The organism is Cellulomonas sp. P24, from assembly GCF_024704385.1.
Classification (GTDB): Bacteria; Actinomycetota; Actinomycetes; order Actinomycetales; family Cellulomonadaceae; genus JAJDFX01.
Window position 1 is genome coordinate 803,857 of sequence record NZ_JAJDFX010000002.1, and the last position, 114,578, is coordinate 918,434.

104 protein-coding genes, 1 other RNA gene and 4 pseudogenes (2 of these 109 only partly in view) are annotated in these 114,578 nt (G+C 71.2%); 43 read left to right on the plus strand and 66 right to left on the minus strand.

Annotated features, from left to right (window positions below; translation table 11 throughout):
- Positions 1–598 carry the 3' portion of a glycoside hydrolase family 15 gene (locus tag LJB74_RS03820; RefSeq protein WP_259307275.1) on the plus strand. Its footprint begins 677 nt before the window's first position, so the window shows 598 of its 1,275 coding nt (coding positions 678–1,275); the start codon falls outside the window, past its left edge; the stop codon is at positions 596–598.
- Positions 599–609: 11 nt separating this feature from the next.
- Here the strand turns inward: LJB74_RS03820 and LJB74_RS03825 are convergent, their stop codons facing one another.
- Together LJB74_RS03825 and LJB74_RS03830 are read right to left on the minus strand one after the other, a co-directional pair.
- On the minus strand, positions 610–2,280 hold the full coding sequence (locus tag LJB74_RS03825) for a GAF domain-containing sensor histidine kinase (protein WP_259307276.1): 1,671 nt from the start codon (positions 2,278–2,280) through the stop codon (positions 610–612).
- Between the two features lie 147 nt (positions 2,281–2,427).
- Positions 2,428–2,883, minus strand: a complete 456-nt coding sequence (locus tag LJB74_RS03830) for a hypothetical protein (protein ID WP_259307277.1) — start codon at positions 2,881–2,883, stop codon at positions 2,428–2,430.
- A 144-nt stretch (positions 2,884–3,027) separates the two neighbouring features.
- On the opposite strand from LJB74_RS03830, the gene LJB74_RS03835 reads away from it, so the two are divergent.
- Positions 3,028–3,360, plus strand: coding sequence for a DUF5808 domain-containing protein (locus LJB74_RS03835; protein WP_259307278.1), 333 nt, complete (start codon positions 3,028–3,030; stop codon positions 3,358–3,360).
- Positions 3,361–3,369: 9 nt separating this feature from the next.
- Here LJB74_RS03835 and LJB74_RS03840 read toward each other — a convergent pair whose 3' ends face one another.
- A complete protein-coding gene (locus LJB74_RS03840) occupies positions 3,370–4,071 on the minus strand; it encodes a GntR family transcriptional regulator (RefSeq protein ID WP_259307279.1) in 702 nt (233 codons plus the stop codon).
- A 158-nt stretch (positions 4,072–4,229) separates the two neighbouring features.
- Here LJB74_RS03840 and LJB74_RS03845 point away from each other — a divergent pair, with 158 nt between their 5' ends.
- The 7 genes from LJB74_RS03845 to LJB74_RS03875 all read left to right on the plus strand — a co-directional run bounded on the left by LJB74_RS03845 (position 4,230) and on the right by LJB74_RS03875 (position 13,210).
- Entirely contained in the window at positions 4,230–7,085 is a 2,856-nt protein-coding gene (locus LJB74_RS03845) for an FAD-binding and (Fe-S)-binding domain-containing protein (protein WP_396125115.1), read from the plus strand.
- Positions 7,086–7,113: 28 nt separating this feature from the next.
- Positions 7,114–7,749, plus strand: coding sequence for a cysteine hydrolase family protein (locus tag LJB74_RS03850; protein WP_259307280.1), 636 nt, complete (start codon positions 7,114–7,116; stop codon positions 7,747–7,749).
- Positions 7,750–8,085: 336 nt separating this feature from the next.
- On the plus strand, positions 8,086–9,216 hold the full coding sequence (locus LJB74_RS03855; RefSeq protein ID WP_259307281.1) for a lactonase family protein: 1,131 nt from the start codon (positions 8,086–8,088) through the stop codon (positions 9,214–9,216).
- Between the two features lie 274 nt (positions 9,217–9,490).
- The gene (locus tag LJB74_RS03860; protein WP_259307282.1) at positions 9,491–10,171 is read left to right on the plus strand and encodes a response regulator transcription factor; all 681 of its coding nucleotides are present in this window, start codon (positions 9,491–9,493) and stop codon (positions 10,169–10,171) included.
- Positions 10,168–10,989: a HAMP domain-containing sensor histidine kinase gene (locus LJB74_RS03865; protein WP_259307283.1), complete on the plus strand. Its 822-nt coding sequence runs from the start codon at positions 10,168–10,170 to the stop codon at positions 10,987–10,989. The genes LJB74_RS03860 and LJB74_RS03865 overlap by 4 nt, the downstream gene beginning before the upstream one ends.
- Positions 10,986–11,279 (plus strand): sensor histidine kinase KdpD, encoded by a 294-nt coding sequence (locus LJB74_RS03870; protein ID WP_259307284.1) that lies wholly within the window; start codon positions 10,986–10,988, stop codon positions 11,277–11,279. Before LJB74_RS03865 ends, LJB74_RS03870 begins: the two co-directional genes overlap by 4 nt.
- Positions 11,280–11,395: 116 nt before the next feature.
- Positions 11,396–13,210 (plus strand): NAD-binding protein, encoded by a 1,815-nt coding sequence (locus LJB74_RS03875; RefSeq protein WP_259307285.1) that lies wholly within the window; start codon positions 11,396–11,398, stop codon positions 13,208–13,210.
- Between the two features lie 132 nt (positions 13,211–13,342).
- Here LJB74_RS03875 and LJB74_RS03880 read toward each other — a convergent pair whose 3' ends face one another.
- Positions 13,343–14,017, minus strand: coding sequence for an SDR family NAD(P)-dependent oxidoreductase (locus LJB74_RS03880; RefSeq protein ID WP_259307286.1), 675 nt, complete (start codon positions 14,015–14,017; stop codon positions 13,343–13,345).
- Between the two features lie 151 nt (positions 14,018–14,168).
- Positions 14,169–15,887 carry an IlvD/Edd family dehydratase gene (locus tag LJB74_RS03885; RefSeq protein WP_259307287.1) on the minus strand — a complete coding sequence of 573 codons (1,719 nt, stop codon included), beginning with the start codon at positions 15,885–15,887 and terminating at the stop codon, positions 14,169–14,171.
- A gap of 49 nt (positions 15,888–15,936) precedes the next feature.
- Between LJB74_RS03885 and LJB74_RS03890 the strand changes: the two genes are divergently transcribed.
- The 4 genes from LJB74_RS03890 to LJB74_RS03905 all read left to right on the plus strand — a co-directional run bounded on the left by LJB74_RS03890 (position 15,937) and on the right by LJB74_RS03905 (position 19,679).
- Complete coding sequence (locus LJB74_RS03890; RefSeq protein WP_259307288.1) at positions 15,937–16,896, plus strand: SMP-30/gluconolactonase/LRE family protein; 960 nt, start codon at positions 15,937–15,939, stop codon at positions 16,894–16,896.
- A gap of 73 nt (positions 16,897–16,969) precedes the next feature.
- Positions 16,970–17,842, plus strand: coding sequence for a fumarylacetoacetate hydrolase family protein (locus LJB74_RS03895; RefSeq protein ID WP_259307289.1), 873 nt, complete (start codon positions 16,970–16,972; stop codon positions 17,840–17,842).
- Positions 17,843–17,856: 14 nt separating this feature from the next.
- Entirely contained in the window at positions 17,857–18,864 is a 1,008-nt protein-coding gene (locus LJB74_RS03900; protein ID WP_259307290.1) for a zinc-binding dehydrogenase, read from the plus strand.
- A gap of 17 nt (positions 18,865–18,881) precedes the next feature.
- A complete protein-coding gene (locus tag LJB74_RS03905) occupies positions 18,882–19,679 on the plus strand; it encodes an IclR family transcriptional regulator (protein ID WP_259307291.1) in 798 nt (265 codons plus the stop codon).
- 88 nt (positions 19,680–19,767) lie between these two features.
- Here LJB74_RS03905 and LJB74_RS03910 read toward each other — a convergent pair whose 3' ends face one another.
- The 7 genes from LJB74_RS03910 to LJB74_RS03940 all read right to left on the minus strand — a co-directional run bounded on the left by LJB74_RS03910 (position 19,768) and on the right by LJB74_RS03940 (position 28,309).
- Entirely contained in the window at positions 19,768–21,891 is a 2,124-nt protein-coding gene (locus LJB74_RS03910; RefSeq protein ID WP_259307292.1) for a beta-galactosidase, read from the minus strand.
- Positions 21,892–21,907: 16 nt separating this feature from the next.
- Positions 21,908–22,852 (minus strand): carbohydrate ABC transporter permease, encoded by a 945-nt coding sequence (locus LJB74_RS03915; protein WP_259307293.1) that lies wholly within the window; start codon positions 22,850–22,852, stop codon positions 21,908–21,910.
- On the minus strand, positions 22,849–23,793 hold the full coding sequence (locus LJB74_RS03920; RefSeq protein ID WP_259307294.1) for a carbohydrate ABC transporter permease: 945 nt from the start codon (positions 23,791–23,793) through the stop codon (positions 22,849–22,851). The genes LJB74_RS03915 and LJB74_RS03920 overlap by 4 nt, the downstream gene beginning before the upstream one ends.
- A gap of 135 nt (positions 23,794–23,928) precedes the next feature.
- A complete protein-coding gene (locus LJB74_RS03925; RefSeq protein WP_259307295.1) occupies positions 23,929–25,284 on the minus strand; it encodes an ABC transporter substrate-binding protein in 1,356 nt (451 codons plus the stop codon).
- Positions 25,285–25,358: 74 nt separating this feature from the next.
- Positions 25,359–26,363 (minus strand): LacI family DNA-binding transcriptional regulator, encoded by a 1,005-nt coding sequence (locus tag LJB74_RS03930; RefSeq protein WP_259307296.1) that lies wholly within the window; start codon positions 26,361–26,363, stop codon positions 25,359–25,361.
- 285 nt (positions 26,364–26,648) lie between these two features.
- Complete coding sequence (locus tag LJB74_RS03935; RefSeq protein WP_259307297.1) at positions 26,649–27,704, minus strand: AEC family transporter; 1,056 nt, start codon at positions 27,702–27,704, stop codon at positions 26,649–26,651.
- A 131-nt stretch (positions 27,705–27,835) separates the two neighbouring features.
- Positions 27,836–28,309: a hypothetical protein gene (locus LJB74_RS03940; RefSeq protein WP_259307298.1), complete on the minus strand. Its 474-nt coding sequence runs from the start codon at positions 28,307–28,309 to the stop codon at positions 27,836–27,838.
- A 137-nt stretch (positions 28,310–28,446) separates the two neighbouring features.
- On the opposite strand from LJB74_RS03940, the gene LJB74_RS03945 reads away from it, so the two are divergent.
- Positions 28,447–29,361: a hypothetical protein gene (locus LJB74_RS03945; RefSeq protein ID WP_259307299.1), complete on the plus strand. Its 915-nt coding sequence runs from the start codon at positions 28,447–28,449 to the stop codon at positions 29,359–29,361.
- On the opposite strand, the gene LJB74_RS03950 is transcribed toward LJB74_RS03945, so the two are convergent.
- The gene (locus LJB74_RS03950; protein ID WP_259307300.1) at positions 29,302–29,973 is read right to left on the minus strand and encodes a CG0192-related protein; all 672 of its coding nucleotides are present in this window, start codon (positions 29,971–29,973) and stop codon (positions 29,302–29,304) included. The two genes, LJB74_RS03945 and LJB74_RS03950, sit on opposite strands and share 60 nt — an antisense overlap.
- A 137-nt stretch (positions 29,974–30,110) precedes the next feature.
- On the opposite strand from LJB74_RS03950, the gene LJB74_RS03955 reads away from it, so the two are divergent.
- Positions 30,111–30,431 carry an antibiotic biosynthesis monooxygenase gene (locus LJB74_RS03955; RefSeq protein ID WP_259310279.1) on the plus strand — a complete coding sequence of 107 codons (321 nt, stop codon included), beginning with the start codon at positions 30,111–30,113 and terminating at the stop codon, positions 30,429–30,431.
- Between the two features lie 83 nt (positions 30,432–30,514).
- Here LJB74_RS03955 and katG read toward each other — a convergent pair whose 3' ends face one another.
- Positions 30,515–32,734 carry a catalase/peroxidase HPI gene (gene katG / locus LJB74_RS03960; protein ID WP_259307301.1) on the minus strand — a complete coding sequence of 740 codons (2,220 nt, stop codon included), beginning with the start codon at positions 32,732–32,734 and terminating at the stop codon, positions 30,515–30,517.
- Positions 32,735–32,811: 77 nt separating this feature from the next.
- Positions 32,812–33,294: a Fur family transcriptional regulator gene (locus tag LJB74_RS03965; protein ID WP_259307302.1), complete on the minus strand. Its 483-nt coding sequence runs from the start codon at positions 33,292–33,294 to the stop codon at positions 32,812–32,814.
- A 199-nt stretch (positions 33,295–33,493) separates the two neighbouring features.
- On the opposite strand from LJB74_RS03965, the gene LJB74_RS03970 reads away from it, so the two are divergent.
- Complete coding sequence (locus tag LJB74_RS03970; protein ID WP_259307303.1) at positions 33,494–34,480, plus strand: LLM class F420-dependent oxidoreductase; 987 nt, start codon at positions 33,494–33,496, stop codon at positions 34,478–34,480.
- Here LJB74_RS03970 and LJB74_RS03975 read toward each other — a convergent pair.
- Entirely contained in the window at positions 34,470–35,342 is an 873-nt protein-coding gene (locus LJB74_RS03975; RefSeq protein WP_259307304.1) for an alpha/beta fold hydrolase, read from the minus strand. The genes LJB74_RS03970 and LJB74_RS03975 overlap by 11 nt on opposite strands.
- A 125-nt stretch (positions 35,343–35,467) precedes the next feature.
- Positions 35,468–37,027: a long-chain fatty acid--CoA ligase gene (locus LJB74_RS03980; protein WP_259307305.1), complete on the minus strand. Its 1,560-nt coding sequence runs from the start codon at positions 37,025–37,027 to the stop codon at positions 35,468–35,470.
- 158 nt (positions 37,028–37,185) lie between these two features.
- Here LJB74_RS03980 and LJB74_RS20780 point away from each other — a divergent pair.
- From LJB74_RS20780 to LJB74_RS04010, 6 genes and pseudogenes are all read left to right on the plus strand, one after another.
- Positions 37,186–37,521, plus strand: a pseudogene (locus LJB74_RS20780) (acyltransferase family protein); the annotation flags it as partial.
- A gap of 37 nt (positions 37,522–37,558) precedes the next feature.
- Positions 37,559–38,491: an acyltransferase family protein gene (locus tag LJB74_RS03985; RefSeq protein WP_259307306.1), complete on the plus strand. Its 933-nt coding sequence runs from the start codon at positions 37,559–37,561 to the stop codon at positions 38,489–38,491.
- A 389-nt stretch (positions 38,492–38,880) separates the two neighbouring features.
- Positions 38,881–39,531, plus strand: a complete 651-nt coding sequence (locus tag LJB74_RS03990) for a hypothetical protein (RefSeq protein WP_259307307.1) — start codon at positions 38,881–38,883, stop codon at positions 39,529–39,531.
- A 454-nt stretch (positions 39,532–39,985) separates the two neighbouring features.
- Positions 39,986–42,148: a DEAD/DEAH box helicase gene (locus LJB74_RS03995; RefSeq protein WP_259307308.1), complete on the plus strand. Its 2,163-nt coding sequence runs from the start codon at positions 39,986–39,988 to the stop codon at positions 42,146–42,148.
- Positions 42,149–42,218: 70 nt separating this feature from the next.
- The gene (locus tag LJB74_RS20565; RefSeq protein WP_310650805.1) at positions 42,219–44,630 is read left to right on the plus strand and encodes an AAA family ATPase; all 2,412 of its coding nucleotides are present in this window, start codon (positions 42,219–42,221) and stop codon (positions 44,628–44,630) included.
- A 448-nt stretch (positions 44,631–45,078) separates the two neighbouring features.
- Positions 45,079–45,459 (plus strand): iron chaperone, encoded by a 381-nt coding sequence (locus LJB74_RS04010; protein ID WP_259307309.1) that lies wholly within the window; start codon positions 45,079–45,081, stop codon positions 45,457–45,459.
- A 325-nt stretch (positions 45,460–45,784) separates the two neighbouring features.
- On the opposite strand, the gene LJB74_RS04015 is transcribed toward LJB74_RS04010, so the two are convergent.
- Together LJB74_RS04015 and LJB74_RS04020 are read right to left on the minus strand one after the other, a co-directional pair.
- The gene (locus tag LJB74_RS04015; protein ID WP_259307310.1) at positions 45,785–48,358 is read right to left on the minus strand and encodes a polynucleotide kinase-phosphatase; all 2,574 of its coding nucleotides are present in this window, start codon (positions 48,356–48,358) and stop codon (positions 45,785–45,787) included.
- Positions 48,355–49,902 carry a 3' terminal RNA ribose 2'-O-methyltransferase Hen1 gene (locus tag LJB74_RS04020; RefSeq protein WP_259307311.1) on the minus strand — a complete coding sequence of 516 codons (1,548 nt, stop codon included), beginning with the start codon at positions 49,900–49,902 and terminating at the stop codon, positions 48,355–48,357. Before LJB74_RS04020 ends, LJB74_RS04015 begins: the two co-directional genes overlap by 4 nt.
- A 150-nt stretch (positions 49,903–50,052) precedes the next feature.
- Here LJB74_RS04020 and LJB74_RS04025 point away from each other — a divergent pair, with 150 nt between their 5' ends.
- The 4 genes from LJB74_RS04025 to LJB74_RS04040 all read left to right on the plus strand — a co-directional run bounded on the left by LJB74_RS04025 (position 50,053) and on the right by LJB74_RS04040 (position 54,499).
- Entirely contained in the window at positions 50,053–52,650 is a 2,598-nt protein-coding gene (locus LJB74_RS04025; protein ID WP_259307312.1) for an NB-ARC domain-containing protein, read from the plus strand.
- 246 nt (positions 52,651–52,896) lie between these two features.
- Positions 52,897–53,175 (plus strand): hypothetical protein, encoded by a 279-nt coding sequence (locus tag LJB74_RS04030; RefSeq protein ID WP_259307313.1) that lies wholly within the window; start codon positions 52,897–52,899, stop codon positions 53,173–53,175.
- Between the two features lie 156 nt (positions 53,176–53,331).
- Positions 53,332–53,742: a hypothetical protein gene (locus LJB74_RS04035; RefSeq protein WP_259307314.1), complete on the plus strand. Its 411-nt coding sequence runs from the start codon at positions 53,332–53,334 to the stop codon at positions 53,740–53,742.
- 376 nt (positions 53,743–54,118) lie between these two features.
- Positions 54,119–54,499: a helix-turn-helix domain-containing protein gene (locus tag LJB74_RS04040; RefSeq protein ID WP_259307315.1), complete on the plus strand. Its 381-nt coding sequence runs from the start codon at positions 54,119–54,121 to the stop codon at positions 54,497–54,499.
- A gap of 26 nt (positions 54,500–54,525) precedes the next feature.
- On the opposite strand, the gene LJB74_RS04045 is transcribed toward LJB74_RS04040, so the two are convergent.
- From LJB74_RS04045 to ssrA, 4 genes are all read right to left on the minus strand, one after another.
- The gene (locus tag LJB74_RS04045; RefSeq protein WP_259307316.1) at positions 54,526–55,287 is read right to left on the minus strand and encodes a nucleotidyl transferase AbiEii/AbiGii toxin family protein; all 762 of its coding nucleotides are present in this window, start codon (positions 55,285–55,287) and stop codon (positions 54,526–54,528) included.
- A complete protein-coding gene (locus LJB74_RS04050; RefSeq protein WP_259307317.1) occupies positions 55,284–55,910 on the minus strand; it encodes a type IV toxin-antitoxin system AbiEi family antitoxin in 627 nt (208 codons plus the stop codon). Before LJB74_RS04050 ends, LJB74_RS04045 begins: the two co-directional genes overlap by 4 nt.
- Before the next feature lie 116 nt (positions 55,911–56,026).
- Entirely contained in the window at positions 56,027–57,241 is a 1,215-nt protein-coding gene (locus LJB74_RS04055; protein WP_259307318.1) for a site-specific integrase, read from the minus strand.
- A gap of 76 nt (positions 57,242–57,317) precedes the next feature.
- Positions 57,318–57,685, minus strand: a transfer-messenger RNA (tmRNA) gene (gene ssrA / locus LJB74_RS04060).
- A gap of 184 nt (positions 57,686–57,869) precedes the next feature.
- On the opposite strand from ssrA, the gene LJB74_RS04065 reads away from it, so the two are divergent.
- Complete coding sequence (locus LJB74_RS04065; protein ID WP_259307319.1) at positions 57,870–58,427, plus strand: TIGR03086 family metal-binding protein; 558 nt, start codon at positions 57,870–57,872, stop codon at positions 58,425–58,427.
- Between the two features lie 10 nt (positions 58,428–58,437).
- Here LJB74_RS04065 and LJB74_RS04070 read toward each other — a convergent pair whose 3' ends face one another.
- The 21 genes from LJB74_RS04070 to LJB74_RS04170 form a co-directional block, all read right to left on the minus strand.
- Positions 58,438–60,348 (minus strand): DUF2207 domain-containing protein, encoded by a 1,911-nt coding sequence (locus LJB74_RS04070; protein WP_259307320.1) that lies wholly within the window; start codon positions 60,346–60,348, stop codon positions 58,438–58,440.
- Positions 60,349–60,353: 5 nt separating this feature from the next.
- A complete protein-coding gene (smpB, locus tag LJB74_RS04075) occupies positions 60,354–60,824 on the minus strand; it encodes an SsrA-binding protein SmpB (protein WP_259307321.1) in 471 nt (156 codons plus the stop codon).
- A gap of 160 nt (positions 60,825–60,984) precedes the next feature.
- Positions 60,985–62,310 (minus strand): M23 family metallopeptidase, encoded by a 1,326-nt coding sequence (locus tag LJB74_RS04080; protein WP_259307322.1) that lies wholly within the window; start codon positions 62,308–62,310, stop codon positions 60,985–60,987.
- A 3-nt stretch (positions 62,311–62,313) separates the two neighbouring features.
- A complete protein-coding gene (gene ftsX / locus LJB74_RS04085) occupies positions 62,314–63,228 on the minus strand; it encodes a permease-like cell division protein FtsX (protein WP_259307323.1) in 915 nt (304 codons plus the stop codon).
- A gap of 18 nt (positions 63,229–63,246) precedes the next feature.
- Positions 63,247–63,936, minus strand: a complete 690-nt coding sequence (ftsE, locus tag LJB74_RS04090; RefSeq protein WP_259307324.1) for a cell division ATP-binding protein FtsE — start codon at positions 63,934–63,936, stop codon at positions 63,247–63,249.
- 163 nt (positions 63,937–64,099) lie between these two features.
- Positions 64,100–65,215, minus strand: coding sequence for a peptide chain release factor 2 (gene prfB / locus LJB74_RS04095; RefSeq protein ID WP_259307325.1), 1,116 nt, complete (start codon positions 65,213–65,215; stop codon positions 64,100–64,102).
- Positions 65,216–65,251: 36 nt separating this feature from the next.
- Positions 65,252–65,710, minus strand: coding sequence for a pilus assembly protein TadG-related protein (locus LJB74_RS04100; RefSeq protein ID WP_259307326.1), 459 nt, complete (start codon positions 65,708–65,710; stop codon positions 65,252–65,254).
- The gene (locus LJB74_RS04105) at positions 65,707–66,174 is read right to left on the minus strand and encodes a pilus assembly protein (RefSeq protein ID WP_259307327.1); all 468 of its coding nucleotides are present in this window, start codon (positions 66,172–66,174) and stop codon (positions 65,707–65,709) included. Before LJB74_RS04105 ends, LJB74_RS04100 begins: the two co-directional genes overlap by 4 nt.
- A complete protein-coding gene (locus LJB74_RS04110) occupies positions 66,171–66,518 on the minus strand; it encodes a TadE family protein (RefSeq protein WP_259307328.1) in 348 nt (115 codons plus the stop codon). The genes LJB74_RS04105 and LJB74_RS04110 overlap by 4 nt, the downstream gene beginning before the upstream one ends.
- Positions 66,519–66,568: 50 nt before the next feature.
- Complete coding sequence (locus LJB74_RS04115; RefSeq protein WP_259307329.1) at positions 66,569–66,751, minus strand: hypothetical protein; 183 nt, start codon at positions 66,749–66,751, stop codon at positions 66,569–66,571.
- A 52-nt stretch (positions 66,752–66,803) separates the two neighbouring features.
- Positions 66,804–67,736 (minus strand): type II secretion system F family protein, encoded by a 933-nt coding sequence (locus LJB74_RS04120; RefSeq protein WP_259307330.1) that lies wholly within the window; start codon positions 67,734–67,736, stop codon positions 66,804–66,806.
- On the minus strand, positions 67,733–68,593 hold the full coding sequence (locus tag LJB74_RS04125; RefSeq protein WP_259307331.1) for a type II secretion system F family protein: 861 nt from the start codon (positions 68,591–68,593) through the stop codon (positions 67,733–67,735). The genes LJB74_RS04120 and LJB74_RS04125 overlap by 4 nt, the downstream gene beginning before the upstream one ends.
- A 10-nt stretch (positions 68,594–68,603) precedes the next feature.
- A complete protein-coding gene (locus tag LJB74_RS04130) occupies positions 68,604–69,830 on the minus strand; it encodes a CpaF family protein (RefSeq protein WP_259307332.1) in 1,227 nt (408 codons plus the stop codon).
- A 196-nt stretch (positions 69,831–70,026) separates the two neighbouring features.
- A complete protein-coding gene (locus LJB74_RS04135) occupies positions 70,027–71,622 on the minus strand; it encodes an ABC transporter substrate-binding protein (RefSeq protein ID WP_259307333.1) in 1,596 nt (531 codons plus the stop codon).
- A gap of 19 nt (positions 71,623–71,641) precedes the next feature.
- A complete protein-coding gene (locus LJB74_RS04140) occupies positions 71,642–72,442 on the minus strand; it encodes an alpha/beta fold hydrolase (protein WP_259307334.1) in 801 nt (266 codons plus the stop codon).
- Positions 72,443–72,455: 13 nt separating this feature from the next.
- Positions 72,456–73,451, minus strand: a complete 996-nt coding sequence (locus LJB74_RS04145; protein ID WP_259307335.1) for an ABC transporter ATP-binding protein — start codon at positions 73,449–73,451, stop codon at positions 72,456–72,458.
- Entirely contained in the window at positions 73,448–74,425 is a 978-nt protein-coding gene (locus LJB74_RS04150; RefSeq protein WP_259307336.1) for an ABC transporter ATP-binding protein, read from the minus strand. Before LJB74_RS04150 ends, LJB74_RS04145 begins: the two co-directional genes overlap by 4 nt.
- Complete coding sequence (locus LJB74_RS04155; RefSeq protein ID WP_259307337.1) at positions 74,422–75,279, minus strand: ABC transporter permease; 858 nt, start codon at positions 75,277–75,279, stop codon at positions 74,422–74,424. The genes LJB74_RS04150 and LJB74_RS04155 overlap by 4 nt, the downstream gene beginning before the upstream one ends.
- The gene (locus tag LJB74_RS04160; protein WP_259307338.1) at positions 75,276–76,235 is read right to left on the minus strand and encodes an ABC transporter permease; all 960 of its coding nucleotides are present in this window, start codon (positions 76,233–76,235) and stop codon (positions 75,276–75,278) included. The genes LJB74_RS04155 and LJB74_RS04160 overlap by 4 nt, the downstream gene beginning before the upstream one ends.
- The gene (locus LJB74_RS04165; RefSeq protein WP_259307339.1) at positions 76,232–77,023 is read right to left on the minus strand and encodes a FadR/GntR family transcriptional regulator; all 792 of its coding nucleotides are present in this window, start codon (positions 77,021–77,023) and stop codon (positions 76,232–76,234) included. Before LJB74_RS04165 ends, LJB74_RS04160 begins: the two co-directional genes overlap by 4 nt.
- Complete coding sequence (locus LJB74_RS04170; protein WP_259307340.1) at positions 77,020–78,288, minus strand: M20/M25/M40 family metallo-hydrolase; 1,269 nt, start codon at positions 78,286–78,288, stop codon at positions 77,020–77,022. The genes LJB74_RS04165 and LJB74_RS04170 overlap by 4 nt, the downstream gene beginning before the upstream one ends.
- Positions 78,289–78,519: 231 nt before the next feature.
- Here LJB74_RS04170 and LJB74_RS20570 point away from each other — a divergent pair, with 231 nt between their 5' ends.
- Together LJB74_RS20570 and LJB74_RS04175 are read left to right on the plus strand one after the other, a co-directional pair.
- The gene (locus tag LJB74_RS20570) at positions 78,520–78,690 is read left to right on the plus strand and encodes a hypothetical protein (RefSeq protein ID WP_310650806.1); all 171 of its coding nucleotides are present in this window, start codon (positions 78,520–78,522) and stop codon (positions 78,688–78,690) included.
- A complete protein-coding gene (locus tag LJB74_RS04175) occupies positions 78,690–79,433 on the plus strand; it encodes an aldose 1-epimerase family protein (protein ID WP_310650885.1) in 744 nt (247 codons plus the stop codon). Before LJB74_RS20570 ends, LJB74_RS04175 begins: the two co-directional genes overlap by 1 nt.
- A gap of 131 nt (positions 79,434–79,564) precedes the next feature.
- Here the strand turns inward: LJB74_RS04175 and LJB74_RS04180 are convergent, their stop codons facing one another.
- The 3 genes from LJB74_RS04180 to LJB74_RS04190 all read right to left on the minus strand — a co-directional run bounded on the left by LJB74_RS04180 (position 79,565) and on the right by LJB74_RS04190 (position 82,973).
- On the minus strand, positions 79,565–80,290 hold the full coding sequence (locus LJB74_RS04180; protein WP_259307341.1) for a M15 family metallopeptidase: 726 nt from the start codon (positions 80,288–80,290) through the stop codon (positions 79,565–79,567).
- Between the two features lie 332 nt (positions 80,291–80,622).
- On the minus strand, positions 80,623–81,666 hold the full coding sequence (locus LJB74_RS04185; protein WP_259307342.1) for a hemolysin family protein: 1,044 nt from the start codon (positions 81,664–81,666) through the stop codon (positions 80,623–80,625).
- Positions 81,663–82,973 carry a hemolysin family protein gene (locus LJB74_RS04190; protein ID WP_259307343.1) on the minus strand — a complete coding sequence of 437 codons (1,311 nt, stop codon included), beginning with the start codon at positions 82,971–82,973 and terminating at the stop codon, positions 81,663–81,665. Before LJB74_RS04190 ends, LJB74_RS04185 begins: the two co-directional genes overlap by 4 nt.
- Before the next feature lie 238 nt (positions 82,974–83,211).
- On the opposite strand from LJB74_RS04190, the gene LJB74_RS04195 reads away from it, so the two are divergent.
- From LJB74_RS04195 to LJB74_RS04205, 3 genes are all read left to right on the plus strand, one after another.
- On the plus strand, positions 83,212–83,958 hold the full coding sequence (locus LJB74_RS04195) for a response regulator transcription factor (protein ID WP_259307344.1): 747 nt from the start codon (positions 83,212–83,214) through the stop codon (positions 83,956–83,958).
- Complete coding sequence (locus tag LJB74_RS04200) at positions 83,955–85,043, plus strand: ATP-binding protein (protein WP_259307345.1); 1,089 nt, start codon at positions 83,955–83,957, stop codon at positions 85,041–85,043. The genes LJB74_RS04195 and LJB74_RS04200 overlap by 4 nt, the downstream gene beginning before the upstream one ends.
- 265 nt (positions 85,044–85,308) lie before the next feature.
- A complete protein-coding gene (locus LJB74_RS04205) occupies positions 85,309–89,079 on the plus strand; it encodes a multifunctional oxoglutarate decarboxylase/oxoglutarate dehydrogenase thiamine pyrophosphate-binding subunit/dihydrolipoyllysine-residue succinyltransferase subunit (RefSeq protein WP_259307346.1) in 3,771 nt (1,256 codons plus the stop codon).
- A 25-nt stretch (positions 89,080–89,104) separates the two neighbouring features.
- Here the strand turns inward: LJB74_RS04205 and LJB74_RS04210 are convergent, their stop codons facing one another.
- Positions 89,105–90,082, minus strand: a complete 978-nt coding sequence (locus tag LJB74_RS04210; RefSeq protein WP_259307347.1) for a GlxA family transcriptional regulator — start codon at positions 90,080–90,082, stop codon at positions 89,105–89,107.
- A 94-nt stretch (positions 90,083–90,176) separates the two neighbouring features.
- Here LJB74_RS04210 and LJB74_RS04215 point away from each other — a divergent pair, with 94 nt between their 5' ends.
- Both LJB74_RS04215 and LJB74_RS04220 read left to right on the plus strand, forming a co-directional pair.
- Complete coding sequence (locus LJB74_RS04215) at positions 90,177–90,338, plus strand: hypothetical protein (protein ID WP_259307348.1); 162 nt, start codon at positions 90,177–90,179, stop codon at positions 90,336–90,338.
- A 118-nt stretch (positions 90,339–90,456) separates the two neighbouring features.
- Positions 90,457–91,061: pseudogene (locus LJB74_RS04220) on the plus strand (GDSL-type esterase/lipase family protein).
- Between the two features lie 38 nt (positions 91,062–91,099).
- On the opposite strand, the gene LJB74_RS04225 reads toward LJB74_RS04220, so the two are convergent.
- From LJB74_RS04225 to LJB74_RS04245, 6 genes are all read right to left on the minus strand, one after another.
- Positions 91,100–91,702 (minus strand): PadR family transcriptional regulator, encoded by a 603-nt coding sequence (locus tag LJB74_RS04225; RefSeq protein ID WP_259307349.1) that lies wholly within the window; start codon positions 91,700–91,702, stop codon positions 91,100–91,102.
- A complete protein-coding gene (locus LJB74_RS04230; protein WP_259307350.1) occupies positions 91,702–92,520 on the minus strand; it encodes a DUF4097 domain-containing protein in 819 nt (272 codons plus the stop codon). Before LJB74_RS04230 ends, LJB74_RS04225 begins: the two co-directional genes overlap by 1 nt.
- A 120-nt stretch (positions 92,521–92,640) precedes the next feature.
- Complete coding sequence (locus tag LJB74_RS04235) at positions 92,641–93,729, minus strand: type IV pilus twitching motility protein PilT (RefSeq protein WP_259307351.1); 1,089 nt, start codon at positions 93,727–93,729, stop codon at positions 92,641–92,643.
- Positions 93,730–93,862: 133 nt separating this feature from the next.
- Positions 93,863–93,934 (minus strand): 50S ribosomal protein bL37, encoded by a 72-nt coding sequence (locus LJB74_RS20785; RefSeq protein ID WP_396125214.1) that lies wholly within the window; start codon positions 93,932–93,934, stop codon positions 93,863–93,865.
- A 153-nt stretch (positions 93,935–94,087) separates the two neighbouring features.
- Positions 94,088–94,399, minus strand: a complete 312-nt coding sequence (rsrA, locus tag LJB74_RS04240; RefSeq protein WP_259307352.1) for a mycothiol system anti-sigma-R factor — start codon at positions 94,397–94,399, stop codon at positions 94,088–94,090.
- Positions 94,396–95,100, minus strand: a complete 705-nt coding sequence (locus LJB74_RS04245) for a sigma-70 family RNA polymerase sigma factor (RefSeq protein ID WP_396125116.1) — start codon at positions 95,098–95,100, stop codon at positions 94,396–94,398. The genes rsrA and LJB74_RS04245 overlap by 4 nt, the downstream gene beginning before the upstream one ends.
- A gap of 78 nt (positions 95,101–95,178) precedes the next feature.
- Here LJB74_RS04245 and LJB74_RS04250 point away from each other — a divergent pair, with 78 nt between their 5' ends.
- From LJB74_RS04250 to hisN, 5 genes are all read left to right on the plus strand, one after another.
- Complete coding sequence (locus tag LJB74_RS04250) at positions 95,179–95,712, plus strand: ferritin (protein WP_259307354.1); 534 nt, start codon at positions 95,179–95,181, stop codon at positions 95,710–95,712.
- A 79-nt stretch (positions 95,713–95,791) separates the two neighbouring features.
- Positions 95,792–96,289: a DoxX family membrane protein gene (locus tag LJB74_RS04255; protein WP_259307355.1), complete on the plus strand. Its 498-nt coding sequence runs from the start codon at positions 95,792–95,794 to the stop codon at positions 96,287–96,289.
- 87 nt (positions 96,290–96,376) lie between these two features.
- Complete coding sequence (gene aroA / locus LJB74_RS04260; RefSeq protein WP_259307356.1) at positions 96,377–97,714, plus strand: 3-phosphoshikimate 1-carboxyvinyltransferase; 1,338 nt, start codon at positions 96,377–96,379, stop codon at positions 97,712–97,714.
- A gap of 22 nt (positions 97,715–97,736) precedes the next feature.
- The gene (gene rsgA / locus LJB74_RS04265) at positions 97,737–98,816 is read left to right on the plus strand and encodes a ribosome small subunit-dependent GTPase A (RefSeq protein ID WP_259307357.1); all 1,080 of its coding nucleotides are present in this window, start codon (positions 97,737–97,739) and stop codon (positions 98,814–98,816) included.
- Positions 98,817–98,865: 49 nt separating this feature from the next.
- Positions 98,866–99,666 carry a histidinol-phosphatase gene (gene hisN, locus LJB74_RS04270; protein ID WP_259307358.1) on the plus strand — a complete coding sequence of 267 codons (801 nt, stop codon included), beginning with the start codon at positions 98,866–98,868 and terminating at the stop codon, positions 99,664–99,666.
- 9 nt (positions 99,667–99,675) lie between these two features.
- Here the strand turns inward: hisN and LJB74_RS04275 are convergent, their stop codons facing one another.
- From LJB74_RS04275 to LJB74_RS04285, 3 genes are read right to left on the minus strand one after another with little or no spacing between them, the layout of a single operon-like run.
- Positions 99,676–100,137 carry a DUF6912 family protein gene (locus LJB74_RS04275; protein WP_259307359.1) on the minus strand — a complete coding sequence of 154 codons (462 nt, stop codon included), beginning with the start codon at positions 100,135–100,137 and terminating at the stop codon, positions 99,676–99,678.
- A gap of 56 nt (positions 100,138–100,193) precedes the next feature.
- On the minus strand, positions 100,194–101,564 hold the full coding sequence (locus LJB74_RS04280; protein ID WP_259307360.1) for a hypothetical protein: 1,371 nt from the start codon (positions 101,562–101,564) through the stop codon (positions 100,194–100,196).
- A gap of 3 nt (positions 101,565–101,567) precedes the next feature.
- A complete protein-coding gene (locus LJB74_RS04285; protein WP_259307361.1) occupies positions 101,568–102,239 on the minus strand; it encodes a hypothetical protein in 672 nt (223 codons plus the stop codon).
- A gap of 154 nt (positions 102,240–102,393) precedes the next feature.
- Between LJB74_RS04285 and LJB74_RS04290 the strand changes: the two genes are divergently transcribed.
- The gene (locus tag LJB74_RS04290) at positions 102,394–102,630 is read left to right on the plus strand and encodes a helix-turn-helix domain-containing protein (protein WP_259307362.1); all 237 of its coding nucleotides are present in this window, start codon (positions 102,394–102,396) and stop codon (positions 102,628–102,630) included.
- Between the two features lie 97 nt (positions 102,631–102,727).
- On the opposite strand, the gene LJB74_RS04295 is transcribed toward LJB74_RS04290, so the two are convergent.
- Positions 102,728–103,300 (minus strand): hypothetical protein, encoded by a 573-nt coding sequence (locus LJB74_RS04295; protein ID WP_259307363.1) that lies wholly within the window; start codon positions 103,298–103,300, stop codon positions 102,728–102,730.
- Positions 103,301–103,378: 78 nt separating this feature from the next.
- A complete protein-coding gene (locus LJB74_RS04300; protein ID WP_259307364.1) occupies positions 103,379–104,248 on the minus strand; it encodes an aldo/keto reductase family oxidoreductase in 870 nt (289 codons plus the stop codon).
- Positions 104,249–104,380: 132 nt separating this feature from the next.
- Here LJB74_RS04300 and LJB74_RS04305 point away from each other — a divergent pair, with 132 nt between their 5' ends.
- The 3 genes from LJB74_RS04305 to LJB74_RS20790 all read left to right on the plus strand — a co-directional run bounded on the left by LJB74_RS04305 (position 104,381) and on the right by LJB74_RS20790 (position 106,419).
- Positions 104,381–104,815 (plus strand): helix-turn-helix domain-containing protein, encoded by a 435-nt coding sequence (locus tag LJB74_RS04305; protein ID WP_259307365.1) that lies wholly within the window; start codon positions 104,381–104,383, stop codon positions 104,813–104,815.
- Between the two features lie 303 nt (positions 104,816–105,118).
- On the plus strand, positions 105,119–105,895 hold the full coding sequence (locus tag LJB74_RS04310) for a LysM peptidoglycan-binding domain-containing protein (RefSeq protein ID WP_259307366.1): 777 nt from the start codon (positions 105,119–105,121) through the stop codon (positions 105,893–105,895).
- Positions 105,896–106,104: 209 nt separating this feature from the next.
- Positions 106,105–106,419 (plus strand): Rv3235 family protein, encoded by a 315-nt coding sequence (locus LJB74_RS20790; protein ID WP_396125215.1) that lies wholly within the window; start codon positions 106,105–106,107, stop codon positions 106,417–106,419.
- Between the two features lie 68 nt (positions 106,420–106,487).
- Here the strand turns inward: LJB74_RS20790 and secA are convergent.
- The 7 genes and pseudogenes from secA to mtrB form a co-directional block, all read right to left on the minus strand.
- Positions 106,488–109,266, minus strand: a pseudogene (secA, locus tag LJB74_RS04320) (preprotein translocase subunit SecA).
- 141 nt (positions 109,267–109,407) lie between these two features.
- A complete protein-coding gene (locus LJB74_RS20575) occupies positions 109,408–109,944 on the minus strand; it encodes a DNA glycosylase AlkZ-like family protein (protein WP_310650807.1) in 537 nt (178 codons plus the stop codon).
- Positions 109,945–109,976: 32 nt separating this feature from the next.
- A pseudogene (locus tag LJB74_RS20580) lies at positions 109,977–110,732 on the minus strand (DNA glycosylase AlkZ-like family protein); the annotation flags it as partial.
- A gap of 121 nt (positions 110,733–110,853) precedes the next feature.
- Positions 110,854–111,474: a ribosome hibernation-promoting factor, HPF/YfiA family gene (hpf, locus tag LJB74_RS04330; protein ID WP_259307368.1), complete on the minus strand. Its 621-nt coding sequence runs from the start codon at positions 111,472–111,474 to the stop codon at positions 110,854–110,856.
- Between the two features lie 75 nt (positions 111,475–111,549).
- Complete coding sequence (locus tag LJB74_RS04335; RefSeq protein WP_259307369.1) at positions 111,550–112,311, minus strand: ComF family protein; 762 nt, start codon at positions 112,309–112,311, stop codon at positions 111,550–111,552.
- 418 nt (positions 112,312–112,729) lie between these two features.
- Positions 112,730–114,442 (minus strand): LpqB family beta-propeller domain-containing protein, encoded by a 1,713-nt coding sequence (locus LJB74_RS04340; RefSeq protein WP_259307370.1) that lies wholly within the window; start codon positions 114,440–114,442, stop codon positions 112,730–112,732.
- On the minus strand, positions 114,439–114,578 hold the 3' end of the coding sequence (gene mtrB / locus LJB74_RS04345) for an MtrAB system histidine kinase MtrB (protein ID WP_259307371.1). Its footprint extends 874 nt past the window's final position; 140 of the gene's 1,014 nt are visible here — the last part of the coding sequence; its start codon lies beyond the right edge, outside the window; its stop codon occupies positions 114,439–114,441. Before mtrB ends, LJB74_RS04340 begins: the two co-directional genes overlap by 4 nt.

Genomic DNA, 114,578 nt, shown 5'->3' on the forward strand with positions numbered 1-114,578 from the left:
CTGGGAGCGGGACGAGGCGACGCTCACGCTCGGCATCGCCGCCCCGTTGCTCGCGGGGCTGAGGTCGAGCGCCCGACTGTTCGCCGAGCTGGACGACGTCGGTGCGGTGGTCCGGTCGACCGTCGCGGCGAACCGTCTCGAGGCACGTCTCGTCGAGGCGTTCGGGGCCGACGGCTACCAGCGGTACCCGACATGGGGCGGCGTCGACGCGGCTGTCTGCTTCCTCATGCCTCCGTTCGCCGCTCACCCGTCGGCGGCCGTGGTTGCCGCGTGGCAGCGCTACCAGCTCGACGCGATCCGACCGGCCGGTGGCCTCGCCCCGGGCGCGGGCTGGAAGAACGACGGGATCTCCTGGACGCCCGAGACTGCGCTCGTGGCCCTGACGGCCGCGTCGGACGGGAGACCCGACGTCGCCGCTCGCTGGTTGGACTGGCTGGACGCCCACCGCACCGCCTGGGGCAGCCTCCCGGAGAAGGTGAACGCCGACGGCACGCCCGGAGGCCCGGCACCGCTGGCGTGGACCGCCGCCAGCGTCGTCCTCGCCGTCGCGACGCTCGACGCACCGGGCACCACGCCCTCGGCGCCGTCCGAGCCGTAGCGCGACCCGCGTCAGTCCAGCGGGGCGGTCCAGCGGAGCAGCGCACCGCGCCCGGAGGGCGGCCGGAGGATCACGAACGTCCCGCCGCTCTGGAGTGCACGGGCCTGGAGGTTCCGCGTCCCGGAGGCACGTGACGGTGCCGGGGGGACGCCGACGCCGTCGTCCTCCACCTCGACCGTGATCGCACCGTGCGGCGGGGGTGACGTCACGGCGACGCGGACGGACACCGAGCCCGACCGGGCGTGCCGGGCGACGTTCGACAGTCCCTCGCGGACGACGGCGACGACGTTGTTGGCCCGGCCCGGCGCGACCAGCTCGTCGATCGCGCGTTCCGGGTCACGGTCCGCGCCGTCGACGTCGATCGGGTCGCCGTCGAGCGTGATGCTCAGCGAGGGCGGGAAGCCGAGAGCGCTCTGCGCGAGCTCGAGCTCGGCCCGGACGCGCTGGACGAGCGACACCGCTGCGCCCGGGTCGTCCAGGGTCCGCACGATCACCCGGATCTGCCGGATGCCCGAGTCGACGTGCCCGATCACGGAGTCGATCACGCCGTCGAGCTTCGGGGGCAGCGGGATCGTGGCGTCGGCGCGAGCGGCCTCGAGCTGCAGCCCGGCGGCGAAGAGCTGCTGGATCGCGAGGTCGTGCAGGTCGCGGGCGATCCGGGTGCGCTCGTCGTGGAGGACCGTCTGGCCCTGGACGCGCCGCCCCTCGGCCAGGACGAACGCGAGCGCGGCCTGCGAGGCGAACGTGCGCGACAGCGTCAGGTCGATCGGGTTGAACGGGGGCGCACCGAGCCGACGCAGCAGGACCAGCACGCCGACGCCCTGGCCCGAGGCCCGCATCGGGGCGAACAGCGCCGGGCCGTACTGCGCGAGCAGCGGGTGGACGTCGTCCGCCGCGGCGAGGCTCGAGGTGATCTGGCCCGTGCCGTCCTCGAGGGCCGACGTCACCCGGGGGTCGTCGGTGAGGTCGAGGCCGAGCAGCTGCGCCTGGTCCGGACCGGTGACGATCTCCATGACCAGCTCGCCCCCTCGCCCCGGCAGCACGAGGGCACAGGTGTCGGCCCCGTCGATCTGGCGGGCGGTGGTCGCGATGTGCTCGAGGACCTCTTCCTCGTCGGTGCCCTCCAGCAGCATGGTGGTGATCTGCTGCCCGGCGTTCAGCCACTGCTCGCGGCGCCGCTCGATCGCGTACAGCTCAGCGTTCTCGACCGCGACCGCTGCGGCGGCGGCCAGGGCGAGGACGATGGACTCGTCCTCGGCGACGAACCCGCCGGGCTTCTGGGAGAGGTACAGCGTCCCGTACCGCTCGCCTCGCACGCGCACCGCGGCCCCGAGGAACGAACCCATCGGTGGGTGCCCCGGGGGCAGACCGCCGAAGGCCGGGTGCTGGGTGAGGTCGTCGAGCCGCAGCACACCCGTGTCGGGGATCTGCCCGAGCACACCGGTCGCGTGCGGCGGGTGCCCGAGCGCGGCGACCGTGCGCTCGTCGACGCCGCTCTGGACGAACGTGGTCGACGCGCCGTGCTCGTCCACGATGTTGATCGCTCCGAACCGGGCGCCGGTCAACGACGTGCTCACGGCGACGAACCGTTCGAGAAGACTGCGGATGTCGAGATCCCCGGCGAGATCCAGGATGGCCGTCAGGAGTTCTCCGGTGACGTCCTCGGTCGATCCACTGCGCATGTGCGCCTGCACCCCTACCTGCGAAATCTGCCCTTACCGCACATCACCGTACGCGATGCGGGACCAAGGTCCCACATCCCACGCACAGGCGCCACGAGCGCGGACGGGCGTGTCGCGACGCCGTCTGGGTCGACGACGGCCGACGTCTCACCAACCAACGGTCGGCGGGCACGGCCACCGGTGCTGCGGGCCCGCGTCGAGGACGACACCGTCGCGTTCGACCCGCACCTCGCACGGACACTCGCCCTCAGGCATCACCGCGGCCGCGAACCTCGAGCCGTACTCCGCGATGAGCGGCGACAGGGTGAGCTCGACCTCGGTCCCCCGGTCCGTGGTCGCGACCGCCCGCGTCACCGAGGCGCCGGTGCGCGCCAGGACGTGCCACGGAAGACCGTCGGCATGCCCGCGCGAGCTCTGCAGCACCGTCCCCCCGAACGACCTGCCGCTGGCGAAGCCGGTCCCTGACACGTATCGGTCTCGTCGGAAGAGGTTCAGCATGACCAGGAGCGACCCGTCGCTCGCGTCGACGCTCACAACCCAGCGCAGGTTCCCGCTCGCGTCACCCTGCAGCACGGCGATCCCGTCGTACGGTTCATCGGCCATCACAGTCCCCCTGCAGTGGTGAGCGGTCGAGATCAGTCTGGCCCCACCGCCTCGGTCGCGGGAGTCACCCGTCTGGCCGGTCCGCACGCGCGCGGGCCTGAACAGGTGAATCATGGAGGCGTCATCACCGGCAGGGAGGCCACCATGGGATCGCGCCACGACCACGACGTGAAGCACGGGAAGCACGACAAGAAGCAGAGCTTCCAGCAGCTCGTCCGGCTGGTCGCTTTCGGGCTGGCTGTCGCCGCCGTCGTGAAGGAGAAGCGCCTCCCACCCGAGGAGCGCACCTGGCACGGCGTCGTCGCCGGCTTCGTCCCCTACGACTTCCGGATGCCCACCGTTGCGCGGTTCCGTGAGCGGATGTGGAACCCGGACGGCAAGCACCTGATCAACCCGCGCGTCTTCGGCGTCGGGTGGACCATGAACGTCGGCAAGGCCGTCAAGCTCGTCCGCGAGAAGGTCGCCGAGGTGAGCTGACCCTGCTGACTACGGCGTGGGTCCACGCAGCGCCGACGACGGCACGAACGCCTCCGGCCCCGCCTCCCCGCCGAGACTCGCGGCCAACAGCTCCCGGGCCCGCGCCAGGTGCTCGTCGAGCATCGCCGCGGCCCCGGTCGCGTCGCCCGCCGCGATCAGCTCGAGCAACCGGGCGTGCTCGGCGACGATGATCTCGGGGCTGAGCTGCTGTCGCCCCTGCAGCTGCGCCATGCAGAGCTTCACCTCGAAGGCCAGCGAGTGGTACATCGCACTGGTCCGCTCGCTGCCGAGCTCGTCGATCAGGCTCGTGTGGAAGCGCATGTCCGGCTCGACGACGGCGTACGAGCCCTGCGCCCACAGCGCGGCGATCTCGGCGTTGGCCTCGCGTGCGGCCGCGGGGACGCGGCGGAGGGCGGCCAGGCGGCGCAGCACCTCCGACTCCAGGTAGGTGCGCGTGCGGTAGATGTCCCGCACGTCCTCCGGTCCGAGGTGCACCACGCGGGCCGTCTTGTGGGTGTTGCGCACAAGGACCTTCTCGGCGGTGAGCCGTTCGATCGCGGCCCGCGCGCTGGCTCGGGCGACCTCGTACCGGGTCGCGACGTCCAGCTCGGTCAGCGGGGTCCCCGGGGCCAGCACGCCGGACACGACCTGGTTGCGGAGGTCCTCGACGAGAGCGTCGACCAGGCTCGTCACCACGATCCCGCGCGCCATCACGCCCTCCTTCGCCACCGTGCGGACGAGCCCCACGATCTGGGACTCTTGTCACTTGCGTCTACTTGTCCGACAATCTAGCGAATCTCGATGAGGAGAACGATGACCTCGACGTCGTTGACCACGCCTGGTGCGCCCGCCCGACCGGCGGCCCGCCCGTGACCGCCGCCGCACCCACGTCGGTCGCGCCCACGCCGGCAACCCTCGGCCTGCTGCTCGCCGACTGCGTCGCGGACCCGGCCCAGATCAGCACCGACGAGCTGACACGCCGCGCCCTCTCCCACGACGCGTCCCACGTCCTGCTGCTCCCCTCGGCCGTCGTCGCACCGCGCGACGCGCACGAGGTGGCGCGGCTGCTCCAGGCCACCGCCGACGCCGGGATCCCGCTGACGTTCCGGTCCGGCGGCACCAGCCTCTCCGGGCAGGCCGGGAGCGACGGTGTGCTGGTCGACGTCCGGCGGCACTTCACCGGGATCGAGGTGCTCGACGACGGCGCCCGCGTCCGCGTCGGGCCCGGCGTCACGGTGCGCGCCGTCAACGCCCGTCTGGCCCGGTACGGCCGCAAGCTCGGCCCGGACCCCGCCAGCGAGGCGGCGTGCACGATCGGCGGCGTCGTCGCCAACAACTCCTCGGGGATGGCCTGCGGCACGGTCGAGAACAGCTACCGCACCCTCGAGTCCCTGGTGGCGGTGCTGCCGTCGGGCACGGTCGTCGACACCGGCGCAGCGGACGCGGACGACGTGCTCCGCACCCGTGAGCCGGCCCTGCACGCAGGGCTGCTCTCCCTTCGGCGACGCGTCCTCGACGACCCGGCCTCTCTCGCGACCGTCACCCGGCAGTTCGCGATGAAGAACACCATGGGCTACGGGATCAACGCCCTCGTGGACTTCGACTCGGTCCCGGAGATCCTGGCCCACCTGCTCGTCGGCAGCGAGGGCACGCTCGCGTTCCTCGCCTCGGCCACCTTCCGTACCGTCCCGGTACGCCCCCACGCCGCCTCGGCGCTGCTCGTGTTCGAGGACCTGTACGCGGCGAACCGCGCGCTGCCGGCCCTCGTGGCGACGGGTGCGGCGACGCTCGAGCTGATGGACGCGACCTCCCTGCGGGTCGGCCAGGCCATCCCCGGTGCACCCGCCGTGATCACGACGCTCACGGTGGACCGGCAGGCCGCCCTGCTGGTCGAGTACCAGGCGACCGACCCCGAGGAGCTCGAGCACCTCACGCGCGCGGCCCGCGCCACGCTCGACGCCCTGCCGCTCGCGGATCCGGTGGTTCTCAGCACGGACGCGACGATCCGCGGCGAGCTCTGGAAGCTCCGCAAGGGGCTCTACACGTCGGTGGCCGGAGCCCGCCGGAGCGGGACCACCGCCCTGCTCGAGGATGTCGTCGTCCCGGTGGAACGGCTCGCGGACACGTGCGCCGCCCTGGGCGTGCTGTTCGAGCGCTACGGCTACGAGGACGCGGTGATCTTCGGCCACGCCAAGGACGGCAACATCCACTTCATGCTCACCGACCGCTTCGAGTCCGCCGACCAGCTCCGGCGGTACACCGAGTTCACCGAGGACCTGGTCGACCTCGTCCTCGCGAACGGCGGCTCGCTCAAGGCCGAGCACGGCACGGGTCGCGTCATGGCGCCGTTCGTGCGGCGGCAGTACGGCGACGAGCTGTACGACGTCATGCGCGAGGTCAAGCGGCTGATCGACCCGCGGGGCCTGCTCAACCCTGGCGTGGTCCTCACCGACGACCCCGAGGCGCACCTGCAGCACATCAAGCTCGCGCCGACGGTCGAGGCCGAGGTCGACCGGTGCGTGGAGTGCGGCTACTGCGAGCCGGTGTGCCCCTCGCGCGACCTGACCCTCACACCCCGGCAGCGCATCGCGATCCGCCGCGAGATCCGGTCCGCCGAGCAGTCCGGCGACACGCGCACCGCCGCGCGGCTCGAGGACGCCTACGCGTACGCAGGCGTCGAGACGTGCGCGGTGGACGGCATGTGCAGCACGGCGTGCCCGGTCCTGATCGACACCGGCCAGCTCGTCAAGAAGCTCCGGCGCCAGACGGTCCCGGGGCCTGCGGCTGCCGCGTGGACGACGGCCGCTCGGCACTGGTCGGCCACCACCACCGTCGCCCGGGCGGCCCTCACGGTCACGCACGCACTGCCGGGCCCCCTCGAACAGGTGCTGCGCGGCGCGAACAAGGCGGCTCGGGCACTCCTGAGCACCGACACCGTCCCGTTGTGGTCCTCCGAGCTTCCGGGTGGGGGCCGTCCGCGACACCGCCCGGCGCCTGCCGACGCACCTGTGGCCGTGTACCTGCCCGCCTGCGTCAACGTCATGTTCGGCCCGACGGAGGGACCGGGGGTGCAGGTGAGCGTCGAGGCCCTCTGCGCCGCGGCCGGCCTCACCCTGCTCGTTCCCGAGGGGATCGATGCGCTCTGCTGCGGGACGCCGTGGTCCTCCAAGGGCGTCGCCGCAGGTCACGACGCGATGCGAACGGCGGCGCTCGACGCGATCCGCGCTGCGACCGACGGTGGCCGGCTGCCGGTGGTGTGCGACGCGTCGTCGTGCACCGAGGGGTTCCGGCACCTCGTCGAGAGCGATCCGGAGCTCGACGTCGAGGTGATCGACGTCGTCGCGTTCGTCGCCGAGCACGTGCTTCCGGTGCTCGGGGTGCACCCGAAGCTCGGTTCGCTCACGCTCCACCCGACGTGCTCCTCGACGCAGATGGGCCTCAACCCCGACCTCGTGACGGTCGCCGAGGCCATCGCCGACGAGGTCACCGTGCCGCTCGACTGGGGCTGCTGCGCATTCGCCGGCGACCGCGGGATGCTGCACCCCGAGCTGACCGCGTCGGCGACCAGGCGCGAGGCGGCCGAGGTGGCCCGCGTCGGTTCCGACGCGCATGCGAGCTGCAACCGCACCTGCGAACTGGGCATGACCCGTGCCACCGGCACGCCCTACCGGCACGTGCTCGAGCTCCTCGCCGAGCACGCCCTCCCGACCTTTCCGCCGAACTGACCGATCACATCCAGCAAAGGAGCATGCGATGAACCCGGACACCACCGCACTTGTCATGATCGAGTTCCAGAACGACTTCACCACCGAGGGCGGCACGCTGCACGACGCCGTGCGGACGTCGATGGAGGCGACCGGCATGCTGGCCAACGCCCGCCGGGCGCTCGAGGCCTCGCGGGCGGCGGGCGTCACCGTCATCCACAGCCCGATCGCCTTCCAGCAGGGCTACTACGAGATCACCTCGCACCCGTACGGCATCCTCAAGGGCGTCGTCGACACGTCGTCGTTCATCAAGGGGTCGTGGGGTTGCGAGATCGTCGAGGACGTCGCCCCGACCGACGGCGACATCGTGATCGAGGGCAAGCGTGGCCTCGACGCGTTCGGCTCGACCAACCTCGACTTCATCCTCCGCTCCAAGGGCATCACCACCGTGGTGCTCGCGGGCTTCCTCACCAACTGCTGCGTCGAGTCGACCATGCGCTCGGCCTACGAGAAGGGCTTCGAGGTGATCACGCTCACCGATGCCGTCGGTGCGACCTCGATCGCCGAGCACGAGAACGCGATCACGTACGACTACCCGATGTTCTCCAAGCCGACCACCGTCGACGAGTACATCGCGGCGCTCCAGGGGTCGGCAGTCTCTGCCGACTCCTCGCGCGGCTACTGACCGCGACTGCTGGCTTCGACCACTGACCTGCCCTCCGGCGGTGGCGGCACGTGCCGCCACCGCCGGAGTGCGTCGGGCAGCCGTCGGGCAGGCATCGGGCACGGCACGACGTCACAGAACCGTAAGACGAGTGGCCTTGCTCCATGCATTTCCTGGCAGGCAAGGTAGAGGGGCCGAGCCAATTCACCACAAGGCTCCGAAGAATGACGGACGCCGTCGCGCGGCTGCCACCCGTCAATCAACCGCCCATGGCCGCAAGGCCTATTCCGCCATGCCCATCTGGAGTTCGACGTGAACCTTTCACCCATTCCTTCCCGCTTCCGGCGGCGTTCGGTCGTGACACTCGCCAGCGCATTCACAGCGCTCGCGCTCCTCCCGGTCGGCGCCACGACGGCGTCCGCCCACGAGCGCCACGACGACTCACGAGGTGCCGTGTTCGTCCAGCTCAACGCGGTGAGCGGCAACGAGATCGCCGCCTACTCGCGGAGCGACGACGGCAGCCTGACCTACTCCGCGACCTACCCGACCGGCGGTGACGGCGGGACGCAGGTAGGTGCCCCGCTGGACGCGCTCGCCTCTCAGGGTTCGCTGGTCCTCGACGCGCCGAACCACCTGCTGCTCGCGGTCAACGCCGGGAGCGACACGATCACGTCCTTCGGCGTGCGCGGCGCACAGCTGGGCCACGCGACCACGGTGGCGTCGGGCGGCCAGTTCCCGACCAGCGTCGCGGTGCACCACGACCTCGTCTACGTCCTGAACGCCGGTGGTGACGGCAGCATCTCGGGCTTCACGGTCCGGCACGGCGCGCTCGTCCCCCTCGCGGGGTCCACCCGGTCGCTCGGCCTGGGGAACACGAACCCGCCCGCGTTCCTCCAGTCCCCCGCCCAGATCGGCTTCAGCCGCGACGGGCGCACGCTGATCGTCACCACGAAGGCGCACAACGAGCTGCTCACGTTCCCGGTCGGCCGGGACGGGCGACCCGCTGCGGCTCCCCTGGTGACGCCGTCGGCAGGCGCGGTCCCGTTCTCGTTCGTCGTCGACCACACCGGGCGCGTCCTGGTCACCGAGGCCGGCACCGGTGCGATCAGCACCTACACCGTCGCCCGGGACGGCTCGTTGCACCTGGTCGGCTCGTCGGCCGGTGACGGCGGAGCGGCGCTGTGCTGGAACGTCCAGGTCGGACGGACGGTCTACGGAGCGAACGCCGGCTCTGCGACTCTCTCGGCCTGGAACGTCCCGAACCGTGGCGCCGCCGCGCTGACCTCTCCGGTCGCGACGACCACCGGCGCCGGTCCGATCGACCTCGCCGCCTCGCGCGACGGACGGTTCCTGTACGTGCAGGAGTCGGTCGCCGGGACCCTCGGCGTCTACGCGGTCGCGCACGACGGATCCCTGGTACGCACCCAGACCGTGTCCGGGCTGCCGGCCTTCACCACAACCGGCATGGAAGGCCTCGCCGCCAGCTGAACCGGGACGAGTGCTTCGGGCCGCGCCGTCGTGATCCCACGGCGGCGCGGTCCGCGGTCCGATCCGTGGCGCAGGACGGCGCCGCCTCCCGAACCATGCCGACCGCCGTCGACCACCCGCACACCCGCGCGAGGTGCTCCTGTCGCCGGCACGGCCGCCCGGAGGATGATCGGTGGCCTGCGCCGGTCCCGTGCCCCGACGCCCGGGTGGACGACGGACCCGGCACGACCGCTCAGCATCGGGGCGGCCCGGGACAACGAAGGACGGAGGGCACGTGGCAGACATCCTCGTCGTGGACGACGACCACACGGTCCGCGAGGTCGTCGCCTCCTACCTGCGCGCCGGCGGCCACGAGGTCGCCGAGGTCGCGGACGGCGAGGCGGCCCTGGCGGCGATGCGTGCACGACGCGCCGACCTCGTGGTCCTGGACCTCATGCTGCCCGGCATCGACGGTCTCGAGGTGTGCCGCCGGCTCCGCGAGTCGGGCGACGTGCCGGTGATCATGCTGACCGCGCTCGGGGCGGAGACCGACCGGATCATGGGTCTGGGCCTCGGGGCGGACGACTACGTGACCAAGCCCTTCAGCCCGCGTGAGCTCGTGCTCCGCGTCGACTCGGTGCTGCGCCGGGCCGGTCAGCGTGCCGAGCCGACGGACGTCGTCCTCACCGACGGCGACCTCGTGGTCGACACCGCACGTCATGAGGCGACCCGTGCCGGGCAGCCGCTCCCGCTGACTGTCCGGGAGTTCGACCTGCTGCGGTTCCTCGTCGCGAACGCCGGGACGGCGTGGTCGCGCGACGACCTGCTCCGGGAGGTCTGGGGATGGTCGATCGGCGACCAGTCCACCGTGACCGTGCACGTCCGCCGCCTGCGCGAGAAGGTCGAGACCGACCCGACCCGTCCCGCTCGGCTCGTGACCGTCTGGGGCGTCGGCTACCGGTGGGAGGCCTCATGAGCAGCGCCACCCTCGCCGTGATCGCGATCTCCGCCGGCTGGTCGATCGCCGTGGGGCTCGTCGGTGCCCTCGTGGCCTGGCTGCTGCGCCGTCGGTCCGTCCGCTGGCTCGCGGCCGTGCTCGGCGTGGTGGCGGTCACCGGCGTCGCAGCCGGCGTGGTCGGCACGGCCCGGGCCATGTTCCTGTCGGACCACGATCTCACGGTCGTGATCACGGTCTGCGGGGTGTCCGGACTGGTGTCGGTCGGCTTCGCCCTGTGGCTCGCCGGACGGCTGGGCGGCACGACCCGCCGTCTGCGCGACGCGGCCATCCGGTTCGGGGACGGCGGCGAGTTCGTCGGGCCCGACGACGCGCCACGTGAGCTCGCGGACATCTCCCGCGAGCTGACGCGGAGCAGCGTCCGGCTGCGCGAGGCCGCCGAGCGCGAGCGTCGCCTCGAGGAGTCCCGACGCCAGCTGGTCGCCTGGGTGTCCCACGACCTGCGCACCCCGTTGGCCGGCATCCGTGCGATGGCCGAGGCGCTCGAGGACGGCCTCGCCGTCGACCCGCAGCGGTACCGGGCCCAGATGCGCACCGAGATCGACCGGATGGTCACGATGGTCGACGACCTCTTCGAGCTCTCACGCATCCACGCCGGCACCCTCCAGCTGTCCATGGAGACGGTGCTCCTCGGGGACGTCGTGAGCGACGTGATCGCCGGGGCCGACCCGATCGCGCGGGCGAGGCAGGTGCACCTCGGCGGGCACGTGGACGCGCGCTCGCTGGTGCGAGGCGACGCGGAGAGCTCTCGTCGCGCGTCGTCTCCAACCTCGTCATGAACGCGATCCGGCACACCCCGGCCGACGGCGCGGTCGTGGTCGAGGCGACCGCCGCCGACCGGGAGATCACGCTCAGCGTGACCGACGCGTGCGGGGGGATCGCCGAGGACGAGCTCACGCGCGTCTTCGACGTCGCCTGGCGCGGCGGGTCGGCCCGGACCCCGGGTGCCGACGTCGGAGCAGGTCTCGGGCTCGCGATCGTCAAGGGCCTCGTCGAGGCGCACCACGGGACGGTGTCCGTCCACAACCGGGACGCGGGCTGCCGGTTCGTGGTGACGCTCCCCGTCTGACGGCGTCGACGTCGCGGGCGGCCCGCCGACCCGGTCGAGGACGCGGGCCGGCGCGTCAGGGCCGCCCTGGCCGCGTCGCAGGCCCGGGCGCCGGCACGATGCGGGATCATGCGGTCATGAACCACCTCGTGGCGGGACCTCCGGGGCACGTGATCGTGCACGGGCTCGAAGGCCTCGGCCTGCGGGTCGTCGAGCACCTCGTCGCGCTGGGGCTGGAGGTCGTCGCCGTCGACGACGGCGCCCGACCGGGTGCCGTGCAGGCTGCGAGCGCCCTGGGGGCGACCGTCGTCCCGCACCACGACGGCGCCGCCGCCGCGCTCGGCGCCGCGGGTCTTCGCGACGCGCGCGCGGTCGTCTGCCTGTCCTCGACCGACCTCGGGGCGCTGGAGACCGCGTTGCTCGCGCGTCGCCTCCGTCCGGAGCTGACGGTCGTCGCGCAGATCCGCAACCAGGCCGTCGCCCGTGCGGTGCGCGCCGACGCCGGCATCCTGGTGCTCGACGTCGCGACCATCGCGTCGCCCGCGATCGTCGAGGCGTACCTCGGCGAGCGGGGGCACGGGCTACGGATCGCCGACGAGGTCGTCCAGGTGCGCACGGTCGCGGCACCGCGGGACGGCCTGCTGCGGGACCTGTTCGGCGAGGTCCTCGTCCCGTTGTCCGTGCAGCGGACCGACGGGACGAGCGATCCGGTCGTCTGCCCCGGACGCGATCTCGAGGTGCATGCAGGCGACGCGGTGAGCCTGCTCGGTCCGGCCGCCACCTGGGACGAGGTCGTCCCGTCGACCCGGACGCCGGTCCCGCCGGCGTCCGCGAGGCGGTCGGCGGGTCAGCCGCGTGGCGAGCACGGCCCGTCCGGCGCGGTGCGGCGATGGGGCCGGGCCGTCGCGCGGGCCACCGACACCCGGTTGCGGCGTGCGCTGGCGACGCTGCTCGGTCTCGGGCTGACCTCGATCATCGTGCTGATGGCGGGCTACCGCGAGGCGGACGGCACGAGGATGACCCCGCTCGACGCCCTGTACTTCACCGCGGAGACCATCGGCACGATCGGCTACGGCGACTTCAGCTTCCGTGCCCAGCCGAGCTGGCTGCGGGCCTACGCCGTGCTCCTCATGCTCGCGGGCGCGGTCCTCGCGGCCCTCGTGTACGCCCTCCTGACCAACCTGCTCGTCTCGCAGCGCCTGCAGGAGTCGCTCGGCCACGGACAGGTCACCGATCTGCGCGGGCACGTGATCGTCGTCGGTCTCGGGTCGGTCGGGGTGCGCGTGGTCGAGTCGGTGACGGCGACCGGGGTGCCCGTCGTGGTCGTGGAGACGGACGAGACCAACCGGTACCTGGCACAGGTGCGTGGGCTGGGCGCGAAGGTCGTCCTCGGTGACGCCACCCTCGCCCGCACCCTCGAGCTCGTGAACCTCGACCGGGCGCGGGCCGTGGCCGTGCTGACGTCCGACGACCTGACGAACCTCGAGGTCGCGCTCGCGGTGCGCGACTGGCTCGGCGAACGCACCGACGTCCCGGTCGCGCTGCGGCTCGCCGACCGGCGGCTCGCGTCCACCGTGCGGCAGGCGTTCGGCTTCACGCACGTGCGCTCCACCGACGAGCTCGCGGCGCCGTGGTTCGTCGGCGCGACCCTCGGGCTGGAGGTCCTCGGCACGTTCTTCGCCGGCGACGTCCCCCTGCTCTACGCGCGCGTCCAGGTCACCCCCGGCGGGGGCCTGGACGGCGCCCGTCTCGACGCCCTCACCGGGCGCAACCGCGTGCTGTCGGTACGCCACAGCGGTGAGCACGAGGTGCACCGCGTCGTCCGACGGTGGACGACGCTCCAGGCGGACGACGAGGCGTTCGTCGTCGGACCGCATGACGAGCTGCTCGGCCTGCTCCGCCAGGACGCGCTGCCACCCGCCCGGCGCCCCGGCGCACCGACGGGCCCCTGAGGTCCCGCTACGCCTGCTGCGGTTGCGGGGACGCGTTGAGGTGCGGCGGCGAGTCGCGTGCCTTCGGTCGGACCGAGACGATGTCGGCAGACACGGTCGGACCCATGCTGCCGACCGCGTCGGGCTGACCTCTCAGTACGTGGCGCGTCCACCGCTGATGTCGTAGACGCTGCCGGTCGAGAAGCTGCACTCGTCGGACGCGAGCCAGGAGATCAGGGCGGCGACCTCCTCGGCCGTCCCGAGGCGGCGCATCGGGATCAGGCTGATCAGGTGCTCCAGGACGTCGGGGGCGGTCGTCGCGTTCATGGGCGTCGCGATGACCGCCGGTGCGATGGCGTTGACGAGGACGCCGCTGGTGGCCAGCTCCTTGCCGAGGGACTTCGTCAGTCCGATCACCGCGGCCTTCGACGCCGAGTACGCGCTGAGGTTCGGGTTGCCGTCCTTGCCCGCCATGCTCGCGATGTTGACGATCCGACCCCAGCCCTGCTCGCGCATCCCCGGCACCACGGACCGACACATGGAGAAGATGCCGTTCACGTTGACGTCGAAGGTCGTGCGCCACTCGGCGTCGGACACCTCCCACAGGGGCTTGTTCGGGCCGACGATCCCGGCGCTGTTCACCAGGATGTCGACCGGTCCCACCGATGCGACCGCGCGCGCGACGTCCTCCGGGACGGTGACGTCGACGACCACGTCGGCACCGGGTGAGCGGTCGAACGTGACGACGCGGACGCCGTCGGCGCGCAGTCGCGTGGCGCACGCCTCACCGAGCCCGCTGAGCCCACCTGTGACGATCGCTGTTCTCATGAGTTCCTCCTGGTCGTCGAGGCGACCGCGACGCGGTCGTGCACCTCGGGGATCGTGCGGGTAGGGCTGTGTGGTCACCGCGCCGTGCCGGGTGGCATCAGGCCGCGGCAGGTCAGCGCAGCGTCGGCGCTCGGAGCGCTCAGTGGGACGCTCAGTGGGACTCGCGGTGGATGGTGTCCCCGCTCGAGCCGACGAGGAAGTCCAGGTCGACCCCGGTGTCGGCCTGCTGCACGTGGTCGACGTAGAGCCGCTCCCACCCGCGGACCGGCGCCGCGTAGGCCGCCGTGCTCGCCGCCGTCGCACTCCTGGCCGCGAGCTCGGCGTCCGGGACGTCCAGGTGCAGGCGCCGCGCCGCGACGTCGAGCTCGATCTCGTCGCCGGTCCTGACCAGGGCGAGCGCACCGCCGGCAGCGGCCTCAGGGGCAACGTGCAGCACGACTGTGCCGTAGGCGGTGCCGCTCATCCGCGCGTCGCTGATCCGGACCATGTCGCGCACGCCCTGCTCGAGCAGCTTGCGCGGCAGCGGCATGTTCCCGACCTCGGGCATGCCGGGGTACCCACGTGGACCGCATCCGCGCAGGACGAGGACGGAGTCGGCGGTGACCTCGAGGTCGGGGTCGTCGATCCGGGCCCGCAGGTCCTCGATGCTGTCGAACACCACGGCCGGGCCCCGATGGTGCAGCAGCTCGGCGCTGGCCGCGGCGGGCTTGATGATGGCACCACGCGGCGCGAGGTTGCCGCGCAGCACCGCGATGCCCGCATCGACCATGAGCGGTTCGTCGCGAGGCCGGATGACCGTCGGGTCGAACACCGGGTTGTCCGCGAGGTGGTCGACCAGCGGCGCGCCGGTGACCGTGATCGCCTCGGGCCGGAACAGCTCCCGCACCTGGGCGAGCGCGGCGAGCACCCCGCCGGCCCGGTGCAGGTCGTCCATGAGGAACTCACCGGACGGCTGCAGGTTCACCAGCAGCGGCACACCTCGGCCGACCTCGTCGAAGTCCTCGAGGGTCAGGTCCACCCCGAGCCGCCCGGCGATCGCCAGCAGGTGGAGCACGGCGTTGGTCGACCCGCCGACGACGGCGACGGCGACGATCGCGTTGAGGAACGCCTCCCGGGTCATGACGTCGCTCGGGCGCCGGTCCTGGGCGACCATGTCGACGATCAGCCGCCCGGTCTCGTGCGACATCGACAGGAGCCGCGCATCGGGGGCCGGGATGCCGGCGAACCCGGGGATCGTCATCCCCAGCGCCTCCGCGACCACTGCCATGGTCGAGGCGGTGCCCATCGTGTTGCAGTGCCCCTTGCTGCGGATCATGGAGCTCTCGGAGCGCGTGAAGTCCTGCTGCGAGAGCGCGCCGCCGCGGACCTCCTCGCTCAGCCGCCAGACGTCGGTCCCGCACCCGAGCGCAGTGCCGCGGAACGTGCCGGTCAGCATCGGCCCTCCGGGCACGACGACGGCCGGCAGGTTCACCGACGCGGCCGCCATGAGCAGCGCGGGGATCGTCTTGTCGCAGCCGCCGAGGAGCACCACGCCGTCGATCGGGTTGGCGCGCAGCATCTCCTCGATCGCCATCGCGGCCATGTTCCGCCACAGCATCGCGGTCGGCTTGACCTGGGTCTCTCCGAGCGAGACGACCGGGAGGTTGTACGGGACCCCACCGGCCTCCCAGATGCCCTGCTTGACCGCGTCCGCCACCTCGTTGAGGTGCATGTTGCACGGCGTCAGGTCTGACGCCGTGTTGGCGATGGCGATCTGCGGCCTGGTCGAGTCGAGCGCGGAGTCCGGCAGGCCTCTTCGCATCCAAGCCCGGTGGATGTAGGCGTTCCGGTCCTGCCCGTCGTACCAGTCGGCACTCCGAAGGTGATCCACGGCGATCCTCGGTTTCCAAGAGTTAGAAGATCCGTCTAGTATTCGGAACATGCTACAGGAACTCGGCGCGACCCCGCCGAACCCGTCGGGCCTGTCAGGACCGCCGGTCCTGCCGACGCCGTATCCCTCGCGCCAGGCGACCGGACCGGAGTTCGAGCTCGCCGAGGGGATCCTCTGGGACGACCGCCGCCACGAGGTGGTGTGGGTCGAGATCCTCAGCGGCGAGGTCCACGTCGCCGGCTTCGACGGGAACACCCTTGCCCCTCACCGGGTGCTGACCGTCGGACCGACCGTGGGCGCCGTCGCGCTCGCCGAGGACGGCGGGTACCTCCTCGCCGGATCGCGCGGCCTCGCCACCCTCAGCCCTGACGCCGTCCTCCAGCGCGGGCCCGACCTGCTCGGCGATCGGCAGGATGTCCGACTGAACGACGGCACCGTCGACCCGCAGGGCCGGTTCCTCGTCGGCACGTTGTCGTTGACCGGTCCGACCGGGCTGGAAAGGCTCCTGCGCATCTCGCCCGACGGCACCGTCGAGACGGTGCGCACCGGGCTGAGCCTCAGCAACGGGGTGGCGTTCTCTCCCGACGGCGCGACGGTCTACCACGTCGACACCCTGCGCCACAGCGTGGAGTCGCACTCCTACGGGCCGGGTGACATCGACCTGGACGAGCCCTGGGTCCCCATCCGCGCCGCGTTCGCCGGTCTCCCCGACGGGATGGTCGTCGACACCGAGGGTCTGCTCTGGATCGCCCAGTGGGGCGCCGGCCGCGTCCAGCGCTTCACCCCGGACGGCACGCTCGTCGCGGAGGTTGCCGTCGACGCACCGCACGTCTCCTGCATGGGCTTCATCGGGCCGGGGAGAGACACGCTCGCCATCACGACGGCCCGCGAGGGGCTCGCCGCGCCCACCCCCGCCTCGGGCGCGCTCTTCCTCGCGGAGGTCGGCGCGACCGGGCTCCCGGAGCACCGGTGGGCCGGCAGCACCGTCGCGCCCTCCTGGGTCACCTGACCACTCTGACCCGATCTGCTTCACCGACGACAGTCCGCCATCACCGCACCACCACCACAGAGAGCAGGACCGCATGCGACTCGTCCGACTGGGAACCGCCGGCCACGAAGCACCCGGGGTGCTGGTCGGCGACGACACGTTCGTCGATCTCTCCGACGTCGTCGGCGACTTCGACGAGGCGTTCTTCGCCTCCGGAGCACTGTCCGGTCTCGCCGACATCGTCGCGACCCGGGTCGCCGCCGGCGCAGGAGAACCGGTCGCCGGCCGCCGGTTCGGTGCACCGTTCGCCCGACCTCACCAGATCCTGTGCATCGGGCTGAACTACAGCGATCACGCGGCAGAGACCGGCCAGGCCGTCCCGGACGAGCCCATCGTGTTCAACAAGGCGCCGAACACCCTCGTCGGTCCCGATGACGACGTCGTCGTCCCGCTCGGCAGCAAGAAGACCGACTGGGAGGTCGAGCTCGGCATCGTCATCGGCACCCGCGCCTCCTACCTGCCCGACGAGGCGGCAGCGGCCGCGTCGATCGCCGGGTACGTGCTGGTCAACGACGTGAGCGAGCGCGCCTGGCAGATGGAACGCGGCGGCCAGTGGGTCAAGGGAAAGTCGGCCCCGACGTTCAACCCGGCCGGCCCGTACCTGGTGACCCCCGACGAGGTCGGTGACGTGCTCGACCTGGACATGTGGCTCGAGGTCGACGGCGTGCGCCGTCAGACCGGGTCCACGCGAACCATGCTCTTCAGCCCGACGTACATCGTCCACTACCTCAGCCAGTTCATGGCGCTCGAGCCCGGCGACCTGATCAACACCGGGACACCGCCCGGCGTCGGCCTCGGGTTCACCCCGCCGGTGTTCCTGCGTGCGGGCCAGACCATGACGCTCGGCGTCTCCCGGCTCGGCTCCCAGACCCAGCACGTCGTCGCCCACCCGTCGGCGGTCGGCTAGTGCGCGCCCTCGTCGTGACCGGCCCGCGCGAGGCGTCGGTCCAGGAGGTCCCGGCGCCGGTACCGGCACCCGGAGAGCTGCTCGTCGAGGTGGAACGGGTCGGCATCTGCGGTACCGACGTCGAGCTCTACACCGGCGAGATGGCGTACTTCGGTCAGGGCGTCACGCACTTCCCGATCCGGCTCGGTCACGAGTGGGCCGGGCGGGTGATCGCCACGGGATCGGAGTCCGACGCGGACTGGCTCGGGAAGCGGGTCACCGGCGACACCATGCTCGGCTGCGGTCGCTGCGAGTACTGCCTCCGGGGGGTTCACCACGTCTGCCCCGACCGGTTCGAGGTGGGGATCCGGGACGGGTGGCCCGGTGCTCTCGCCGAGCAGACGCTCGTCCCGACGCGGTTCGCGCATGTCGTCCCGGAGAACGTCAGTGTCACGTCGGCCGCGCTCGTCGAGCCGGCAGGCAACTCCCTGCGGTCCGTCTGGGCCGCCGACCTGAGCGCCGGGGACCGGCTGCTCGTCCTCGGCTCCGGGACGATCGGCCTCCTGGCCGCCCAGCTCGCCCTGGCGCACGGGATCGAGGTGCACGTCGCGGGGAAGCGTCCACGATCACTGGAGCTGGCGCAGCAGCTCGGCGTGCCGCACGTGCGGACCCTCGACTCCCTCGGCGACGCCGATGCGAATACCTTCGATGCCGTGATCGATGCGACGAGCCTCACCGACGGGCCCGCGCTCGCCGCACGGCTGGTCAAGCCGCACGGACGGATCGTCCTGGTGGGCCTGTCCGGCACGCCGAGCCTCGTCGACACCCGTGACGTGGCGCTCAAGGACGTGACCGCCGTCGGCATCCTCTCGGCATCGCCGGGGCTGGCGGGCGCGATCGCGGAGCTCGCCTCGGGTGGCGTCGTCCCCGACGCGATCGTCAGCGAGGTCATCACGCTCGAGGACGTGCCGGACCGACTCGACGGGCACCGCGGCGCCGAGGCAGGCCCGGGCCCCAAGGTCCACGTCGACCCACGCGCATGACGAGCCGACAGGAGTCGGTGGCTTCCGACCAGCCGCACCCCGACGACGAGCGCCTCGTCGGGGCCGACCGTGTGCTCGCGGTGCTGGTCGAGCTCGCCGGCCACCCCGACGGGGTCACGCTCGACGAGCTCGCCCAGACCCTCAACGGCACCAAGCCCACGATCCACCGTGCCCTCGTGTCCCTGCGCAAGGCCGGGCTGGCGGACCAGATCGGGCGCGGTCACTACCTCCTCGGCGACGAGTTCCTCCGGCTCGCGTTCCGCAACCACGAGGCGCGGCCCGACGCGACCCGCATCGAGCCTCTGCTCCGAGCCCTCGCGGACGAGTTCGGGGAGACCGCGCACTACGCCGTGCTGAACGGCACCGACGTGGTCTACCGCGCCAAGGTCGACCCGCCCGCTGGAGCGATCCGTCTGACCTCGACGATCGGCGGCCGCAACCCGGCGTACCGGACGGCGGTCGGCAAGGCACTCCTCAGCCGGTCGATCACGAGCGAGGCCGCCCTGCGCGACTGGCTCGGCACCACCACGCTCGAGCGCCGAACCCCGCGCACCCTCACCACCGTCCCGGCGCTGTTCGAGGACCTCGCGCGTAGCCGCGACCGCGGATACGCCGTCGACGACCAGGAGAACGAGGCGTCCGTCAACTGCGTGGCGATCCCCGTGCACCTCAGCGGCAGCGCGATGCCGACCGGTGCCGTGAGCGTCAGCGGCCTCACCTTCCGAACCCCGCTCGCGACCCTGGTCGAGGCGGTGCCGCGCATCCGCGCGATGATCGAGGAGCACCTCGGTACCGGCGCCTGCGGACCGCTCTGAACCGTGGTGCCCGAGCATCGCCCCGGCTCAACCGCATCCGCGAGCGCGAGGATCCCGCGGGCTGCCGCAACGGGCCTCACGCCTGCCGTCACCCCTCGATCAGGATGCGGACGTCCCACGGCCCGAGCGGGACCTGGTGGTCACGCTCGACGACCTCGCCGGACAGCGCGTCCCGCACGGCGACCGGGACGGTGACGTCGACGGGCTCCCAGGACCAGTTGTGCAGGAACCGCAGCCGTCGACCCGCACCCGAGGTTGCCGAGTACACGGTCACCGAGCCGGTCGCGAGCGCGCGCCAGGCGTCGTCGGCCACCGGCACGAGCCACTCGACGAGTGCCTGCGCGAGCTCGGCGTCGGGCACGGTACCGATGGTCGTGATGCGCCCGTCACCGTGCGCGGACGTGGTGACGGCGGCCCACCTCCCGAGGAACGGGTGCTCGTAGGCGGCGACCACCTCGGCCCCGGCGGGGACGAGGCCGTCCGCCCACCCCGTCGCACGGGCGCTCGACGGCAGGTCGAGCGCGCCGCCGACGGCGTGGACCGGGACGGGTTCCGCCAGCGTGGCGAACTCCTGGTAGGACACACCGGCCGCATCCGACAGCAGCGCCGGTTTGACCGTGAGGCGTGCGCGCGCCTCCTCGTCGGCGTACGCGGAACGAGGGCCGAGCACGAGGTGACCGCCGGCGGCGGCGTAGCGCCGCAACCACTCGAGGAGGCGGTCGGACGCGATGTAGAGGGCAGGAACGAGAAGGACCGGCAGGTCCCGAGCGACCTCGGCGGGGTCCATCAGGTCCGTCTCGTCCTGCACCAGCTGGGCGTCGTGCACCATCCGGACGGTGACCCGCGCGTCGAAGGTGCCGCGGTAGAACGCGTCGAAGATCCGCTGGTAGGAGGTGGCGTCGGGCTCCGCGCCGCGCGTCAGGACGGGCTGCGCGGCCAGTCCCCACGCCGAGGCGTGGGAGTAGAGCATCCCGACCTGGGCATCGGGGGTGAGACCCGCCACCAGGTCGCCGGCCTGTTTCAGCTCCGCCCCGAGAGCGGACAGCTGCTCGTAGACGCGGCCGGGTACCTGGTCGTGCGGGAGGATGCCGATCCAGTAGGTCTCCGTGCCGTAGTGCAGCGTGTGCCAGTTCCAGTACTCGATCATCTGGGCGCCGCGGGCGATCATCGCCCAGGCCACCTGACGCCACTGCCCGTCGTAGGCCGGGAAGTTCATCGACGACCCGCCGATCGCCCCGGCGTCCGTCTCGGTCACCAGGAACCGCTCCTGGCGCGAGGCGTACATGCGGTCGGCGCTCTCCAGGACGCTCCACGTCCCGGCCATCGCCCAGCCCTGCCCCTCGATGCCCTGGTCGGGAACGGCCAGCGCGTCCTGCATCGCGTAGTACGGGTTGCCCGCAGCGACGTCGAGCACCGCGGTCAGCGCTCGGTCGTCCACCGCGGGCCGGCTGTAGGCGAGGCAGGTGGTGACGAACTGGTCGGGTCGGGCGATCTCCCGCACGATGCCGACCTGCCAGGCGATGAAGTCGGTCGTCAGCTGGGCCTGGAACCGTCGCCAGGCGAGATCGTACTGCGGTTGGGCGTTGCCATCGGGGGTCCAGAGGTCGGCCCAGGTGGACAACCGGTGCGACCAGTACGTCAGTCCCCACTCGCGGTTGAGGGTCTCGACGTCGCCGTAGGTGTGTCGCAGGTGGTCGACGAACGTCGCGAAGATGCCCCTGTTCTGCAGCAGCTCGAGACCCGGTTCGTTGTCGACCTGCACGCCGATCACCGCAGGGTGGTCCGCGTACCGGCCGACGACCGCGCGGATGATGCGTTCCGCGTGGAAGCGGAACGCCGGGTGCGTGAAGTCGGCCTCCTGGCGGGCGCCCCACGGGATCCGCTGCCCGGTCACCCGCTCTCCGGCGATCTCGGGGTACTTGCGCGAGAGCCACGGCGGCACCGCGTACGTGGGTGTGCCGAGGATGACGTGGATGCCTCGCTCGGCCGCGCCGTCCACGACGGGCGCCAGCCACTCCAGGTCGAGGACACCGTCCTCGGGCTCCCACGTCGACCAGGTCGACTCCCCGACGCGGATGACCGAGAAGCCGGCCGCGGCCATGAGGTCGAGGTCCTTCTCGAGCCGCGGAGCCGGTTGGTACTCGTGGTAGTACGCGGCGCCGAAGAGGACGGGCCGGGGAAGTTCGCGCATCGGGAGCTGCTGCCCTTTCATGTGGTGAACCGTGAGGTCACTGCTTGACGCCGCCGGTGGCGAGCCCGGACTGCCAGTACCGCTGCAGGAACAGGAACGCGACGACGAGCGGGATGATCGAGACGAGTGATCCGGTGATCACCATGGAGAAGAGCGCCTGCGACCCGGACCCTGCCGAGGAGGTCGCCTGCCACTGCGCGAGCCCGACGGTGAGCGGGAAGTACTGCGGGCTGCTGAGCATGATCAGCGGCAGGAAGTAGTTGTTCCACGTCGCGACGAGCGCGAACAGCAGCACGGTGACGAATCCCGGCGCGAGCAGTCGGAGCGCGACGCTGAAGAAGATGCGGGCCTCGCCTGCTCCGTCCACGCGGGCCGCCTCGAGGAGCGAGTCGGGGATCGATCCCGCGGCGTAGACGCGCATCAGGTACACGCCGAACGGGCTGACCAGGGACGGCAGGATGATCGCCCAGGGTGTGTCGGTGAGCCCGACCTTGGCGAACAGCAGGTAGGTCGGGATCGCCAACGCGGTCAACGGGACCATGATCGCGCCCATGACGATCGCGAACAGGCCGTTGCCTCCCGGGAAGTACAGCTTGGCGAAGGCGTAGCCGGCCGCCGTCGCGAGAGCGGCCGCACCGACCCCGCTCGCCACGGCGTACACGATCGTGTTCCGCAGCCACGAGAGGTAGATCCCGTCCTGGAACGTGAACACGTCCAGCAGGTTCTCGGCGAGGTTGACGTGCGAGAACCACAGCCCGAACGTCGAGAACAGGTCCGCGTTCGACTTGGTGGAGGCGATGACGAGCCAGGCGAGCGGAAGGAAGAAGTAGGCGGCGCAGGCGAGCAGGGCGATCGTGAGCACGTTGCTGCGTCGGCTTCCCACCTGTCGGCGGCGTCTCGTCCGGGTAGGCCGTGCGCCTGCCGCAGTCGAGTTCCGTACGGCGACGGTGCGCAGCTGGCCGGCGAGGGGTCCTGAGGTCATGAGCGACGCTCCCGTCGAAGCGCGCCGAGCTGGACCGCGTAGGAGGCGATCATGATGACGATCCCCAGGAGGAACGCGACTGCGGCGGCATAGTTGATGTCCTGGTTGACGAACGCGAGGTTGTAGACGTAGAGGTTCGGCGAGTAGCCCACCCCGATGACGTTCGGTGCGAGGGACCGCAGCAGGTTCGGCTCGTTGAAGAGCTGGAACCCGCCGATCACCGAGAAGATCGTGGTGAGCAGCAAGGCAGGCTTGAGCGCGGGGATCTTGATCGACCACGCCACCCGGAGCTCGCCCGCGCCGTCGACCCGGGCCGCCTCGTAGAGCTCGGTGGGGATGGACCGCAGGGCGGCGTACAGGATGATCATGTTGTAGCCGACGAAGCTCCAGGTGACGATGTTCATGATCGAGCCGAGCATCCACTGGCTGCCGAGGAAGGGTGGTGCCGGCAGGCCGATCGCTCGGGCGGCCTGGGCGAACGGCCCGAAGTCCGGGCCGTAGAGGTATCCCCACATGAGCGCGGCGATCACCCCGGGCACCGCGTACGGCATGAAGATCGTCAGCCGGATCACCCTCTGCAGCCGCAGACGACCGCTGTCGAGGGCGAGGGCGAACAGCAGCGCCAGGCTGAGCATGATGGGCACCTGGATGAGCAGGAACTTCAGCATCCGCAGCAGACCCTCGAGGAACAGCGGGTCCTGCACGGCGCGCATGTAGTTGCCGAGCCCGGCGAAGACGGTGCCCCCCACGAGCTGGTCACGGAAGAGCGAGAGGTAGCCGGCGTAGACCAGGGGCAGCACCAGCATCGTCAGGAACACCAGGAAGAACGGCGCGACCAAGAGGTACGAGGCGATGGCCTGGCGCCGCTTGAGCCCTCCACGCCGGTGCGGGCGCACCGCGACCAGCTCCGGTCCGCGCCGCGTCAGGGCGATCTGGGACATGTCCTGTCCACCTCCTCGGTGGGGTGTGCGTGCTCGGGGGCTGGCGATCGGCTGAGGCCGCGGGCGTGGTGAGCCGGCGAGATGGGCCGGGGCTGCGGGCGGGCCGGATCCTCACCGGCCCGCCCGAACGTGGGGCTACTTGACCGTGAAGCCCTGCTGGGTGGCGTAGGTCGTGAGCGCTGTCTGCCACGCCTTCAGCCCGGCGGCGAGGTCCGTCCGGTCGGCGACCGCCTTGCCCATGGTCTCGTTGTACGACGAGTACGCGTAGTCCATGAACGGCAGCCACGAGAAGTCCGGCACGACGGTCGCGGAGATCGCAGCGAACTCCTTGTTGACCTGCTGGCCGCCGTAGAACTCCGACTTCTCGTCGATGAAGGCCGGGTCCTTGAGGATCGACGTCGAGGCCGGGAAGAGGAACTGCTTGGTGGCCAGCATCAGGGACGGCTCGTGCTGGGTGTTGAGCCACAGGGCGAGCTGCGCGGCGGCGATCGGGTTCTTCGTCGACTTCATCACGGCCGTGGTGGAGCCTCCCCAGTTGCCTGAGGTCGGCTTGCTGGCGTCCCACTGCGGCAGGGGCGCCGCGCGCCAGAGCCCGGACGTCTTGGCCGCGGTGCCCTGGAGGAACACCGGGCCCCACGCGGCGGTCTGCCAGGAGGCGTACCGACCGTTGGCGATGCTCTGATACCACTGGTCGGTGAAGTCGGGGTCGACCGCAACGACGCCGTCCTTGACCAGCGGGTTCCAGAAGTTGACGACCTTCTCCGCCTCCGGGGACTCCAGGTTGATCGTCACGGTCTTCTTGCCGTCGTACCCGAAGGGACGCGCACCGGCCTGCCACAGCAGGCCCACGAACGCACCGGCGTCGTTGCCCGGGTAGTCCGTGAAGTACTTGTCGGGGTTGGCCGCACGGTAGGCGCGAGCATCCGCGGCGAACTCGTCCCAGGTGGTGGGCGGGGTGATCCCGGCCGCCGACAGGAGGTCCTCGCGGTAGAGGTTGCCCATCGGGCCCACGTCCTGCGGGATCGCGTAGACGGCGCTCCCGTTGGAGACCTGGGACCAGATCCAGCTCGCGTAGTCGCCGGAGGCCTTCGCGGCACCGTACGGCGCCAGGTCGAGCAGCGAGTTCCCCTGGGTGAACGAGGGCAGGTACTGGTACTCGATCGCGGCGACGTCGGGCGCACCGGTGCCCGCCTTGATCGCGGTGCGCAGCTTCGTGTAGTGCGCGCTCCCCTCGTTGACGACGGTGACGTGGATGGCCGGGTACTTCTTCTCGAACAGGTCGATCTCGTCCTGGATGTTCGGGACCCAGGTCCAGAACGTCAGGTCGGTCTTGGTCGTCATCGCGGCGTCGATCGCCGCCTGGGAGACCGCACTGGGGGCGGCGGTCGTGGGGGTCGTGCTCGCCCCGCCCGAGCACGCCGACAGGGCAAGAGCTGCCACGATCGTCGTCGCAGCGAGGCCTGCTGCCGGACGCTTCGTGAACGGACGCATAGCGCTACCTACTTCCTTGTGGGTGTGATGCTGTCGTGCACGGATCAGTCGTGGCGCCGTGAGGCGCCGGGTACTCAGCTCTGGGCGACCCGCGTCGGTGCGGGGCCCGAGCTCGCGCGGATCACGAGGTCGACGGGCATCTGTGTCACGCCCGGAGTGATCTGCTCTCCGTTGATCGCACGGATGAGCTCCGTCACCGCGCGGCTGGTGATCGCGGTGAAGTCCTGGCGCACGGTCGTCAACGGCACCATGAGGAACTCGGAGTCGGGCGCGTCGTCGAAGCCGACCACCGAGACGTCGCCGGGGATGCTCCGGCCCTTCTCACTGAAAGCCCTCATGAGGCCGATGGCCATCTGGTCGTTGGCCGCGAGCACGGCTGTCACGTCGGGTCGCTCGGCAAGCTCGAGGCCGGCACGGTAGCCGGATCGGGCGGTCCAGTCCCCGGCGATCGGCTCGTGGATCGGTGCGCCGGCCTCACGCAGGGCGTCGCGCCACCCCTCGATCCGATCGGTTGCCGCATGCCACGCCACCGGTCCGGCGACGTGCCACACCGTGCGGTGCCCGAGCGAGAGCAGGTGCTCGGTGGCCCGCATGACTCCGCCTCGCTGGTCGGCGACGACCGCGGGGCACACGACGCCGTCGGCCACCGGGTCACCGACGCTGATCGCCGGGATGCCGCGGAAGACCTGGGCGGCGATCCCCTCGACGGCGACGGGTCCGGTGAGCACGATCCCGTCGACGCCCTGGGAGACGAGACGGTCGATCGCGCGAGCCATCTCCTCACCCGAACCCTCGGCCGCCGAGACGATCACGACGGCGTACCCGGCCGCGGAGGCCGCGTGCTCGACTCCGAAGAGCTGTGCGGACGGGCCGAAGAGCGCCGTCCCTGCCGTCACGATCCCGATCACGCTGGTGCGCTGGGTCACGAGGGCGCGAGCTGCGGAGTTCGGTCGGTAGCCGAGGGACTCGATCGCCGCATTGACCTTCTCACGGACGCTCTCCCGGACGTTGGGGGCGTCGTTGATGACCCGCGAGACGGTCTTCTGGGACACCCCGGCAAGGCGTGCGACGTCGGTCATCACCGGCCTCGACGCCGAGCGGTCCGTGTCCTGAGTCACCCTGATCCCTCCAATTGACTACGCTGTCAACCCGATGACTACGTAGTCAATGCCCCGCCCGCTCTCCCGTCAAGAGCCCGGAACAAGACTTCTTCCGTTTGACCCACCGCGGTGCGGCACACGGGAGGGACTCTGCTCCGCTCCTCGACACCTGACCTGGGCAGACGCCAACGCCGTGCCGACCGGCCGCCAAGAACCGATCACGCCGTCATTCGTCGGGCGGCACGGTAGGCGTGGTGGGGGTGATCAGGCCACGCCGAGCACCGCGAGCACAGCGATCAGCACGATCGACACCGCCGTCGACAGCGTCAGCACGCTGCCGATGAACGCCGCGTTCCGCTTGTAGTACACGGGGATCACGAACGGCGCCGGCAGGACGAACAGCATGACCGCGGCCTTCGCGTACCACACCGAGAAGCCCAGCGCCGGGACGACCAGCAACCCGAACCCCAGGCCCAGAGCCAGGCCGACGACCGTCCGCAGCACCACGATCTTCACGATCGCCGGGTCCCTCGGGATCCCGCCGGCCAAGGAGGCTCCGATCACCAGGCACACGAGCGGCGTCGTCAGACCACCGATGGTGTCGAAGATCGGTGCCGCGAACCCGTCGGCGCCGGCAAGGCTCGAAGCGAAGCCCGGCGCGACCAACGAGATCGCCAGTCCCCCGAAGATCGCCCACAGCACCTTCGACGCCAAAATGTCCCGCCACGGGAAGATGATCGATCTCCCGGTGGCACCCCACGCACCAGCGCCCGTCGCGACGGCCACCGCACCACCCGTCCCGCCCGGTGACGCGCCGACAGACCCGACGGGCAGCGGTCGACCGACCACGACCTCCTCGCGCACCCGGTGCTGCTCGAGGACGCTCATCTGCACCATCAGCACGGTGAAGACGTAGACGACCTGCCCCATGTCGAGGGCCGCGAACGAGGAGAGCTCCTCGTTCCCGTGCAACGCCACGAAGAACGCGTAGCCCAGCATCCCCGCCTCGAACCCCTGGAACAGCAGCCGGGTCTCCGGTCTCGGCAGTCGCACAGCCCGGGTCAGCACGGCACCGATGCCGGCCATCACCGCGCACGCGGCGAAGACGGCGAGGGCAAGGACGGCGTTCCGCCCCTCCGGCCGGAGCTGGAGGAACGCCCGGAACAGCAGCAGCGGCAGCGTGAGCGTGGTGATGAGCAGCTTGAGCCCGTCCACCGCGCGCTCCCCCAGCAGCCCTCGCCGGGACATCAGCACACCGGCGAGGAGGAGGACCCCGATCGACACCAACGACCCGGCGGCCTGCAGCACGGTCAGCCCCACATCCTCATCGGTCCGACGCCGTCCGCAGAGGTTCGGTGGCGTCCGGGTCGCAGGCTACTCGCCGACGGGGTGCGACCGACGCACCGCCCACGCCGCCCGCCGGTCCCGACGGCCGACGATCCGCGCCGGGGTCAGAAGCTGCAGTTCTGGGCCACCCAGACCGCGACCGTGCCGATGTCCGAGGAGTTCCCGGTGAGGGCGTCGGCGATCGCGGTCGACAGCGCGGCCTGGTCGATCGTCCCGCCCTGGGCGGCCTTGCCGATGGCGTCCATGACGTCCGCATAGGTGGTGGCGGCCTGGAGGATCTCGGCCGGTGCGAACGTCCGCATGTCTGTCGCAGCCGCGCGGAACTGCGCGCCGACGGTCGCGAGGTCACCCGTCGGGGTCTCGCTCACCGCCTGGAGCTCCTGGAACGCGCCGCAGAAGTCGGTCGCCGTGCCTCCGGCCACCGGCGCCGGCGTCGTGGGCGGCGCGACCGTCTCCGCGGGCGACGACACGGCGCCCGCGGTCGTGGCGGGAGCGCTCGACGATGAGGGGCTCGACGACGACGAGCAGCCGGCGAGCGCGACGACCAGGAGCGAGAACAGGACGATGAGGCGCTTCATGGTGTCTCCCCCACATGCCGGACACCTCTGTCCGTTCCAGCGTAACGCCGGCCTCACCGGACCCGCCTGCCGAACGACGGCGTCCGGCCGAGGCAAAGGCCACGACAGGGACGCTCGCCGAGGTCCACGATGGCCCGATGTGGACGACGCAGGTTCAGGTTCTCGACGACGTCGCACCCGCGGACTGGCTCGCCCCGCGGCTCGACGGATCGTTCGGGACCGTCGCGCGGACGGTGCCCCGCGGTTTCGCCGCGTACGCGCGCATCCTGCACCCTGCGTTCGACGAGGACGCAGAACCCGTCCGCTGGTCGGAGGTCGCGATGCGCACCCGCCGTCAGGTGCACGCCACCGCGCAGTGGCACGCCCTCGTCGGCTCCCCGGACCACTGGGACACCCACGACGGGCTGTGGCCGTACGGACCACCGGAGCAGGGCAACCTGCACCTCGACCCGCTCCTCGCGCTCTGCGACGCGCTCGCGAGGCACACCACCGCACCGGACACGTGCTACTTCTGCCTGTGGGAAGGCTGGGGCTGGATCCACGGAAGCCCTGCGGTCGCCCGCGCCACCTTCGGGTCGGGGAAGGCCGAGCCCGTTCCACCGGCGCTGACACCCGACGAGCTGCAGTCACCCCGGGTGGTGCACCCCGGCCGGAGCTACCTGCTCCTGCGCGGCCCGCTGTCGGCGACCGAGGCCCTGGCCCGCTACGAGCCGGGACGTTGGGGAACCCAGTCCCCCAACCTGTTCTGGCCTGCCGACCGGTCGTGGTGCGTGGCCAGCGAGATCGACTTCGACTCGACGCTGGTCGGCGGCAGCACGGCACTCGTCGACGAGCTGCTGCGGTCACCGGACCTCGAGGCCTGGCCCATCGGCCCCGACGACTCGATAGCGTTCGACGCCGACACGGTCAACGTGCTCCCGGGGCCGGCGGAGGCTGACGCCGACCCTGGCGCTGGGCGCGTCAGGCGCGCGTGGTTCCGGGCACGTCGCGGCTCACCGCACCGTCGCGAGGACGAGCACGACCGGAGCCGTCCGCCCCACCCAGGTGCCTGAGAGCACGGCCCGTCGTGTCGCCTCGGCTGGTACCAGGGCATCGAGACCCGACGCATCAGGACCCAGCGCGCGGGCGATGACGAGCGAGAGGTCACCTGCCTCGACGACGGTCACGTCCTGCTCCTGCCGCACGGTGAGCTCCTCGACCGGGACCTGGGACGGCACGGGGGCGTCAGCCGGACCGCTCCCGGTGACGCGTGCCGTCGGTTCGCGCGTGACGCGCTCGCCGTCGACGTCCAGGTACAGCTCGGCCTGCCGTCCGCCTGTCAGCGCCGCCGTGGCCACGGCCTGCACGTACACGGGATCACCGACACCGTCGTACACCCACCGCGGACCCAGCACCGAGTGCTGCATCGTGCCGATGAGCCACTGCTCACCGCCGACGAGCGGCGCACCTCGATACGTCAGCGGGACCTGCAGAACCGGGCCGTCACCTGCGCGCACGAGCAGCGTCTCGACGCCCACCTCACCCGCCGGGTCGTCGAACCGGAACGCCCCGACGCTCGTGAGCGTCGCACCGGACTCCCCGACGTACCACGGCTGGGACGGTGCCCACCCGTCGAGGAGCTCGATCTTGGACGGGGTCAGCTCGGCCTGGTGAAGGAGTGCCATGCCGCCGATGCTACGGCGCGCTCACCCGGTGCAAGGACCGGGCAGGTCGGTCGGTCTCGCGCCGGTCGGAGGCGGACCGTAGGTTGAGGAGGTCCCCAGCGCGATTCATCCTGCAGTCCATGAGGAGACGTCACCCGATGACCGTCATCAAGATCAATGCCATCACCGTGCCGGCCGACGGCGGCGACGAGCTCGCACGCCGGTTCGCCGGGCGTGCCGGTGCGGTCGACAACCAGCCGGGCTTCGAGGGGTTCGAGCTGCTCCGACCGACAGATGAGCGCACCACCTGGTTGGTCGTCACCCGCTGGGCCGACGAGGAGTCGTTCCAGGCGTGGGCGAGCTCACCGGCGTTCGCGCACGGGCACCGCGGCGCGGCACCCGATCAGGCCCCGGCGCCGCAGGTCGCTGTCAGCAGCGAGCTGTGGTCCTACGAGCCCGCCGGCGGCTCGACCCACTGACTCCCACGCCGGGAAGTCCCACCCCCTCCGCGGGCGCCGAGGTCGAACCTCGCCTCGGCGCCCGCGCTCGGACCTCCGGGAGCTCAGCGGTGCAGGTCGAAGCGGTCGAGCTCCATGACCTTGACCCACGCGGCGACGAAGTCGTCGACGAACTTCTCGGCGGCGTCGTCCGACGCGTACACCTCGGCGACCGCCCGCAGCTCGGCGTTGGAGCCGAAGACCAGGTCGGCGCGCGTGCCGGTCCACGTCCTGCCGGTCGCCCCGACGGTGCCGACGAACCGGGTGGACGCCTCGTCGGCGGCGCGCCACCCGGTGCCCAGGTCGAGAAGGTTGACGAAGTAGTCGTTGGTCAGCACACCCGGCCGGTCGGTGAGCACACCGGTGTCGGACCCGTCCCAGGTGGCCCCCAGCACGCGCAGCCCGCCGACCAGGACGGTCGTCTCCGGGACGCTGAGGGTGAGCAGGTTGGCCTTGTCGACGAGGAGGTACTCGGCCGGCACCGACGTACCTGCGGCGACGTAGTTGCGGAAGCCGTCGGCCTTCGGCTCCAGGTAGGAGAAGGAGTCGACGTCGGTCTGCTCCTGCGTCGCGTCCACGCGGCCCGGGGTGAACGGCACGGTCACGTCGCGACCGGCTGCCTTCGCCGCGGCCTCCACGCCCGCCGATCCGGCGAGCACGATCAGGTCGGCCAAGGAGATCGCCTTGCCCGGGGTGCGGGCGTTGAACGTCTCGGCGATCGCCTCGAGCCGGGGCAGCACCTGGGCGAGCTGCTCAGGGTTGTTGACCTCCCAGCCGGCCTGCGGTGCGAGCCTCAGCCGTGCACCGTTCGCGCCGCCTCGGCGGTCGCTGCCGCGGAACGACGACGCCGCCGCCCAGGCGGTGGAGACCAGCTGAGGGACGGTCAGGCCGGAGGCGAGCACCTCGGCCTTGAGCGCGGCGACGTCGTCGGCGTCCACGAGCGCGTGGTCACGTGCGGGGAGGGGGTCCTGCCACAGCAGCACCTCGGCCGGGACCTCGGCGCCGACGTAGCGGGAGACCGGTCCGAGATCGCGATGCGTGAGCTTGAACCAGGCCCGGGAGAACGCGTCGGCGAACTCCTCGGGGTGGTCGAGGAACCGGCGGGAGATCTTCTCGTAGACCGGGTCGACGCGCAGGGCGAGGTCCGAGGTCAGCATGCGCGGCTCACGCGTGCCGTCGCCGAACGACTCCGGCACCAGACCGGCGCCGCCACCGTTGACCGGACGCCACTGCTTGGCACCGGCCGGGGAGTCGAACAGCTCCCACTCGTAGGCGAAGAGGATGTGGAAGAACTCGTTGTCCCACCGGGTCGGGTGGTAGGTCCAGGTGACCTCCAGGCCACTGGTGATCGCGTCGAGGCCCTTGCCGGTGCCGTAGGTGGACGTCCACCCGAGGCCCATCTGCTCCATCGGGGCGACCTCGGGCTCGGCGCCCAGCGCGTCGGCGGGTCCGGCGCCGTGGGTCTTGCCGAACGTGTGCCCACCCGCGATGAGCGCCACGGTCTCCTCGTCGTTCATGGCCATCCGGGCGAAGGTCTCGCGGATGTCGCGCGCAGAGGCCAGCGGGTCCGGGTGTCCGCCCGGCCCCTCGGGGTTCACGTAGATCAGGCCCATCTGGACGGCGGCGAGCGGGTTCTCCAGCTCACGGTCGCCGCTGTAGCGCCCGTCACCGAGCCACTCGGACTCCGGGCCCCAGTACACCTCGTCGTCGGACTCCCAGGCGTCCACGCGACCGCCGGAGAAGCCGAACGTCGTGAAGCCCATCGACTCCAGGGCGACGTTGCCGGCGAGCACGATGAGGTCGGCCCAGCTGAGCGCCTTGCCGTACTTCTTCTTGACCGGCCACAGCAGGCGCCGCGCCTTGTCCAGGCTGACGTTGTCCGGCCAGGAGTTCAGCGGCGCGAACCGCTGCTGCCCGGACCCGGCGCCGCCGCGGCCGTCCTGGACGCGGTAGGTCCCGGCGCTGTGCCAGGCCATGCGGATCATGAACGGGCCGTAGTGGCTGAAGTCGGCGGGCCACCACTCCTGCGAGGTCGTCTGCACCGTCGCGATGTCCCGCTTGACCTCGGCGAGGTCGAGCGCGGCGAAGGCGGACGCATAGTCGAAGTCGGCACCCAGCGGGTTGGCGACGGCCGGGTTCTTGGCGAGGACCTTGAGGTTCAGACGCTCGGGCCACCAGCGCCCGTTCGCGGGCCCACCGCTCGGGGCGGTGCTGTGGACGACCGGGCAGCCGTCGGCTGATCCGGTGACGGTCGGGGCGGTGGTGGCGTCGTGCAGCTCGGTCATGGTGCTCCCTTGGGTGTGGTGCGTGGACGTCAGGCGTGGAAGGTGGGCTCAGTGCCGGAGAACGAGGTTCCGGAGGACTACGTGCCGGAGGGCTCGGTGCCCGGGGACTCGGCGCCCGAGGGTTCAGCCCCGGCGGCGAGGCGCGCGCAGGAGGGGCACGTGCCCCAGTAGACGACCTCGGCCTCGTCGATCTCGAAGCCGTGGTCCTGGGCCGGGGTCAGGCATGGCGCGTGCCCGACGGCGCAGTCGACGTCGCTGATCGACCCGCAGGTGCGGCAGACGACGTGGTGGTGGTTGTCCCCGACCCGCAGCTCGTAGCGCGCGAACGTGCCCTGCGGCTGGATGCGGCGGACAACGCCACGCTCGGCGAAGGTGTTGAGCGAGTCGTACACAGCCTGGTGCGAGACCTGTACGGCGCTCGCACGGACGGCCGCGATGATCTGGTCGGTCTCGGCGTGGGGATGCGCGCCGACCGCCTCGAGCACCGCGAGTCGTGGAGCGGTCACCCGCAGTCCGGCGCTGCGCAACAGGTGCTCGAGGTCGAGCTGCGTGGTGGCCACCTCGTGACCGTAGGCCACAATCTTGAATGATTCAAGAGAACTCGCGGACCCGCGTGTCTCCGAGCATCCTCCGCCGCGGTTCGGACCCGTCCCACCGGAGCGTGCGCTTGAGGAGCTTCCCGGTCGCCGTCGTCGGCACCGACGGGCTCGCGAACCGCTGAGTGGTGCACCACCGGCCGGCCGATCTAGGTTCGACGGCATGACCATCCGCTTGGGTTACCAGATCCCCAACTTCACCTACCCCGGTCGGGTCCCCGCCGAGATCGTGCCGACCGTCATCCGGCAGGCACGCGAAGCCGAGGCGGCCGGTGCGGACGCCGTGTTCGTGATGGACCACTTCTACCAGCTGCCCGGCATCGGCGACCCGGACGATCCGATGCTCGAGGCGTACACGCTGCTCGGGGCGCTCGCGACGGCCACCGAGCGCGTGCAGCTGTCGACGCTCGTGACCGGGAACACCTACCGCAACCCGACGCTGCTGGCCAAGGCCGTCACCACGCTCGACCTGGTCAGTGCCGGTCGCGCGGTCCTCGGCCTCGGGGCCGGCTGGTTCGAGCTCGAGCACCAGCAGCTCGGGTTCGAGTTCGGCACGTTCACCGATCGGTTCCATCGCCTCGAGGAGGCGCTCGCGATCATCCTCCCGATGCTGCGCGGTGAACGTCCCACCGTCTCCGGCGAGTGGTACCGCACCGAGCAGGCGATCAACGAACCGCGCCTGCGCGACGACCTGCCCCTGCTGATCGGCGGCGGCGGGGAGAAGAAGACGTTCCGCTACGCGGCGCGGCACGCCAACCACCTCAACCTGATCTGCAACGCCTCGGACGTGCCGCGCAAGCTCGACGCGCTCGACGCGCGGTGCGACGAGGAGGGTCGGGACCGCTCGACGCTCGAGACCAGCTTCCTCGGCTTCGTGATCGTCGACGAGGACGGCGATGCCGCACGCCGGATGCACACCGAGATGCTCGCCTCGCGCGGCATCGTGCTGGACACGATGGACGCCGCCACCCGCCGGCTCGCCACCGACCGGCACTTCGTCGGCTCGCCCGAGGACGTCGCGGAACAGGTGAAGACCCGGGTGCTCGACGCAGGCGTCGACGGCTTCGTCTTCAACCTGGTGGCCAACGGGCACGTGCCCGGTGTCGTCGCGATGGCCTGCGAGGCGTTGAGCCCGCTGGTCAGGCCCTGAGGAGCTCGTCGAGGATCTGGGCCGTGACCGCCGGGTCCTCCTCGTTGGGGCAGTGACCGGTGGCGGGCACCACGCGCACCGGCGCACCGAGCCGAGCCGCCATCGTCCGCTGCCAGTCCTGGGGCCACGCGTCGTCGTTCTCGCCGTGCACGACGGCGGTCCGCAGGCCGGTGGCGGCGAGCTCGGCGGTCCGGTCGGTGGGGTCCGCGAGATGGTCGATCGCGGCCACGAGCTGGTCCGGGTGGGTGAGCTCGGCGCGAAGCCGAAGGAACGCGTCGTCCGGGGAGAGGTCGAGGTCGTCCAGGTGAGCGCGCTCGGGGTTCCGCAGCCGCCACAGGTCGATGTGCGGGTTGGCGAGGAGCGCGGCGCGGTCGTCGGCGTTGCGACCCGCCCAGCCGTGCGGGCCCGAGCAGAGCAGCGTCAGCGAGGCGAACCGTTCCGGGTAGGCGATCGCTGCCGCCCGCGCGACCAGCCCGCCGAAGCTGTGACCGATCAGATGGAGACGCCCGCCGGCCGCTCCGAGTACGGCGCGCGCGACCTCCTCGACGTCTCCGGCCAGCAGATCCATCCCGTAGGACGTTGGCAGGTCCGGACCGGAGGAGTCCCCCTGCCCGCGCTGCGAGAACGACCACGCGTCCCAGCCGCGTCGGGCCAGCTCGGGCAGCAGCAGCCGGTGGTCCTCCTTGCTGCCGGTGAACCCCGGGACGATCAGCACGGTGCCGGTCGGCGGTCCGTCAGGGGCGTGGTGCAGGGCCGTCAGCGGGCCGACCTGCGCCCGGATCACGCGCACCTGCGTCCCGAGCTCGAGCGGCAGGTCGCCCAGCGGGATCCCCGGCAGCACAGCCGGCGCGTCGTGAAGCACCTGATCCTCCGTCCCGCGTCGGCCCGTCCGGCGCTGCGGCGACGCTAGGCCACGAGGTCGACCGCGGCAAACGCCCGGGCCCCAGCGTGGCTCCGCCCTCGACGAGCCCGCGGTGCGGACCCGCCTCAGCGGAGCTTGCGCTTGAGGATCTTCCCGGTCGCCGTCGTCGGCAACGACTCGACGACCTCGACCAGGCGCGGGTACTTGTACGCAGCCATCTGCTCCTTGCCCCAGGCGACCAGCTCGTCGGGGGTGGCCGAGGCGCCGGGCTTGAGGATGACGAACGCCTTGACCTCCTCGCCGTACCGCTCGTCCGGGACCCCGATCACCGCGGCCAGGGAGACCGCCGGGTGCGTGAGGAGGACCTCCTCGATCTCGCGCGGGTACACGTTGTAGCCACCGCGGTTGATCATGTCCTTGGACCTGTCGACGATGTAGTACCAGCCGTCCTCGTCGCGACGTCCGAGGTCGCCCGTGCGGAACCACCCGTCGTGGATGGCCTCCGCCGTCGCGTCGGGCCGCTTGTAGTAGCCCTTCATGACGTTGTGGCCCTTGATCGCGATCTCACCGATCGCGTCGGGCGAGTCCTGGAGCTCCGCCCAGCCGACCGGGTCGATGAGCTTCATCTCGACGCCGGGGATCGGCAGCCCGATGGACCCGACCCGCGCCGGTTCCCCGTACACGCTGAAGCTCGCGACGGGTGAGGTCTCGGACAGCCCGTACCCCTCGAGGATCGTCACACCGAACCTCTGCTCGAAGTTCTTGTGGACCTCCACCGGCAGAGCGGCCCCACCCGAGACGGCGACCCGGAGGTTCTTCGCGATCGAGGAGATGTCGACGCCCTGCTCCAGTGCACCGAGCAGCGCCCAGTACATCGTCGGGACGCCGGCGAAGAACGTCACCCCCGCCTTCAGCATGAGGTCCAGCGCCGTGCCGGCCTCGAAACGCGGCAGCATCACGACCGTGCCGCCGAACGCGCACGCGGTGTTCTGGATCACGGTCTGCCCGAACGAGTGGAAGAGCGGGAGCACGCACAGGTACGTGTCCGGGGCGTCGACGTCGACGTCGAACAGCGGCCCGCAGGACAACGCGTTGTCGCGCATGTTGCGGTGCCGCAGCTCGGCGCCCTTGGGCTGCCCGGTCGTCCCGGACGTGTAGAGGATCACCGCGGTGTCGTCCTCGTCGGTGGCCACGGACTCGAACGTCGTCGGCTGGGAGGCCATGGCCTCCCCCAACATCTCGGTGCCGGGGATCGGCGACGCCGCGGTGGGGTCGGCGGTGATCACGAGGAAGTGCTCGCAGGACTCGACCTCTCCGAACCCTGCGTATCCCTCCGCCCCGATCGGCAGCTCGGGCGTGCCCTGGAAGCAGACGTAGGCCTTCGCCTCCGAGTCGCTCAGGTGATAGGCCACCTCGCGGCCCTTCAGCAGCACGTTGAGCGGCACCACGGTCGCCCCGGCCTTGAGGATCCCGAAGTAGACGATCGTGAAGTACGGGAGGTTCGGGCAGCTCAGCGCCACCTTGTCGCCTGGCGCGATCCCCCGCGAGACCAGCAGGTTCGCGACCTGGTTGGCAGCGCCGTCGAGCTGGGCATAGGTGAGATGCGTGCTCCCGAAGACGATCGCGTCACGGTCGGGGAACCGGTCCGCACTGTTCTCGAGCAGGGACGCCAGGTTGTACTGCACGGGACCGCACCTCCGCCATTGGGGTTGGTGTGGCTAACCTACCCGCGCGGCTCCGGGAGGACGAGAGCCACGCGACGAGCCGACCTCCGGTGCTGGTCGGGTGCACCCGTGGGACGATGCGAAGGACTCCAGCATCCGCCGGCGCGCAGGAGGGCACGATGGGAAGCCCCTCGCCGCTCGCCCCCGCCCCGGACGCCGGCCTCGGCACGCGTGACCGTGTGCTCGACGCGGTCAGGGCCGCCGCACTGGTCGTCGTCGTCATGGGCCACAGCCTCCAGTGGGACACCAGCACCGGGAGCCCGACCGCTGTCCTCGAGCAGCGACCCGGCCTGGTCTGGGTCACGTGGGTCGCTCAGGTCCTGCCGCTGTTCTTCGCGGCCGGGGCCGTCACCAACGCGATCTCGTGGAGACGCGACCCCGACGTCGGCGCCTACCTGCGGCGGCGACTGGTACGCCTGTCGACCCCGGGCCTGGTCTACGCGACCCTCTGGACCGTCCTCCTGCTCCCCCCTCACGCCGCTGTCCACGTCGGTGGGGTTCGCCGGACGGTTCCTGGCCGAGCTCGTGTGGTTCCTCGCCGTCTACGCGACAGCGACGCTCGCTGTCCCCTGGACGATCCGCTGGACCCGGCGACCGTGGTTCACGATCGGCCTGTGGTTCGCCGCCGTCGGCGCGGTGGATCTGCTGCGGTGGAACGTCTGGGCACCGCTGGGGTGGCTCAACCTCGTGCTCGTCTGGGGGCTCGTGCACCAGGTCGGGTACCACCTCCCGGCGCTGCGGGAGGCCCGACGTGCCTGGCTCGTCGCAGGCGGTGTCGTCGCCGTCGCCGCCGCGATCGGGCTCGGGGTGCTCGGTCCCTACTCGTCGTCGATGGTGTCGTTCGGCGGCGATCCGGAGCCGTCGAACCTGGCGCCCCCGACGCTCGTCGTCGCGTTGTTCGGGCTCGGCCAGGTGCTGCTTCTCGCGGCGCTCTGGCCGTGGCTGGCGCGGCGGCTCACGGTGGACCGGACGTACCGGGCGGTCGGCGCGCTCGGGGTCCGGTCGATCGGCATCTACCTGTGGCACATCCCCGTCGTCGCCCTGGTCGCCGGGGCGGCGTGGGTTCTCGACTTCCGGGCCGAGCCCCTCGGCGCCGTGTGGTGGCTCGCGCACGTGTCGGGGCTCGCCGTCATCCTCTCGGTCGCGTGGGCCGTCGCCGGTCCTGCTGCCGTCGTCGACCACCGGGCGCGCGCGTGGGCGGCACGGCGGCGTTCCTGGACGCGCGCGGTGGTGCCGTTCGCCGTGGTGGTCCCCGTCGTGCTCTGCAACATCTCCGTGACAGGGTTCGGGACCTGGTGGGGCGCGGGGATGCTCGGTCTGCCGTCCTCGAGCGTGCTCAACCTGGCCGTCCTCGCTCTCGCGTGGTTCGCCCTCGCGGCACGCGGAGAGCCGAGGCCCTCGGGGGCCGTACCGGGCCCGGCGTGATGCCCGGCCCGACGTGATGCCGGGCCCGACGCCCGACCCGAGTCCGGGCCCGACGTGCCGGGTGACGTGGCGCGGGCCGCCGGGTGGGAGTGACCGCGGTCGGCGCGGTGCGACCCGTGGGCGGACTCGCGCGCGAACGCCCCGGGACCCGGTCCTTCACCGGCCTCCGCCCCTCCCCTGGCGATCAGCGTGGCCACGAGCTGTGCCGCCCCCACGCCCAGCATCAGGAGACCGGCGAGCTCGGCACGGTGCACGCCGAAGGGACGCCAGGTGCGTCGTGACGCCCTTGTGCCGACCGCTTGGGCATCCTGTGTGCCCCGCGTGCCGACCTCGTGCCGATGGACGGTCGATCCCCGACGGGCCGTCGCGGGACCTGCACCGTGGCCATGATGGATCTCATGGGGGACGAGGCCGCTGGGGTGGAGCAGGGCCGACCGGAGCCCATATCGCGCCGTGCGACGACGCTGTGGCGGGTCGTCGAGATCGGGTTCGTGGTGGTGACAGCGGCGGCCTGGGTGACCGCCGCATGGCTCCCGAGGTTGCCCGTCACGGACGACTCGGGTCGCAGCGTCATGTTCGTCGTCGGGAACCAGCCGAGCGACTTCTGGCTGGGCGCCTCGATCGTCCTGGCCGCCGCCATGTCTCCCGTGACTGCGGCCGGTCTTCTTGTGTGGATCGTTCGTCGCGTGCCCAGGAGGTGGCGGGTACTGGCGAAGGTGGTCGCCTGGACCGTATGGCTTCTCGGCACGGTGCCTCTCGCTGTGATGGCCGTGGTGGGGGTCCTGCTGATCGGGATCGCGGAAGAGCAGATGATCGTCCGCGGCGATGACGGTTCACGGGTCATGATCGTGTGGGGCTTCGACGGTGACGTCGCCGGTGTCTGGCGTCAGGCAACCTCGTTCACCTACCTGCGAGACCCGGGAGAGACGACGATCGATCCCTCGAGCGGGCCCTGCCACCTTGACCGTGCGATGGCGTCACAGCTGACACTGACCTGCGGCTCCACGTCACAGCTGGTGAGCGATCTCCCTGGGGTCTGAATCGCCCGCCACGCGAGCCCGACGCTCCCCGGCGCCCGAGGGGGGCGGCGAACCCCGTCGCGACACGAGCCCGACGCGCCCCGTCGCCGCACAGCCCTGCCCCGCGAGACGCGGCTATGATCGTGCAACGTCACGCCGCCATCCCGTCTGCGGCATGACGAGGGACGTCACGCACGATCGTGGCCCGACCAGGCGTGATCGAGGTGTCCGGCGGGACGCTCCAGGTTCTCCGGTGACCGGCCGGGGCGCGACCGGGCCCCGCGGTGGTTCACCGTCGGCGCGAGCACGGGCCGACGGGCTGCGCGCGGGAACTCGACGCGGTGACCTGGCGTCCGCTCGCCGTGCCTGCGCCCAGGTGGTGCATGGCACGGGTACGACGCCCGACCGGTCCCGGGCGACCGCAGCACGACGCGCTGCACCGTGATCGCGGTGCAGCTGGTGCGAAGGAGGAGATGTGGCTCGACCAGGCCGACGCCGGTCCGGCGGTGCACGCACGGACGCCGTCACCCAGCGCCGCAGCGCCCCCCGTGCCGCCGCCCGACGACCCGACGAGCAAGGGCTCATCCCGGTGCTCGCCGAGGTCGCCCACGACGTCGACAACGCGGTGCGCCGCCCGCCGACGCGCCCGACGGTTCGCGCGAAGTTCCAGGCCGTGGCGCTGCTCGTCCGCGAGGAGCGCGCTCGGGTGCGGGCCGACACGACCATCACCGAGTCCCGACGGACCCAACAGCTGCGTCGTCTCGACGGGGTGGCGACGCTGCTGGCCAAGACCGCCGCCCGGGACACCTCGCTGCTCGGTCTGCTCGCCGACGACGCCCGGGTCTCCGACGCGGCCCGCGCCTTCAAGGCGACCGTGATGCGTGCCGGCGGCCTGGAACCGCCCGAGGAGCCCGCCCCCGCCGAACCGCCCGCGCCGACGCCCGGCTCCACGGGCCAGGTGGTGCCCCGGTCGGTGATCTCACGCCAGCTCGCGAACCCGTTCCTGGCCCCCGACTTCGAGGCCGCTGCTGAGCGGATCGCCGCCCGACCCCGGCTGCTGGCCGGCTGGGAGCTCCTCGAACCGCTCTTCCGGTCCTTCGAGTACGGCACCACCGGCACACCCGCCTGCATGCCGCTGCCCCGGGCCACCTCGGTGTCCGCTCCCCACGGCCGGGTGCTGATGCCGCACCAGGCCCAGGTCGTCGCGGCGACGGCCGCCGGTCACCGCACGTTCCTGCTCGCCGACGAGCCCGGGCTCGGCAAGACCGCCCAGGCCCTGCTCGCCGCACAAGCCGCCGACGCCTACCCGCTCCTGGTCGTGGCGCCCAACGTCGTGAAGACGAACTGGGCGCACGAGGTCGGGCTGTGGACCCCGAACCGCCGGCCCACCGTGGTCCACGGTGACGGCGACGAGGTCGACGGGTTCGCGGACATCGTGATCGTGAACTACGAGCTCCTCGACCGGCACGTCGGCTGGCTCGGCAGTCTCGGGTTCCGGGGCATGGTCGTCGACGAGGCGCACTTCATCAAGAACAAGGGCTCCCAGCGCTCCCAGCACGTCCTCGCGCTCTCGGAGCGAATCCGTGCCCGCACTGCCCGCCCACTGCTGATGGCACTCACCGGGACCCCGCTGATCAACGACATCGAGGACTTCCGCGCGATCTGGCAGTTCCTCGGCTGGATCGACGACAAGATGCCGCTCGGCCGGTTGATGGCCGCGCTCGAGGAGAACGGGCTCACCCCCGCCGACCCCGGGTTCTACACCGCCGCCCGGACCAGCGTGATCGACATGGGCATCGTGCGTCGCCGCAAGGTCGACGTGGTCGCCGACATCCCCGCCCGCCGCGTGGCCGACCTGCCGGTCGAGCTCGACGGGGCCGTCGGCCGCTCGATCCGCGAGGCCGAGGCCGAGCTCGCCCGCACGCTGGTCCACCGCTACCGGTCCGCCCTGGAGGTCCGGACGACGAGCGAGGTCGTCGACGGCATCGACCACGAGCTCGTGCGCCGGGTGGCGGCCGGGGCGCTCAAGGAGTCGAAGGCGCAGACCGGCGGCGAGAACGTGTTCACGATGGTCCGGCGGATCGGCCAGGCCAAGGCCGGGCTGGCCGCCGACTACGCCGCGCAGCTCGCCCGCAACGTCGGCAAGGTGGTGTTCTTCGCCAAGCACATCGACGTCATGGACCAGGCCGAACGTACGTTCGCCCAGCGCGGCATCCGCTACGCCTCGATCCGCGGCGACCAGACGCCCAAGGTCCGCGCCAAGAACATCGCCGCGTTCGTGGACGACCCCGACGTGGCGATCGTCGTGTGCTCCCTGACGGCTGCCGGCGTGGGGCTGAACCTGCAGGTCGCGTCGAACCTGGTGCTGGCCGAGCTGTCCTGGACCGATGCCGAGCAGACCCAGGCCATCGACCGGATCCACCGGATCGGCCAGTCCGAGCCCGTCACCGCATGGCGGGTCATCGCCGCGCAGACCATCGACAGCCGGATCGCCGAGCTGATCGACAGCAAGTCGGGGCTGGCCGCCCGGTCGCTCGACGGCGCGCTCGACGAGGACGCGTCGGGGTCCACGGACGTGCAGCTCGAAGCGCTGGTCGGGCTGCTCACCGACGCGCTCGTCGCCGAGGGCGTGGGCTGACGCCGTTCCGCCTCGGTACGGTGCTCACGTACAGCGCCGCGCACGCTGACTCAGGATCTCGGGGGTGATCATGACGGCCACGCCGATCACCCTCACGGACGAGTTCACGCGCGCGTTGGCGCTGCTCGACTCGGGGTGCAACTTGTTCCTCACCGGCAAGGCCGGTACGGGCAAGTCGACGCTCATCCGGCACTTCATGGCGACCACGGGGAGGCGCGTCGTCGTCGCCGCGCCGACCGGGATCGCGGCGCTCAACGTGGACGGCTACACGATCCACCGGCTGTTCAGCTTCGGGACCACGACGAGCCTCGCCGACGTGCTGGAGGGCCGCTACCGCCCCGGTCGGTTCGCCGCGACCCTCGCCGCCCTGGACACCCTCATCCTCGACGAGGCGTCGATGGTCCGCGCCGACCTGTTCGACATGCTCGTCGCCGCCCTGGAGCGGTTCGGTCCCCGGCCCGGGACGCGGTTCGGCGGGGTGCAGGTGGTCCTGGTCGGCGACCTCTTCCAGCTCCCGCCGGTCACCACCGAGCGGGAGAAGACGTTCTTCGAGACCCGGTATGCCACGCCGTACTTCTTCTCCGCCGACCGGTTCTCCCGCGAGGACTTCCCGACGGTCGCGCTCACCACGGTGTTCCGGCAGCTCGGAGACCAGCGCCTGACCCGCCTGCTCAACGCCGTGCGGGAGGGCGTCCTGGTCGAGCGGGCCCGGGCAGAGCTCAACTCCCGGACCGACCCGGACTTCGAGCCGCCCGACGACGAGTTCTGGCTCACGCTCGCGCCGACCAACCGGGTCGTCACCGCACGCAACCGTCGCCAGCTGGACCGTCTCCCCGGCGAGGCGGTGGTCCACCACGCCGTCGAGCGCGGCGACCTGAGCCTCTTCGATCCCCCGGTCGAGCGGACGCTCGAGCTCAAGGTCGGCGCGCAGATCATGATGCTCACCAACGACTCCGCCGATCGCTGGGTCAACGGCACGCTCGGTCGGGTGGTGGACCTCTGGCACGATCGCGACGGCCTGGGGATCGAGGTCGAGTTCCGCGACTCGACGACGGCGGAGGTGCGGCCCTACACCTGGGACGCGACCCGCCCGGTGCCCGAGGGCGGGACCCTGCGGCGAGAGGTCGTCGGCAGCTACACCCAGCTCCCCCTCAAGCTCGCGTGGGCGATCACCATCCACAAGAGCCAGGGGCAGACGCTGGACCGCCTGGTCGTGGACCTGCGTGGCGGGGCGTTCGACTACGGGCAGGTGTACGTCGCGCTGAGCCGGTGCACCTCCATGGACGGACTGGTGCTGACCCGCCCCGTCCTCCCCAAGGACCTCAAGACCGACCGGCGGATCCTGCGCTTCCTGCAGGCGGTGACCGCACCCGAGCAGGCCGCTCGGCGGTGTGCCCTCGGTATCCTCACGGTCGGCATGGACGGTCGGATGTCCCGGCCACGCCCGGTGGAGATCGCGGTGGCATTCGACGACGGGTCCGCGATCAGCACGCTCGTGAACCCTCAACGTGACCTCGACGACGCCCGCAGCGCCTTCGGGATCTCCGTGGACGACGTGCTCCTGGCCCCGACGCTCGCGGAGGCGTGGTCGGCGATCGCGCCGCTGCTGGACGGCTGCACGCCGGTGGGGTCGGGGATCGACGAGGCCCTGGGGCTCGTCGACTTCGAGCTCAAGCGGCTCGGGTCGGTCGCACCGCTGCCGATCGGCGTCGAGCTCCCCGCCGGGGCGCTGACACGCGAGGACCTCTGGGGGCTGTCGGGCCCGACGGCGTTGACCCGGGCCCGCGCGGCGATGGAGGTGCTGAGGCGCGACGACCTCGACACGTCGGGCGGCACGACCTTCGACGTCAGCGGCATGGACGACGAGGGCGGCTCCGCCGTGGACGTCGCGTACCTGCTCACCAGGGATGTCGAGGTCCGCCCGCCTGCGAGCGCGACGATGCCCACCCTCTCGGCGCTCATGGACACCAGCCGCCTGCTGAGCGGGGTGCTCCTCGCCGGCGACGTGCCCGCACCGCCGGCCGAGGTGACATCCGATGCGACGGTGGCGGACGTCGTACGCGGGGTCGTGGCCGAGCGTCTCGTGGCGGCTGCGGCGCGGACGACGGGACTGCCCGCCGCGCTGCTCGAGCGACTGCGTCGGCTGGAGGACGTGCTCGGGATCGGAGTGGTCGACGCGATCCTTGCCGGGATGGCGGCCGAGCAGGGCTCCCTGGCGGAGGCACTCCCCTCGGGTGCCCGGGTCTGCTTCACCGGCACCGCCGTCGACCCAGCCGGCCGGATCTGGGCCCGAGAGGAGATGAACGCCGCTGCCGCAGCCCGCGGACTCGTTCCCGTGGGCACGGTCACGAAGACGAGGTGCGACGTCCTCGTCGTCGCCGAGGTCGGCACGCAGTCCGGCAAGGCGCGGAAGGCGAAGGAGCTCGGCAAGCCGGTGTTCTCGGCGGACGAGTTCTTCGCGTGGCTCGCTGACGGGGCGTGAGGCCGGGGTCTGTCGCGGACGTCGTCGTGGGTGTGAGACCGCTGGCGCTGGGTACAGGAAGGGCCGCCATCCCCGGCGAGAGGGATGACGGCCTTCGAGGGCGTGCCGGTCTTGCGGCCGGACCACGACGTGGGTCAGCGTACCTCGGTGCCGTGATCGCACGATTCTGCCGTCGGCGCGATCGAGTTCGCCGAAACCGCCCCCTTCCCCGTGCGCCGGGCAGAGATCAGTCGTGCGGAGTAGGAATCACACGGCACGTAAGGCTCCTCCTCCACCTCGTGGTTCACCTCTCGGGACCACCAAGTCCAGGGGCCCTTGCTGGGCTAGCAGAACGGATCAGCCAGCGCCCTTGGTCAGGTGTCTCTCGATGGTCACCCCCTCCAGGGCCGAGGATGCTCACCGAGAGCACCTCTGGCTGGGTGTGACCACGCGGGCGTAGCCTCGGTGCGTGGGCGAGGTCGACGCGTATCTCAGCACGATCGATGGGGCGGATCGGGAAGCGCTCGAGCGCGTCATCGCGATCGCCCGCGACGTCGTACCCGAAGCCCAGGACGGCATCAGCTACGCCATGCCTGCGCTCCTCTATCGCGACAAGGGTCTCCTTGCGACGGTACGCACGAAGAAGTTCCTGTCGCTCTACCCCTACAGCGGTGCCGTTGTCGCGTCAGTCCTCGACGCGCTCAGCGACTTCCAGACCACGACCGGAAGCATCCACTACTCCGCGCACCACCAGCTGCCCGACGCCGTCGTGCGGCGCATCGTCGAAGCGCGACGAGCCGAGATCGACGCGACGTCAGGACAGGCATCCGACCGCGGCGAACCCCGCTGAGTCACTCACCACGCGGTCCGACCCTAGCGGGTGCTCCACCTTCAGCGGCTCACACCGGCCCCAGACACAGCGATAGCCACCCGCAAAAACGGGTGGCTATCGCTGTGTCAACGTGACCAGCGTTCCCGCAGCTCACAGCTGTGGAGGTGGCGGGAATCGAACCAGTTGGGACACCTTGGGACGTCGTGGCTTGACGCGCTGAACTGCGGCAACGCTTGCGACGCCTTCGGTCTTTGCGGGTCCGATTCGCCGCATGTGTTGACGGCGTCAACGCCAAGCGGTGATCGCCGAATAGTGACTCGCTCCCGCCTCCGGCGTCGGCGGCTCAGAGTCGGGGGTCGATCGGCTCCGACTCCAGGGCGAGGATCGCGAAGACGGCCTCGTGTACCCGCCAGATCGGCTCTCCCGCGATGAATCGCTCGAGCGCTTCCTGGCCGAGGGCGTACTCGCGCAGGGCGAGGGATCGCTTGTGGCCGAGGTTGCGGGATCGCAGCCGCTCGAGGTTGGCCGGCTCCGTGTAGTCGGGGCCGTAGATGATCCGCAGGTACTCGCGTCCGCGGACCTTCACGCCCGGCTGCACCAGCCGGCGACGGCCCGCGACGAGGTTGTCCACGGGCTTGACCACCATCCCCTCTCCCCCTGCCCCGGTGAGGCTCTCCCACCACTCGACACCGGCCGCGACCGAGTCGTCGTCGGCGACGTCGACGACCAGGCGACGCGTGGTCTGCAGCAGCCCGGTGGGGTCGGCGGCCACCAGGCGGTCGGCGACGTCCAGGTGCCACAGGTGGCTTCGGTCAGCGAACGTGGCACCCTCGGCGGCGAGCAGCTGGAACGGGGCCAGGCGGACACCGTCGAGCCCGTCCACCGACCAGACGTAGCGGCGGTAGGCCTCGACGAACTTGTCGGCGTTCTCCGAGCGGGAGCGCGTCCGGCGAAGCAGGTCATCCACCGGCAGGCCCGCGGCCGCCGCAGCCTCCAGGGCCGAGACGGCGGCGGGCAGTGCCGTGCGGGCCGCGGCACCCACGCTCGCGTACTGCGTGCGCAGCAGATCCTCGGCCTTGACCGACCAGGGCATCAGCTCGCAGTCGAGCAGCAACCAGCCGGCCTCGCTGCCGTTGCCCGACACGCTCCACAGGCCTGCTGCGGTCACGGCGTCGCGGACGACGGCGAGGAGCTTCTCGGTGAGCTCCGGGCCGAAGAACGGCCGCCCCGTTCGGGTGTGCACCACGCCGGTGACACCGTCGGGCATGGCGAAGGTTCCCGCAGCCGTGGCGCGGTCCCGGCACACGAGCACCGTGGCACGCGAGCCCATGTGCTTCTCCTCGCACACCACCCGCTCGATACCGTCGGCCCGGTAGTGCGCGAATGCCTCCCGGGGGTGCTCGAGCAGATCTCCGTCGGGCGCGGTGGCGCACGGGCTCATGGTGGGCGGCAGGTACAGGAGCCAACGCGGGTCGACCGCGAACCGGCTCATCACCTCGAGCGCACCGACCGCGTTCGCCTCGGCGACGGTGACCCGACCGTGGTGGCGGGTCTCGACGATCCGCTTGCCCAAGACGTCGGTGACATCAAGCACGTCCGGGTCACGGCGCCCACCTGCGCCGGCCTCGTCGCCTGCCGGGGGGAACGGCCGGGCAGGCTCGTACCAGACCCGCTCGGCGGGAACCTGGACGATCTCCTTCTCCGGGTATCGCAGCGCGGTCAGGTGCCCACCGAAGACGCACCCGGTGTCCAGGCACATCGTGTTGTTGACCCAGGTCGTGACCGGGGTCGGCGTATGGCCGTAGAGCACCACGGCTCGCCCCCGGTACTCCTCCGCCCACGGGAGCCGGACGGGCAGCCCATACTCGTCGGTCTCACCGGTGGTGTCCCCATACAGCGCGAAGCTCCTGACCCGGCTCGAGGCCCGCCCATGGAAGGCTTCCTTGAGGCCGGCGTGCGCAACGACGAGCCGGCCGTCGTCGAGCACCAGGTGAGCCACCAGCCCGTCGCAGAACTCCCGCACGACCCGCCGGAACTCGTCGGGCTCACCTGCCAGCTGGGCAAGGGTCTCGCCCAGACCATGGGAGACCTGCACCTGCCGACCGTCGAGCGCGCGCACGAGCTTGTTCTCATGGTTGCCGGGCACCGCGAGCGCGTGACCCGCCCCGACCATTCCCATGACGAGGCGCAGCACGCCGGGCGAGTCCGGGCCGCGGTCGACGAGGTCGCCGAGGAAGAGTGCGCGGCGCCCCTCCGGGTGGCGGGCGTCGACCGGGCGGCCGGCGTCATCACGTACGACGGCGTAGCCCAGTGCGACCAGGAGCGTCTCCAGCTCGCTTCGGCAGCCGTGCACGTCGCCGATCACGTCGAACGGCCCGTGGTCGTCGCGGTGGTTGCTGCGCAAGGGGGTGCGCACGATCGTCGCGGCAGCGACCTCCTCACCGGCGCTGAGCACGTGGACCGTGCGGAACCCTTCCCGGCCCAGGGACCGGAGCGAACGGCGCAGCTGCTGATGCTGTCGGCGGATCACGTGCGTGCCCAGGTCGCGGTCTGTACGGCCCGCGTTCCGCTCGAGACACACGTCCTCGGGCAGGTCCAGGACGACGGCGACCGGCAGCGCGTCGTGCTCACGTGCAAGGGTGACCAGGCTCTTGCGTGCTTCCGGCTGCACGTTCGTGGCGTCCACGACGGTGAGCAGCCCGGCGTCGAGCCGCTTGCCGACGATGACGTGCAGCACCTCGAAGGCGGCCTTGGTCGCGGCCTGCGAGTTCTCGTCGTTGGACACGAGACCGCGGCAGAAGTCGCTCGAGATCACCTCGAACCGGCCGAAGTGGCGGGCCGCGAACGTCGACTTCCCGGATCCGGACACCCCGACCAGGACGACGAGGGACAGCTCCGGGATCGTCAGCGCGCTCATGAGCTCACCGGTGAGGCCGGTACGGCATCGGGTGCAGCGGCAACGCCGGAGGACGCACCGGCATCGACTGCCACGTCGTCGCGGGTGAACACCGCCATCTGCGTGGGAGGGCCGACCTCGCCGTCCTCGGCGCCCACCGGCCGGAATACGACCGTGTAGCCGTACATGCGAGCCCCGGCCTCGGCCCACTCTCGGAACTGCGCGCGGTCCCACTCGAACCGGTGGTCATGGTGCCGCACCGTCCCCGCACGGAGGGCGGGGAACCGCACGTTGTACTCCGCGTTCGGGGTGGTGACGATCAGCGTGCGGGGGCGAGCGTGGCCGAGCACCGCTCGTTCGAGCGCCGGGAGCCGTGGCGGGTCGACGTGCTCGATGACCTCCATGAGCACCGCCGCGTCGAAGCCGGCGACCCGGGCGTCCCGGTAGGTGACGGACGACTGCACCAGCTCGATCCGACGCCGCTTGACCTCCGGCAGGCTCTCCAGGTGCAGCCGTCGGGTGGCGAGCTGCAGAGCCCGGAACGACACGTCGACCCCGAGGAGGCGCTCGTACGTCCGGTCGCCCAGAAGTGCAGACAGGAGGGTTCCCTCACCGCAGCCCAGGTCGACGACGGAGCGTGCGCCCGACTCGGCGATAGCTGCCAGCACGGCGTCGAGGCGTCGGTGCGCGAGCGGCACGGGTGGAGCGTCGGGTTGCCCGGCGGCGGAGTCGCTGAGGGCGGCGTCCACGCCGACCGGTGACGCGGCGTCAGCCGTCGACCCGTCCGGGACGACGACGGCATCATCGAGGGCTTCAGAGAGAACGTCGTCCACGTCGGCAAGGCGTTCGAGCGCCGAGGTCGCGAGACCGCGCTGGTTGGCGAGGTACCGATGCACGATGCGCTCACGGTCCGGGTGCGTGGCCAACCAGCCCTCGCCTGCACGCATCAGCTTGTCGATCTCCTCGTGCCCGACCCAGTAGTGCTTGTCGGCGTCCAGGGCAGGGAGCAGGACATAGAGATGACTGAGCGCGTCGGACAACCGCAGAGTGCCGGAGAGTCGCAGGTCGACGTACCGGGAGTCGCCCCAGCGGGGGATCTCCGGGTCGAGCGGAACCGGTGTCGCATCGACCTGCCAGCCGAGCGGGGCGAACATCTGTTCCGCGACGGCCGCGCCGCCACGGCACGAGACCGCCGGCGCGTGGATCTCCAACGGGATCGCACATCCAGGAAGCTCGGGACGCGCGTCGCACCGTCCGGCGATCGCCGTCCGATACACCCGGCCGAGAGCGACAGCCAACATCGACGACGCGGCGTACGGCCGGTCGTTGACGTACTGCGCCAGACTGAAACCCGCCCGCTGGTCCCCGGACCTGCCGCGGACCAGGGCGATCGGGTCCACCTCGAGAAGCAGGGCCGCGGTGCAGCGCTCCTCGGTCGCCTCGGGGTAGAAGACGTAGGCCGTACCCACCGAGAGCTCGAACGACTGGACCTTGCCAGGATGCTTGTGAAGTAGGAAGCCGAGATCCGTCGCCGACGGCGCGGTCGACGTCACGGTGAGCAGCATGTCCATGATCCTGCCACCGTGAGCCGCCAACGAGCTCGGCTTCTGAACATCGCGTTCAGAGGCGTCTTCGCGCGGTAACCCCGTCGAACCAGCAAGATCGCCCGCTTCCTGTGGTATCCATGACTTACGCTACCCAGTTGGAGAATCGCCATGGATCAGACTCCGAATTTCCTCCCAACCCAGCGCATGCTGGAACGGGTCGAGATCGCACGCAGCGACTCCGATACTGCGTACTTCTTCGAACTGCTCTACCTCGGGGAGTTCACGATCAAGCTCATCACGGTGGAACTTCTCGCGGGCCTCCGGGATGACCGAGATCGGCAGCGGTACGCGCTGGAACACAGACTCGTGCGTGCCGACGGAATCGGCGCGTGGGCTGAGATCGTAGATGAAGCCCTGACTGGCCCCGCCAGTCAACATTTTGTACCCGACGCACGGGATTCGCAGACCGCCATCGCGATGACGTTCGGTCCCGGTGACGGCAGTTGGCAACGTCGAGCCGTAGATCACCTCAATGCTGCGTGTCGGTACCTTGAGCCCACCTATGGCGACACATCTGCACTAAAGGTCTCTTTGAGGAACTGGATCAGAGATTTCGTGTGGCTGCGCAACCGTACTCGCGGCCACGGTTCCCCGAAACCAGAAATGCTCTCCACGCTAAGTCCGCGACTCCAGGAATCCCTCGATGCGGTACTGAACGGCTCGCCGACCTTCTCCCGATCGTGGGTGCACCTGAAGCGCGGACTATCCGGCAAGTACCGAGTGACGCGCTTCGGCGGCGACCGATCACCATTCGCGCATCTCGCCGCAGAGGCCGATCACCAACTCGCGGACGGCATCTATGTGGCCCAAGGCGAGCCGAGACGGGTGCAACTACTTTTCACAGATGCCGATCTGACCGACTTCTTTGTGCCAAACGGAGCCTTCCGTGGTGACGTCTTCGAGGCGGTCTCATATGTTACGGACGATCGTCGGTCGATACCAGGTGCCAGTTGGCTACTGCCCGCGGACGCTGAGCCGCCGAGCGAGACCGCTGCATATCCGGGACTTGAGGTCGTAGGCGAATCGTTCACAAATATGCCACCACGGCGAAGTGGATACATTTCCCGCCCCACACTCGAATCCGAGTTGGACTCAGTGCTCTGCGATGATCGGCATCCCGTGATCACGCTCCACGGGCGTGGCGGGGTGGGCAAGACATCGATGGCACTGGAGGTTCTCCACAGAATCGCCGAAGTGAGCGAGTTCTCTGCGATCGTCTGGTTCAGCGCCCGTGACATTGACCTCCTCCCGGACGGACCTAAGGTCGTTCGCGCGGACGTCCTCTCGATCGACGATATTGCACGGGACTTCGCTCGACTCCTTACTGGGGCAAAGCCCAAGATCTCCGATGCTCGTCGACTTATAACAGCTGCGCTATCTGGCACGTCCGCGGATGGCCCGTATCTCTTCGTCTTCGATAACTTTGAAACCATTCGCGCTCAGGGCGAACTCTACGCATATCTGTCAAACGCCGTGCGATTGCCAAACAAAGTGCTCATCACAACCCGCAGCCGAGACTTCAAGGCAGACTACCCTGTCGAGGTCGGCGGGATGGCCCGGGAGGAGTACCAACTCCTCGTGCAGGACGTGGCTGGACGGCTGGGGATATCAAGTCTTCTCGACGAAGAGTACAAAGAGCGCCTATACGAAGAGTCCGATGGACACCCCTATATCACGAAGGTCCTTCTCGGCGAAGTGGCCCACGCAGGACGAAAGGTCGCATTCAAGCCGGTTGTGGCGACGAAGGCTGCGGTTCTTGACGCGCTATTCGATCGCTCTTTTGCCTCCCTCTCGCTTGCCGGAAAGCGCGTGTTCCTGACCTTGTGCAGCTGGCGGTCGCTTGTGCCCCGTATTGGCCTGGAGGCGGTACTATTGCGCCCGGGCAACGAGCGATTTGATATAGATGCAGCCGTCGCCGAACTGGCGCAAGCATCCCTAATTGAGGAGGTGTGGTCCGAGGAGGACTCTTCGTCATTCCTTTCGGTACCGCTCGCGGCCGCCGTCTTCGGAAAGAGGAAGCTGGTTGCTTCGCCTCTTAAGATCGCCGTTGAGGCCGATATTGATCTCCTTCACAGCTTCGGAGCGGCGACAGCTGGAGAAGTTGCGGCCGGATTGGGCCCGCGAGTTGACCGTCTCGCCAAGGTGGTCGCCCAGCGAATCGCCGAGGGCGCGAATCGAGATCAGGAGCTCGCGGTGGTTCAGTATATTGCCACTGCGTACCCAAAGGCATGGCTGAATGTTGCTCAGATCGAGGAGGACGGCGGCAATCTTGCAGAGGCGGCCGCGTCAGTACGGCGCTATCTGGAAGCAAGGCCGGATGACGAAAGCGGGTGGCGCAAGCTTGCGCAGTTGTGTCGCGCGGCAGGGGATTCGCTCGGCGAGGTGAGCGCGCGCATTGAGTTGGCCGAAAGAGCGAGTACGGACTTCTATGACTTAAGCATGGCTGCTCAGCGACTCAACTACCTTCTGTCGACCAAAGAAGTGAGTCTTGAGGCCGACGAGCGGCTCATGGCGGTGGGCCGGCTTCGGCTCGTCATCGAGGCGCGGTGGCGCGAGGCCGATGCTACCGACCTTTCGCGACTGGCGTGGCTGTGCATGCACGACCACGATCTCGAAGGTGCGAGGCACTGGGCCTCAGTTGGACTCGAGTCGGAGCCGGACAACGAGCACTGCCGTCGACTCGTTGAGCGACTCACGAGTTCGTAGAGCCCCGCGGGGTCCGATCGCAGGTCGGCGCGGCCCGGAGGTGTCGGTCCCCAACGACGCGGTCGCTTCGCGCGTGTGTTGGTCCTGAGGTCGGCGTGGCCAACGCCTCGGGCAGACACTCCTCGCCGTGGTGCCAGAAGTGTCTACGCCCATTCTGACAACTCGGGTTGTCGTAGACCGGGAGGTCTTCGGGAGTCGGCACCGAGGCGTCGATCGTTTGGGGCGGGTTCGTGGGATCGTGAGGTCGTGAGCGCGCTGACCTGTCCGATGTGCGGAAGTGAGATCGATGCGTCCGGACCGGGCGTGGCGTCGCATCATCCGGACTACGACCCGTTGCGTGGTTGGGCTTCTTCCTGGGTCCCGTTTGTCGAGGATCTCCGGGGATCGCCGCCGCGGCTCGTGCATGCCGCATGCTTCGCGAACGAGCAAGGGATCGATGCCCTGATCGAGCTCTTCCACACGCGCGACTTGGCCGTGCGGCAGACGGAGCACGAACGGTGGCGGAAGGACCGCGGGATCGCCTGAGCCGAGCCGCGCGGACTGTCGCGGCGTGCCGCCAACTTTCTTGGATGCCGAGCGGACGGCGGCCGGCATCGTGATGCAAGAAGAGTCTTCGTCTCAGCAACCGTGGTTGTCAGTGGTCAGCACCAGCATGATGGCGAGGGAGCGGCTGGAGGCGCGATGGGCAAGGGACGGCGGGAGCGGGAGGAGCGGGCTGCGGCGCGCAGGGCGCCCGCGGCGGGGCCGGCGGAGCAGGTCGCGTGGGACGAGATCGCAGCGCTGCTTCCGCCCCGCCACGGGCAGGTTCCGCCGACGACAGTGCCGCCTCGGCTGGCAGCTCGTCCGTCGGCTGGCCGCTCGGCAATGTCGGCACGGGCGCCTGCTCGGCGGCCGCGCGGGCAGCGGGAGTTCGTCGAGCTCGCCCGTCTCGCTGCAGAGCGCGACCAGGTTCGCGAGGTGCTGGCTGCAGCGGAGGCGGCGATCGCCAAGCAGATGCATCGGGAGCGTCGGGCAGGCGCGAGCTGGGGCGACATCGGCCAGGCACTGGGCGTGAGCCGCCAGGGTGCTCGTCAGCGGTTCGGCGAGGGGTAGTCCACGGGCCCAGGTGATCGGCACGGCGCGCAGATTCGTCGTCGGGCACCTGGGCATCGTGGTCGCCGTCCGCAACCGCTACTCGGTGAGGGCAACGCGTCGCGCGCCGATCCCGACCGGCCGCGAGGTTCCGTGCGGCGGTCGCGATTCTCGCCCTCGGTACACGCGCCCCGCGGGCGCAGACGACGACGCAGGGTGCGCGTGATGTGCCTGGTCACGAGGGTGGCGCTCATGTTGGTCGCACTTCCGCATACCTCCTAGTAGGGAGACTGCGCGCGGTCTGCCCGATCGGTCGCCACCGGTCGTGCCGGTTGACGCGTCTTCTCCCTCCGATCCGCGCACCTCACGGGTGCGCGGCCGACGATGGAAGCCTGCGATGAACCAGGACGCGACGAGTCGTGACGTGATGACGATGACACCGGAGGAGGTCGCCCAGCGGCTGGGGATCTCGGCGTGGTGGGTGCGCGAGCAGATCCGGCGCGGGCGGGTGCCGCATCTGCGCTTCGGCCGGCGGCGGATCGCGCTGCTGCCCGCACATGTGGACGCGATCATCGAGCTGGTGACCGTGGAGCCGGTGGGGTGGCAGGGGAACGGCGAGAGCGACGGACCTGCGTCAGGCTCGGGCGGAGACGCATCGGTCAAGCCGCCGATGGCGTCAGGAACTGCGTCAGTCGACCTGACGGCACTCCATCCGACGGACCGCTCCGTTCGCGCGCACCGGCGACGGCCCCACGTCCAAGGCGACCAGCTCTTCTGACCTGCGGTCGGTCATCGGCCCCGCCATCACGCCGACGCGGCCAGGCGCCAGGCCTCACGGACGGAGTCAAGCGCGTCAGCGGCGGTCACTCGCAACCTCGTCTGGTGCCCGAGGGCACCGCGCCATACGGTCTCGTCAGGAGCGGTCTCGAAGACCCAGCTCGCAGGCGGCCGCGCCTGCGGACCCCGGCGGACGAACACCTCGAGCGCGCCGGCGTCAATGAGACCTCGCTCGCCCATCGCCCAGAGGTCGTAGAGATCACGGGGCGCGTGCCGGTCCATCCACGCGCTGAGCTTGGCACCGGCGAAGCCAGCTGCCGTCAGGGTGCGGAGCCGCGCCGGTGGAGCGTCGCTGTAGCGCTGCTCGATGTCGCGGACCTCGGTGGGCCAGAGGTAGCCGTCGCCGCTGACGAGCTGAACCTGGACACTTGCGGTCCCCGCGAACACGAGCGTCGTCGGCTGGCTGCCTGTTGTCGCGCTCAACGCGGGGCGCCAGGTGGGCCGTCCGTGGCTCCGCGCCAGATCCCGCCGAACGGCCGCCTCGATCTGCCCGGCGACGTCGGTGCGCGGAGCGAAAGCGATGAGGTCGACGTCCTCACTGAGCCGGGCATCCGTCAGGAAGGTGCGCGAGAGCGCCGTGCCCCCGAAGAAGACGACATCGTCGGTAGCGACACCCGTCGAGATCGCCGCGAGGACATGGGAGATGAGGTGGTCGCGGCGCACCTGCTCGAGGTCCGCACCGAATGCGTCTGCGACAGCCGCCCACTCGTCACGCTGGAGGGAAGTCATCGGCCGACCGCAACGCGCCGAAGCGTCGCACGCATTCTCTGCCGGGCAGCGATCTCCTCAAGGACTTCGGTGTCGCACTCCGGCCAGAGTGCCGCAATCGCCTCCAGGGCGTCGACGTCCTCGGCCTGCGGGTCGTTCCGGGCGAGGTCCAGCACCGTCTGCTCGGGTGTGGTGGCGAGCGCCGGGCCGAGGTCGGTCTGGACGAGCACGGCGTCGAGCGTCGTGACGTCGCGCGTGACGAATCTGACGTCGCCGTCCCGGTCGGCCAGACGCAGCGGACGCCGCCGGGTAGGAACCGCGACATAGCCCGTGCCGATGGCGCGTGGAAGCGCGCGGTGGACTCGCGCAGCGGTGAGGCCGGTGAGCACCGGAACACGGTCGCCATACAGGGCGGTGGCGACCGCAGCAGTCGCCGCCTCGAGCGTCGGCCGCCACGTCGCGGGGTCACTTTCCGGCGGAATGGCGCAGTAGATTCCGTGGGCCAGACGGTGCAAGAGGCCACGGCGTTCGAACTCGCGAATCTCCTGCCTCGGATGCGCATAATCGAGCGCAAGCTCGGCGGTGCGGATCGTGCGCAGCGGCGCGCGAGCGGCGCGCCTGACGACCTCCGTGCGTGCACTCATATCGCACATAGTAGGCTCCTGAACCTACTTTTCGCACACTGTTCTTCGTGTCGGACCAGTCCCAGAACTGGCCGCCAGGTCACCGCCGGCCGTCGCGGCGACTTCTGTCCCGCTCATCACTTCCTGGCGCCGGCGCGCCCGTCCAGGTCCGCTGCGGCCCCACCGGGCGCCGCCAACCCGGCCATCGCCCTCCCCGCCGCATCGGCCGCCGCCCGCTGCTGGTCCGGCATCAGGTGTGCGTAGGTCTCCGTCGTCGTCGTGATCGACTCGTGCCCGAGCCGCCGCTGCAGCACGAACAGGTCCGTTCCGGCAGCGATCATCCAGGACGCGTGCGTGTGCCGAAGGTCGTGCACGCGTGGTCGCTTCGTCAGCCGGGGCGCGTCGAGGTCGGGCGATCCGTCTGCCAGCCGAGGGTTGCACGCCGCGTCGAGCGCCGGTGTCCACGTCGTCGTCCAGAACCGCGAAGACGAGAGCTGCGACCCGACCGTGTTGGTGAACAGCAGCTCGTCGGGCGCCTTCCCAGCGACGAGCGGCAGCAGCACGTCCACGAGGTCATCGGGCAGCGACACCGTCCGCCGCGCCCGCTTCGTCTTGGGCGGCCCGACGTACCAGTGCCGATCGGCGTCACGCTTCCACGCCTTCGTCACCCGCAGAGTCGCCGGTCGCGCGGTCAGGTCGACGTCCCCGGCCGTCAGCGCCGTCGCCTCGCCCCACCGCAGCCCCGTCGCCACGAGCGTGAGCACCAGCGGCTGGTAGTGCGCGGACACCTTCGACAGCAGCAGCCCGAACTCGTCGCGCGTGAGGACTGTCATCTCGTCGCGGGTCGCCACCGACTTCGGCAGCTCGACTCCGACGCACGGGTTGTCGGTCCGGTAGCCCAGCCGCGTCGCGGTCGTCATCGCCGCCGACAGCAGCCCGTGCACGTTGGCGATCGTCTTGGGTGCGAGGCCCTTGTCCGCCATCGCGCGCACCCATCCGGCCACGTGCCGGTACGTGAGGGCGCTGACGGGATAGGACCCGAGGACCGGCGCGATGTGCGCCGTCAGCTGCTGGCGATAGTGCGCCCGCGTGTCCGCGCCGACACCCGTGAGCAGGTCGATGTGCTCGGACATGGCCTCGAGCACCGTCGGGCCCGGTTTCCGCACCGCCTCGGCAATGCGCGCCGCCTCGGCCGCGTGGCCGCCGGCCGCCTCGATGAGCTCTTTCGCGACGCGCGCCTCGCGTTCGTCGTCGTACGTGAGCGACGTCTGGCGTCCCGTCTCGGGATCGCGCCACAGCACCGCGAACGAGCGTGTCCCGTCGGCTCGTCGACGCTCCCGCACGCTGGCCATAGACACAAAAATAGCCACCCGTGTCAACGGATGGCTATCCCTGTGTCAACAAGACTTGCGTTCCCGCAGGTCAGAGTGGTGGAGGTGGCGGGAATCGAACCCGCGTCCGATGACGCAGAACCAGGACTTCTCCGGGCGCAGACTGCTGCGCTTTTCTCAGCCCCCACGATCTAGCAGACATGCCGTGGACAGGCTCAGTCGCCTAAGAGTCCCCGCAGCACCGACGACGAATGCTGCGAGCAGTGGCTCTCTAGATGACGCCAGTTACCGAATCGAGAGCGCATTCGGGCTGACGGACTTCGAAGACTCGCTCAGGCGGCGAGTGCGAAGTCGGTGCGCGATGTATTGGCACCTATTGGTTTGCGCGGATCGTTAACGAGATAACCGTGCGTCCTCGGCCCGCTTCTCCTGGCTCGACGACCACCGTCGAAACCGATCACCCCCTGTGCAGTTGTCAACTGCTCGCTCGGCCCCGAGGGGCCACGCGTGCGCTGTCACTCTACGGGATCAACGCCGCGGGGCGCCTCATGATTCCTGCGGCCCGGGGGCGTCTGCCACCCACAGGAGACGTCCGGCACGGCCGGTCCCCCCGGTGGCGACGCCGTCGCGCCGAGAGCACGCTGATGCCATGGACGAGCTCCTGGAACTGCACCGTGTCAACGCCGACCGCTTCACGGGACTGGTCTCGCACATCGGCGACAGGTGGGACCTGCCCACCCCGTGCGACGAGTGGTCGGTGCGCGACCTCGTGAACCATCTGACCTCGGAACAGCTGTGGGCACCCCGGCTGCTCGCCGGGCGCACCGTCGCGGAGGTCGGCGACGCGTTCGACGGCGACGTCCTGGGTGACGACCCGGTCGCGACCTGGCGCTCCGCCATGAGCGCCGCGCTTGCCGCCTTCGCAGCCGACGGTGCCATCTCGCGCACCGTGAGCCTGTCGCGCGGACCGACACCCGCCCACCAGTACCTCGAGGAGATGGTCATGGACCTGGCGATCCACGGCTGGGACCTCGCCCGCGCCCTCGGGGTCGACGAGACCATCGACCCGGCGACGGTCGACCGCCTCCTCGTCGCGCTGAGCGCCAACCCTCTCGGGCCCAGCCGCTACTTCAAGGAGCCGCTTCCGACCACCGAGGACGACGACGAGCAGACGCGGCTCCTGGCCCTCGTGGGCCGCCGCGCCTGACGGCGGACGGCTACCAGCCGCCCACTCCCCCGCCGCCGCCACCGCCGCCGGAGAACCCGCCGCCGCCGAAGCCCGACCCGCCGGACGAGCCGGGCGTCGGCGCCGCGATCGACTCGGTCGCGAGGTTCGTGAACGTGTCGAGGTTGCTGCCGAACGCGGCGTACGACGCCCAGAACATCCCCGTGTGGAACCCGACACCGCCGTACCAGGTCGGTTCGGCGACCGCGTAGCCCTGCGCGGCGAGCTCGCCGAACACCCGGGCCCAACGCTCGGCGACACCGAACACGATCGCGTAGGGCAGGTACCGGCTGAAGATGTCCTCGCCTTCCTCGAACCGGATCTGGTTCGCCTCCGCGGTGGTGAGGTACCGCTGGAACCCGAAGGCCTGCGCGAGGACCGCCGTCCCGGCAGGGGTCCGCGCCGGTGCCGACTTGGCGACGACGACCATGACAAGGCCCACGATGACCAGGGCCCCCGGCACGAGGGCGATGCCCTTGACGTCGACGACGTTCGCGGCCGCGAACGCCCCGAACAGCCCGAAGAACGCGAGGATCGCCCCGCCGACCTGCCACCGGCTCCGCACGCTCGCCGGGTTGGCGGAGAACCACCGGTTGTCGGTGACGTCCTCGTACAGCAGCGTCTGAACCCTGCTCATCGACGATGCGAACGTCGTCTTCAGCGTGCTCAGGTCGACCTGCCGACGTTCGGCGAAGATGTACCCGAGCAGCGTCGCCTCGAACATCTTGAGCTCGGGACCGGCCTCGCGGAGCTGGCTCAACGTCCAGTCGTTCGGCTTGCGGCCGGCCTTCTTCGGTGGGACCTCGTCGATGCGCAGGTAACCGCGCACGGCCAGGTCGATGATCGTGGCCGTGACGTCCTTGGGGTCGGCGACCTCGTCGAGCAACGTGCCTACCTCACCGGGGCTGACCCCGGGCGGAGGCGTGAACTGCACGGCCACGGGCGTGCGCTTGTCGCGGTACCCGACCTGCAGCTCCTGTCCCGGTGCCGGCGCCAGTCCGGGCGTGAGCCCCAGGTACTGGCGGTCGCGCCCGTTCCGCATCACCCGCCGTATCACGAGCACCGAGCCGGCGCCGGCGATCAGCAGCGCGAGCACACCGGTGACGGCCGTCGGGGTGACCGGGTCGAGCGGGCTGGGCGTCGCGATGATCAGCGCCTTCGCGCCGGTGAACGCCGACGCCGGGTAGTGCACGGCGACCGTCAGCCCGTTCCCCGGGTTCAGCGTCTGCTGCGTGAAGGCCGCGGTCCCGTCGGGGTTGACCGCCCCGGCGTCGCACGGCGTCGTGCTGTTCGTCGGCCCGCTGAAGCATGTCGCGCCGTCGGCCGCGACCGGCCCGGCGACCGTCACCGAGACGTCGGAGATCGGGATCGACCCCGCGTCGGCGCCCACGACGTTCCAGTAGAACTCGGCGTGGTCGCTGAACGGGTTCACCACCGAGCCGATCGTGTACTCGATGTGGTAGCTCTGGACGCCCGAGATCCCGCCTTCGTTCGCGTCACCGATCTTCACGATGAGCCACCCGTTGCTGGTCTCCGTGTTGACGCCGGCCGGAGCACCCGTCGAGCTGGAGGCGGTGAGGCCGGAGACCGGGTAGGAGCGCACGTGCGCGCTGTCACCGGTGATCGCCTGCTGCACCGGGATCGAGATCGTCGGCCCGTGCCCCGGGTCGCCGCCGAAGTCGAAGTCCAGGTCGATCGCCACGTGCGCGTTGCCACCGGACGTCAGCGTGTACGTCAGGGCGTAGCGCGTGACGTGCCGTCCCCCGGTGTCCGACGCGTGCACCGCGGCCACGGCCGGAGCGGACGCGAACCCTCCCCAGGCCACGAACAGTCCGGCGAGCAGTCCGACGAGCACGGTCACCACGGCCGCGCGGCGTCGTGGAAGGAGGTGACGCAGGGGCATGGTTCTCACCGATCCCGCTTGGAGCGCATGGCCCGTTGGGCCTCGAGGTTGTCCTGCCGTTCGCGGAGCGTCTGGCGCTTGTCGTACTCGCGCTTGCCGCGTGCCAGCGCGATCTCGACCTTGGCGTACCCGTCCTGGAAGTACAGGGACAACGGGATGATCGTCAGGCCCTTCTCGTGCGAGCGCTGGTCCAGGCGCTCGATCTCGATGCGGTGCAGCAGGAGCTTGCGCTTGCGCCGTGGCGCGTGGTTGGTCCATGTCCCGTGCGCGTACTCGGGGATGTGCACCCCCTGCAGCCAGGCCTCGCCGCCCTCGATCTCGCAGAACCCGTCGACCAGCGACGCCCGCCCGGCCCTCAGGGCCTTGACCTCGGTGCCGCTCAGCACGATCCCCGCCTGGAAGACGTCCTCGATCGTGTAGTCGTGGCGCGCCTTGCGGTTGCTGGCCACGATCGTCCGGCCCTGCTCCTTGGCCACCACGCACCTTCTCTCGTCCGACGGGCATCGCCGCGCACCGCATGATCGGGGTGGGAGGCTGCCGCCCCAGGGTAGAGGACCGCACGCCGCGCGCGTGCATGGTTTGCCGCACCCGCGGAACACCCCGGCGCCCGGCGGACGCCACCCGGTCGGTGCCGGCTCAGGCCAGGCCGAGCAGCGGTTCCGGGTTCACGACGGCGCCGTTGACGTACGCCTCGAAGTGCAGGTGGCACCCGGTCGAGACCCCACCGGTCATCCCGGCGTAGCCCACCAGCTGGCCCTGCGACACCGACTCCCCGGCGTGCACCACCACGGTGTTCATGTGGTTGTAGCTGCTCATGAGCGAGCTGTTGTTGACGTAGCCGTGGTTGACCATCACCTGGTTGCCGTACCCGTTGACCCACTTCGCCCACTGCACGGTGCCGGCCCGCGCCGCGTAGATCGGGGTGTTGCAGTACGCGCGGAGGTCGACCCCCGCATGCATCCGGTAGTACTTGAGGATCGGCTGGAACCGCCAGCCGTAGTGCGACGTGATGAACATGGGGTTCGTCGACGTCGGGTTGGCGAACACGGCACCGTTGATCGGTCCGTGCACCCCCGCCGCCGCCCGCGCCGCGTTCTGCTTCGCGATGATCTCGGCCAGGCTCGCCGCCAGCGCTGCCGCCTGGGCGTCCAGCTCGGCCTGCTGCGCCTTCTCGGCCGCGAGACGGTCGGCGATGGTCTGCTTGCTCGCGGTCTGCTCAGCGATGAGGCTCGTGATCTCGGCCGTGCGCTCCTCCGCGTGCACCCGCGCCTGATCGGCCTCGACCACCTTCGCGTCGGCGTCGGCCTTCAGCTCGGTGATGCGGTCACGCACCGCCACCAGGCGGGCCTGGCTGTTGCGGTTGTCGGCCTGCACCTGCTGCAGCCCTGCGAGCGACTGTGCCTGGGCGCGCAACGCGCTCGACACCGCACCGTACGTCGCGATGAACTCGTCGGTGCTCTGCGCCCCGAGGGCCACGCCGAGGCTGGAGATCTCCGCCCCACCCCGGTACGCCTGACGCGCCATCTCCCCGAGCGCGTTCCGCACGGCCGTGCTGCGCGCCGTGTCGGCCTGGATCGTCTGGGTGATCGACGCCTCCTGGTCGCGGGCGTCCTGCAGGCGGCCGGCGATGATCGCCGCCTCGCGCTGGGCTGTCGCCAGGTCGTCCTTGGCGGCGGCCAGCTCGGCTTGCGCCTGCGGCAGCCGCTGCTCGGTCGCCTGCAGGTCCATGGCGGCCTGCGCGAGTGCCTTGTCGGTGTCCTCGAGCGATGCGGCGAGTGCGTCCTGCGCGGCCTTGTTCGCCGCGGCCTGCGCCTTGTTCTGCGCCACCTGGTTGTCGTAGCTGTCGGCGAATGCCGACGGCGCCGCACCACTGAGCACCGTGAGGAACGTGAGGACGACGACGAGCAGCCCCGTCGCGCGGCTGCGGCCTCGCATCGTCACTGTCGACCTGACGGTTCCCATGATCTAGACCTTCGTGTAGCGCCGGAGGGTGACCAACGAGGAGACCGCAGCGAGCAGGATCGCCGCGCCGACGAGGAACGGCGCGACCACCAGGACCTGACGCTCGGTGATGAAGTTGATGGACGTGACGGACGCGCTCAGCCAGTCGATCACCAGGTACTTCACCCCCAGCCAGAGTCCGCCCACCGCCAGCGCCGCACCCAGGGTCGCCGCGATCGCGCCCTCCAGCATGAACGGGAGCTGGATGAACAGGTTCGAGGCGCCGACGAGCCGCATGATGCCGGTCTCGCGCCGTCGACTCATCGCCGACAACCGGATCGTCGTCGTGATGAGCAGCACCGCCGCCAGCAGCATCACCGCCGCCAACCCGGCCGAGAGCATCGTCGCGCCGTTGAGCACCCGGAACAGCGAGTCGAAGATCTTGCGCTGGTCCTGGACCTCGTCGACGCCTTGCCTGCCGGTGAGGACGTCGGCGACGACCTGGTACTTCGAGGGGTCGGTGAGCTTGATCCGGTAGGAGGAGTTCATGTCGTCGACCGTGATCGACGAGGCCCACCACTGGTCGGAGAACATCTTCTGGAACGAGACGAACGCCTGCTGCTTGGACTCGTAGTAGACCTTCTGGATGTACGGCTTCACGTCCGGGGAGTCGAGCTCCGCCTGGATCGCGGCCTTCTGCGCATCGGTGACCTCACCCGCCGCGCACGTCGGCTTCTGCGACCCCGCGGCGCACAGGAACACCGACACCTCGACCTTGCCGTACCACTCGTCCTTCATCTGCGAGATCTGCAGCTGCAGCAGTGCCGCGCTGCCGACGAACGTCAGGGACACGAAGGTCACGAGGATGACCGAGATCGTCATCGCCAGGTTGCGGCGCAGACCGATGCCGATCTCGGAAAGGATGAACTGAGCTCTCACGCGGTGCCCTCGGCCTTCTCAGCGCGCCGAGCCGTACACGCCACGGGACTGGTCACGGACCATCGCCCCGGCGGACAGCTCGACGACGCGCTTGCGCATCTGGTCGACGATCTCGTCGTCGTGGGTGGCCATGACGACGGTGGTCCCGGTGCGGTTGATCCGGTCGAGCAGCCGCATGATGCCCAGCGACGTCGTCGGGTCGAGGTTTCCGGTCGGCTCGTCGCACAGCAGGATCGGGGGGCGGTTGACGAACGCGCGGGCGATCGCCACGCGTTGCTGCTCACCACCGGACAGCTCGTGCGGGCGGCGCTTCTCCTTGCCGGCGAGGCCGACCATCTCGAGCGTGTCCGGCACGGTCGTCATGATGTGGTGCCGCGGCTTGCCGATCACCTGGAGCGCGAACGCGACGTTCTCGTACACGGTCTTGTTCGGGAGCAGGCGGAAGTCCTGGAACACGGCGCCGATCTCCCGGCGCATCTGGGGGACCTTCCACGAGGACAGCGTCGTCATGTCCTTGCCCGCGACGAACACCTTGCCCTCGGTGGGTCGCTCCTCGCGCAGCACCAGCCGCAGGAAGGTCGACTTCCCGGAGCCGGACGCGCCGACCATGAACACGAATTCGCCCCGCTCGATCTCCAGGGAGATCGAGTCCAGGGCTGGCCTCGCGCCGCGCGCGTAGACCTTGCTGACGTTCTCGAAACGGATCACAAGCTCGCAGGCCAGTCTCGGGGACGGGGGGTAGGACCTACCTGGCCGTCATCGAGCGTAGGCAGACGGTCCGAGCCGATCCGGTCAGACACGCCGCAGCCGGGCCTGTGAGCCGCCCGATCCCGCCGATCCGGGCGAAACGTCCGGATCGGGCGCCGACCGGTCAGTTCTGCTGCCCGCGCCGCCACCGGATGCCGGCCTCGATGAACCCGTCGATGTCACCGTCGAACACCGCTGCCGTGTTGCCGACCTCGTACTCGGTGCGCAGGTCCTTGACCATCTGGTACGGGTGCAGCACGTAGGAGCGCATCTGGTCGCCCCAGCTCGCCTTGATGTCGCCGGCGAGCGCCTTCTTGGCGGCGTTCTCCTCGGCCTGGCGCTGGAGGAGCAGCCGGGACTGCAGCACGCGGAGGGCCGCGGCGCGGTTCTGGATCTGCGACTTCTCGTTCTGCATGGACACGACGATCCCGGTCGGGATGTGCGTGAGCCGGACGGCGGAGTCGGTCGTGTTCACCGACTGGCCGCCGGGGCCCGACGAGCGGAACACGTCGACGCGGATCTCGTTCTCGGGGATCTCGATGCTGTCCGTCTGCTCGATCAGCGGGATCACCTCGACCGCGGCGAACGACGTCTGCCGGCGGCCCTGGTTGTCGAACGGCGAGATCCGCACGAGGCGGTGGGTGCCGGCCTCGACGGACAGGTTGCCGAACGCGTAGGGCACCTTGACCTCGAAGGTCGCCGACTTCAGGCCGGCCTCTTCCGCGTAGGACGTGTCGAGGACGGCGGTCGGGTAGCCGTGACGCTCGGCCCACCGCAGGTACATGCGCATGAGCATCTCGGCGAAGTCGGCGGCGTCCACGCCACCGGCGCCGGACCGGATGGTCACGACGGCCTCGCGCTTGTCGTACTCGCCGGAGAGCAGGGTCCGGACCTCGAGCTCGCCGAGGTCCTTGCGGATCGAGACGAGCTCGGCCTCGGCCTCGGCGAGGGTCTCGGCGTCGTCGGCGCCCTCCCCCTCGGTCGCCATCTCCACGAGCGTCTCGAGGTCGTCGATCCGGCCGGTGAACTTCGCGACCCGGTCGAGCTCGGCCTGCGCGTGCGACAGGGCGGACGTCACGGCCTGCGCGGCCTCGGGGTCGTCCCAGAGGTCGGGCGCGGACGCCTTCTCCGAGAGGTCGGCGATCTGGGCCGTCAGGGCCTCTGGGTCGGTGACCTTGCGGATCGTGTCCAGGGTGCTCCGGAGGGCGCGGATCTCGCTCGGGAAGTCGGTGGTTGCCACGAGGGTCCAGGTTACGCGAGTCGGGCCGGGGCGGTGTCACCAGGCCCGAGCCGACGACTCGACCTGGAGCGCGATCCCGTCCGACCACGGTGCGGTCACCCAGCTCAGGAGCACCGGGTGGGCGAGCGCGCCGAGGGTGATCTCGGCCGTGCGTCCGTCGTCGGAGGCCCGCGCGTCCACGCTGAGGCCGGTGAAGTCCGCCGCGGCCTCGGGGTTGTCGTGCAGGTACTGGTCGACGGCGCGGGCGACGTCGCGGTCGGTCAGCGGGATGGCGGCCCCGGGCTGCGGCGCATGGCCCTGGTCCGCATAGACGGTGGTCGGCTCGAGTGCGTCCGCGGCCTCGAGCGACAGCGCGTCGGCGAGCGCGAGGAGGCGCTTGCGTTCGAGGTGGACACCGGTCGCCGACACGACCGCGGTGACGAGGAGCAGGGCGAGCATCGTGAAGAGGATCGCGAGCAGGGTCACCTGCCCGTCGTCGTCCCGCAGCCGCCTCACGGTCGCCCCGCGTACGCGTCCACCGGCGCGACGTGACGCGCGGAGACGGGGACGTGCACCGGGACGACGCTGCGGAGCAGGTCCGGCACGAACGGCAGGTCGACGTCGAACGCCACGACCGTCACGACGTCGCTCCCCGGTTGCAGGCACGGGTCGGTCGAGCACGTGAGCGTGAGGGCGCGCACCGGGTCGACGTCGTCGAACCCCTGGTCGTGGAGGGCGATGCCGACCGACGTGACGGCCCGCGCGGTCGCGTCCGCGGGCCCGTCCGCCGTCGCAGCGGTCCGGCCCGCCTCCCGCGCCGCCCCCTCGGCCGCGAAGGTCGCCGCCTGGACCCGGCCCAGGACGAGGGACAGGTACACGACGGGAACGAGCAGCAGGAGTGCCGCCGCCAGGAACTCGACGATCGCGTTGCCGTCGTCGGCCGGCAGGGCGCGTCGCGATACGGCACGGCGCCCGGTCATGGCTGCTCCTCGAGCGCGTGACCGGTGACGGTCAGCCTCCCCGACGGCCCGATCAGCCCGACGACCGGCACCGGCGCGACCACCTCGACCTCGATCACGCGCACACCGTCCAGGACGGTCTCCCGCGCCGTGACGTCCTCGGCGAACCGGGGGGCCAACGACATCGTGATCAGCTCGCGCGTCCGCGCCTCACCGTCGGCGGGCGACCGGTCGGCCAGCGCGGCGTGACGTGCCCCCTCGGCCGCGCAGTCCACGAGCGTGTTGCGCACGTGCACCGCGAACGTCAGCTGGAGGACCGCAGCGAACAGCACCGTGACGAGACCACCGACCAGCGCGAAGTCCACGATCGCCGACCCCCGGTCGCCACAGAACCCCGCACCGCGATCCCCGGCCACTACGGGTGACTGCCGGTGACCTGCGCGATCGCGCTCTCGAACACGCTCTGCAGCGCGGGCCCGGCGATCGCCCAGAGCGCGATCACCAACCCGGCCGTCATCAGCGTCACGAGGACCCAGCCCGGGACGTCGCCCCGCTCCGACTCCCCCAGGACCTGCGGCTCGCCGCTGCTCGCTGTCATCGTGTGATCTCCTCCTCGTGAGCCCCGAGCGGTCCTCGGGGCGGTCGTCGTCCTACGCACGCAGGCTCAGGACCGCGATGCTCGGGAACACGGCGAAGACGACGGTGACCGGGAGGATCAGGAACACCACCGGGACCATCATCGCCACCTCCTTGCGTCCCCCTGCCTCCATGAGTGCCCGTCGCGCGGCCTCCCTGACGTCCTGGGCCTGCGCCCTGAGCACGTCCGCGAGCGGTGTCCCGCGCTCCACCGCGATCGCGACCCCCTCGGCGAAGCGGGTCAGTGCGGCGACCTCGGTCCGGTCCGCCAGTCCCTCCAAGGCACCGGTCAGCGGCGTGCCCGAGCGCGCGTCCGCCAGCGTCCGGGACAGCTCACGGGACATCTCGCCCCGGGTCGTCGCAGCCACCCGTTCGAGCGCCGCCACGGGACCTTCGCCGGCCCCGACCGCGAGCGCGAGGAGCTCCGCGACGATCGGCAGCTCGGCGACGATCCGCGCCTCGCGCCGACCGATCTCACGCGTGAGCAGGCGGTCACGCGCGAGCACGGCCGACGCGCCGCACGCGCCGACGAGGCCGAGGAGGGCGATCGGTGACGTCCCACGACTGGCCGCGAGCGCAAGCGCGACCAGGAGGCCGACCGCCAGCCCGATGACGCCCCAGACGACCTGGGCGGCACGGAACTCCTCGACCGACTCGCGACGCCCGGCCCGCTCGAGCCGACGGCGCAGCTCCGCAGCCGGCGATCCGAACCTGGCGACGACACGCAGGGCATCCGCCATGACCGGAGCCACGAGCCGCTCGACCGTCGGGAACGGCGTGTGGACGGCCGGCAGGCGCAGCAGCCGCGACCCACTCGGCTGGACACGCAGGTAGGGCGCCAGACGCTCGTCCAGCGTGATCCGGCGGGCGGCGATCCGCCACCACGTGAGCGCGAGCCCAGCACCGCCGAGCGCACCGACGAGCGCACCGGACACCGCGGCGTTCATCGCAGCACCCGTGGGTCGTCAGGCAGACGTCCGAGCCGGATCATCAGGCGGTAGGCGATGACGCTGGCACCTGCGCCGGTGACGAGCACGATCGCCCCCGTGACGCTGTTGTACGCCTGGGCGGCCTCCGGCCTGGTCCCGATCAGCGCCAGGACGATCCACGGAGCGGCGACGGCGAGCCGCGCGGCGTTGACCGTCCAGCTCTGCCGGGCCTCGAGCTCGCCGCGGGTGCGTGCGTCCTCCCGCAGGAACAGGGCGAGGGTCCGCAGCAGGCGTCCGAGATCCGTGCCTCCGACGTCGCGGGTGATCCTCAGCGCCTCGACGAGGCGGTCGGCGACCGGGTCCGCGAGGCGGGTCTTGAGGTCGTCCAGGCAGTCGCCGAAGCGGCCGGTCGCGCGGTAGTCCTCGGCGAAGGCGCGGAACGGCTCACGAAGCGCGACCGGACCTCGGTCGGCGAGCTGCGCGACGGCCTCGGGCAGCGCCAGCCCGGCACGCACCCCGGAGGCGAGGTGGTCGACGACCTCGGGCCACACCTCGCGGAGACGGTGGCGACGACGGCGCGCGCGCGACCGCACGAGGCTCATCGGTGCGGTCGCCGCCATGAGACCGAAGCACGCGGCGATCGCCGGTGCACGCGTCGCACCGAGCGCCCCGACTCCGACGACCAGCCCGGCGGACACCGACGTGCCCACGAGTGCGCCCGGCGCCACCCCCGTGACACCGGCCTGGATCAGGACGTCCGCCGTGCGCTCGGACCAGGACGAACGCCGGATCGGACGGCGCGGCCCGTCGGACCAGCACGCCCACCACACGGCGAACACGCCCGCGCCGAGGAGCAGCCCCACCACCGATCCCATCGCGCGCGCCCTACCGTTCTCCGCGCAGGAGCGCTGCCAGGTCGACGCCGATCGCCGCGAAGCGCTCCGCGTGCGGTGGGTAGCCGTCGCCCCGGACCAGTTCCTCGTCCCGGAGGTGGAACAGGTCGGACGCCTCGACGACACCGCCCTCGACCCGCCCCGGCACGCCGACGATCTCCCGGACACGACGCCTGCCGTGCCGGTCGAGCCCGAGGTGCACGACGACGTCGATCGCTGAGGCCACGGTCGGCACGACGAACCGGTCCGTGACGTTCTCCCCGGCGAGGAGCGGCAGCGTGCACATCTTCGTGAGCGCCTCGCGTGCGCTGTTGGCGTGCAGCGTGCACATCCCGGGAACGCCGGCGTTGAGGGCCACCAGCAGGTCGAGCGCCTCAGCCTCACGCACCTCACCGATGAGGATGCGGCTCGGGCGCATGCGCAGCGCCTCCTTGACGAGCCGGCGCAACGGGATCTCGCCGGTGCCCTCGAGGCTCGGCTGACGGCACTGGAGCGCCACGACGTCGCGATGTGCGAGCCGCAGCTCGAACACCTCTTCACAGCTGACGATCCGCTCACGGGCCGGGATCGACCCGGCAAGGGCGTTGAGGAGCGTCGTCTTGCCGCTCTGCGTCGCGCCGGCGACCAGGATGTTCAGGCCGGCCGTCACCGCCGCACCGAGGAAGCGCGCGGCGTGCGGCGTCAACGAGCCGAGCGAGACGAGGTCGTCGAGGTGGTGCGCCCGCACCACGTACTTGCGGATGTTGACGGCCCAGTGGCGGCGCGTGACGTCCGGGATGACGACGTGCAGCCGTTCGCCGTCGGGCAACGAGGCGTCGACGAACGGGCTGGACAGGTCGAGCCGGCGGCCCGACGACTTGAGCATCAGCTCGACCAGGTCCCGGACCTGCCCGTCGGTGAGGATCGTGGTCGTCAGCTCGGGCTCGCCACGGCGGGCGACGAAGACCTTGGCGGGCCCGTTGACCCAGATCTCCTCGACGTCGTCGTCGTCGAGGTAGCGCTGCAGCGGCCCGAAGCCGGCCACCGCGTCGAGGAGGTCCTTGACGACGCCGACCCGGTCGACGAGCGGCGGCACCGCGCCGAGGGTCGACCGTTCGTCGTAGTCAGCGACGACGTCGTGCACCAGGGTGCGCACCCCGCCGCGGTCACGGACCGGGTCGAGCCCGCGCCGGCGGATCAGCTCGCGCACCTCGGACTCGAGCATCGCCGTGCTGTCCACGCGCCCCCCTGACCCCTCGTATCCCGTGACCGGGATCCGACATTAGGGGACATACCGGACGTCGCGCAGGCGTTTGTCCACAGAAGCGGCACAGACCTGGCACAGCGGTCCGCCCACGGTGCGAGCGCACCGTGGGCGGACCAGGGGGCTGGTGAGGATCGGCCAGGGGGTGCCGACCCCCACCAGGTTCAGGGGGTCAGGAGGTGAAGCCGACGTCCTTGAGGTTGAGCTCGAGCGTCGGTGTCACGACGCTGCCGGCCACATTCTTCTGCATGAGGTAGTTGATCGTCTCGTAGTGAACGAAGATGATCGGCGCATCGTTCCGCACGATCTCGCGGATCTGCGTGTAGAGCTTCGCTCGGGCGGCCTCGTCGGTGGATGCCGCGGCCTGGTCGATCAACGCGTCGACCGTCGGGTTGGCGTAGGCGGTGGTGTTGATCGGGCCGCCGGACTTGATGACCAGGGAGTAGAAGTTGTCCGGGTCGAGGGTGCGCTCCTGGTAGGCGCTGGTGATCTGGTAGTCGCCCTTCGAGAACGCGTCGAACCAGACGGACACGTCGACCTGCTTGATGTTCATCGTGATCCCGATGGCCTTGAGCTGGTCGCGCACGACCTCCCCGGTCTTGAGGAGCTCCGGGTACTGCGGCAGACCCAGGTAGTCCACCGTGAGCCCGTTCGGGTAGCCCGCCTTGGCGAGCAGCGCCTTCGCCTTCGCGATGTCCGGACCCGACGCGTACGGGTCGGTGCCGTCGAACCAGCTCGACCCGCTCGGCACCTCCTGGTTGCCGACCTCACCGCTGCCCATGTACGCCAGGTCGCGGATGTCCGTGCGGTTGAGCGCCCAGGCGACGGCCTGACGGACCTCGACCTTGTCGAACGGCGGCTTCGCGGTGTTGAGCGCGAGGAAGTCGGGGATGCCGGCGACCGGGCTCGTGACGTACGTGAAGCGCGGGTCGTTCTTCAGGCTCGCGATCTGCTGGAGCGGGACGGCGTCGGCCCAGTTGATCTCGCCGGAGGACAACGCGTCGACCCTCCCCTGGTCCACGAGGAGGAACTTGAAGTCGACCTCGTCGACGAGCGGGCGGCCGCTCTCGAAGTACTTGTCGAACTTCTTCAGCGTGATGTGGTCGCCCTGGGCCCACTCGACGAACTCGAACGGGCCGGTGCCCACGGGGTGACGCGCCGGGTCGCCCGACTCGATCGCCTTCTGGTTGACGATCTCCCCGTTGTTCGCGAGGTTCGTCAGGAACGGGCCGAACGGGGTGGACAGCTTGAACACGACCTGGGTCGGGCTCGGCGTCTCGATCGAGGCGATCGACGTGTACAGGCCGGCGTAGGCGCTGGCTGTCGCCGGGTCGAGGATCCGGTCGAACGTGTACTTCACGTCGGCGCTGGTGAACTTCTCGCCGTTGTGGAAGTAGACGTTGTCGGCGAGGTCGAAGGTCCAGGTGGTCGGGTCCGTCGCCGTCCACTTCGTGGCGAGCTGGCCGACGAACGTCCCGTCGGGACCCATGGTCAGCAGCTTGCTGAAGACGTTGTCGTAGACCTGGGCGCCCGTGTACACGGACGAGACCGCCGGGTCGAGGCTGTCGGGCTCACCGGTGAGGGCGGCCTTGAGGACGCCGCCGGCGACGGCTGTGCCGGCGGTCGCGGACCCGGAGGTGGACGTGCTGCCGGAACCACCGGTGCACGCGGCGAGGAGCAGGGAGCTGCCGGCGAGCACCAGGCCGATGAGACCGGTGCGGCGCAGCAGGTGACGGCGTCTGAGCGCGCCGCCGAAGGTGTCGGTCATGTCGTCTCTCCTGTGGGGGTCAGTGCGAGTGGGCGCGGACGAACTCGATGAGCGTGCTGTTGAAGGGATCGGGGTGCTCCCAGATGCACGCGTGGCCGCCGGGAACGGTCGCCCAGGACGAGCCCGGGATCTGCTCGTGCAGCTCGTGGGACAGGCTCGTGGGGATGAGGATGTCGACCTCGCCGGCCAGGACCAGCGTGGGGACGGTCAGGGTGGCGAGCCGGTCCGTCGTGTCGTGGGTCTGGATGGCGTTGAGCTGGGACAGGTACGCGTCGACCGGCATCTCGAGCCCGGCCATCGCCTCCTCGAACTCCTTGGCCTCGTCGGGGCGGTCGGAGAAGAACGGGACGGTGAAGGCCCACAGGGTGACGTCCCGCATGACGAACGGCACGCCCAGCGCCGGGGCGAGGTCACCCCACATCGAGAACATGCGCGAGCAGAACGGCCCCGGAGCGGCGTAGGTGCAGGCCAGGGTCACCGAGCGGAGGTCGGAGCCGTACGCCAGGGCGTACTCCTGCGCGATCATCCCGCCCATCGACACCCCCATCAGGTGGAAGTCGGTGAGACCCAGGTGGTCGACCAGCGCCTTGGCGTCGTCGGCGAGCAGCCGTGACGTGTACGGGCCGGCCGGGGCGTCGCTCGCCCCGATGCCGCGGTTGTCGAAGCGCAGCACACGCAGGCCGGCGTCGAGCAGGGCCGGGACCTGGAAGTCCCACGACTCGAGTGCGTCGGCCAGGCCGTTGATCAGGACGATCGTCTCGGGGCCTTCGCCCTCGAGCTGGTAGTTGAGGTCGATTCCGTTGACGTGGGCGGTGGGCACGGCGGTCTCCTTGTCAGTGCTGGGGGGCGGCGGGCGGCAGGGCAGGCGGCGGGGCGGTGACCCAGCAGGCTGCCCGGTGGCTCGGACTGATCGTCTGGAGCTCGGGTGGGGCGGTGCGGCAGGAGGTTTCGGCACGGGGGCAACGCGGGTGGAAACGGCACCCGCTCGGGGGGTCGAGCGGGCTGGGGATCTCTCCCTGGAGCGGGGTGTGCTCCAGTCGGTGGGCGGGGTCCGGGTGCGGGATGGCATCCATCAGCGCCCGCGTGTAGGGGTGGCGCGGTTCGCGGAACAACGTCGAGGCCTCGCCGACCTCGACGATCCGTCCGAGGTACATCACGGCGACGCGCTGGCTGAGGTGCTCGACGACGGCGAGGTCGTGCGCGACGAACAGCACCGCGACACCCAGGTCGGCCTGCAGGTCGGCGAACAGGTTGAGCACCTGCGCCTGGACGCTGACGTCGAGGGCGGACACCGGCTCGTCGGCGACGATCAGGTCGGGGCCGCTGGCCAGGGCCGCGGCGATCCCGACCCGCTGACGCTGCCCGCCGGACAGCTGGCGCGGGTGACGGTCGGCGACCTCGGGACGCAGGCCGACCCGGTCGAGCAGCTCGGCGACCCGCCGGTCCCGGTCGGCAGGGGTGCCGATGCGGTAGGCGTCCAGGGCCTCGCGGACGCTGCGACCGACGGTCCACCGGGGGTCGAGGCTGGCGAACGGGTCCTGGAACACCGGTTGCACCCGACGCCGGAACTCGGTCCGGTCGTGTCGGCCGAGCGACGCCACGTCGACACCGTCGAACACGATGCGACCGGCGTCGATCGGGGTGAGCCCGAGCACGCAGCGCGCGAGCGTCGTCTTGCCGCTCCCGGACTCGCCGACCAGGCCGAGCACCTCACCGCTGTCGAGCTCGAGCGAGACGTCCGCGACGGCCGACACGGCCCGTCTGCCGAACAGCCCGGCCTGCACGGGGAACGTCTTGACCAGGCCCTCGACCTGCAGCAGCGCGCTCATCGCGGCACCTCCGCCGTCGCGTCGACGTCCCAGCACGCCACGGTGGTCGCACCGATGGTCACCGGCTGCGGGCGCTCGCGGCACTCGCTCCGCGCGCGGTCGCACCGGTCCAGGAACCGGCAGCCCGGCAGCTCCCCGGACAGGTCCGGCACCTGGCCGGGGATCACGGCGAGCCGACCCGGCTCGGCGTCCGCGCTGGGCAGCGCCGCGAGGAGCGCCCGCGTGTACGGGTGCTGCGGAGCGGCGAACAGCTCGGCGACGGGGGCCTCCTCCACCAGCTGGCCGGCGTACATCACGCCCACGCGGTCGCAGACCTGCGCGACGACGCCGAGGTCGTGGGTGATCAGCAGCACCGCGGTCCCGTGCTCGCGGCACAGCGTCGCGATCAGCCGCAGGATCTGCGCCTGGATGGTGACGTCCAGCGCGGTGGTCGGCTCGTCGGCGATCAGCACCGACGGGTCGTTGGCGAGGGCCGCCGCGATGACCACGCGCTGCCGCATCCCCCCCGAGAACCGGTGCGGCGGCTCGGAGAACCGGGCTGCGGCGTCGGGGATCCCCACCTGGCCGAGCAGCTCGACGGCCCTCGCCCTGGCCTGTGCCCGGGAGACCTTGCGGTGGGCCCGGATCGTCTCGGCGACCTGCTCGCCGATCGAGAAGGTCGGGTCGAGACTCGTGGACGGGTCCTGGAAGATCATCGCGATGCGGTCGCCGCGCAGCTCCCGGAGCCGGTCTGCGTCGGCGCCGAGCACCTGCTCGTCGCCGAGCCGCACCGACCCGGAGGTGTGGGCCTGGGCCGGGAGCAGACCCATCACGGCGTTGGCGAGCGTCGACTTGCCGCAGCCGCTCTCGCCGACGAGCCCGACGATCTGGCCCGGCTCGACGGTCAGGGACACGCCGTCGACGGCGGAGACCGTGCCGCCGCGCACGTCGAAGCCGACGCGCAGGTCCGTGACGGTCAGGGCAGGTGCGGTCATCGGACGACCCCTTGCGGATCGAGGCGGTGGCGCAGGCCGTCGCCGATGAGGATGAAGCTGAGCACCGCCAGGGCCAGCGCGAGCCCGGGGAAGATCTCCACCCACGGCGCCTGGGACAGCACGCCACGACCGTCGGAGAGCATCAGCCCGAGCGACGGCGTGGGCGGCTGCGTGCCGAGGCCGAGGAAGCTGAGCGCGGCCTCGATCTGCAGCGCGAACCCGGCCAGGATCGAGACCTGCACGACGACGGGACCGACCGAGTTCGGCACCACGTGGCCGACGAGCACACGCACGTGACCGGCGCCGCGGGCGGTGGCCCCCTCGACGTAGCCCAGGCGGGCGACCGACAGCGTGCTGCCCCGCATGACCCGCGCGAGGATCGGCAGGTAGATCAGCGCGATGGCCAGCGCGGCCACGGCGCTCCCGGGCCCGATGATCGAGATGAGGCTGATCGCCAGGAGCAGCGCGGGGAGGACGAGCAGCATGTCCAGCGGCCGCGAGATGACCGTGTCCACCCAGCCGCCGAAGTACCCGGCCAGCGCGCCGAGGGGAACCGCGACGGCGGCCGACAGCAGCACCGAGCTGACCGCGACGGCCAGGCTGACCCGCAGGGCGAACAGCACCCGGCTGAACACGTCCCGGCCGAGCGAGTCGGTGCCGAACAGCGCACCTGCGCTCGGGGGCTTGAGGATCTGCCCGGAGTCGACCGACTCCGGGTCGTGCGGTGCGATCCACGGCGCGGTCACCGCGATGAGGACGAGGACGACGAGGATCGCCACCCCGATCAGCGCAGGGCCGGGGAGCCGCAGCCGGCGGAGCCGGGTGGGCACGGTCGTCGAGGCGGCGGTGCTCATGACGCCTGCCGGTCCGCGACCCGCGGGTCGACCCAGCCGGTGACGAGGTCGGTGATCAGCGACACGAGGATGAAGAGCGTGGCGACCACGAGCACCCCCGCCTGCACGACCGGGTAGTTGCGCTGGTTGATCGCGGTGACCAGGAGCCGCCCGACGCCGGGCAGGGCGAACAGGGTCTCGATCACGATGGCGCCGCCGAGCAGCACCCCGAACTGGATCCCGATCACGGTGATGATCGGACCCGCGGCGTTGCGCAGCGCGTGGCGGTGCACGATCCGCCGCCGCGAGACGCCCTTGGCGTGCAGGAACCCGATGAAAGGCTGCCCCATCACCGACTCCATCGCCCCCCGCGTGGTCCGCAGGATGTACGCGGCTTCCCCGACGGCCAGCGTCAGCACCGGCAGCGCCATGTACCGCAGGTTCTGCAGCGGGTCCTCGGTGAGCGGCACGTACCCCGACGGCGGCAGCACGGTGAGCGTGCCGGCGAACAGCAGGACGAGCATGATCCCGAGCCAGAAGTCCGGGATGCTCACCCCGGCCACCACGAACCCGTCGGTGAGACGTCGCACCCAGCGCGATCCGGTCGCGGCCCTGACGCCGAGCGGCACGCCGATGACCACGGCCAGGGTCATCGCCAGCAGCGTGAGCTCGAGGGTCACCGGGACGCGCTGGGCCAGCAGCTCGCTCAGGGGCGCCTTGCTGATGAAGTCGGTGCCGAAGTCGCCGTGCAGCATCCCGGTGAGCGAGCTCACGTACTGGTTGAGCAGGGGTTCGTTGAGCCCGAGCTGCTCGCGGATCTGCGCGACGTTCTCGTCGGTGGCGCGGAAGCCGAGCATCGTGCGAACGGGGTCGCCGGGGACGAGCCGGATGAGCAGGAACACGAAGAAGCTCATCGCGAGCATCACCGGCACGGTCAGGAGCAGCCGGTGGGCGACGTACCGGAACCGGGGACTCATGAGGTGCCCCCGTCGCTGCGCACCCGCTGCACGAGGTCGCGGATCAGCTTCTCGGTGAGGACGAAGTGCTCCGCCGCGATCGCGGCCGCAAGGTCGCCGTCCCCCGCGTCGATGGCGTCCGTCAGCTCCCGGTGCTGATGGGCAGCGGTGTGCCGGACCTCCTCCGTGTACGGCTCGGCACCGAGGTTGAGGCTGACCCGGGAGCGGATCTGGGTGGACAGGCTGACCAGCACCGGGTTGTGGGTCGCCTCTCCGACGCTGCGGTGCAGGAGCTCGTCGGCGGCGCGGGACGCCTCCCGGTCGGCGGCCTCGGTGTAGAGGTCGAGGGCCTCACGGATCTTGCGGACGTCGTCACGCGTGCGCCGCTCGGCCGCGGTGCGCGCGATGAGCGGCTCGATCAGCCGACGCGCGTCGAACAGCGCCTCGAACCTCTCCCAGTTCGGGAGCAGGTGCCGCCCGATCATCGTCGACGACCCCGGGCCCCAGCCGGACAGCACGAAGGACCCACCGTTCCGGCCGCGCCGCACCTCGAGGTAGCCGGCCTCGGCCATCCGGTGCAGCGCCTCACGCACCCCGGTGCGGGACACCCCGAGCATCTCCGACAGCTCGCGTTCGGTCGGCAGACGCTGCCCGGGCACGTACACGCCGAGGGCGACGGCCGTGACGAGCCGCTCGACGATCTGGTCGGCGACGTTGCGGGTGACCACCCGGGCACCCAGCGGCTCGGAGACGTTGCGGTCGAGCTCTCCGAACGGGTCGATGTCGAGCGGACCCCCGGTGCTCCTCATGCGTTCACCTGCTCCCCTGCCGCGTAGTAGGCGTACAGGAACCGGGCGAGCGTGCGGGCACCGGCGGTGATGCTGTCGAGGTCCACCGCCTCGTCGAGCCCGTGGATGTTGTGGGCGGTCGGTCCGTAGCAGAGCGCCGGGGTGTCGAAGTCGTTGACGTAGGTCCGGGCGTCGGTGGTGCTGCCGAGCGAGTAGGCGATGGGCTCGTCGCCGTGCGCGTCCGCGTGCGCACGAGCCACCGCACGTGCCAGCGGGTGCGCCGGGTCCAGCCAGTACCCGGAGGCGCGGAACCCGCTGAGCCGGATCCGCGGTGGCGTCGGGAACCCGCCGTCGGCCGCGACGATCGCGGCGACCTCGTCCCGGATCTCGCGCTCGGCGTCGTCCGGTGACCAGGACCTCGGGTAGCCGACCCGGAGACGGACGGTCGCCGTGGTCGGCACGCTCGACGGCCAGTCCCCTGCACGCAGCTCACCGAGGTTGAGGTTGTACGGGCTCGTGACCTCGGCGAGAGCCGGGTCCGGGTGGCTGTCGCACAGACCCGCCGCCCAGGTCCTCAGCCCGGCGACGAGCCGGATCGCCAGGTCCACCGGGTTGACGGCCTCGTGCGCGGCCTCGGCGTGGGTCGAGAGACCGTCCACCTCGATGTCGCACCAGAGGATCCCGACGCCGCCGACCAGCAGGTCCAGACCGGTCGGCTCGAGCAGGACGACCGCGTCGGCGAGGACGCCGTCGACGGCAGCGGACAGCGTGCCGTTCCCGGTGCACTCCTCCTCGATCGCCGCGAGGAAGGACAGCGGGCCGGTGATGGCTTCCGGGTGCACCTCGAGCAGGGCGCGCAGCGCGAGCACGCCCATCGCGAAGCCGCCCTTCATGTCGCCGGCGCCACGGCCGTAGAGCAGCCGACCGTCCCGGCGCGGGGAGAACGGCGGCGAGGACCACCGGTCCGGGGTCTCGGCCGGGACCACGTCGATGTGCCCGTGCAGCAGCAGCGAGCGCCCGTGCTCCGGGCCGATCGTGCCGACCAGTGAGACGCGCGGTCCGGGGACGTGCTGGACGACGCCGGCCCGGGGATCCGCGCCGATCTCGGGCGAGAGCGGGACCTCCCGCAGCCCGAAGCCGAGTCCGGCGAGCTCGTCGGCGAACACCGCCAGCGCCCCGGACTCGTGACCGACCGTGCTCGGCGCGGCGACGAGTCGCTCGAGGAAGGCGAACGCCTGCTCCTCGCCGCGAGCGATCGCGGCGTCCAGGGCCACTTCGTTCAGCACCGTCGCTCCAATGGTCTAAGGACTAGTCCAATGACCATAAGTGGGGTAGGTCCGGACGGCAAGACTCCTGGAGCAGAGTTATCGCGCCTGAAACAATCCGCGATCGCGGCCCGGTCGCCCGAACCCGCCGTCCGCGCCCACGGTCCCACCCGGGGCACCGCTCCGCACGACGAGGCCCCGCCGCAGGCCAGGAGCCCTCCGACGGCCCGCCACGGCCAGTACCGTAGGAGCGTGAACACGCCCCCTCCGACCGGAGTCCAGCACCATCTCGTCCACGGCGACCAGCGCGCCACCATCACGGAAGTCGGCGCCTCGCTCCGCGAGTACGCCGTCGGCGATCGCGACGTGATCGTGCCGTTCGACGTCGGAGGCCTCCCCCGGCAAGTCACGGCGCGGTCCTGATCCCCTGGCCCAACCGCCTCCGCGACGGTCGGTACGACTGGGACGGGACGACGTACCAGGTCCCGGTCACGGAGCCCGACCGCTGGACGGCGCTGCACGGCCTCGCGGCCTGGGAACGCTGGGCACCGGTCCCCGGCGTCGCCGCACGACCCGACAGCATCACGCTCGGTCTGGACCTGGTACCCATCAAGGGGTACCCGTTCCAGCTCCGGAGCACCCTCACCTACACGCTCTCGGTCGCCGGGCTGCACGTCCACCTCGCGACCACCAACATCGGCGACCGCGTGGCGCCGTACGGCACCGGGTTCCACCCCTGGCTCTCGCCGGGCGGCGCCGCGGTCGACGAGTGCACGCTGCGCCTCGACGCCGCGACCCGCGTGACGACGGACGACCGGCTGCTGCCCACGGGCACGGAGCCGGCCGGCGACCTCGACTTCCGCACCCCGCGATCCCTCGCCGGCGTCGCCCTCGACGACGGGTACGTCGACGTCACCCGCGACGACGACGGCCTGTCCTGGATCCAGTTGTCGGCACCCGACGGACGGACCGCAGCCGTCTGGATGGACGACTCGATGGACACCTGGCAGGTCTGCACCGGAGACGGCATCCCCGGGGTGAACCGCAACGGCGTCGCCGCAGAGCCGATGACGTGCATCGCCGACGCCTTCCGCACCGGCGACCGGCTGGTCCGCCTCGAACCGGGACAGACGCACGAGGTCGTCTGGGGCGCGACTCTGCTGTGACCGACCACGCGTCCTCGGCCGAGCTCGGCCGAGGACGCGCCCGGGGCTTCCCCGGCGAGGGGACCCCCAGCACGGTCCACGATCCGGTTCCCGCTCCGACGACCGTCACCGGACCGACCGCAGGGACACGGTCAGTGGATGCGGGCGTCGATCGCCTGGACACCCTTCGTGTACTCCCAGTGCCACGGCTCGTGCGGGCCGCTTCCGCCACGCTTGGCCCAGGCGGGGTTCGCCCAGCCGTAGACGGCGCCGTTCTCGTTGAGCCACTGCCACTGCGCACCGGACGTCTCGACGGAGCAGAGGTCGACGGCCAGCCCCCAGCCGTGGTTGCTGGTCCCGGGGACGGCGGCGAGACCGCCCTTCTCGTACTTCAGCGTCCGTTGGCTCGCCAGCGTCCGGTACCCGTCCGTCAGGCAGAGGTCGGCGCCGAAGCGCGCCTTGAACGCGATGTCCATCTCCGAGATCGCGACGGCGGCGTCGGCCCGCAGCTGGTGCACCCCGTCCCACAGCGTGCAGAGCTCGGAGGTGTCGAGCTGACCGTTCGCGCCGGTCGGTTCCACGTTCGGGTTGCAGCCGGGAAGCGCCGAGCGTTCCTGGGACCGGCTCGCGGCGATCTCCGCCCGCGTGACGACCTGATCGCCGCCGACGAGCGCGAGCGGCGGGGTGTCGGACACGTGCTGCGACGCCATGATCACCTGGAGCGTGCTCGGGTACGCCGCGGCCGATGCGCCGGCATCCGACCGTCCGCCCACGTAGGTGCCGTCACCCGGGGCGACGTGATGGGTGAGCGGGAGACCGAGGGTGATGCCGCCGAGCGCCATCAGCACGCCACCACGGGCGAGAACGCGGCCGCGCACCGGCCCGGACGAAGCCCGGGTGGCCTTCTCGGCCTGCCTCCGCGACCGGCGCGAGGGGAGGCTCGTCGCCGCAGTCTCCGGCGAGTGCGACCCCACGACACCTCCGACCGTTGATACGCGTGAACACAGAACGGCTCCGCGGTGTCGTCGACGCTGCTCCCCTGCAACATCTCGGCGCCGGACCTGGCGGAGCGGTTACGAAACCATAACGGACGTACCGGTCCGCGACCAACCTCCCGAAGGTCCCGAATCATGAGAAGACCGCCACATCAGCCGCACGGTCGACCGCTCCGGCACCACGAACCACCCGGACGAGTGACCCCAGCACCAGGTCAGAAGAGCTGGTTGCGCTGCATCAGGTCGCGCACCTCGCCGACGAGCTCCTCGAGGATGTCCTCGAGGAAGACGACCCCCACGGTCTCGCCACCGTCGTCGACCCGGGCGAGGTGCGTCCCGGTGCGCTGCATCGCGACGAGCGTGTCCTCGACCTCGGCGTCGGGTGCGACGACCGCGAGACCGCGGACCCGCCAGGCCGGCACCGGTGCGGTCCGCTCGTCGCGATCGGCGTACAGGACGTCCTTGAGGTGCAGGTACCCGATCAGCGTGCCGTCGTCCTCGACCACCGGGAACCGGCTGAACCCGGTCCTCGCGACGAGCCGCTCCACGGAGTCCGGCGTCGCACCGGACCGCACCCGCACGAGGTCCGCGACCGGGACCATCACGTCGCGCGCCGTGCGGTCGGAGAACTCGATCGCGCCGGTGACCAGGCCCTGCGAGTCGTCGAGGAGCCCCTCGGCCCGCGAGCGCTCGACGATCGAGTGCACCTCCTCGGCCGTGAACGCCGACGCGACCTCGTCCCTCAGCTCGACGCCGACCAGGTGCAGGGTGCCGTTGGCGATCCAGTTGAGCGCACGGATGAGCGGGGCGACGACGCGTGCGACCCACACCAGCGGCGGGCCGAACCAGAGCACCGCGCGGTCCGGACCGGCGACGGCGAGGTTCTTCGGCACCATCTCGCCGAGCACCACGTGCAGGTACACGACGACGACCAGCGCGAGGACGAAGGCGATCGGATGGGTCCAGGCGCTGCCGACTCCCCACGCCTCGAGAGGACCGGCGACGAGGTGGGCCAGCGCAGGTTCAGCGACCAGGCCGAGGCTCGTCGACGCCACGGTGATGCCGAGCTGGGCGCACGCGAGCATCAACGACACGTGCTCCATGGCCCACAGGACCACGCGGGCCCGACGATGGCCCGACTCGGCGAGCGGCTCGATCGCACTGCGCCGGGAGGACACCAGGGCGAACTCCGCACCGACGAAGAACGCGTTCGCCGCGAGGAGCACCGTGCCGAGCGCGAGTGCGGTACCGGTGCTCACGGCTCCACCGGCCTGTCGCTGCTCGCCCGGAGCCGCTCGACGCGGCGCCCCGACATCTGCTCGACCTCGAGGCGGACGCCGTCGACCTCGACCTCGTCGCCGACGACCGGCACGCGCCCGAGCAGCGCCATGACGAGACCGCCGAGGGTCTCGAACGGACCGTCCTGGGTGACCTTGAGACCGGTCGTCTCCTCGAGCTCGTCGGGGCGCAGCAGACCGGGCACCGCCCACGAGCCGTCGACTCGCCGCGTGGAACCGCTCCGCCGGCGGTCGTGCTCGTCGCGGACGTCGCCGACGAGCTCCTCGACGACGTCCTCGAGCGTGACGACGCCCGAGGTCCCGCCGTACTCGTCGACCACGACCGCCATCTGCAGGCCGAGGGAGCGGAGCTCGACGAGGAGCGGGCCGAGGTGCACGGTCTCCGGCACCCGTGGCGCGTCCACCATGAGCGCGGCGGCCGGGACCTCCGAGCGCCGCGCGAACGGGACACCGATCGCCCGGCGCAGGTGCACGAGACCCACGATGTCGTCGCGCGAGTCGCCGATCACCGGGAACCGCGAGTGCCCGGTCTCCCGCGCGCGTTCGACGACGTCGGTCGCGGTCGCGTCCCGCCGGAGGACGACGAGCCGGGTGCGGTCCGTCATGACGTCGACGGCCGTGAGCTCGGCGAACTCGAGCGAGTTCGTCAGCAGCGTCGCGGTCGACTCGTCGAGGGTCCCGACCTCCGCGGAGCGGCGCACGAGGGCGACGAGCTCCTGCGCGGACCGTCCGCCGGCGAGCTCCTCGCGCGGCTCGACACCGGCCCGGCGGAGCAGACCGTTCGCGCTGTTGTTGAACAGGGTGATCACGGGGCTCAGGGCGACCGTGACGGCGTGCTGCAGCGGGACGACGAACCGGGCGGTGCCGAGCGGGTCGCTGATCGCGAGGTTCTTGGGCACGAGCTCCCCGAAGATCATCGAGAAGCCGTTGACCACGATCAGCGCGAGGACACCGGCCGTCACCCCGCCGATCGACCGCCCGAGCGGCGAGGCCTCCAGGGGCAGGCTGAGGAGCCGCACGAGCGCCGGCTGCGTGAGGTAGCCGAGCATGATCGTCGTGACGGTGATGCCCACCTGGGCACCGGAGAGCTCCGTCGAGAGATGCGTCAGAGCCGCCCGCACGGCCCTGCCGCGCCGGTCCCCTGCGCCAGGGTGGTCGTCGGCGACGGCCGGGTCCACCGTGACCAGCGAGAACTCACCGGCCACGAAGACGGCCGTCCCGACCGTCAGCAGCACGCCGAGACCGATCAGCAGCCACTCAGCCAGCATGGGGGTCATCCGTCGCGGGCTGCTCGGTCCACCGAGGCGGGACCACCCGGACCGGCGCCGGGCTCAGTGCACGGGAGGGGCCGGCATCGCCGGTCGCGTCTCGCCGGAGACTCTCGACCTGCCGGCCACGATGTGAGCTGGACATGGTCGCCCCATCATATGGGCGGTGCCCGACGCGCCGCACGGACCAGTGGCCCCCGTCCAGGCGCCTCCCCGCCCGTTGTGCCACGCTGTGGCCATGGTGACGTCACCTGCTACCCCGTCGAACGTCCTCGTCCTCGTCGTCGAGGACGAACCCGCCATCGCGACCGCGATCGCCCGACGGCTGTCCGCCGAGGGGTGGCGGGTGGAGATGGCACACGACGGCCATGCCGGCGTGTCGATGGCGGGTGCGCTGCGTCCCGACGTCGTCGTCCTCGACGTCATGCTCCCCGGCCTGGACGGTCTCGAGGTCTGCCGACGCATCCAGGCCGACCGGCCGGTGCCGGTGCTCATGCTGACCGCACGCGACGACGAGACGGACATGCTGATCGGCCTGGGCGTCGGCGCGGACGACTACATGACCAAGCCCTTCTCGATGCGCGAGCTCGTGGCGCGGACCAAGGCGCTGCTGCGCCGCCAGGAGCGCGCGGCGCGCGCGGCCGAGCTGGACGCCGGGACGAGCGGCACCGTGCCGCCGCTCACCGTCGGGGACGTCACGGTCGACCGGGCGCAGCGTCGGGTGCACCGCGGGGCCGTCGAGGTGCACCTGACGCCGACCGAGTTCGACCTGCTCGTCACGCTCGTGTCGAGCCCCCGCACGGTGCTCACGCGCGAGCGGCTGCTGGCCGAGGTGTGGGACTGGGTCGACGCCAGCGGGACGCGGACCGTGGACTCGCACGTCAAGGCGCTGCGCCGCAAGCTCGGTGCGGACCTGATCCGCACCGTCCACGGGGTGGGCTACGCGTTCGAGCCGGCAGCCGACCCCGGAGGCCCGACGAGGTGAGCCAGCCGCGCCACCTGAGCACCCAGGCGCACCTGGCACGTCTGCCGGACGTCCGGCCGCTCGACCGGCTGCAGTCCATCAAGATCAAGCTCGGCGTGCTCGTCGCGGCGACGGTCACGCTCGCGGCACTGATCACGTGGGTCGGGCTCAACAACCACCTCGGCCCGAGCCGCACCTTCCCGCTCGCGATCGTCGTGTCCCTCGTGCTGACGCAGCTGCTCGCACGCGGGATGACCTCACCGCTGCGGGAGATGACCGCGGCGGCCCGCGCGATGGCTGCCGGCGACTACTCGCAACGCGTGACGGCGACCAGCCGGGACGAGGTGGGTCAGCTCGCGGTGACGTTCAACGCGATGGCCGAGGACCTCGGCTCCGCGGACCTGCTCCGACGGGAGATGGTCGCGAACGTGTCCCACGAGCTACGTACGCCGGTCACCGCGCTGCAGGCACAGCTCGAGAACATCGTCGACGGGGTGAGCGAGCCGGACCCGGCCACGATGCAGGCCGCCCTCGCCCAGACGGAGCGCCTCGGGCGGCTGGTCGCGTACCTGCTCGACCTCTCCCGGGTCGAGGCGGGCGCGATCGGCCTGGACATCACCGACGTCCCCCTCGCCGACTTCCTCGCGGAGGCGTCCGACAGCGCGGCGCTGGTCGCGACCGACAAGGGCCTCACGTTCCCGGTCGAGGTCGTCCCGCGGGACCTCACGGTCCCGGCGGATCGTGAGCGCCTGCACCAGATCCTCGCGAACCTCCTGCACAACGCCGTGCGGCACTCCCCGCGAGGTGAGCCCATCCGCATCGAGGCACGTCGGGTGGGGGACGTCGTGCGCATCGACGTGATCGATCGCGGGCCCGGCATCGCCCGCGAGCAGCGCCAGCAGGTCTTCGAGCGCTTCGCTCGCGGCAACACGCCTGCCATCACGGGGCAGATCTCGACCGGCGGGACCGGGCTCGGGCTCTCGATCGTCCGATGGGCGGCGAACCTGCACGGCGGGACGATCGAGGTCGCGGACACCCCGTCAGGCTGCACGATGCGTCTCGAGCTCCCCGCGGTGCGTCCCGACGGCGTGTCGGTCCTCGGCTGACCGGCCGCCGCCGCGGTTCGACGGCGGGGCGCCTGCCCCCTCCAGCACGATCACCTGACCCCCTGCGGACCCTCTCTTGGTGGCTCGTGGAGCGGGTCTTTGCCCTGGTCAGGACGAGGAGTGCTGGTTGAGTGAAAGTTCACGTTCCAGGGCGTCCGATACGCCTCGCAGAGGGTCCGCGGCGCCCGTCAGGGCTTAGGCTGGGCCGCGACGTAATCGACGATGAAGCGGTCTACGGCCGCGGGCGGAAGTGGGCGAAACTCGCGTGTCCCAGAAGACAGAGCCGGACTCGATCCGATCCGAGTTCGGCGCGAACGAGTGGCTCGTCGACGAGCTGCACGAGCAGTACCTCAAGGACAAGAACTCGGTGGACCCCGCCTGGTGGGAGTTCTTCGAGGGCTACCGTCCCGAGTCGAACGGGAGCACGCCGCCCGTCGTGGCCGACCCGGGCGCCGCCGGCACTGCTGGCACCGCCGCCACGACCGCACCGAACGCCCCCGTGGTCCCGTCGCCGCCGCGTGGGCCCGGAGCGCCGGCCGCCGCTGCCGCACCGACGCCCGCGGGTCCCCCCGCCACCCCGAGCGCGCCGCCCGTCGCCACCGCGCAGCCGGCGACCGCACCGTACGCGGTCCCGATCGTCACCCGCGCCGTGATCGCGCCGGAGGTGGAGGCCCAGGACGAGACCCAGCGCCTACGGGGCCCTGCCGCACGCGTCGTGACCAACATGGAGGCGAGCCTCGAGGTCCCGACCGCGACCTCCGTCCGCGCGATCCCGGCCACGCTCATGGTCGACAACCGGATCGTCATCAACAACCACCTCGCCCGCGGCCGTGGCGGCAAGGTCTCGTTCACCCACCTGATCGGCTTCGCCCTCGTCGAGGCCGTCGCCGAGATGCCGGCCATGAACACGGCCTACACCCTCGTCGACGGCAAGCCCGGCTTCGTCACGCCGGCGCACGTCAACCTCGGTCTCGCGATCGACCTGTCGAAGCCGGACGGCACCCGCCAGCTCCTCGTGCCGAGCATCAAGAAGGCCGAGACGCTCGACTTCGCGCAGTTCTGGTCCGCGTACGAGGACGTCGTCCGCCGGGCCCGTGGCAACAAGCTGACGGTCGAGGACTTCGCCGGAACGACGCTCTCGCTCACGAACCCGGGGACGATCGGCACCGTCCACTCGGTCCCGCGCCTCATGGCGGGCCAGGGCACGATCATCGGCGTCGGGGCGATGGACTACCCGGCCGAGTTCCAGGGCACCAGCGAGGAACAGCTCAACCGGATGGGCATCTCCAAGGTGCTCACGATGACGTCGACCTACGACCACCGGATCATCCAGGGGGCGCAGTCGGGCGACTTCCTGCGGATCATCGCCTCGAAGCTCCTCGGCGAGGACGGCTTCTACGACCGGGTGTTCGCGGCGCTGCGCGTGCCGTACGAGCCGGTCCGGTGGGTGCGTGACGCGACCACCGACCCGGACGCCGAGCTGGGCAAGCCGGCACGCATCGCCGAGCTCATCCACGCCTACCGGTCGCGCGGCCACCTGATGGCCGACACCGACCCGCTCGCATACCGCCAGCGCAAGCACCCGGACCTCGACATCCAGAACCACGGCCTGACCCTGTGGGACCTCGACCGGGTCTTCCCGACGGGCGGGTTCGGCGGCAAGCCTCGCGCCAAGATGCGCGAGGTCCTCGGTCTGCTGCGTGACTCGTACTGCCGGAGCATCGGCGCGGAGTACATGCACCTGCAGGACCCGCGCCAGCGGCGCTGGCTGCAGGAACGCCTCGAGGCGGGCTACACCCGCACCGCCCGCGAGGACCAGCTGCGGATCCTGCGCCGTCTCAACGCCGCAGAGGCCTTCGAGACGTTCCTGCAGACCAAGTACGTCGGCCAGAAGCGCTTCTCGCTCGAGGGCGGCGAGGCCGTCATCCCGCTGCTCGACGCGATCCTGTCGAAGGCGGCGGACAACGGTCTCGACGAGGTCGGCATCGGGATGGCCCACCGCGGACGCCTCAACATCCTCGCCAACATCGCCGGCAAGAGCTACGCGCAGATCTTCTCGGAGTTCGAGGGCAACCAGGACCCGAAGAGCGTCCAGGGCTCCGGCGACGTGAAGTACCACCTCGGCACCGAGGGCACGTTCACCGCCGAGTCCGGCGCGACGACCAAGGTGTACCTCGCGGCGAACCCGTCGCACCTGGAGGCGGTCGACCCGGTCCTCGAAGGGATCGTGCGCGCCAAGCAGGACCGCATCGACCTCGGCGGTGACGGGTTCTCCGTCCTCCCGGTGCTGATCCACGGTGACGCGGCGTTCGCCGGCCAGGGCGTCGTCGTCGAGACCCTCAACCTCTCCCAGCTGCGCGGCTACCGCACCGGCGGCACGATCCACGTGATCATCAACAACCAGGTCGGCTTCACGACCGGGTCCTCGTCGTCACGGTCGACGCACTACGCGACGGACGTGGCGAAGGGCATGCAGGTGCCGATCTTCCACGTCAACGGCGACGACCCCGAGGCGTGCGTCCGCGTCGCCGAGCTCGCGTTCGAGTTCCGCGAGCAGTTCGACCGCGACGTGATCATCGACATGGTCTGCTACCGCCGTCGTGGTCACAACGAGGGCGACGACCCGTCGATGACCCAGCCGCTCATGTACAACCTCATCGAGGCCAAGCGGTCGGTCCGGAAGCTCTACACCGAGACGCTCGTGTCCCGCGGCGACATCACGCTCGAGGAGGCCGAGCACGCGCTCCGGGACTACCAGTCCCAGCTCGAGCGGGTGTTCGCCGAGACCCGCGAGGAAGGACCGGCCCTGCCGGCCTCGACCGAGCCGGTCGCCGGGCTGGAGCGCCCGGAGGCACAGCTCTCGGACGCCGGCGTCATGGTGGGCTGGAAGACGGCCGTCGACCCGGACGTGCTGGCGCGCATCGGCGCGGTGCACACGCGCCCGCCGGAGGGGTTCACGGTCCACCCGAAGCTGGTGCAGCTGCTCGCCAAGCGAGAGCAGATGTCTCGCGAAGGCGGCATCGACTGGGGCTACGGCGAGATCCTGGCGTTCGGCTCGCTGCTCGCCGAGGGGACACCCGTCCGCCTCGCCGGCCAGGACTCCCGCCGCGGCACGTTCGTCCAGCGGCACGCCGTGATGCACGACCGCGAGACCGGCGCGGAGTGGACGCCGCTGCTGTACCTCTCGGCCGACCAGGCCAAGTTCTGGTGCTACGACTCGTCGCTGTCCGAGTACGCGGCTCTCGGGTTCGAGTACGGCTACTCGGTCGAGCGTCCTGACGCGCTCGTCCTGTGGGAGGCCCAGTTCGGGGACTTCGTCAACGGCGCCCAGACGATCATCGACGAGTTCATCTCCTCCGCCGAGCAGAAGTGGGCGCAGAACTCCTCCGTCGTCCTCCTGCTGCCGCACGGCTACGAGGGCCAGGGGCCGGACCACTCGTCCGCGCGGATCGAGCGGTTCCTCCAGCTGTGCGCCGAGGACAACCTCACGGTCGCCCAGCCCAGCACCCCGGCGTCGTACTTCCACCTGCTCCGGCGCCAGGCGTACGCACGGCCCCGGCGTCCGCTGGTCGTGTTCACGCCGAAGTCCATGCTGCGCCTCAAGGCCGGCGCGTCGGCCGTCGAGGACTTCACGTCCGGCACGTTCCGTCCCGTCCTGCCGGACGCGCTCGGTACCCTCGAGTCCGTCGACCGGGTCCTGCTGTGCTCGGGCAAGGTCTACTGGGACCTGCTCGCGCAGCGTGAGGCCCGGAAGGACACCCGCACCGCGATCGTCCGGGTGGAGCAGCTCTACCCGCTCGACGGCGCCGGGCTGCGCGAGGCGCTCGCCCCGTTCGCCGGTGCGGAGCTCGTGTGGGTGCAGGACGAGCCCGAGAACCAGGGGCCGTGGACGCACATCTCGATGGTGCTGCCCGGTGCCGTCGGGAGCACGATCCGCGTCGTGTCGCGTCCGGCCTCGGCCTCGCCGGCCTCGGGTTCGGCGAAGAAGCACCAGGTCGAGCAGGCAGCCGTGCTCGCTGCGGCGTTCGACCGCTGATCCGGCGCGCGGGACCCGCCTCCGCTCAGGAGGCGGGCTCCGCGCGACCCGCGAACGTGCGGCGGTAGGCCTGCGGGCTGGTCCCGAGCGCCCGTGCGAAGTGGTGCCGCAGGACGGCCGAGGTGCCGAACCCGCACTCCTGGGCGATCTCCTCGACGGTGGCTCCGGTGGCCTCGAGCAGCTCCTGGGCGCGCGCCAGTCGCCGGCTCGTCACCCAGGAGGCCGGAGTGGTCCCGGTCTCGGCCTTGAAGCGACGGGCGAACGTCCGCTCGGACATGAGCGCACGCGACGCGAGGACCGGCACGCCCAGCTCGGTCCCGAGGTTCTCGAGCATCCAGCCGAGGAGCGGTGCGAGGGTGTCGCCCTCGGACGGGGTGGGTGCCTCGATGTACTGGGCCTGTCCCCCGTCGCGGTGCGGGGGCACGACCATCCGACGGGCGATCGCGGCGGCCGCAGCGGCGCCGAGCTCCTGACGGACCAGGTACAGGCACGCGTCGATCCCGGCTGCCGTGCCGGCGCTCGTGATCACTCGCTCGTCGTCGACGTAGAGCACTGCCGGGTCGACCGCGGCAGCCGGGAACCGTCGCGCGAGGGCGTCCGCGTGCATCCAGTGCGTCGTGCAGCGCCGACCGTCCAGCAGTCCCGCCTCTCCCAGGGCGAAGGCCCCGCTGCAGATGCTCATGACCCAGGCACCGCGCGCGTGGGCGGCCCGCAACGCCTCGAGCACGTCCGGGGGCGCACCGCCCTGTCGTTCGTCGTCGCCTACCAGGCTGTAGGCGGGGACGACGACGAGATCCGCGTCGTGCAGCGCCTCGAGGCCGTGCGCGACCACCATCTCGGGGCCGACCTTCGTCGCGACGACGCCCGGCTCGGCGGTGCACACCGTGAGGTCGAACGCCGGTCCCCCGGTGTCGCGGCGGTCGATGCCGAACACCTCGCACACCACGCCGAGCTCGAACGGGGAGACCTCGGGGATGACCACGGCGGCGACCGATCGGAGCATGGGGCAAGTATGCGGAGCCTGTTGGCGGAATATCAACGAGAAGCGACTCCTCTGCCACTGGTGGCTGAAACTCGTCGCTCGCAGACTTGCCGCCATGGCTACTATCGGGATCCTCGCCGGCACCGTCACCACGCTCTGGCTGCTCGTCCGACTCGTCGCCACGATCCGGGCCGACGGGTACGGCCTGCGGCCGGGGCCGCGCTCGCACGTCGAGGACGACCTCGACACCCGGAGCCACCACCTGCGCGGCGCCTGAGCAGCCGGTTCCATCGCAGCCGACGCCCGCCACGCCCGGCCACCGCGCAGGTCCACCGCCCGTCGCCTGCCAGACTGGGGCACGGGCCGACCGTGGCCCGCTCGACGTGGCTGGAGTGATGACCGTGGGAGACGTGCCGCTGCGACTGGCGGTGGTGGGAGACGAGCTCGTCGCCGGTGCCGGCGACCCCAAGGGGCTCGGGTGGGTCGGCCGGGTCACCGCGCGGACCGTGACCTCTCCACCGCCGACCGTTCTGACGCTCGCCGTCCCGGAGGAGACGAGCACGGCCCTGGGCCACCGGTGGGACGAGGAGACCGCGCGACGCTTCGCACCGGAGCACGACAACCGCCTCGTGATCGCCCTCGGCCGCGCCGACGTGAGCGCCGGGCTCTCGCTCGCACGCAGCCGCCTCAACCTCGCCAACATCCTCGACGTCGCCGAGTCGCGCCGCCTCCCGACGTTCGTGGTCGGCCCTCCCCCGGCCCCACCGCGGACAACGAGAAGATCGGCGACCTGTCGCACGCCTTCGCCGACGTCGCGACGCGCCGTCACGTGCCGTACGTCGACACGTTCACCCCGCTCATCACGCACGAGCAGTGGCTGGCTGACCTCGCGTCGGGAGACGGCGTCCTCCCCGGGCAGGCCGGCTACGGGCTGATGGCCTGGCTCGTGCTGCACACCGGCTGGTTCGACTGGTTGGGTCTGCCGGACGACGCCACCTGAGCCGACGCATACGCAGGGTCGGCCGTTGCCATCGTGGGTCAGCGCAACGTCGCCCGCACCGCTGTCCGCGCACTCTCGAGGACGGTGCGGAGGGTGTCGAGGGTCAACGCCTCGATCCCGTCGCGGGCGTCGGCGCGGCGGAGATCCGCACGCAGCTCCTCGCGGAACCGCTGGAGCAGGTGCTCCGCCTCGGCTCGTCGGGCCCGCGAGGCCGCGCGCGGGTCCGCCGAGCCCGTCGCCGGGGCGGCCGACGCACGAGCCTGCTGCGCGGCCGCCGCGAGGTCGGCACGCAGACCGGCCATCGAGCCCCGGACGTCGTCGCGCACCTGCGCGGCCAACGAGCGGACGCTCTCGGCGATCCCCTCCTCGAGCGCCGCGAGGTCGGCACTGCGTTCGCGCAGCTCACGCATCCCCGCCTCGGTCAACGTGTACGTCCCCTTGCGTCCGTCGTCGACGCGTCGGACAAGTCCCTCCTCCTCGAGACGGGCGAGCCGCGGGTAGATCGTGCCGGGGCTCGGGCGGTACGTGCCGCCGAACCGGTCGGAGAGCGCCGTGATGAGCTCGTAGCCGTGCTTCGGCCCGGACTCGAGGAGCCCCAGGAGGTACAGCCGGAGCTGGCCGTGCGCGAAGACCTGCGGCATCAGCTCACCCCGGCGGCATGGAGCACGGTCAGGTGGCCCGTCACGCTCGAGCACACGACGTAGCACGTCCCACCCGTGGCGGGGAGAGCGACCTTGACCTGCCCGACGTTCGTCCCCTTGTGCTCCTGCCCGTCGATCACGACCCTGCCGGACACGCTCCGCGCCTCGACCTCGACACCACGACCCTGCGGGAGCCGCACCGTGACATCCCCGGCGACGGTGGTCGCCGTGATCGACGAGGTCGACGAGGTGACGTCGAGCGCCACCGCGCCGCCCACGGTGTTCGCGTGCACGCGCGTGAGGTCGCCGGACGCCGTCAGGTCGCCCGAGACGCTCGAGAGTCGGAGGTCGCCCGTGTGGTCCCGCACGACGATCTCGCCCGAGACCGCGTTCGCGACGAGCGCCCCTGCCGTCGAGTCGGTGACGAGGTTGCCCGAGACGGTCGAGACCGCGGCGTCGTTCCGGACCCCGAACAGCAGGCCCTCGGCGCTGACGGTCCCGAGCTTGACCGCGACGGATCGCGGGACGGCGATGTGCACGTCGGCGGAGTCCTTCTCCCGGAAGTAGCGGAACGTGTCGAGGAACCCGTCCCACCCGCCGAGTGTGAAGCTGTACCCGACGCGCAGCTCGCCGTCGGACAACGAGATCTCGAGCGGTCTGCCGTCGACGGCGTGCACCTCGATCCTCGCCCCGGTGGCCGCCGGGTCGTCGTGCACGACCACGTCGACCCGACCGGCGACCACCTGCACGCGCAGGGCCGTGATCGCCTCGACCTCGATGATCTGCGGGCCGCCGACGACCCAGGACTCCGTGGCCATGCTGCTCCTCCAGTCGCGATATATCTCGTTCCGAGGAACACGATATGTCGCGTCTGCCTGGACCACAAGACCACGGGCCCGACGTCGTACGGGCCGGGAAGGACGACCGGTGCCGAACCCTCAGTCGACGAGGCCGGCGGCGCGCAGCTCCACCGTGAGATCCTGCGGATTCGTCGCGATCGAGCAAGCCTCGTCATAGGTGACGACGCCGTCCTCGACCAGCTTGAAGATGTGCTGGTCGAAGGTCTGCATCTTGTAGTACCCACCCTCGGCGATGAGGTCGAGGATCGGCGGCGAGTTCGCCGGGTCCAGGATCGCCTCCGCGGTCCGGCCCGTGTTGATCATGACCTCGATCGCCGCGCGCCTCCCGGCACCGTTGGCCTTGGCGAGGAGTCGCTGAGACACGATCCCCCGCAGCGAGTTCGCCAGCGCGGTCCGGACCTGCTTCTGCTCGTACGGCGGGAAGAAGTCCACGATCCGGTTGATGCTCTCCTGCGCGTCGATCGTGTGGAGGGTGGACATCACCAGGTGGCCGGTCTCGGCCGCGGCCAACGCCGCACGCACCGTCTCGATGTCGCGCATCTCGCCGACGAGGATCACGTCCGGGTCCTGACGCATCGCGGCACGCAGCGCGACCGAGAAGTCCGCGGTGTCCTGACGCACCTCGCGCTGCGAGACGATCGCCTTCTTGTCGTGATGGAGGACCTCGATGGGGTCCTCGATCGTGACGATGTTGACCTCGCGGTAGGTGTTGATGAGGTCGACCATCGCCGCGAGCGTCGTCGTCTTCCCCGAGCCGGTGGGCCCCGTCACGAGGATCAGACCCCGGGGCTCGAGCGCGAGCTCGCCGAGCACCTCGGGCAGCCCGAGCTCCTCGAGCGACTGCGCACCGACCGACACCCGCCGGAAGACGAGCGCGTTCGTGCCTCGCGCCTGGTACGCGTTGACACGGAACCGTCCGACACCGGACAGCGAGAACGCGAAGTCCGCCTCGTGCGTCGTCGCGAAGCTCTCCGTCAGCTCGGCCGGCAGCACCTCGGCGACCATGTGGGCGGTGTCGCCCGGTCGGAGCTCCGGCACCTGCAGCTTGCGGAGCCGCCCGTCGACGCGCACCCGGGGGGACGACCCGACCTTGCAGTGCAGATCGGACCCTCCCGTGCTCGCCAAGGCGTGGAGGAACGGGATCACGGACAGCGGCTGGTCGCTCACACCCGTGGTCATCGGCGCTGCGAGCTGCCGACTTGAATGTCAACGCAGATCAGGTGCACGCAGGGAGACTATCCCGTCCGGGCATGGCACGGGCCCGGCACGTCGCACGTGCCGGGCCCGGACGTCTCACGGCTCAGGCGTTGGGACGCTTGCCGTGGTTCGCGCCGCCCTTGCGGGCACGACGCTTCCGTCCACGCTTGCTCATGGTGTCTCCTCAGGATCTCCGCGGGACCGAGAGCCCCGGGCCCTCACTGCGGTATGGGGAACATCGTCCCACATCTCGTCCGCCGCTCGTGCAGGCCCGCGCGACACCTGACGACACCGAGCCAGGGCCCGGCAGTCAGGCGTCGACCGTACCTCAGTCCTCGAACCGGGCGTCCGTCGCGCTCAGGTGGTGCTCGACGGTGAGCCGTTCGTGGATGCGCAGGCGCAGATCGGCCGGCGCCGACTCCTGGCAGCAGCGCTTGACGAGGTTCTTCACCACGACCTCGACGTCGTACTCGCCGAGACACGGCGCGCACTCGGCGAGATGGGCACGGATCCGCTCCGAGTCCGGCGTCCCGAGCTCGGCGTCGAGGTACTCGAAGAGCTGCCCGAGTGCCTGGCCGCAGTCGACCTCGTCATGATCCAGGTGCGGGGCGGCCTCACCGCCGCCACGGGTGTCCGTCATCGTCCGACCTTCTCTGCTCCGACCTCGGTGTCGGTCCCGGGGACGAGGCCCCGCTCGCGCGCGTAGTCCGCGAGCAGAACCCTCAGCTGCGCCCGCCCCCGGTGCAGGCGCGACATCACGGTGCCGATCGGCGTCCCCATGATCTCGGCGATCTCCTTGTACGCGAAGCCCTCGACATCGGCGAGGTACACCGCGATGCGGAACTCCTCCGGGATCTCCTGGAGCGCCGCCTTCACGTCCGAGTCGGGCAGGTGGTCGAGCGCTTCCGCCTCGGCCGAACGCAGGCCCGTCGACGTGTGCGAGGCCGCGCGGGCGATCTGCCAGTCCTCGACGTCCTCTGCGGCGGACTGCTGGGGCTCGCGCTGCTTCTTGCGGTACGAGTTGATGAAGGTGTTCGTCAGGATCCGGTACAGCCACGCCTTGAGGTTGGTTCCCGGTCGGTACTGGTGGAACGCCGCGAAGGCCTTGGCGAACGTCTCCTGGACGAGATCCTCGGCGTCCGTCGGGTTGCGGGTCATCCGGAGCGCAGCACCGTACAGCTGGTCCAGGTAGACCAGTGCCTCGGCCTCGAAGCGCTCGGCCCGGTCGCTGTCGGCCTCGGACTCGGGCGCGCGGTGCGTGTCCTCGCTCATCGTCACCGAGCCTAGTCCCCGACGCTCCACGTCGTGCGCGCGGGGCCGTTCCAGGAGGGTGCACGTCATGCAGGTCACAACAGGGGTGCCGATCACGCTATTCCGCGCCGGGGTGCTGCACCGCGGCACGCGGGCTAGCGTGAGGGGATGACAAGCTCTGAGTACGTGCGGCTCCTCGGCGAGCAGATCGGTCACGAGTTCGGCGCTCACCAGCAGTACGTCGCCATCGCGGTGTGGTGCGATCGGCAGGACCTCCCCCAGCTCGCCCGGCACTTCTACCGGCAGTCGCTCGAGGAGCGCAACCACGCGATGATGCTGGTCCAGCACATGCTCGACCGCGGCATGCCGGTCGAGATCCCGGCGGTCGGCGCCGTGCGGAACGCCTTCGACTCGGTGACGGAACCACTCGCGCTGGCGCTCGCCCAGGAGAACCAGGTCACCGAGCAGATCGAGGCGATCTTCCGGGCGGCCCGCCAGGAGAACGACCCGCTCGGCGAGCAGTTCATGCTGTGGTTCCTCAAGGAGCAGGTCGAGGAGGTCGCGTCCGCGACGACTCTCCTCGCCGTCGCCCAGCGCGCCGGCACGAACCTCTTCGACCTCGAGAACTACGTCGCGCGGGAGCAGGTCGGCGACGGCGGCATCTCGCCCGACGCCCCACCCGCGGCAGGCGGAGCCATCTGACCGGCCGTCCACCGGCGACGTGACGTCGCGCACCACCCGGACGGACCGCCCGCACCAACGCCACCGACGAGGAGGACCCGTGCTGCTCCGCAGGATCGCCCGACCGATGCTGTCGTCGTCGTTCGTGCTCGAGGGGATCGACGTCGTGCGCGACCCGATGCCGCACGCCGAGCTCGCCGCCGCCGCTCTGACCCCATGCCTGGACCGGATCCCGACCACCTCGGCCTTCGCGCGGTTCCGCTCCCCCTCGCCCCGGCAGTGGGTGGCCGCCACGCGCGTGCACGGCGCTGCGATCACCGGGGCGGCCCTGATGCTCGCGCTCGGCAGGTGCCCACGTGGTTCGGCGCTCGCCCTCGCCGCGCTGACTGCTCCGGCCGCGGCAGCGAACCTGCCCCTCCGGTCGCTCGCAGCCGCGGACCCGGCGAGCCCGCGCGAGCGTCGCCGTCGACTCGTCACCCTCGTGTCGCTGGTCGGTGCCGCGGTGCTCGCCGGACTCGACTCCGAGGGTCGGCCGGGGATCGGCTGGCGGCTGGAGCAGGCGCGGGACAGCCGCACCGCCGCACGCGCGGCTCGCTAGCACGGTCGTCGCGGCGCACAGAACCGCGGGCGGCGCCCACGCCGGACGACGCGCCGGGCGCCGAGGGCGCGCCGGTAGCCTGGTCCCATGACGACGGCCACGCCCCCTCCTGCCGCTGCCGAGCCGTCCGCGCACGACACCTGGCCGGCACCGCACGCTGCCGGCGCAGGGCCGCTCGCCGCGACCGTCGAGGTCCCGGGGTCGAAGTCGCTCACGAACCGCTACCTCGTGCTCGCCGCGCTCGCCGACGGGCCCGGAGTGCTCCGCGGCGCTCTTCGCTCGCGCGACACCGACCTCATGGGTGCGGCGCTGCGTGGGCTCGGCGTCCGCCTCGACGACGTCGCCGCCGCGGTGCCCGGCGCGTCTCCCGACCTGAGGATCACGCCAGGGCCGCTCCACGGCGACACGTCGATCGACTGCGGCCTCGCCGGGACGGTCATGCGCTTCCTCCCGGCCGTCGCAGCGCTCGCCGACGGGGCTGTGCGCTTCGACGGCGACCCCGGGGCCCGGATCCGTCCGATGGGGCCGATCCTCTCGGCGCTGCGTGCCCTCGGCGTCACGGTCCGCGACGACGGCACCCCGGGGTTCCTCCCGTTCACCGTGGTCGGGCACGGCGGCGTGCGCGGCGGGTCGGTCGATCTCGATGCGTCGGCCTCGAGCCAGTTCGTGTCCGGCCTCCTGCTCGCTGCGGCACGGTTCGACCAGGGACTCACCGTGCGGCACACCGGACCGACGCTGCCGAGCCTGCCGCACATCGAGATGACCGTCGCGGTGCTCCGCGCCTCCGGGGTGGACGTCGACGCCTCCCGTCCCGCGATCTGGCGGGTCGCACCGGGCCCGATCCGGGCGCACGACGTCCGGGTCGAGCCCGATCTCTCCAACGCCGCACCGTTCCTGTGCGCCGCGATGGTCGTCGGCGGCACCGTCAGCGTCCCCGGCTGGCCGTCCGCCACCACGCAGCCCGGTGCGCTCCTCCCCGAGATCCTCACCGCGATGGGCGCCACGACGCAACTCGCCGGGGACGTCATGTCGGTGAGCGGCACGGGTGACGTGCACGGCGTCGACCTCGACCTGCACGACGCCGGCGAGCTCGCTCCGACGATCGCGGCGCTGGCCTCGCTCGCCGACTCACCCACCCGCCTGAGGGGCATCGCGCACCTGCGGGGCCACGAGACGGACCGGCTCGCCGCGCTGGCGACGGAGCTCACGAGGCTCGGCGGGCAGGCCGAGCAGACCTCCGACGGCCTCGTCATCACGCCGCGACCGATGACCGGCACCGTCGTGCGGACGTACCACGACCACCGGATGGCCACCGCGGCCGCGCTGATCGGGCTCCGCGTCCCGGGGGTCCGGGTCGAGAACGTCGCGACCACGTCGAAGACGCTGCCCGACTTCGTCGGCATGTGGGAACGGATGCTCGGATGACGCCCGTGCGGATCGCGGTCGCATGACGCCCACGCGGCGCTACGACGAGTCGGACGTCCGGATCCGACCGGGACGCTCCGGCTCCCGACCCCGGACCAAGATCCGACCCGAGCACGCCGACGCCGAGACCGCGATGGTCACCACCGTCGACCGCGGCCGCTACACGGTGCTCGTCGACCCAGGCGGTCCGCACGAGCGGCGGGCGCTCGCGATGAAGGCGCGCGAGCTCGGGCGCGAACGGGTGGTCCCCGGGGACCGGGTCGACCTCGTCGGCGACACCAGCGGTGACGCCGGAACCCTCGCCCGCATCGTCCGGATCTCCGACCGGACGACGGTGCTGCGCCGCACCGCGGACGACACCGACCCGATCGAGCGCGTGATCGTGGCGAACGCCGACCAGCTCGTGATCGTCACCGCGCTGGCCGAGCCGGAGCCGCGCACCCGCATGATCGACCGCTGCGTGGTGGCCGGCTACGACGCCGGCATGGACGTCGTGCTCGCACTGACGAAGGCGGACCTCGCGGATCCCTCGACGCTCGCCTCGCTCTACGCCCCGATCGACGTCACCGTGCTGTCGACGTCGCGCGGTCCCGATCGGACGATCGTCGGCCTCGAAGAGCTGCGGGCGCTCCTCGCCGGTCGCACGTCGGTGCTCGTCGGCCACTCCGGGGTGGGGAAGTCGACACTCGTCAACGCGCTGGTCCCCGACGCCCGTCGGAGCACCGGCGTCGTGAACGACACCACCGGCCGCGGTCGCCACACGTCGAGCTCCGCGATCGCGCTCGCCCTGCCCACCGTCGGTGGCTCGGCACCTGGCTGGGTCATCGACACCCCGGGCGTCCGCTCGTTCGGGCTCGCGCACGTGCAGGTCGAGCACCTCCTCGCACCGTTCTCGGACCTCGCCCGCGTCGCCGAGGCGTGCCCGCGCGGGTGCACGCACGGTGACGACGCCCCGGACTGCTCGCTGGACGAGTGGGTCGCCGAGGCCCCTGACGACGCGACCCGGGTCCTCAGGGCCGCGCGCGTCGAGTCGTTCCGGCGTCTGCTCGCCAGCCGGACGGGGAACGCGTCGACGGACAGCGTCGAGCGCGACTCTCGCTGACCGGCGGGGCAGGTCCAGGTCGGGTCCGCACCGGCGATACGGTGCCACCATGAGCATTCGCACCGGCTACGACGACGACCTGCGCCTCGCCCACGTCATCGCCGACCAGGTCGACGGGCTGACGATGTCCCGATTCCGCGCCCTCGACCTGCACGTCGAGACGAAGCCCGACACCACCCCGGTCTCCGACGCCGATCGCACGGCCGAGGAGATCGTGCGCTCGCAGCTCTCGCGGGTGCGGCCCCGCGACGCCGTGCACGGTGAGGAGTTCGCCGACACCGGAAACGGCCCCCGGCGCTGGGTGATCGACCCGATCGACGGGACCAAGAACTTCGTCCGCGGCGTCCCGGTGTGGGCCACGCTGATCGCGCTGCTCGACGGGCCTGAGGTCGTGCTCGGTCTCGTCAGCGCGCCTGCGCTCGGTCGCCGGTGGTGGGCGGCGCAGGGGTCGGGGGCGTGGACCGGCCGGGCGTTGTCGGCTGCGACGCAGATGCACGTGTCGTCGGTGGGGCGTCTCGCGGATGCCTCGCTGTCCTACTCGAGCCTGACCGGCTGGGAGCAGCAGGGCCGTCTGGACAACTTCCTCGACCTGACGCGACGCGTCTGGCGCACCCGGGCGTACGGAGACTTCTGGTCGCACGTCCTGGTGGCGGACGGTGCCGTCGACCTGTCGTGCGAGCCGGAGCTGGCGTTGCACGACATGGCGGCGCTGGTGCCGATCGTGACCGAGGCCGGTGGTCGCTTCACCTCGGTGTCCGGAGAGCCCGGACCGTTCGGCGGGTCCGCGCTCGTCAGCAACGGCCGACTGCACGACGCCGCCCTGGAGATCCTCAACCGCCCCGGCGAATGACTGCTGCGGTCAGCGCGGCAGCTCGTCGATCTCGCTGACGTCGTACCAGAGCAGGTCCGCCTCGCTCAGGCGTGCGGCAGCGGCCTCGTCGCCGCGCAGTGCTGCGGTGACGTCGGCCCTCGCCTCGAGCTCGTCGACGTGCAGGCACACGACCCGGTCCCACGGCACGGCGACGGTCAGCCTCACCGCGGACGGCGCTGTGTCACCGTCGCCACGCTCGATCGAGGTCTCGGGGACCACTGCCGTGATGACCAGGCGCTGCCGGGGCGCGTCCGGCCGGTCGGCGATACGCAGGAGCGAGTCGTCCGCGGCCGAGAGGTGCGCGGCGAACTCGCAGCTCTCCTCGTCCTCGTCCGGCAGCGCGCGCCGCAGCGCGGGTGTCACGGTATGCACGACTCGTGGAGCGAGAAGCTGGCGGTGCCCGTCGACAGGCTCGAGCTCGTCGATGGTCGCGGGGAGGTAGATGCGCACGTGACCAGTCTGCCCGTGCGACCCCGGTGGCGCCGTCCGTGCTCTCCGGCGGCGTGTCATGCGCGCGATTGGCGACCCCTCGGCCGCGGGTGCGCACCGGGGGCGGCCGCCGAGGCGCCCGCCGCGCCTGGGCACGTCCGCGTCTCGACGAGGTCCGCGGCCAGGAGCTCGATCGCGTGCCGCGCCGACGACGTCGGGGCCGACTCGCGCAGGAGCCGGCCCGACAGCACCGCGTCGTCGACCGCAGCGGTGTCGTCCGGCACGAGGACCACGTCCGTGACGCCCGCATAGCGTTCGAGCGCCTGCCGGATCGCGGGACCCGGCCGCGGCCCCGCCGTCCCGGCCCGCACCCGGTTCGCCACGACGACTCGGCGTGCACCGGGCGACAGCCCTCCGACCTCGTCGAGCGCCCGGACGAGCCGATGGATCCCGATCGGGTCGGCGCCGCCGACGACCACCAGCACGTCGGCGGCCTCGAGCGCGCTCAGGGTCGCGGCGTTGCGGCTCGGTGCCCGGGTGTCGTAGCTGAGGACCTCGTCGCGCTCGAGGCAGAAGCCCGTGTCGACGACCGTCCACGGCGTCGCAACCCGGAGCAGCTCCCAGACGACCTCGAGTGCCGACGCCGGGAGCTCCGTCCACCGGTCGGCGCGCGAGATCCCGCTGAGCACCCGGAGGCCCGGCGACAGCACCGGCGCGAGGCGTAGGAGCGTCGCGACGTCGAGCACCCCGCTGCCTGCCGCACGCGCCGCCGCTGCGAGACCGGGCGCCTCGTCGAGCAGCCCGACGAGCTGGGCGACCGTCCCGCCGTAGGTGTCGGCATCCACCAGGACCGTCGGGCCGGCCAGCGCCGCGAGCTCCGCCGCAAGGTTCACGGCGAGCGTCGTCCGGCCGGGTGCGCCGGTCGGTCCCCAGACGACCACCATCTGCCCGTCGCCCGGCAGCTCACCCGGGTCGGAGGGCGTGGGTGCCGTCGCATCGACCCGCGCCGTCGTCGTCCCGGCTCCCTCGAGGCGTCCGGGCGCGCCACCCACCGTCTCGAGGAGCCGACGCACGGCGGTCACCACGTCGGCGCCGGTCCCACCGGGTTCCCGCACGGTCCCGTCCGGGTCCGGAGCCACGAGGTCCACGACGGTCGGCACCCCGAGCGCCTGGACCTTCTCGCGCTCCCACGGACGCCCCGGGTCGACGACGGCGAGAACCGTCACGCCGCACGACGACAGCAGGGCGACCGCCTCGCGATCGAGTCCCGGCAGGTCGCCGGAGACGACGGCGATCCGGCCGAGTCCCGCCCCGGCGGCGGCGAGCAGCTCCGTCAGGTCGGCGCAGCGGCGGGTGACCTCGACCCCGGGACCGGCGCCCTCGAGCGACATCACGACGTCTTCTTCCGGTGCCCCCCTGACGGCGCACAGCACACCGAGCACGGTCACCGTTCAGACCCCGGACCCGGGGACGAGCATCACCTGCGTCGTGCCGTCGCCGGCGAGGGCGGCGAGCACGTCCGGGAGGGCGGTGACAGGGACGAGCACGTGCACGACGGTCCTTCCCCCGACCGAGAACGACCCGCTCGGCCGCGCGACCTGCGACACCGTCACGTGGTCGGCGAGCAGCACGGGCGTCGACGACGCGCCGGTCCCCGTGGTGGACCCCGACGCGGACGACTGCGGCGGCACCGACCAGAGGTCGACCAGCGCACCCGCGACGACGCCGTCCGCCGGCTCTGTGTCGAGGCCGATCGGTACCGGGCGCACGTCCACGTCGGCAGCAGCCCCGAGGACGTCCCGTGGCAGCAGCTCGCCGGTCGCCACGACCCGGAGGGCCACCGCCCCGTCCGGAAGGTCAGCGTCGGCCGTGACGTAGCGCGCGGCCTGCGCAGGATCGAGCCGGACCTGGACCACCTCGAGCTGGCCGGGCCCGACGGCCGCACCCGGGACGAGGGTGTCCCGAACGGCGTAGACGCCTGTCGTCACCTGGGCCGAGCTCACGAGCCACGACCCGAGCGCCACCGAGGACGCGACGAGCACGATCCCGATCATCAGCCGCGGGTCGCGCCAGCTGGGTCTGCGCAACCGTGACGCGATCGGCCCCCCGACCGAGCTGTCCATGTGCACTCCGTTCTCAGGTCGACGCCCGTAGCGGGCGCCGCGCGAATCGGGACATTCCGGGCACTGCGGGGCCCATCATGCCGAGTCCTGAACGCCTTCGCCTGGGACCTGTGGACAGGACCGGGTCCGGTCGCCGACGTGCCAGACTTCTCCCATGACCCAGCGGTTCCTGACTCTCGCCGACGTCACGGAGGTGCTGAACATCTCCACCCCCCAGGCGTACGCCCTCGTGCGGTCGGGCGACCTCCCGGCGATCCAGGTCGGCGGTCGGGGGATCTGGCGCGTCGAGGCCACCGAGCTCGAGGCGTACATCCAGCGGATGTACGCCCAGACCCGCGCCCGGATCGAGACGGACGAGGACAGCACCACCGAGCACCCCGCCGCACGCTGACGCCGGGGACGCCGGGGCGGGACGCAGGCGCACGACGGGGTCGACGGCGGCACCCGCACGTCGAGCGGACCGCCCGCGCCGAGCACCACGGCGCCGTTCACCCGGATCGAACGACCTCCAGCGCGTCGAACCGCACGGTCCAGACCGCTCCCACCCTCCCCCCTTGCGGCACGACGACGACGTCGACGTGATCGGTTCCGACCGCGTCGATCCGCCCCGCCAGCTCGATCCCCTGCGCCTGGACGCGCACATGGACACGGTCCCGCGCCAGAGCGCGCAGGGCGTGGCCGAGACTCAACCGTCGGGCGACCTGTCCCCCGCCGGTGACGGCATGCCACGCGAGCCCCCCGACCCAGCCGACCGCCGCCGTCGGCACGAGCCACCGCCGCGAGCCCTCTGCCAGGAGCACCCACTGGTCGGCAAGCTCGACGAGCTCCCCCGAGATGGCCTCGCCGTCCCGGAGCCGCAGCGTGACACGCGTACCTCGTGCCGCGCGGAGGCGGTCACCGAGCGTCACCGACGCCCGTTCGACACGCGTGCGCTCGGCGACCTCGGCCACCCGGTCCGCCGCCCGCGCCGCGTCGAGCTGAGACTCAAGGTCCTCGAACAACGCCTCCCACCGCATCCGACCACCGTAGAGGCGCGCCGGGTCCGGGTCGGGGCGTTCCACGCGACGACCTGCGCGCGCGGAGGTCCGTGCTCCGCGCGCGAGGTCCGCCACGCCCCCGAGGGCCATCTGGTCGCGGGTTCAGCCGCCGATGGCATCCAGCTCTGCCACGTGCTCCGCCGAGAGGACCAGGCCGGCACCTGCGACGTTCTCACGCAGGTGCGCCACCTTCGACGTGCCGGGGATGAGCAGGATGTTCGGTGACCGTTGCAGCAGCCAGGCGAGCGCGACCGACATCGAGGTCGCCCCCAGGCGACCGGCGACCGCCGCGAGCGCCGAGGACTGCAACGGGCTGAAACCTCCGAGGGGGAAGAACGGGACGTAGGCGACCCCTTCGGAGGCGAGCCGGTCGACGAGCTCGTCGTCACGACGGTGAGCGAGGTTGTACAGGTTCTGCACGCACACGATCGGAGCGATGCCCTGAGCCTCGACCACCTGCTCCGCGGTGACGTTGCTGACCCCGAGGTGGCGGATCAGACCCTCGCGTCGAAGTTCACCGAGAGTCCCGAACGCCTCGGCGAGTGAACCCGGCTGCGGCCCCTCGGCGTTGCCCATCCGCATGTTGACCAGGTCGAGCACCTCGAGCCCGAGGGTCCGAAGGTTCTCCTGGACCTGCCGCCGGAGGTCGCCGGGCCGCCGGGCCGTGGGCCAGCCACCCTGCGCATCACGGTTCGCACCGACCTTCGTCACGATGTGCAGCGCCCCGGGATACGGGTGCAGCGCCTCTCGGATCAGCTCGTTGGTGAGACGCGGCCCGTAGGCGCTGCTGGTGTCGATGTGGGTGATCCCCAGGTCGACCACCTCACGAAGCACGGCGAGCGCACTGTCGCGATCGGCGGGCGGCCCCATGACCCCGGGGCCGGCGAGCTGCATCGCGCCGTAGCCGAACCGCGTGACCGTCAGGTCGCCCAGGGTCCAGGTGCCGCCGGGAGGAGGTGTCGCTGTGCTCACGGTGATGCCTTTCGATGCTTGCTCGATGAGTGGCGTCTCGTGCCGCCGCTCATCAGCATTGGGGAGTAACTTCCCGTGCGGAAGTAGGTACTTTGGAGTGAGTAACCCACCCCGACGAGAGAGGCGCGGTCTGTGACGACGACGGCGGCCCAGAAGAGGGCGCAGGCCAAGGCGGAGTACAACGCGTTCCTCGCGACGTGCCCCAGCCGCCAGCTGCTCGATCGGATCTCGGACAAGTGGGTGGTGCTGGTCCTCTGCGCACTGGGTGGCGACACCTCCCCCGGCCCGGGTGGTGCGCCCGCTCCGAAGGCGCTGCGCTACTCCGAGATCTCGCGTCTCCTCGTCGGAGTCAGCCAGAAGATGCTGACCCAGACCCTGCGGTCACTCGAACGCGACGGCCTGCTCACCCGCACCGTCACGCCGACCGTCCCGGTCACCGTGTCGTACGAGCTGACGGACCTCGGCCTCTCCCTCCACCACATGACGCGGGGCATCAGGACCTGGGCCCAGACGCACATGGCTGAGGTGCTCACCAACCGCGAAGCCCACGACATCGCCACCAGGTGACGACGCGCCTCCACCGGCCTGACGCCTCACCTGGTACGGCCTCGAGCTCCACCAGCGCCGTGGCCTGGTCGTAGAGCGCGGACGCTGACCGCGGCCCGACGCCCGCTCCGCGGAAGCCACGGTCCGCAACGGTCACGCGAGACCGCGGCGCTCGTGGCACTCGTGCGCCCTGGCGCAGCCGGCAGGCAGCTCCCCACAGATGTGCCCCACCGACTGGACGACCCGCCCGAGGATGGCGTACACCTAGTTCGGTTCAGATGCCGCAAACGCCATCAAACGCGATCAAACGATACGGGGAGCATCATGCTGAGACCACGAGGATCGACCGCGCCTCTCGCCCTACCGCTCGGCGCCACAGCGGCAGTCGCTCTGACCGCGGTCCTCGCGAGGTGGAGCGTCGAGCTCCTCGAGTCCACCGCCCACCCGACCGTGGACGAGCTCGTCGCCCTTGCCTCGTCCGTGATCGGCGCAGGCGTCGCAGCGTGGCTGTCCGTCTCCCTCATGGTGGCCACGGCGTGCCTCGTCGCGCGCACCGCCGGACGGAGCTGGCATCGAGGCGAGCAGGCGGTCCAGCGCTGGGCGCCTCGCGTCGTCCGCCGCACCCTCGTCTCCGCGGTCGCGGCGGGCGTGGGACTGGGTCTCGGTGGAGTCGCCCAGGCGGCCACCCTCGACCCCGCCGCACTCGACCCCGCCACCGTCGATCTCGGCTGGACCGTCACCGCGGCGAGCTCGGTCGCCTCCGGCACCCCCCTCGCCTCCCTGCCGGCGGGCTCCGTCAGCGACGTGAGCCGCGCCGTTGTGACGACGCCCGCGCACGAGGCGCCGGCGGCGAGCGACGGGGTGCCGGTCGGGAGCCACCTCGTCCGGCCTGGCGACACCCTCTGGTCGATCGCCGCGGAGCACCTCGCCCCGGGCGCGGACGATGCCACGATCGCACGGGCATGGCCGGCGTGGTTCGAGGCCAACGCGTCCACGATCGGCGCGGACCCGAACCTGCTGCACCCGGGTCAGCGCCTTCAGTCGCCCGGCGCGGGAGCGTCGGGGGCCGACGACGGACCGACGACGGGGGCCGCGTCGTGACCGGCATGCTCACCGCCGACCGACCGCGCGCCCTCGACACCGCGACCCGAGCCGTGCGCGTGTCGCTCGCGCCCCGCCACGAGTCACCCGCCGCGCTCGTCCGGGCCACCACCACCACGCCCGTGCCGGTCGGTCGTCCCGGCGGAGAGCGCCCCTCACGCGCCGCTCCGCACTCCGGAGCGCTCGGCGGCGATCAGCCGCCGGAAGCGATGACCGCCTGCTGCGCCCTCGCCCAGGCCGCCGTCGAGGTGATCCGTGGTGCACGTCCTCTCGGGCAGCTCGTGCGCTGGCTCACGCCTGCGGTGTACGACGCCGTCGGACGTCGTGCAGCGCTCGCGTCGTCAGTCCGCGGCACCCAGCCCGGGATCCGCACGACGATCCGCCGCGTGCGACTGTGCCGGTTCGGCACCGACGCCGTCGAGGCGGCCGTGGTCGTCGACGACGGACCTCAGGTCCGCGCGGTCGCCCTGCGCATGGAGCTGCACCGTGGCGCGTGGCGGGCTGTGGCCCTGGAGATCGGCTGACCAGTCCTCCGGCTGTCCAGCCCCCCGACCGCCCAGCCTTCCGACCGCCCAGCCTTCCGGCTGACCGGTCAGCGCTGCTTGTGCTGCGCCTTCGAGGCCCGACGACGTTCCTGGCGGTTCCCACCCTGGGCGGCGGGCGCGGTCGGCGTCTCGCCGTTCGCGCCGTCGGCCGACCGCGTCTCCACGGTGCCGCCGTCCTCGCTCGGCGCCGAGTACTGGAGCGGGACGCGCTTCTCGGGCCCGTCGATCCCCTTGGCCACCAGTCGACCTGCTGCTCCGAGTGCCGCCTGAGCGGCAGCGGCCTCGGGGCTCGGAGCTCCTTCGGTGCCGTCCTCCGGTGTCGGCTCCGCGACCTGCACCTCGAGGTTGAACAGGTACCCGACCGACTCCTCCTTGATGGCGTCGGTCATCGCGGAGAACAGCTGGAAACCCTCGCGCTGGTACTCGACGAGAGGGTCGCGCTGCGCCATCGCGCGCAGACCGATGCCTTCCTTGAGGTAGTCCATCTCGTACAGGTGCTCGCGCCACTTCCGGTCGAGCACCGAGAGCACGACGCGTCGCTCGAGCTGTCGCAGGTTCTCGGAACCGAGCAGCTCCTCGCGCGCCGCGTAGGCGAGCCGGGCGTCGCTCAGCACCTCGGCGAGGATCAGCTCTGACGTCACCCGTGCTTCGCCACCGGCTTGCTCGATGACCTCGTCGGTCGAGATCGACACCGGGTAGACGGCCCGCAAGGCCGTCCACAGCCCGTCGAGGTCCCACTGCTCGGAGGTGCCTTCCGAGGTCGCCCCAGTGACGTAGGCCGTGAGCACGTCCTCGATGAAGTGCTGGATCTGGTCCTCGAGGTCCTCCCCCCTCGAGGACGCGCCGACGCTCGTCGTAGATGACCTCGCGCTGGCGGGACAGGACGTCGTCGTACTTCAGGACGTTCTTGCGGATCTCGAAGTTCCGCGACTCGACCTGCGACTGTGCGCTCGCGATGCCGCGCGTCACGATCTTCGACTCGAGCGGCATGTCGTCCGGGAACCCGGCCCGCGTCATCATCGACTCGGCGAGGCCGGAGTTGAACAACCGCATGAGGTCGTCCTGGAGCGACAGGTAGAACCGCGACTCGCCGGGGTCGCCCTGGCGACCGGAGCGTCCACGGAGCTGGTTGTCGATCCGACGCGACTCGTGCCGTTCCGTCCCGAGCACGTACAGACCGCCGAGCTCGACCACCTCGTCGTGCTCCGCCGCCACCGCCTCGGTGGCCTTCGCCAGCGCGGCGGGCCAGGCGGCCTCGTACTCATCCGGGTTCTCAGCCGGGTCGAGGCCACGCTGCGCGAGCTCGGTCACAGCCATGAACTCGGCGTTGCCGCCGAGCATGATGTCCGTCCCACGACCGGCCATGTTGGTCGCGACCGTGACGGCACCCTTGCGACCGGCCTGCGCGACGATCGACGCCTCACGGGCGTGCTGCTTGGCGTTGAGCACCTCGTGCGGGACGCCCTGCTTCTTCAGCTTGCTCGACAGCAGCTCGCTCTTCTCGACGCTGACCGTCCCGACGAGGACGGGCTGGCCGAGGGCGTGCCGCTCGACGATGTCGGCGACCACCGCGTCGAACTTGCCTTCTTCGTTCTTGTAGACGAAGTCACCCTGGTCGATGCGGCGCATCGGCTTGTTCGTCGGGATCGGCACGACACCGAGCGAGTAGGTTCCCTGGAACTCGGCGGCCTCGGTCTCGGCCGTGCCGGTCATGCCGGAGAGCTTGGTGTAGAGGCGGAAGTAGTTCTGGAGCGTGATCGTGGCGAGAGTCTGGTTCTCGGCCTTGATGTTCACGCCTTCCTTGGCCTCGATCGCCTGGTGCATGCCCTCGTTGTACCGGCGACCGGCAAGGATGCGACCGGTGTGCTCGTCGACGATCAGGACCTCGCCGTTCATGACGACATAGTCCTTGTCGCGCTTGAAGAGCTCCTTGGCCTTGATCGCGTTGTTGAGGAACCCGATCAGTGGCGTGTTGAGGGACTCGTACAGGTTGTCGATGCCGAGGTAGTCCTCGATGCGCGCGATTCCCGGCTCGAGCACGCCGACGGTGCGCTTGGACTCGTCCACCTCGTAGTCGACCTCGGGCGTCAGCCGCCGGACGACCTTGGCGAACTCCGCGTACCACCGGTTCGCATCACCCGAGGCCGGGCCTGAGATGATGAGCGGCGTCCGCGCCTCGTCGATCAGGATCGAGTCGACCTCGTCGACGATCGCGTAGTTGTGGCCGCGCTGCACCAGCTCGCTCGTCGTCCACGCCATGTTGTCGCGCAGGTAGTCGAACCCGAACTCGTTGTTCGTCCCGTAGGTGATGTCGGCGGCGTACTGCACCCGCCGCTGCTCGGGCGTCTGGTCGGAGAGGATCACCCCGGTCGACAGCCCGAGGAACCGGAACACCCGGCCCATCAGGTCCGCCTGGTAGCTCGCGAGGTAGTCGTTGACCGTCACGACGTGGACCCCGTTGCCGGCGAGTGCGTTCAGGTAAGCCGGGAGAGTCGCAACGAGCGTCTTGCCCTCGCCCGTCTTCATCTCGGCGATGTTCCCGAGGTGGAGCGCGGCGCCGCCCATGAGCTGGACGTCGAAGTGCCGCTGGCCGAGCGTCCGCTTCGCGGCCTCCCGCACGGTCGCGAACGCCTCCGGGAGGAGGTCGTCGAGCGACTCCCCGTCGGCGAGGCGTGCCTTGAACCGGTCCGTCTCCTCGCGGAGCTCGACGTCCGACAGGCTCGAGAAGCTGTCCTCGAGCGCGTTGATCTGCAGCGCGATGCCGTGCAGCTTCCGGACGATCCGGCCCTCGCCGAAGCGCAGGACCTTCTCGAGGATCGCAACCACGCGTGACTCCCGACTTGTCGACGCCGCACGGCCGGACGGACCGCAGCGGGGTGTTGGTCGAGGCTGCCGATCAGGCGAGCCCCGCAGCCCATCGTAGGCGAGGCACGGGCCGCCGTGGCGCGTCCCGTGCACCGCCTCCGTTCAGGTCGCCGACAACGCGCCTGCGAGCGAGGTGGCGAGCCCACCCCGCGCAGGCCGACCGTCACCGTCGAGCGCCACCACCTCGTCGAGCCCGAGCCATCCCGCGAGTCGACGCAGCTCCGCGGCAAGCGCCACCGGGGTCTCGTCCGCTGCGCCGTCCTCGGCATGGGCCGCCACGACCAGGAGCCGGCCGGTCCGTCTGTCGGCCTTGAGGTCGACGCGTGCCGGCAGCTGCTCGCCGTGGAGGAACGGGAGCACGTAGTAGCCGTGCACGCGCTGCGGGGCGGGGACGTAGATCTCGATCCGGTAGTGCATCCCGAACAGCTCGAGGAGCCGACGCCGTTCGAAGACGAGGGGGTCGAACGGGCTGACGAGGGTGCTCGCGGTCGCGCGCCTCGGCAGGGTCGCCTCTGCGTGCAGGTACGCCGACCGGTTCCACCCCGCGACCCGGACCTGCCGGAGCGTCCCCGCCTCGACGAGCTCGGAGATCGCCTGCCTGGCGGGCTCCCCTTGATCCGGAAGTAGTCCCGCAGGCACGTCTCGGTCCCGATCCCGTGCGCTCGGGCGGAGATCTCCAGGAGCTCGCGCACCGCATCCTTTTCGGGAACCTCCGGAAGGTCGAGGACCTCGCGCGGCAGCACCCGCTCGATGAGGTCGTACCGTCGCTCGAAGGATGCGGTGCGCCCGCTCGACCCGACCTCGCCCGTGAAGAACAGCAGCTCGAGCGCACGCTTGGCCACCGTCCAGTTCCAGCCCCACTCACCGCGGGTCCGCGGGTGCTCGGACTCGAAGAGGGCATGGACCTCGCTCGCGGTCATCGGCCCCCGTGCGGCCAGCAGGTCGCGGACCTCCTGCACGACGCCGGGGTGCTGGCGCGCGACGCCGCTGATCGCCCCCCACGCCTCGGTCGCGAGTTGACGCTGCCGCCAGGCGAGGAGGCGGTACGTCCGCGGTGGGACGAACGAGGCCTCGTGGGCCCAGTACTCGACGAGTCGCCGCGGGGAGGTCCCCGATGCACGGTCCAGCAGACCCGTGTCGTACGGCCCCAGACGGGAGTACAGGGGCATCAGGTGCGCACGCGCCAGGACGTTCACGGAGTCGATCTGGATGAGGCCGACACGATCGACGACCTGCTGGAGGTGGCGCATCGTCGGGACCCGCAGCTGACCTGCGACGTCGGCACGCGGGGTGTCGAGACCCTGGGCACGCAGGGCGATCCGACGCGCCTGCGTGAGGGACAGGTCCGCGGACGGACGGGTCGAGGCACGTGAGAGTGATCCGGGCACCGCACCATCCTGCCGGTGACGTCCGACACGCACGGACATCGGGTCCGGCACCCGCCCAGCACCCACCTGGCACCCACCCAGCACAGCCAAGGGCCCGGAGCGGCTGCTGCCGCTCCGGGCCCCGCTGGCGTGCTGTCGTCCTCGCGCGGCGCCGCTGGCCTCAGCCGGTCACGGCACGGATCGCGACCGGCGAGTCGAGCTTGATGACCCCGTAGTTCCAGCCGTGACGCCGGTAGGCGACGGACGGCTGGGCCGTCTCGACGTCGACGAAGAGGAAGAAGTCGTGACCGACGAGCTCCATCTCGTACAGGGCGTCGTCGACCGTCATGGGGTGGGCCGCGTGAACCTTCTGCCGGATCACGACAGGAGAGTCGCCCAACGTCGTCTCGGCCACGTCGCCGAGTGCGGCGGGCGCCGGGGGTTCCTCGGCCGGAGCCGGGGGTCGGACGTCGACGGGGGTGAGAGGCGTGTGCTGGCGGTGGTCCTTCCTCCTGTCACGCGAGCGGCGCAGGCGCTCCTGCAGCTTCGCGATCGCGAGGTCGAGGGCGCCGTACCGGTCATCGGCGCTCGCCTCGGCACGGATCACCGGGCCCTTGTCCACGACGGTGATCTCGACCCGCTCGGCGATGCCCGCTTGGCGCGGGTTGCGCTCATGGCTCACCTCGACGTCGATCCGCTGCGCGGACGGAGCGAGCTGCTCGATCTTGGCCAGCTTCTCCTTGACGTGATCGCGGAACTTCTCGGGGACCTCGGTGTGTCGGCCAGCGACGACGATCTCCATGTGAGCCTCCAGATGGGCCTCAGACCGGGGGACGATCCACCCGGCCACCTGTGCGGAACGCCCCGTAGGGCAGGTTCAGGCACCACCTCCTTCGGCACCGACGGGAGACGGGAGAGCGCCATCGGACGCCCGTTCCCCGGGGGGTCTGGCCCCACCGTAACCCCGCAACTCGTGGGATGTCAGCACGATGGTCCCGACTTCATCCGCATGTCCTGGACGGCCCGCGTGCGACGGCTGAGCCGTGCGTGCACCACCGCGCGGTGAGGGCGTCGCGGCGAGCACGACGGCACCGACGACGACCGCTCCGACCCCCTCCAGCGCTCGGGCGCACGCGGCGAGAGTCGCCCCCGTCGTGACCACGTCGTCGACGAGCAGGACACGGTCACCGGTGCCGACCACCGGAGCCGGTCCGCGTCCACGACCGCCTCCACGACGCCGCACCCGGACCGCGCCGGCGAGGTTCCGCCCGCGGGCGCGAGTACCGAGCCCCACCTGATCCGTCGTCCCTCGACGCCGCTGCAACGCCGGGACGGCCCGTACGGCGAGACCGAGCTCCGTCGCGGTCGCCGCGACGACCCCGGCCAACCCGGCGACGAGGTCGTCACCCCGACGGCGCCGCGCGGCAGGCGACGACGGCACCGGGACCGCGACGAGCCGGCGTGGGCTGCCGTCCACCGCCCAGGCGCCGACGGCGAGCTCGGCAACGGCTCCGGAGAGCGCACCGTGCAACCTGCCCGTGAGATCGGCACGCCCCTTGTCCTTCCAGGCGACGACGGTCCCACGAACCGGCCCGACGTAGGACGCCGCTGCCCAGATCGGCGCCGGCTCACCCGTCATCCGGTCCCACCGCGGCGCACCGGCCTCGCAGCGCATCACCGGTCCGGACCACGCGGAGGCGCACGCGGCGCAGAGCACCACGTCGCGTGAACCGCAACCGGCACACTCGACGGGCAGGACGAGGCGCGCCAGGCACCGCGCCGCGCCCACGACCGCCGACCGGGCGCGGCTGACTGCCCCGGTCCTCCGCTCAGCTCGCCGTCGCATCGCCGCAGTCTGCCGACCGTCGGCGCGGCCCCGCACCCCCGCGTCGTCAAGTGGAGCGGCGACGCCGCCCTCGACCGGACGACCACCCCGCGACACCCGCGACACCGCGCCATGCGTTCGAGCCGAGCCGTTCGATCCGAGCCGTTCGATCCGAGCCGTTCGATCCGAGCCAATCGATCCGAGCCGTTCGAGCCACCCGGCCGGACGACGGTCAGCCCGGGTACACGGGCACGCTGATGCCGTCGATGACCTTCCGCCAGCTCAGGCCCTGGAGCGAGAAGACCGATCCGTCAGCCGTCCTGGCGTAGATCGACCGCTCCCCCTTGCCCGCGGACAGCGACGTGACACCGTCGAGCACCGGGAGCATCCGCGTCGGACCACCGATCGGCACGATGCCGACCGTGGAGGACGTCGAACCCGTGACCCTCCCGAGCACCGCCAGCGTCTGCTCGTCGACCCAGACCACGGAGCTCGCGCTGACCAGCGCCGCGCCGACGCGCAGCGGCGCATCGAGCCTGACGGGACGGCCCGACCCGTCGCGCACGACGGCCGCCAGGTCCACGGCGACACCGTTCTGCCCGGTCGAGACCACCGCGATCCGCGCACCGTCGTGCGAGACGCGGATCGACTCGACGGCGCGGTCCTCGAGCCAGTCGGCGGTGACCGTCGCAGGGGTGCCGTCTGCGAGGACCGCGAGCACCGGTGACCCCACCGTCGCCGAGCCGGTCCAGATCCAGCCGAAGCGGTCGACAGACGGGGCAAGGAGACGGATGCCCGTGAGTAGCGTCACCGCGCCCTTCTCGGCCGTCGGCGCGAGAACCAGCCGGTTCGAGCCCGAGAGCAGCGCGATGAGCTTCCCGTCGTCGCTCTGCGCGACGCCGCGGGCGTCGAGACCGGCGAGCGACCCGACACCCTTGACCGGCTCGGTCTGCGTCCCGCTGAGCGTCACCAGCTGATCGCCCTGGATCGCGATCGGCGGCGTACCCGGAGGCGGGTCGACGGTGAGACTCGCCTCGGCTACCGACTGCATCGGGACGCCGGCCACCGAGAGCTGGATCGAGCGGACGCCGGGCAACCGCATGAGCGTCTGGTCGAGCTGTGTGCGCATGAGTCGCCGTTGACCGGCATCGGCGGTGAGCACCGGCCCGGACACGTCGACGAGCGCCGTGCCGTCGTTGTCGACCGTGACACCGTTGACCGTCTGCGTCACGCCGTCCGGGAACGCGGTGTCCACGGCATCCCGCAGGAGCTGCGACGGTCCGGTCAGCAGGGCGTTGACCGCCGCCGTCACGGCGTTGCGCACCGGGAACCACCGGATCTCCGGGACCAGGAACGTGTGGTCCTTGCTGAGGAAGTAGATCGGGGTCGACCGGTAGACCGACACGAAGTTCGGCTCGGACACCAGCACGCCGTCAGGAAGGCCGGAGATCCGCCACTGGCCGTGGGAGTCCTTCTGGAGGTCGAACGTCCCCTCCCACTTGGCCCCCGGCGCGGCCTCGGAGTACTGGCCGTTGGCGTCGACCGTCGCCTCCCACGGATACGTCAGGCTGACCTCCGACTCCGTCGGCGTCGAGATCTGCGGCGTTCCCCTCGACGAGTACACGACGACCTGCTGGTGGGGGTCCCACGACGACTGCGCGCTCCCGGTGAGGTACTCGCGCGCGACGGCGAAGTTGTCGGTGTTGCCCGCCGCCTCCGCCTGCAGGAAGCCGCGCACGATCTCCTCCGGGTTGGCGTCCGTCGGTGGGCCGTAGGCCAGGAGGACGACTGGACCCGGCTCGCTCACGGCGCCGTCCCCGGTGCCGACGGGACCCGCGGTCGGGATGCCGTCGCACGCTGCGAGCGCACCCGTCACGGCGAGGAGCGCCACCGCGAGCAGCGCACGCCGCGGCCTGCGGGCACGGATCGAACCGGCGTGGGTCATCGCAGCTCCAGCTGGTCCAGGTCGGGGAGCGCAGCCGGGTCCACGACGGACTGCGGCGACGCCGTCCAGCGGGGCGTCGGTGCCGGCGGCGGAGGTGGCGGCTCGAGCGGGAGCGGCGACGAGACGAGGGCGATCC

Bases quoted from the DNA above. Each gene is read 5' to 3' on its own strand.
- LJB74_RS03825 (WP_259307276.1), bottom strand. From the start codon at position 2,280: ATGCGCAGTGGATCGACCGAGGACGTCACCGGAGAACTCCTGACGGCC.
- LJB74_RS03830 (WP_259307277.1), bottom strand. From the start codon at position 2,883: ATGGCCGATGAACCGTACGACGGGATCGCCGTGCTGCAGGGTGACGCG.
- LJB74_RS03835 (WP_259307278.1), top strand. From the start codon at position 3,028: ATGGGATCGCGCCACGACCACGACGTGAAGCACGGGAAGCACGACAAG.
- LJB74_RS03840 (WP_259307279.1), bottom strand. From the start codon at position 4,071: ATGGCGCGCGGGATCGTGGTGACGAGCCTGGTCGACGCTCTCGTCGAG.
- LJB74_RS03850 (WP_259307280.1), top strand. From the start codon at position 7,114: ATGAACCCGGACACCACCGCACTTGTCATGATCGAGTTCCAGAACGAC.
- LJB74_RS03865 (WP_259307283.1), top strand. From the start codon at position 10,168: ATGAGCAGCGCCACCCTCGCCGTGATCGCGATCTCCGCCGGCTGGTCG.
- LJB74_RS03870 (WP_259307284.1), top strand. From the start codon at position 10,986: ATGAACGCGATCCGGCACACCCCGGCCGACGGCGCGGTCGTGGTCGAG.
- LJB74_RS03875 (WP_259307285.1), top strand. From the start codon at position 11,396: ATGAACCACCTCGTGGCGGGACCTCCGGGGCACGTGATCGTGCACGGG.
- LJB74_RS03880 (WP_259307286.1), bottom strand. From the start codon at position 14,017: ATGAGAACAGCGATCGTCACAGGTGGGCTCAGCGGGCTCGGTGAGGCG.
- LJB74_RS03890 (WP_259307288.1), top strand. From the start codon at position 15,937: ATGCTACAGGAACTCGGCGCGACCCCGCCGAACCCGTCGGGCCTGTCA.
- LJB74_RS03895 (WP_259307289.1), top strand. From the start codon at position 16,970: ATGCGACTCGTCCGACTGGGAACCGCCGGCCACGAAGCACCCGGGGTG.
- LJB74_RS03910 (WP_259307292.1), bottom strand. From the start codon at position 21,891: ATGAAAGGGCAGCAGCTCCCGATGCGCGAACTTCCCCGGCCCGTCCTC.
- LJB74_RS03915 (WP_259307293.1), bottom strand. From the start codon at position 22,852: ATGACCTCAGGACCCCTCGCCGGCCAGCTGCGCACCGTCGCCGTACGG.
- LJB74_RS03920 (WP_259307294.1), bottom strand. From the start codon at position 23,793: ATGTCCCAGATCGCCCTGACGCGGCGCGGACCGGAGCTGGTCGCGGTG.
- LJB74_RS03925 (WP_259307295.1), bottom strand. From the start codon at position 25,284: ATGCGTCCGTTCACGAAGCGTCCGGCAGCAGGCCTCGCTGCGACGACG.
- LJB74_RS03930 (WP_259307296.1), bottom strand. From the start codon at position 26,363: ATGACCGACGTCGCACGCCTTGCCGGGGTGTCCCAGAAGACCGTCTCG.
- LJB74_RS03940 (WP_259307298.1), bottom strand. From the start codon at position 28,309: ATGAAGCGCCTCATCGTCCTGTTCTCGCTCCTGGTCGTCGCGCTCGCC.
- LJB74_RS03945 (WP_259307299.1), top strand. From the start codon at position 28,447: ATGTGGACGACGCAGGTTCAGGTTCTCGACGACGTCGCACCCGCGGAC.
- LJB74_RS03950 (WP_259307300.1), bottom strand. From the start codon at position 29,973: ATGGCACTCCTTCACCAGGCCGAGCTGACCCCGTCCAAGATCGAGCTC.
- LJB74_RS03955 (WP_259310279.1), top strand. From the start codon at position 30,111: ATGACCGTCATCAAGATCAATGCCATCACCGTGCCGGCCGACGGCGGC.
- katG (WP_259307301.1), bottom strand. From the start codon at position 32,734: ATGACCGAGCTGCACGACGCCACCACCGCCCCGACCGTCACCGGATCA.
- LJB74_RS03970 (WP_259307303.1), top strand. From the start codon at position 33,494: ATGACCATCCGCTTGGGTTACCAGATCCCCAACTTCACCTACCCCGGT.
- LJB74_RS03990 (WP_259307307.1), top strand. From the start codon at position 38,881: ATGGATCTCATGGGGGACGAGGCCGCTGGGGTGGAGCAGGGCCGACCG.
- LJB74_RS20565 (WP_310650805.1), top strand. From the start codon at position 42,219: ATGACGGCCACGCCGATCACCCTCACGGACGAGTTCACGCGCGCGTTG.
- LJB74_RS04015 (WP_259307310.1), bottom strand. From the start codon at position 48,358: ATGAGCGCGCTGACGATCCCGGAGCTGTCCCTCGTCGTCCTGGTCGGG.
- LJB74_RS04020 (WP_259307311.1), bottom strand. From the start codon at position 49,902: ATGCTGCTCACCGTGACGTCGACCGCGCCGTCGGCGACGGATCTCGGC.
- LJB74_RS04025 (WP_259307312.1), top strand. From the start codon at position 50,053: ATGGATCAGACTCCGAATTTCCTCCCAACCCAGCGCATGCTGGAACGG.
- LJB74_RS04035 (WP_259307314.1), top strand. From the start codon at position 53,332: ATGGGCAAGGGACGGCGGGAGCGGGAGGAGCGGGCTGCGGCGCGCAGG.
- LJB74_RS04040 (WP_259307315.1), top strand. From the start codon at position 54,119: ATGAACCAGGACGCGACGAGTCGTGACGTGATGACGATGACACCGGAG.
- LJB74_RS04045 (WP_259307316.1), bottom strand. From the start codon at position 55,287: ATGACTTCCCTCCAGCGTGACGAGTGGGCGGCTGTCGCAGACGCATTC.
- LJB74_RS04050 (WP_259307317.1), bottom strand. From the start codon at position 55,910: ATGAGTGCACGCACGGAGGTCGTCAGGCGCGCCGCTCGCGCGCCGCTG.
- LJB74_RS04055 (WP_259307318.1), bottom strand. From the start codon at position 57,241: ATGGCCAGCGTGCGGGAGCGTCGACGAGCCGACGGGACACGCTCGTTC.
- LJB74_RS04065 (WP_259307319.1), top strand. From the start codon at position 57,870: ATGGACGAGCTCCTGGAACTGCACCGTGTCAACGCCGACCGCTTCACG.
- LJB74_RS04070 (WP_259307320.1), bottom strand. From the start codon at position 60,348: ATGCCCCTGCGTCACCTCCTTCCACGACGCCGCGCGGCCGTGGTGACC.
- LJB74_RS04080 (WP_259307322.1), bottom strand. From the start codon at position 62,310: ATGGGAACCGTCAGGTCGACAGTGACGATGCGAGGCCGCAGCCGCGCG.
- LJB74_RS04105 (WP_259307327.1), bottom strand. From the start codon at position 66,174: ATGACCGGGCGCCGTGCCGTATCGCGACGCGCCCTGCCGGCCGACGAC.
- LJB74_RS04115 (WP_259307329.1), bottom strand. From the start codon at position 66,751: ATGACAGCGAGCAGCGGCGAGCCGCAGGTCCTGGGGGAGTCGGAGCGG.
- LJB74_RS04120 (WP_259307330.1), bottom strand. From the start codon at position 67,736: ATGAACGCCGCGGTGTCCGGTGCGCTCGTCGGTGCGCTCGGCGGTGCT.
- LJB74_RS04125 (WP_259307331.1), bottom strand. From the start codon at position 68,593: ATGGGATCGGTGGTGGGGCTGCTCCTCGGCGCGGGCGTGTTCGCCGTG.
- LJB74_RS04135 (WP_259307333.1), bottom strand. From the start codon at position 71,622: ATGACCGACACCTTCGGCGGCGCGCTCAGACGCCGTCACCTGCTGCGC.
- LJB74_RS04145 (WP_259307335.1), bottom strand. From the start codon at position 73,451: ATGAGCGCGCTGCTGCAGGTCGAGGGCCTGGTCAAGACGTTCCCCGTG.
- LJB74_RS04150 (WP_259307336.1), bottom strand. From the start codon at position 74,425: ATGACCGCACCTGCCCTGACCGTCACGGACCTGCGCGTCGGCTTCGAC.
- LJB74_RS04155 (WP_259307337.1), bottom strand. From the start codon at position 75,279: ATGAGCACCGCCGCCTCGACGACCGTGCCCACCCGGCTCCGCCGGCTG.
- LJB74_RS04160 (WP_259307338.1), bottom strand. From the start codon at position 76,235: ATGAGTCCCCGGTTCCGGTACGTCGCCCACCGGCTGCTCCTGACCGTG.
- LJB74_RS04165 (WP_259307339.1), bottom strand. From the start codon at position 77,023: ATGAGGAGCACCGGGGGTCCGCTCGACATCGACCCGTTCGGAGAGCTC.
- LJB74_RS04190 (WP_259307343.1), bottom strand. From the start codon at position 82,973: ATGCTGGCTGAGTGGCTGCTGATCGGTCTCGGCGTGCTGCTGACGGTC.
- LJB74_RS04195 (WP_259307344.1), top strand. From the start codon at position 83,212: ATGGTGACGTCACCTGCTACCCCGTCGAACGTCCTCGTCCTCGTCGTC.
- LJB74_RS04210 (WP_259307347.1), bottom strand. From the start codon at position 90,082: ATGCTCCGATCGGTCGCCGCCGTGGTCATCCCCGAGGTCTCCCCGTTC.
- LJB74_RS04215 (WP_259307348.1), top strand. From the start codon at position 90,177: ATGGCTACTATCGGGATCCTCGCCGGCACCGTCACCACGCTCTGGCTG.
- LJB74_RS04225 (WP_259307349.1), bottom strand. From the start codon at position 91,702: ATGCCGCAGGTCTTCGCGCACGGCCAGCTCCGGCTGTACCTCCTGGGG.
- LJB74_RS04230 (WP_259307350.1), bottom strand. From the start codon at position 92,520: ATGGCCACGGAGTCCTGGGTCGTCGGCGGCCCGCAGATCATCGAGGTC.
- rsrA (WP_259307352.1), bottom strand. From the start codon at position 94,399: ATGACGGACACCCGTGGCGGCGGTGAGGCCGCCCCGCACCTGGATCAT.
- LJB74_RS04245 (WP_396125116.1), bottom strand. From the start codon at position 95,100: ATGACGTGCACCCTCCTGGAACGGCCCCGCGCGCACGACGTGGAGCGT.
- LJB74_RS04250 (WP_259307354.1), top strand. From the start codon at position 95,179: ATGACAAGCTCTGAGTACGTGCGGCTCCTCGGCGAGCAGATCGGTCAC.
- aroA (WP_259307356.1), top strand. From the start codon at position 96,377: ATGACGACGGCCACGCCCCCTCCTGCCGCTGCCGAGCCGTCCGCGCAC.
- rsgA (WP_259307357.1), top strand. From the start codon at position 97,737: ATGACGCCCACGCGGCGCTACGACGAGTCGGACGTCCGGATCCGACCG.
- hisN (WP_259307358.1), top strand. From the start codon at position 98,866: ATGAGCATTCGCACCGGCTACGACGACGACCTGCGCCTCGCCCACGTC.
- LJB74_RS04285 (WP_259307361.1), bottom strand. From the start codon at position 102,239: ATGGACAGCTCGGTCGGGGGGCCGATCGCGTCACGGTTGCGCAGACCC.
- LJB74_RS04290 (WP_259307362.1), top strand. From the start codon at position 102,394: ATGACCCAGCGGTTCCTGACTCTCGCCGACGTCACGGAGGTGCTGAAC.
- LJB74_RS04310 (WP_259307366.1), top strand. From the start codon at position 105,119: ATGCTGAGACCACGAGGATCGACCGCGCCTCTCGCCCTACCGCTCGGC.
- LJB74_RS20790 (WP_396125215.1), top strand. From the start codon at position 106,105: ATGACCGCCTGCTGCGCCCTCGCCCAGGCCGCCGTCGAGGTGATCCGT.
- hpf (WP_259307368.1), bottom strand. From the start codon at position 111,474: ATGGAGATCGTCGTCGCTGGCCGACACACCGAGGTCCCCGAGAAGTTC.
- LJB74_RS04335 (WP_259307369.1), bottom strand. From the start codon at position 112,311: ATGACGGGTGAGCCGGCGCCGATCTGGGCAGCGGCGTCCTACGTCGGG.
- LJB74_RS04340 (WP_259307370.1), bottom strand. From the start codon at position 114,442: ATGACCCACGCCGGTTCGATCCGTGCCCGCAGGCCGCGGCGTGCGCTG.